Here is a 115,343-nt window from a genome sequence, read left to right on the forward strand (position 1 = left end):
TGAAATTAGAATGCCCTACAAAAAGAAATATTAATCCTGTTCACAAACCCAAATTGAGTTTCACAAACTCATTTGTACTCTTCTATATAGTCATCTGTATTCTTGTTGAAGATTATATGTAGATGAATTTAACCTACATCTATATAAACACTTAATATAAACTTCAAAAAAAGGTAAAACTTTTAGTAATTAATCCAGTGGCAATAATTTTTTTATGAAGGTTATTACAATTTCTTTACTACTCATTATTCAGATAACATACGCGCAAGAAAAAGAATTAGATAGTATCAAAAGGAGGGTAGATACTTATCTTCAAAGAGATTCTACGAGAGTTCAACTTTTAAACCAATTAACCAAGTATTACACACTTCGGGATATCTCAAAAAGTAAAGCTTTACTTCTAGAAGCTATAGAGATTAGCAAAGAGATTGGTTATATAAGTGGATTAGGTAGCTCATATACGGGTTATAGTATTTTTCATACTCAATCAGGTAACTATGATAAAGGTCTTGTTTATGCCTTAAAAGCAAAAAAAATTCAAGATAGTATTAATGATGTGTCTGGCTTATTATTAACCAATAATTGTATGGCTAGAATATACATTCATTTAAAAAAATCAAAAAAGGCAATCAAAATTCAATTAGAAAATTTAGAGCTTTTAAAGAACCAACCGCTTAGCCCCCAAAAAGCCGGGATACATTTTTATTTGGCTAATGCCTATGGTGATATAAATAATTTTGAAGAAGCAGAATTTCATTACAAGAAAGCCAAATATATTGCCAAGGAAACCAAATTTACAACAGGAGTGTATATTGCAAATTCATCATTGGGTGTATTAGCAAATAGGAGAGGTGAGTTTAAAGAAGCAATTCATTATTTGAAACCAACTTTGAAGTTTTATGAAGAAAATAATCAATTGGCAAATATTGCACATACTAATTTAGAAATGGCAAAGTCCTATGCCAATTTAGGAAATGTTAATAAAGCAATAGAGTTCACTAGCAAAGCAATACGAATTTATAAAAACCAAAAAAATCTAAAATCATTACAATCTGCATACTTAAACCAAAGTAACTTCTATAAACGAATTAATAATTATTTAAAAGCTAATAAGTTTTTAGAAGATCACTATAAGATTAAGGATAGCCTTTTCTCTTATGACAATAAAGTCGTAATGGAAGAAATGCAAGTTAAGTATGAAACAGAAAAAATAAAAAAGGACAAAGAATTAGCAGAACAAAAAGCAATTGTAGTTATTGCCCAAAAAAGACAGAATAAAGAATATTTCATTATCACTTTGGCAGGAATAGGTTTCTTATTCCTACTTTCATTGTTTTATTTTGAAAGAACTAAAATAAAAAGAAAAGCAATATTTCTTTCACGAGAATTAGAAGAAACCCAAAAACGACTAGAGATAGAAAAGCAATATAAAGAAAGTGAATTAAAAGCTTTAAAGTCTCAGATGAATCCTCATTTTATATTTAATTCTCTCAATTCTATTCAGGATCTAATCCTTCAGCAAAATACAGATTCTTCTTATGATTATATTGTTTTGTTTGCTCAATTGGTTAGAAACACCTTAAACTATTCTAGTAAAAATTTTATAGTGATAGAAAAAGAACTTGAGTTTTTAGATGTATATCTTCAACTAGAGAAATTAAGATTTGAAGATGATTTTACATACACTATACAAAGCATAAATACAGAGGGTTTATCTGTACTTTCTCTAATGGTTCAACCTTTTATAGAAAATGCATTACTGCATGGTTTGCTGCATAAAGCTGGTAAAAAACAACTTACTATAGATTTTACTTTTACAGATCACTTGTTATGTACGATCATCGATAATGGTATTGGTAGAAAGGAAGCAAAGAAGATACAGGAGCGACAAGGTAATCACCATGAATCTTTTGCCTTAAATGCTATACAACAGCGATTAGAAATCTTAAAAGATCAGTATGGTACAGATGTGGGATATCAGATATTTGATTTATATAATGATCAATTGGCTATGGGTACCAGAGTAGAAATCAGAATGCCATATCAAAAAGAGTATTAATTGGTGATGTAGTTCTATGTACTGTAATAAAAAACGGATTACAGAAAATTAAAATCAGCTTGAGAGGTATGTATATGCATTATCAGGATAAGAACTAAATGATATTATACCATACAAAATAGGCTAAACCCCACTTGCCTAAGTGGGGGAGGGTACTTATATAAGTGGATAAGTTGATGGCATATATGTTATAGGGGTACTTATGGTAGTGGGTGCTGCTACCTGTAACTCTGGTTAGGGGTACTTCGATTAGTGGGAGGGGGTACTTAAAAGAGAGGTGTGCCCTATGTTTAACAGAGGAAGTACCTGTGTTGAACATAGGATGTCCCTGTGTTTGCACACGGGGAGGGGTACTTCTGCAGTAGGGGAAGGGTACTTGATAAGTACCCCCCAGGTATCCTATTTTATCCTAAAAAAGTTTAAACGACTTCATTTTTTATAGCTTTTAAAATATAGATTGCCAATTCATTTATATAATAGTATACTTCATATTATCAGTAGTATACCTTCTTTTTTATAGCAAACTTTCCATTCACAAACTCAAATAGCGTTTCACAAACTCATTTGTTTGCTTCTGCCTGGTTGTCTGTATTCTTGCCAATGATTAGTAATTCAAAAAATTAAAATATGGTAAAACAACTACTCCGATTTCAATATTTATTTCAGAATGTATTGCGCTTTTCTAAACCAAAACATAGCTATATCGCTGTTTTAGTAATTGGTAACTATTTGGAAACAAAACATTCTTAAAAAACTATTAGAAGGAATCCCTTCCTTTTCTAACACTCTCAAGTATACATCGAAAACAAACATCAAAAAAAGTAACCCATAATAATGAGAAACTGTACTATGAAAACAATTAAATTACTTTTGCTAGGTATAGTAATACTAGCACTATCTTGTAGTAAAGATGATGATGCTACACCACCAGTTAATAAAGCGCCAGAGATCAAGGCGCAATCCTTTACCGTATCAGAATCAGCGACAGATACAGATGTATTTGGTACCGTAAAAGCAACCGATCCAGACAAAGATGCATTAAGTTATAGTATTACCGCAAACAGTGATAACCTATTCGAGATCACAAAAGCAGGAGCACTAAGTTTGGTAGCAGGAAAAACATTAGATTTTGAAACCAAAACGACTTATGAAATCACTGTAGAAGTAACTGATGGTAAAGCCAAAGCATCTGCAAAAATAACAATTACCGTGACAGATGTAAACGAAAATCAATCACCAGTAATTGATGATCAAACATTTACAGTAGCCGAAGATGTTACAAATTCTGTTATTGATGTCGTAACAGCAACAGATCCAGAAGGAGATACATTAACCTATAGAATTAAAGATAATGATGATAACCTATTTGAAGTTGCAGGAGATGGGATACTAAGTCTTGCTCCTAATAAAGTTTTGGATTACGAATCAAGGACTAACTATGCAATTACGATAACAGTTTCTGATGGAAATGGAGGAGAAAGTTCGGCTAGAATATATATTAATATAACCGATGTTTTAGAAACGGGAGATCAAGGACTAAGAGTTCGTACTTTGGCAGGTAATGGAACGTTTGGTTTTACAAACGGTACAGGGACATCAGCACAGTTTTCAACTCCAATAGGGGTAGATGTTGATAGTAATGGTAATATCTATGTAGCAGATCGAAACAATAATGTTATTCGCAAAATTACTCCTGCAGGGGTAGTGAGCACTTTTGCAGGAAGTACTTTTGGATACGCAGATGGTACGGGTACTGCTGCTAAATTTAATAGCCCTTATGGCATAGCTATAGATGCAAATGATAATATATATGTAGGAGATTATATAAATCATCGCATTCGTAAAATTACTCCGGCAGGTGTGGTGACTACATTGGCAGGTTCTGGCGTTGCAGGTTCTGCAGATGGTACGGGTACCGCTGCACAGTTTAATGAACCTTATGGATTGGATGTAGATAGTAATGGCAATGTTTATGTAGCAGATTATGGAAACAACCGTATTCGTAAAATTACTCCCGCTGGTGTAGTGACTACACTTGCAGGAAGTTCTCGTGGTTTCGCAGATGGCACAGGTACTGCAGCCATGTTTAAAGCTCCACATGATGTTGCTGTAGATAATAATGATAACGTATACGTAACAGATGGCTTTAATCACCGTATTCGTAAAGTCACTCCAGCAGGTGTAGTTACTACGTTTGCAGGAACTAATCAAGGTTTTGCAGATGGTACAGGTACGCAAGCAAGGTTTAATATTCCAGAAGGTATAACTATTGATAATTCAGGAAATCTATACGTAACAGATAGGAGTAATCACTGTATCCGTAAGATTACATCTGCAGGTGTTGTAAGTATTCTTGCAGGATCTAATGATTTTGGATTTGTAAATGGTACAGGAGCTACAGCTCGATTCAGACAACCCTCAGGGATTACAGTAAATGCATCCGGAGTTTTTTATGTAACAGATGAGTCTAATCACAGTGTTCGTAAAATAGAACCTTTTTCAAATAATTAAAAAACATAGTATGAAAACAATAAAACTACTGTTGCTATGTACAGCAATATTACTACTATCCTGTAGTAAAGATGATGATGCAACGACCCCCCTGGCTAATAAAGCACCAGAGATTAAGACACAATCTTTTAACGTGTCAGAATCGGCAGCAGATACAGATATATTTGGTACTGTAAAAGCTACCGATGCAGACCAAGATGAGTTAAGCTATAGCATTACTGCAAACAGTGATGATCTATTCGAAATCACTAAAGCAGGAGCACTAAGCCTGGTGGCAGGTAAGACACTTGATTTTGAAACCAAAACGACTCATGAGATTACGGTTGAAGTAACCGATGGAAAGGCCAAAGCAGCTGCAAAAATAACGATTGCTGTTATCGATGTAGATGAAAACATGCCGCCTGTTATTGCAGCACAAAGTTTTACTATTGCAGAAAACAGCTCTTTTAATACAGTTGTTGGTTCTGTGGTTGCTACAGATCCCGATGGTGATACGCTAACGTATACACTTACTAACTCTATTGGTACAGTAGCTACATTTGAAATTGTAGGTAATGAGATCAAACTAAAATCAGGTGTTTTAAATTATGAAGATTTTACAAAACATAATGTTACTATTACTGTAGACGATGGTACACTTACGGCATCGGCACAGGTTACCATAAATGTTACTGATGTAAATGAAGCACCAACATTCGCAGATCGGAATTATACTTTTAGTCAACCAGAAGATATCGATGATACGGTTATTATTGCTACGGTAACGGCTACAGATCCTGAAGGGGATAATCTAATTTATACGCTTAATAATAACCCGGGCAGTCTTTTTGAAATCAACAGTGATGGTGAAATAAGTTTATCAACAGGAAAATTTCTAGATTACGAAAACCAAACCAGTCATACCATAACAGTACAAGCAACCGATGGAAACCTTACAGCCTTGCAACATGGAGTACGTATTAATGTAACCGATGTTACTGATGTAAGTGTAACATCTGTGGGACCTACAGGAGGTTTTGCATTATATAACAACCCTACGGGAGTGGCAGTAGATGGATCAGGAAATATATATATTGCAGATTTCAGTAATCATCGTATTCGTAAAATTACCCCAGGAGGAACAGCAAGTATTTTTGCAGGAGGCACTCAAGGATTTGCAGATGGTACAGGTGCTGCAGCACGGTTTAATTTTCCTTTTGGAGTAGCAGTAGACGCTGCAGGTAATGTATATGTTGCAGATCGAAATAATCACCGTATTCGTAAAATTACACCTAATGGAGTAGTAACTACTGTAGCAGGAGGAACTCAAGGTTATTTTGATGCTACAGGTACTGCAGCTCGATTTAATCACCCAGAAGGGGTAGCAATAGATGCCTCAGGAAATGTGTATGTGTCTGATTATCAGAATCACCGTATTCGTAAAATTACACCTGCCGGAGTGGTGTCTACTTTTGTAGGATCTACTCAAGGCTTTGCCAATGGGACTGGTACTGCAGCTAGATTTGATAATCCAGCAGGAATAACTATAGATACCAATGGAAATCTATATGTAGCTGATGAGCGAAATCATCGTATTCGTAAAATTACTCCAGTAGGTGTAGTAACCACTTTTGCTGGTACTATTGCAGGATTTGCAGATAGTAGTTCTCTTATATCAGCTCGGTTTTTTTCACCTACCGGGGTAGCAGTGGATGCATCGGGAAATGTATACGTAGCCGATAGACTAAACCATCGTATTCGTAAGATTACTCCTGCTGGAGTAGTATCGACTATAGCAGGATCTAGTCAGGGATTTGCAGATGGTACAGGTTCGGTAGCTAGATTTAGACATCCTTCGGGAGTGGCGGTAGATGCATCGGGGAATGTATATGTAGCCGATGAACGCAATAACCGTATCCGTAAGATCATCATTCAATAAACATAGGTATGCAACCCTCATCTCAGGTTTTAGAACTTGAGATGAGGTTGATGTTTAGTAAAACGATGATATACCCAAAATTTAGACTATAACACAATGAAAAAAATATCCAAAGCCCTCATGCTTTTTACTATTGGAGTAGTATTACTTCTTAATAGTTGTAGCAAAGATGATGAGGCAACAACTCCTGTAGAGCCTCCCAAAAATATCGCTCCAGAAATTAAGGCACAATCTTTTAACGTATCAGAAACTGCAGCCAATACAGATGTATTTGGTATGGTAAAAGCTACCGATGCAGACAAAGATGAGTTAAGTTATAGCATTACTGCAAATAGTGATGATGTATTTGAAATTACTAAAGCAGGAGCACTAAGCCTGGTAGCAGGAAAAACATTGGATTTTGAAACCAAAACTACTCATGAAATTACGGTAGAAGTAACCGATGGTAAAGCCAAAGCATCTGCAAAAATAACGATTACTGTTATTGATGTAGACGAAAACATGCCACCGGTAATTACGGCACAAAGTTTTACCATTGCAGAGAATAGCTCTTTTAATACAATTGTAGGTAGTGTAGTGGCTAGTGATCCTGATAATGATAACCTTACATATACCATGACTAATCTTGCAGGTGCTGTAGCCGAATTTGAAATGACGGGCAATGAGATCAAACTAAAATCAGGATTCTTGGATTATGAAACGCTTACCAGTCATACCGCAACAGTTACAGTAAACGATGGTACATTTACAACATCTGCGCAGGTTACTATTACAGTTACAAATGTAAATGAAGCGCCTGTTTTTGGGAATAGCTCTACTACATTTACTGCTGCCGAAAATATAGCAGAAACTGTTGTTATAGGTACTTTGAGTGCAATAGATCCAGAGGCTGATGCGGTTAGCTATAGGTTGGCTAATAATGTACACAGTGATAATTTTGAAATTGATGTGAATACTGGTGAAATAAGCCTAAAATCCAGAGGGAGTTTAGATTTTGAAACCAGAACAAGTTACTCGTTCCAAGCTCATGTAAGTGACGGAACGTTAAGCGCGACCCCCGTTACAGTAACCATAAACATTACTAACGTTTCTGATGTAAATGTAGGGAGCATTTTAGCTCTTAATAAACTGCAAACGGGAATAGTAGTAGATGCCTCGGGAAATATATATGTAGCAGATACTCGTAAAGATCGTATTCTTAAATACCTTTCTTCGGGAGGAACGACAGTTCTGGCAGGATCTGGTGTTGCAGGGTTTGCAGATGGTCCTGGTATAACTGCTCAGTTTGATAACCCTAATGGTTTGGCAATAGATACAGCAGGAAACATTTATGTTGCTGATACTGGTAATCATCGAATTAGAAAAATTACTCCTGCGGGTGTTGTATCTACTATTGCAGGATCGGGTATTAGCGGTTTTGTAAATGGTACAGGTATCGCGGCTCAGTTTGATTCTCCGTATGGGATAGATGTGCATGCAAATGGTGATCTATATGTAGCAGATACAGGCAATCATAGTATCCGTTATATTAATACAGCTGGTGTAGTATATACTCACGCAGGTACTGGTGCTAGTGGTTTGGTTAATGGGAACACTACCACAGCCCAGTTTAATGAACCTATTGATGTAGTTATTGGTCTATCCACAAACCTATATATAGCAGATGCTTCGAATCATGTAATTCGCCAGATTACCGATACGGGATCAGTGCTCACTCTTGCAGGGTCTTCACAGGGGTATGCAGATGGTGCTGGTGCGACAGCGCAGTTTAGTTCTCCGTATGGAGTTACCCGAGATACCAGCGGTAATATATATGTAGCTGATAAAGATAATCATCGTATTCGTAAAATTACTCCTGCAGGAGTCGTGTCTACCTATGCCGGTTCTGGTACTATGGGCTTTGCCAATGGTAATGCTAATGTTGCTCAATTTAATGAGCCGATTAATCTGTGTATAGATGGTTCGGGAACTATTTATGTCACCGATTATCAAAATGATTATATCCGAAAAATATTTGTTCAATAAATAATAACACAAATAGGGTTTACTGTAAAAGTTTTACAGTAAACCCTATTCAACTTAAATAAGATGATATTATGAAAACTATAAAACTACTGTTGCTATGTACAGCAATAATACTACTATCGTGTAGTAAAGATGATGACCCTGCTATTACACCGGTTAATAATGCCCCAGAGATCAAAGCACAATCTTTTAATGCTTCAGAGTCGGTAACAGATACAGATGTATTAGGTACTGTAGAAGCTACCGATGCAGATAAAGAGGAGCTAAGCTATAGCATTACTGCAAACAGCGATAATCTATTCGAAATCACTAAAGCAGGAGCATTAAGTTTGGTAACAGGAAAAACATTAGATTTTGAAACCAAAACTACACATGAAATCACTGTAGAAGTAACCGATGGTAAAGCTAAAGCAGCTGCAAAAATAACAATTACGGTTATCGATGTAGATGAAAATATGCCCCCTGTTATTGCAGATCAAACTTTTAGTGTGGCAGAAAATATAAATACAACAGATGTAATAGGTACTATTGTAGCAACTGATCCAGATGGCGATAATTTGACTTATACACTTACTAACCCAGATAATCCTACGACGGCATTTATTATTGAAGATGATAAGATAAAACTATCCCAAGGAGAGTCGTTAGATTTTGAAACTACAACTAGTCATGTTGTAACCATTACCGCAAGTGATGGAACACTTACAGCATCTGCACAGATTACTATTAATGTTACTGATGTAGTAGAAACAAGTACCGTAACAGTGAGTACTTTTGCTGGGAGCTTTTCTGGGTATGTCGATGCTACAGGTACCGCGGCAAGATTTGCTCTTCCTTCGGGGTGTGCAGTAGATAGTCATGGTAATCTCTTTGTCGCAGATGTTTCTAATCAACGTATTCGTAAAATTACCCCGGCAGGAGTAGTAACTACCTTTGCAGGGAGCACTTTTGGATATGCAGATGGTACAGGTACTGCGGCACAATTTAATGCCCCATATGATATTGCTATAGATGCAAATGATAATCTTTATATTGCAGATTCTAATAATAATCGTATTCGTAAAATTACTCCGGCAGGAGTAGTAACCACGCTTGCAGGTTCTGGGATATCTGGTTCTGCAAATGGTACAGGTACAGCAGCAAGATTTAATGGCCCTAGAGGGGTAGCAGTTGATGCTTCAGGAAATGTCTATGTTTCAGACTATGGTAATCATCGTATTCGTAAAGTTACTCCAACGGGAGTAGTAACAAATCTTGCAGGAGGGTCTCCAGGTTTTGCAGATGGTACAGGACTTAATGCAAGGTTTAATCACCCATCTGGATTAACAGTAAACAGTAACGGAGATATATACGTATGTGATAATGCTAATCATCGCGTTCGTAAAATTACTCCAGCAGGAGTAGTAGCTACTATTGTAGGGAATGGTACCGCAGGTTTTCTTGATAATACAGGTACTTCTGCAAGATTTAGCTACCCTAGAGATATCACCGTAGATGCCAATGATAATTTGTATGTGACAGATTTTGGTAATCGTAGAGTTCGTAAAATTACTCCTGCTAAAGTAGTTACTACTTTAGCAGGTAATGGATCTACAGGTTCTACAGATGGTGATGGGACAGTTGCAACATTTAATTCAGCATATGGGATCGCTTCTGCTGGTTCAGGAATTTTTTATGTAACCGATAATGGAAGTAGCCGTATTCGTAAAATTGTTATTTCTAATAATCGTTAAAAATAGATGAATCAAGCACCATCTCAAGTTCTAAGATTTGGGATGGTGTTACTATGTTACCTATAATTTTTAATACAGTAATTACTATAAAAAAACTAAAATGAAAAAAATCACAATCTTAGGATTATGCATATTATTTTTTAGCTATAACCTAAAAGCGCAAGGAGGGATAAAACATCAAACCCAACAATTAGAATCTATACAGGTAGGAAATTATACCGCGTATTTAACACAGCAGAGCAGTAGTGGTACCTATGAAGGAGGCTTGGATGTATTGCTATATAAAATTACCAATTTTAAAGAGTATACAGTTCAACCTGGTGTTCATAAGGAGGTATATATGCTGTTCGGAGAAGATCCTGATCGTCCTGATGATCATAAAGAAACCATGTTTTTACCAGATAATGAAGCATTCCCGATAACCTATGTTCAAAAAGTTTATGAAGGAAGCCCGGCTATGCAAAAAGAGATAGGATATTCTCCTAGAATTAATAGACTGTCTGATGGAAATCGAATAGTTTTTATTGATGGTAAAATTTTTATGATTGAAGATTGGGTTGATAAGGATAATTATGAGCTTAAAGCTGTATTAGAGTATCAAGCTAAAAAAATGGGAGGATTAAAAAAGATGAAGGAAGTGATGAAATCTCCTAAAAAAATGAAGGCGATGCAGCCGCATAAAACCCTTCAGGAATATTTAGACAATGCATATCATAAACAACAAGAAGTATATGCAAAATGGATAAAGAGTCCTAAAAACGCAGCACTTATTGAAAATATAGACCAGATTAGAGAATTTATAATAGGAGCGATTAATAAGCAAAGAGATGACTGGTATAATTCTGCAGAGTATAAGCGTATTAAAGAAAGAAATGCATCTGCAAGACAAAGCAGTCTCGAAAGCGAAGTGACTATTAGCAATAATACAGGAAAAGATATTTATATTTATGAAGAAGGTTCTAGCAATGGATCACGAGTTTCAGCAAATGGAAGAGGTACTTTTAATTGTAAGAAAAACCAATACTATAGTTTTAGTGGAAATTCATCTGCAAGTAATGGAACCTTAATTGTTGGAGCAAACCAAAACTGTGGTACAACGGTAAATGTAAATTAAAGACACTTGTTGTTGTCTTTACAAGTAATCATCCTACCCTGATTTGAATTTGTTTTTAGAAGATAAAACTTTTCTAGAACAATTGAAATGGATAACCAGAGGCAGACGTAATAATCGTCTGCCTCTTTGTTATTTATAATGAAAATATTTATGCTTTTTATGTTGATATACTATTGCAAAAGTAGTTGTTGTAATTGGTAGCTGTAGTAAATTCAATATATAAAGCTTAGATATAAGATGTCTATATAGATATAACAATTCTTAATAACTTTACTGTAAGGTTTATGATCAAATTGCTACTTTTACATCATATAAAATGATGAGAATATGTCTGATACAATAGAAAGAATAAAGTGTCTTATTATAGGTTCGGGTCCTGCAGGATATACTGCAGCAATATATGCAGCAAGAGCAGATCTTAAACCCATTATGTACACTGGTATGGAACCAGGTGGCCAATTAACAACTACAACAGAAGTAGATAATTTCCCCGGATACCCAGAAGGAATTGATGGGCCAACAATGATGGTACAATTACAACAACAAGCAGAGCGTTTTGGTACAGAGGTACGTATTGGGATGGTAACTGCTGTTGATTTTAGTAAAGAAGTTGGAGGAATCCATAAAGTAACCGTGGATAACGCTACGCAGATTGAAGCAGAGACCGTTATTATCTCTACGGGAGCTACGGCAAAATACCTGGGATTACCTAGCGAACAAAAATTACGAGGTGGTGGAGTATCGGCATGTGCGGTATGCGATGGGTTCTTTTACAAAGGACAGGATGTAGCAATTGTCGGAGCAGGGGATACTGCAGCAGAAGAGGCTACATACCTAGCTAATATATGTACTAATGTTACGATGTTGGTTCGTAAAGATCATATGAGAGCTTCTAAAGCTATGCAACATCGAGTAAATAATACATCCAATATTAAGGTGATGTATAATACTGAAGTTGATGAGGTATTAGGAGATCAGGTGGTAGAAGGATTACGAATGGTAAATAATCAGACAGGTAATAAAGAAGAGATCGAGATTACTGGTTTGTTTATCGCTATTGGTCATAAACCAAATACAGATATCTTTAAAGGACAATTAGATATGGATGATACCGGATATTTGATTACCGAAGGTAAGTCTACAAAGACGAATATTCCGGGAGTGTTTGCCTCAGGAGATGTTCAGGATAAAGAATACAGACAAGCTGTTACTGCTGCAGGAACAGGATGTATGGCAGCTCTGGATGCAGAACGATATCTGGCAACAGTAGAAACTAGTGACGAAGTTTCTGCCTAAGCCGAAAAAAATATAGCATTAAAAAAGAATGTCTCGCTAAACGAGACATTCTTTTTTAATTTAACCTAAACCTACTAGGAACGTAGTCTATATTTTTCTTATACAAAATAGCTTCATTGGCAAAGGTGTTTATGATGACCTTTGGTTCACCAAGCAGGTAAATTTCGGTTTTATCTTTAGCTTCAATACTAATTTCTTCGTTGGTCAAAATATAACAATCACTGGCACCTTCTGCGATTAATGTAGTTTTGGCAACACTCAATTTTTCACCATAAAAATCGGTGTCGCTATCTACTCGTACTAACATCGATTTTACTTCTCCTTCAAGTTTAGCATATCCTTTTTGGTATAAATCTACTTTAAGACTATCGGTTGTAATAATTCCTTTTATTTCTGAACTTTCATTTATTTGATAAGTAACTTCCTGAGCTGTAACATGTAACTCTACTATCGATTTTCCATTGATTATGCAATCTACTTCATTGGCATCAGCTGTAAGAAATACTTCGGCATTATCATTTGCATTTACAATTAGTTTAGTAGTGTTTATAGGAGACAATGATCTAACATTTACTTTGTCATATAGTATAATTTTCTTTAATTCTGAAGCATAAGAGATATCGAGATTTAATGCTTTTGCACGTCGCATATCCCGATCCGACTTGATTGTTAAAACACTATCTACAACTTCTACCTGTATAACCTCTTGCAGATTACTATCTGCTTCGATCTTTACTTGATTATCATTACTTTCATCTAGTGTAACTTCGAAACCTTCATGAATTTCTATGGTATGGAAGTCTTCAACGTCTAGTTGTTCTGTGCTAACAATTTTGTTGCCTTTAATTTTTTCCTTTTGTCCATAAGTGTTTCCCAATACCAGAAATGCCAATAATAACAATAGTGCTCTCATATTTGTGCGAAATTTATATACTAATAAACAGTTTTTTTTGCCTTTAAGTATAGTTCTGTATAAAACTTGTTACAAATATAAATAGAGAAGTGGTATAAATTATTTCAGATTAAAAAATAATAGAGCGTCATTCTTTGGTATTATATGTTTATGAAATATTTTGTTATTACTAAAAGAAGGTTGCTATATGGCAACCTTCTAAAATATCAAATGTTTTTACCTAAAATGATTAATTATGAACATCGGTATACCCTTTCCAATGTTCTCCAAAAGGAGCGAAGCGATATGAACCTCTTCTTTTTCCAAAGGTACTTGATGCTCCTTTTACTGCCCACCATCCTGGTTGTATAGTATGTTCTTTGTGTTTATGTTTATTTTTACCCCAGGTAAGGTGAGCACTTACACTCCCATTACTATCATGAAAAACCGATGTATACATTTGTATAAACTTCCATGTAGCAGATGATTGATAACGTCTACTAGTCGTTTGACTATTATAACATTGCTCTGCACCTGGAAAATTATGACAGAAGGCTTTGGTCTCTAAATTAAGATTTGTGGTCATTAATTTTACAGGGAATTCTTTTATAGAAAAAACCGAGTGATCTAATTTTTCTACTATCGATCTGTTACTTGATACCTTTGCTTTTTCATCAGAGCTAGCAAAATCTATTAGAGCTTTAGGTACAGGAGTACCTTCGGGAGTAAGAGATAAGTATACCTTGAGCATAGAGTTATTTTTAAAATCAATAAACATCTTGGTGTCATTAGGACCAGATTCTAAAGTAGCGATATATGGGTCTGATTCTTCATATCCTTTACTCATGGTTAAACTAATTCCGTTAGAGAAATTGAAGGTTGCCAAATCAATTTCTTCGACTTCTGAGATGTCATTTGTTATAGTATCTTCTTGGATATCCTGATCTTCTTCTTGACAGGAGATAATAACAAGTGTAAAACATGCAATGAGCACGAATTTTGCGGCATTTAAATACTTCATTTTGTGATTTTTTAAGTTTGTTAATATTTGAAGCAAACTTAATACTGTCAAATTATGAAGTGTCCTGATTTTTTGATTTTCAAAAAATCAGGACACTTTCTTGTATTTTTATACTCTATAAGAAGAGAGGAAGTATTTTTAACTAGATTTAAAAGGAACAGGGGTCTTATAAAAAAACTGCCCGGAAAGCATTGGTTGGTTAGTGTTGCTTTCTCAGACAGCTTAGTTTTGGTTGATTATTGATTGGGTTGTTAGCTCTTAGTGGCCTCTAACATCTCCACCAGAGTTATCTGTTTCAGATACTTTTTCTGGATTTCCGTAGTAAACAACATCTGCACCACTTGTTGCTTTCCCGGTAAACTCATTTTTTGCATGGATTTTAATAGAAGCACCACTTGTTGCTCTTGCTTCGGATACTAAACTTAACAAATCTTCTGCACGAATATCTGCACCACTGGTAGCATTTGCTTTATGATTGTTTACTTTTCCGGTTAAATTCATCATGGCACCGCTGGTAACAGAAGTTGTTATTGTTTCGGCTTTTACCTTTAATTTAATATCTGCACCACTAGTAGCACTAAGATCAAGTTCTTTTTGAACTACAGGCTCATTAGAAGAGACACTTGCACCACTATTAACATGAACTTTATTGATTTTGTCATAGGACACAAATACATTTTTTTCGTCAGCAAAGTATATATTTTCATCAGAAGTAACGTATAGCGTATTGCCTTCTACATATACTTCGATATGATCGTGTAAGTTTTTATTGGCTTCTACGATTACTTTTTGATCAGAATCATCTACCAGGATAACATCTAAACCTCTACTTGCTTTAATAGCGTTAAAGTCCTGGTTAATAGTTCTTTCTTTTCTAATTACTTCTCCCTGGCCTTTAACCCCATTAAAGACAACATTACAAGAGCAGCATAAAGCTGATAAGCAAAAGGTGATAATAATTTTGGCTAGTGTGGTCATAATTGTTTGTTTTGATATGTTTAACTGTTCGTTTTTTGATTAGTCTGCCAGAAGCAGATTGATTTAATTTTCGGTTTTTATTTCTATTCCGTCCTCGTCTATTTTTACTTTTACGGGTTCATTATTTAGTTCTACTCCGTCTTCTCCGATTTTTAATTTAAAATCGTTGTCTTCAGAGTTTATATTTATGTTTACGCTATCATCGTCTTCGTCCCATTCGTTATATTCCCAATCATTATCATCTTCTGGGCATTCTTCACATTCGAATTTCCCATCAACTAATTTGATGTATTCTCCTTCTTTACCATCAATAGAGATATAATCATCGTATTTCCATGAGTTATTAAATCCAGAAGTGTTATCATTTGCATACACGGTAATTCCTTCTGGTAGTGTTAGGGTTACTTTTATTTCCTGATCTCTGTATTTGTTAGCATAATCAGTAATTGCGTATCCATCTAATAAGAGTGTATTACCATGCACTTCATACCCGTATTTGAGTTCTTCGGCTCTTTTAGAAGCTTCTTCATAGGATCTTCCTTCTGCATTTTTTTCTATTGTAATTCGTACTGTCGAATCTCTTTTAGAAGCTTTTAAATATACTTCTATATCCTGGATAACGATTACTCGATTTCCTTGGTCATCTCTTTTGATTTTATAATCATTTCTATGATATAGATGTTTGGTATATCTGTTATTTCCCTCCATTTTAATGGTTAGCGTATCGTTGCTTGTGATAGGAAGTACTTTTTGCTCCATAATCACTTCTGCGTCATACGCTTCGAGTGTAGCTTGTCTAACTCCAAGAATTCCTAACCCGATAAGAGAAAATATCCATACACCTAATAAACCTAATTTGGCTGGTGTTCCGATAGATTTTAGGTTTTTTATCAGAATTTTTAGACCAAGAATAAACAGGAAGAAAAAAGGTATTCCTACGGCAAAAAATGTTACTAATGATACTAACCATAGTGGAACTTCGGGATGGCTGCCTACTTCAATATATTCTACCCAGGGAGCATCCATAAATCCAAATGTTCCTATCGTAAACAGACCAACAAATAAACTAATAAGAGTAACTCCGGCCACTATAATAAGAATCACACCTATAAATTTCACAAAAATCTTTAAGAAGAATAGTAATACATCGCCTAAAGCTTCAAAAAAAGTAGTAGAACTGCTTTTTACTTTGCTGCTATATTTTTGATAATCTACATTTTTTACAGTATCTGCTACACCATCAAATCCTTCTTTAATTTTCTTTTCTATATTACTAATATTAACAGCTTCACCTTTCATTGCCAAAAAATCGGCTGTTGTTTTTGCTTCTGGTACAAAAATCCAAAATGCGATATAGATCAGAACAAATGCTCCACTAGAGAAAACGGTAAACAATACCCAAGCTAATCTAATCCAAATTGGTTCAATCCCCAGATAGTGACTTAAACCAGAACTTACTCCTCCAACATAAGAGTTTGTTGTATCTCTAAATAGTTGTCTTGATGCTTTCGTTTTTTGATATGATGCTTTTGGTTCATCTTCGAAGATTTCTTCATCTAATCTATAATCTTCTGGCTGTCCCATTACAGTAATTACTTCTTCTACTTCTTTGTTTCCGATAACCTGTCGTTCATCCTTTATTTTTTCACTGAACAATTCTGCTATTCTGGCTTCTATATCAGATATAATCTCATCTCTCCCTTGTGAATCGGTAAATGAGCGTTTTATAGCGCTGAGATAGCGTTGCAGTTTTAAGTAAGCGTTTTCGTCTATATGAAAAAATATGCCTGCTAAATTTATATTAACTGTCTTATTCATTTTACTTCTTTTTTTGTTTGGTTACCAGATTTACAGCATTCCGTAATTCGTCCCAAGTGGTATTTAATTCGCTAAGAAACAATTTTCCTGTTTCTGTGAGTCCGTAATATTTTCGTGGTGGTCCCGACGTAGATTCTTCCCAGCGATAACTCAGTAATCCAGCGTTTTTGAGTCTAGTTAATAAGGGATATATCGTGCCTTCTACCACAAGCATCTTTGCGTCTTTAAGGGTTTCTAAAATTTCAGCTACATAGGCATCATCGTCCTTAAGGATAGAAAGTATGCAATATTCCAGAACACCTTTGCGCATTTGCGCTTTTGTGTTTTCGATCTTCATAAAACTAATTTTTAAAAGTTAAACTGTTCATTTTTTGATTGATGTTTAGTATTTGATGATTGATGATTATTTTAAAAAATATTGATCAGAGAGTACTACACCGGCAATAAAAACAGAGGTTAAAATATAATTGATTAGGTTAAATTTTGAACTATATCCCTGTTCTTTTGACGTTTTTATAACAAGAAAAAATAAAGTAAAACATACAATTAACGGTAGTATCCATTGTCCAAGTCCGAGCCATTGGCTTATTCGAGCTTCATCATTAGGGTTAAAAATTGATACAATCATGGCCATTAACCTAAATGAAAATGCAAAGAATAAGAATGGATACCAATATGTGTTTTTTGTATTTCTGATCACATAAAAAAACACAAATGCTGTTAGTATAGTAAAAATAGGCCCTGATGCGCTTACCAAATATTCATGCCATACTGATGTATACTCTCCCTCTGCTAAGAAAGCCGAATTAAGTGTCATCTTCATAGGATATCCTAATAACTTTCCTGTAAGTAAATGTGCCAATTCATGAAAAAAGAAGGACAACAGAACAGCAAGAGCAGTTATCAAAATATATTTTATGTTAATTGTTTGCTTCATTATATTATTTTATAAATCGTATAGATAATGGGTATCTGTAACTTTCTCCTTTGTTTGCTTTTAAAGCAGCAGTGATAACAAAAATTATTTCCAGAAAAAAACCGATTAGTGCTATAATTCCGATAAACGATGCTCCCATAAGAGTTCTAAAACCTCCTGCATCAGAAAAATTGATAGAAAAATCATTAAAATGAAATAAATCTGTAATGGTAGCATCTCCAAAGACATGAAAGATAAAAAACGGAAAAGAAAATATTCCCAGTATTACAGTATATAATAGAATACTTAATTGAAAATTGATGGCTTCCTTACCATGATCATCTATAAAATCCGATTTATCCTTATTGGTAGTCCATAGTAATATCGGAACTATGTAATTTCCAAAAGGAATAAAGTATTTTGAGAATGCACCTAGATGCATAAACGTTGCGATATTTTTGTGATTTTTGATTGACATTGTAAAAGTATATAATAGTTTCTTATGCAAATATATGGTTAAAAAAAGGTATTATGCAAAACATAGTACCATAATTTAACATAAATTTAAGATTTTCTGCTCTTTTCTTGACTATTTCTTTTACCTATATTGTGAGAACTAAAAATAAAACTCATGGATATTACTCCTAGAAAACTTAATGCATTCTTATTATTTAAGTTACCCTCTGCATGGCTATGTGGTGTAAGGGTTAAAAATATAGATACAACAAGCTGTACTGTTAGTGTAAAACATCGATGGATAAACCAAAACCCTTTTAAATCTATGTTTTGGGCAGTGCAGGGAATGGCGGCAGAATTAACTACCGGAGCCTTGGTAACAGGATATATAAGAGACAGTGGAAAAAAGATATCAATGCTGGTAGCAAGCAATAATGCTACATATACTAAAAAAGCTACAGGTAGAATCACTTTTGTGTGTACCGATGGACATTTGGTAGCGGATGCGATTAAAAAAACAATTGAAACAGGTGAGGGGCAAACGGTTTGGATGAAATCAATAGGAACTAATCAGGACGGTATTGAAGTTTCTACGTTTAATTTTGAATGGACAGTTAAAGTAAAGAATGAAAAGTGAAAATTTTACAACAAAAAATGATTAGACTGTAACACTTTATGAAATTCGTTTACTCATAAAGAAACTATTCATTAATCATATACTATAAACATTTAAAAAATATGACAGCACACGAAATCGACTACGAAATTATAGGGGAAGAAATGCAGTATGTAGAAATAGAACTGGATCCACAAGAAGGAGTGATTGCAGAAGCAGGAAGTTTTATGATGATGGATGACGGTATAAAGATGGACACGATTTTTGGTGATGGTTCTGCAAAAGATACTGGAGTTCTTGGCAAAATATTTGGAGCCGGTAAACGATTACTAACAGGGGAAAGCTTGTTTATGACCGCTTTTTATAATCAGGTGGGTGGAAAAAAGAAAGTAAGTTTTGCTTCTCCGTATCCGGGAAAGATTATACCTGTAGATCTAACTAATTATGGAGGGAAATTTATTTGCCAAAAAGATGCATTTTTATGTGCAGCCAAAGGAGTTTCTGTAGGAATAGAGTTTTCTAGAAAATTAGGTAGAGGATTATTTGGTGGCGAAGGTTTTATTATGCAGAAATTAGAAGGTGATGGTATGGCCTTTGTTCATGCAGGAGGAACTACTTCTCGAAAAGAACTACAGCCAGGCGAAAAACTAAAGGTAGATACAGGTTGTATTATTGGATTTTCTAAGGGAGTACAATATGATATAGAATTTGTAGGAGGGATTAAGAATACTATTTTTGGAGGAGAAGGATTGTTTTTTGCTACATTAACTGGTCCAGGAGTTGTGTATATACAATCTTTACCATTTAGCAGACTTGCTAATAGAGTATTGGCATTGGCCCCCAGAGGAGGAGGGAAAAGTAAAGGCGAAGGCAGTATTCTAGGTGGTTTAGGAGATCTTTTAGATGGCGATAATAGTTTTTAACACTGTTAAATATGCGCTAAAAGACTGTTTTTTTGGTTTTATTTACATATATTAGCTAGAACAACTTTAAAAACTATAAGATTATTCCTACAATTACTTGTTTAAACCTAACATTTTTTAAACCCCTATTAATTTATGGCTAGAGCAATGTTTGATTACACAAAAACTGTGCTTAAAAAAGTAAGTTTTGATGTTAATCTTTTTACTAAGGAAGTTTTAAAAGCACTAAACAGACTACTTCCTCACGAGATTGAAGAATTAAAAATCTGGATTCAATCATTAACAGTTAAACAACCAGAATTGCAATCTTGTTTAATCTATTTAAAATCATAAAAAAAAAGCGACTTTCTAGTCGCTTTTTATTTTTGCCATAGGGCTAATGATTTTTACATTTTGAAAAGTAATCGCTCCTTTTACAACACCAGCAATAGTAGAATGCAAAGCATCAATAATTTGCATTTTAAGTTCACTTTTATTAAAAATTAAACTCACTTCTCTCGCAGGAGAAGGCTCGTTAAAGTAATGAAGATTACTTTTTTCACCATTCTTTATATCTAAAGTATGCAAATAGGGTAGAAGTGTCATTCCCAGACCTTCATTAGCAAGCTTTATAAGAGTCTCAAAACTACCGCTTTCTAATTGAAAATGATCTTCCTCATAACTTTTCTTAGTCTTACACAGGTTAATAATTCCATCTCTAAAACAATGACCGTCCTCAAGAAGAAGCATATCATCGATATCAAGATCAGTAATATCAATTTTGTTCTTTTGATTTAGTCTATGAGTAGAAGGAATATATCCTACAAATGGTTCGTAGTATAAAACACGCTCTTTTATATTTTCGTTTTCTAAAGGAGTTGCTGCAATTGCCGCATCCAGGTGACCATCTAGAAGACGTTCAATTATAGCTTCTGTATGTAACTCCTCTATTTTTAATTTTACCTTTGGATATTTTTTTATAAAATTGTTTAAAAACATAGGTAAAAGAGTAGGCATTACGGTAGGAATAACCCCTAATTTAAATTCACCACCAATGAACCCTTTTTGTTGATCTACAATATCCTGAATTCGTTCGCTCTCGTTTACGATATTTTTTGCTTGTTGAACAAGTTTGTTGCCAACTTCTGTAAGTTCAATAGGTTTTTTACTACGATCAAAGATGAGAATATCTAACTCTTCTTCAAGCTTTTGAATTTGCATACTTAGTGTAGGTTGAGTCACAAAAGTTTTCTCTGCAGCCTTCGTAAAATTTTTGTGTTCTGCTACCGCTAAAACATATTTTAATTGTGTTATGGTCATGGTCTGTGTTTTGGGGAACAAAAATATAAAAGCTATTGATATTATTTATTAAATAATTATTAAAAATTTGTTTTATCTATTGTTTTTGAAACAAAAAAGGAATAGCATAGATGAGATGCAATTCCTTTTTAAATATACCTGTTAGTTAGGTTTTGATTGATGAATATAGATTTCTAATTACATTCTAATTTCTAGTTCCAGGTTTTCTGAGTTTACTTCGAATTTGGCTTCACCCCATAATGGTGGACCATAACTCATATTGTTATTAGATACACCATAATCTTCTTTTGGCATTCCGCCAGGTTCAAAATCCATTCGATTATTTCCATTCACATCATGAAAACATGTAATAGCAAATACTCCTTCGGGAACATTAGAAAAAGTAATTTTTGCTACACCATCTACAATTGTGCTTTTTTCACCTTTGATTGGTGCAGCTTTCATAAAAGTATTTTCATCATAAAGCCCAAAAATAACTTCTCCTTCAGAACTTGTTATGTTGGGAACGGTTACTGTAATGGTTACTCCTTTAGTTTTTTCTTGAGCGTGAAGAAGAAAGTTAGAAACTAAAAGCGCGGCTAATAATGCTAGAGTTTTCATATGATAAAGTTTTATAGTTATTTGTTTTTTGATGAGTCAAAAGTCTATAAATCTTTATTTGAGAACAATAAGAAACTCCTCAGTTGTCATTTTTATAGGATGAAATGTAATTTAAAAATAACTATGTGGGATAAAGAGCTGTGAAATTATATGTCCAGTGGGTTGAAGATGGTAATCAGAAATCCAAAGTTTTATTTATCAAATAGCTTGTATTGCCCTTTTAATCTTATCGTTATGATAATATCTTCTTTGTTGTTGTTTCTGAAATACCAACCGTGTTTACCTTCAAAAGGGGCTGTAAATGTTCCAGCCATATTGTTAGAGTATGCCAGAGTATAACTCTCATAAAATACATTTTCGGGAGGATTTTCTTGTTTTACTTCTCCATGAAAATCTATATAAACAATAGCATCACTTGCAGTACTCCATTCATATTTTATACTTCCATATTTTAATGCTTTAAACTTGTATTCTATACCTTTTCCTGCAGGAACAGTAACATGAATAGTATCATTTTGTTCTGTAAATTGTTCTAATGGTGGTGGATTGTTTGCTTCTACAGGTTTAGGTACGTTAGGTGCAGAACCTAATTTTTCTAATTTCAGTTTCTTGAAATTTAATTGAGATACTGGTTCTGTATCTATTGTCTCTATTTTTTCAGTATCATTTACATACAATCGACTAAACCCAAAGAGTTTTCCTGTTCCTAGCGGGTCTATATTATATTCTGCAGGTAAAACTGCTGTTATAAGCACGACAAAACCAATAAACAACGCTATAAAAATTGATTTTATAAGTTGCTTTTTATTCATTATGTGAGTATTATTTGTTGTCATAATTTAGTGTTATGTCATAAAATATCCTGTCATTTGAAATCCAAACAATAGAAAACCTGCTGCCATGAGAAGTATATTGGTGAGATTAGAAAATTTAACATAACTGTTATATCTTCTCCAGATTCCTAAAAGTATAAGAACTAATCCTAAAGCCAAAAACTGCCCTATTTCTACCCCAATATTAAAACCGATTAGATTTACAAATAACCCTTCTTTATCAAACTTAAATTCTTGTAATTTGGTTGCTAGTCCAAAACCATGAAACAATCCAAAAATTAATACGGCTATTTTAGTATTGGGTTGTTTCTTAAAAAATTGTTTAAACCCTCCCAGGTTATCAAACCCTTTATATACAATCGATAAAGCGATAATAGCATCTATTAAAAAAGCATTTACATTAATATCTGCCATGACGCCAAGTAATAGGGTAAGACTATGACCGATTGTAAAAAAACTTATGTATAATAGTATTTCTTTTGTTCTGTACAAAAAGAAAATGACCCCTACCAAAAAAAGTAGGTGGTCATATCCCGTTATCATATGTTTTGCGCCAATGTATAGAAAGGGACCAAAAGCGATTCCTTTATTTCCTAATAAAAAAGACTGTGTCTCATCATCAACACCATGTGCATTTGCTGTTATTGAAACCAACACAAGCACTAGAAATGTAAAGAATGTTGTAGTGTTTTTAAACATTGTTGCAATATAGATTAATGTGCGTGTCCGTGTTCTTTTACTTGTCGGATACTATCTAATCTTGCTTTTTCAGCTTCGTCAACCTCTGTTGTTGATTCTTGAGTAGCTTCTACTTTAGCAGGATCTGTGCTTTCTTCTTTTTTTTCTTTTTTCTCTGTACAAGCCCCTAAAATTGCTAAAGCTAAAACGGCTGTGATCATTGATTTTTTAATTGTCATGTTTGTGTTTTTTAGATGAGTTAATTCTAATAAGTTTCTTTTAATTTTTTGAAGTAATACTATTTAACTAACTTAATTTTTTGATTAAAAATGTATCTTCTCCTTAATTTCTAAAACAAAAAATCATCATTTTTAGTATGTATGATTTAATAAGTAAAAATAGTGTTGCTTACATGGTAAATATAGTTTTTTTCTAAGATTGCCACAAAGAATGTATATCTCTTAGTGGTATGAATATTCTATAAAAATAGAAAACAGAAAATAATGATTTTATAGTTGCATAGGTAGTAAACAAATTCTAATTAAAGAAGCTTTTTTTGTATTGATTTAGAGTACCTATTTTTAGTATTGCTCTCGAAATTTTTAATGCATATTTTGGGAGTATATAATTCAAATATATTCTATTTGGGAATGAAATAAGTTTCTTATTTAATTTTCATTAGTTCTTTAGTAATGATTTCTTTGTTAAGGTATTCACTATATAGATTCATAAAAAGTTCTGATGCTTTTTTACTATCATCATAAACGGCGCCAGCAGCAATAATGAGTGCAGCATTTTTTTCATTTTCGGCATAATAGAGAGGAGGGTGGCCATCATTATCTTTGATATTTAGATCGACCTCTTTTGTTTTGAGTATTTTTTTTAAAACCGATATGTTTCGGTTAAATGCTGCATGATGCATTATGGTTTTACCATTTGCATCAACTGCATTAATATTGGGAGCCGCATTTAGTAATTGGATTGTCAAAACATTATTTTGATCTTGAGCAGCAAGATGCAGAACAGATATTCCTTCACCATTCTTTAGCATTACATCTGCATTATTTGTTATAAGGTATTTTACCAAACTTTTACTATAAACATACCCACCATTAATTGCAAAATGTAAAGCCCCAATATCTTTATGATACATACTATTATATCTATTATCGATGTTGGCACCGTTTGCTAATAAAATATCAGCACATTCTATTTGATTAAAACAAATGGCTTCATTAAAAGGTGTACTTTTATGATTACTCAACTCATCTACTTTTGCACCATTTACCAGTAATAGTTTAACTAGATTATGTAACCCTTTACGGGCAGCATAATGAAGGGCAGAGAATCCATCATACTTTTTTCCTTCTTTACTAGTAACATTAGCACCGTTTTCAATAAGATATTGGCTAATTTCTTCATTTCTGTCTGAAGCTTTTATCAGTGCGGTTGCACCATTACTATTTACTGCATTGATATTAATACCTTCTTCAATAAGTAATTTAACAACATCTATTTCCTGATAATAAGCAGCCTTGTGAAGCATAGTTTCACCATAGGAGTCGGTTATATTAATATCAATTCCTTGAGCAATTTTCTCTTTAATTTGATTAATATCTGATATGTCTAAACTGTTAAATTCTGTCATAATTTTTTATAGATTAGCACAGCGGCTATCCTTCTTTATTAGTATCTAATATCTGATCAAAAATTAATATAAAAACATTACATTTTGTAGAGAAGGTAGGTTTCTAAAATTATAATAACCCCCTGGCTTTGATCTCAAGGTATTTATTAATAGTATTAACGGTAAGGTTTTCTGGGGTAGTTAATACCGTTTGTATCCCATGTTTTTGTAACTCTTTTACCATTACTTTTTTGTCATATGCAAATTGTTGTGCAATAGTTTGATCATAAATGGTTTGTAGATCCTCGGCATTTTGTTCAATAAGATGATCAAGCTCTGTATTCTGAAAGAAAATCACTACCAATACATGTTTTTTTGCTAATGCCCGTAAATACGGAAGTTGCCTTTTTAAAGAGGATAGATGTTCAAAATTAGTATATAACAAAAGTAAACTTCTGTGATTTATTTGTCGTTTAACATGAGTATATAGCAATCCATAATCAGAATCAAGAAATTGGGTCTTAACATTATAAAGGGTTTCAGAAATCGTATTGATGTATGTTTTTTTTCCGCTAGACGGCAAAAAATCATTTACTGTATTAGAAAAAGATAACATCCCAACTTTATCATGTTTTTTTAAGGCAATATTAGAAAAAGCCAGTGTACTATTAACTGCATAATCCAGGAGACTTAATTCTTTAAAAGGCATTTTCATAACACGACTGGCATCGATTATAGAATATATAGGTTGAGATTTTTCATCCTGAAATTGATTAATCATTAAGTTACCGTGTTTTGCCGAAGCTTTCCAGTTAATGGTACGAACATCATCACCGATTACATATTCTTTGATTTGCTCAAACTCCATTGTATGTCCAATACGTCGTATTTTTTTAAGTCCTATTTGAGTCAACTTATTATCAATAGCCAAAAAATCATACTTTTTCATCTGGATAAAAGAAGGATATACTTTTACCATTGCAGCTTTATCAAAACTATAACGACGTTTTGCAAGGCCTATTCTGGTCATGGCATATACATATAAATTTCCGAAGATATATTCTCCTCGTTTTACAGGGCGTAATGAGTATTCGAAATCTAAAATTGACTTAGGAGAGATGCTTCCTTTTTTAAGGAAATCACGTTTTTGAAATTGCACAGGGATCTCATCGATAACCTCTACATAGGTCGAAAATTTATAATTACTTTTTATTCGTACTGGAACAGCATTAAAATCACTATTAGAAAACTTATTTGGTAAAATCCTATTGGCATGAATTCCATTTCTAGTATTATATAAAGCCACAATATCAAACAGAAAAACAATTATTAATCCCCATACCAATAACCAGACAATTGGATATATTGGAGTAAACCAGTATGATAATAAAAACAATACTGATATTAGCGTGAGTATATAAAATACTCTGGAGCTTAGATATAGTGATTTTAAAAATTGGATCAAAACTAGCGTGGTATTTCTACAGATTGCAGGATCATTTCTATAACATTTTCTGTCGTCATTCCTTCCATTTCACGTTCTGGTGATAAAATCAAACGATGACGTAACACAGGGAAAAGAGATTTTTTTATATCCTCTGGGGTAACAAAATCTCTCCCGTTAATTGCAGCAAAAGCTTTTGAGGCATTCATAACAGCAATTGATGCCCGTGGAGAACCTCCTAAATATAAATGTGGATGAGTTCTGGTTTTGGTGACAATCTCGGCAATATATCCCAGGATTTTCTCTTCGATGATTACATCTTGTGTTTTTGCTTTAAATTCTAGTAATTGCTTTGGAGTAATTACCGGGTCAACCATCTCTAAAGGTTTTGCTGTTTTTCTCTCATGATGGGTTTTTAAGATATTTACTTCATCTTCAAAAGTAGGGTAATCTACCTTTATTTTAAATAAAAACCGATCTAATTGTGCTTCTGGCAAGGCATAAGTTCCTTCTTGTTCTACGGGATTTTGGGTTGCTAATACCATAAAAGGAGGATCCATAGGGTATCGAATACCATCTATAGTTACTTGTCTTTCTTCCATTACTTCAAACAAAGCTGCCTGAGTTTTGGCGGGAGCACGATTAATTTCATCAATAAGAACCATATTAGAAAAAATAGGCCCTTTTTTAAATTCAAAGTCACTTGTTTTCATATTAAGTACAGAAGTTCCTAATACATCACTTGGCATAAGATCTGGAGTGAATTGAATTCGATTAAAATCAGTCTTTAGTGTTTTTGCAAATAATTTGGCAGTTACCGTTTTTGCAATCCCAGGTACTCCTTCGATTAAAACATGACCATTAGATAACAGGGATACAATTAATAACTCGATAAAATCCTGCTGCCCCACAATTACCTTTGCCAATTCTGCCTTTAGTTTTTCTACAGATTGTTGTAGTTCACTAAGATCTATCCTGTTCTGAAAACTTAGGTTTTGCTCTTGAGAGGCTGCCTCAGAAGCTTGCTCCGGGTTTGTGTTATTTTTAATTTCTTCGTTTTCCATTTATGATTCGTTTAAATGATATATCGTTTTTTAAGATCGGCTTTTGAATATGCTTATTAACTCATAAAGCTTTAATAAATCTTCTTTTTCGATTTTTACTTTTTTATTTAGTTCATCAAAATATTTAAATAATATTTTGGTATCCTCTATGCTATTATTACTTCTGGCAGCAATATCGATTATTGTTTTTTCATTGAGTTCATTTGTCGGAATTCTAAGCACGTTACGTACATAATCCAAAAATAGGAGGTTTTGCTTCGTAGCAATTTCTTTATGCTTCCCTTTTTCAAAATACATTCCGCTAATCGTCTTTGTAAAAGATAAAGTCTGATTTTTTAAAGGTTCTATAATCGGAATACTACGTTGTTTTCGTTTTCCTTCAAAAATTACAAAAAGTACTACTCCAATAAGCACAAAGTAGTATGCCCATTTGAGGTAGCGATTATTTAAAAGCAAGAAAAGTGGAGAGGTATAAAATGTTTTTCCTGATTTATAATAATTATCCCATAGTATTTTTTGATTGGGATTTATATATGCCAAAAGGTTTTGAGTATATTGATAATTCTTGTCTGTTAGCATAAAATAATTCCCAAAGGCCTCGGGAAAAGTATGTAATAGAATTTTCCCTTTACCAAAAGATTGTTGTATATAGTTTACTTTTGGGTCTTTGACCTTTAATGTATCATTATATAATTGTGTAACTCCTAAAATAGTAGCATTTATCGTATCTAATTCATTAAAATATGGATTATAAATATCTTGATCATACAAAAAGGGAGACTGCGTTTTAAGCTCTTTATTAACCAATTCAATAAGAGGTTTAGTAGATATGTTATCTATAGATATAAGATTATCTGTCTCAATATTAAGAGTGTCTAATAATCGATTTTCTATAGTTTTTGCCGATACAAATAATGTGTTCCCGTTTTCAACCCATTTTAATAGGGTATTTAGCTCATTTTTATCAAAGTTGATCGATCCATTAATAAAAAAGTAAGTTCCGGATATAGAATCATTATCGTTAAGAAACTCGTAAGGAGGTTGGTTTATATCTTGTAATCCTTGGGTATCAAAAGATTCCTTTATTAAATTATAAGATACAAAGGAGCCCAAAGGAATTTTATCTGTCTTTGCATAACTGGGATACCAGTTTACAGGTTCGGGTTCACTAGCTTCAATATAGGTGAGTATACCAATAGCTGCTATAATGATGATGATTAATATTTTAGAGCTTTTGGTCATCACATTAACGTTGGATAAGATGGGTTATTGAAGTAAACTCTTTTTCAGCTTTCAGGTATAATTTTTCATTAACCTCAAAGCTACCGTACCAGATAAAATCATATAATTTGGTGATGGATTTAAATTGACGTTGTACCGAGTCGTCTGCTAACTCCTTGATATAATCAGTATTAGTTTTTTGAGCTTCCCATTGAATTAATTCTACATCGGATAACTTTTTTAGTACAAATAGATAATAATATCGAATTGCCAATCTATAATTTTTATGCTGCAAAGCCTGATCAATCAATTGTTGAATATCTTGATTTTGAATAATATCTTCATCTTCTGTTAGTTCTATCTGCGGGGCAAGTTGTTTTTCAAGAAGCATATCCGATGGATTCACTTTCATAAACAACCAACCTAATAAAAATAATACACCTATAATCAAAAGATAGGGGAGTAGTCTAAAAACTATAGCCCAGAATCCGGTTACTTTTTCTGTACCAAATAGCCACGAGATAAATCGATTCCAGAGTTGAGTCACCCAGTTCTTAAACTGCGTCCACCAATTATCAGGTTCTTGATATTCGGTATAATCAAAATCATCTTGTGTTTTAAACTCCTCTATTTTTTGATGATCAAACTGTGGTGCTTTTTGCTGAGAGTCGAGATCATAAACTAACTCCTGGGGATTAGATATTGCAGTACTATCCTGAACTCTTGCTGATAAAAAGAGTGGTAGAAAAAATAAGACGTAGTAAAGAATTTTCAATTTATTCTGATTTACCTAAAGAATCAATTTGTTCTAATGCGCCTGTAGCGTGTTTTCTTTCATTCAAATTATAATATATAAATGCAGTAGAAATTGCGGTGATAATATATAGTATATATTGAGCTGCTGATGATAAGGTGTTTAAGGCGATAAAAACCCAATCAAACATAGTAGATGGATCAGCCAAAGATCCTTCTGAAGCAGCAGTAAATGTTTTTGTAAAGGTATAGATTAATGCTGGAATAGAAAATACAAAGCCTATTACTCCTATAAGGATAGCAATAATGAAAAGTGTGGCAAAGGTAATCCACCATTCGTTTTTTACGAGAAGGAAACTATCATTGATCGCATCAGAAATACTAGTACCCCGAAATACCAGAATTGAAAAAACCAAGCTCATAGGGACATATAAATAAATACCAGGAATAGCACAAAGCATAAAACCAAAAAAGGTAATCAATCCCGAAAGAATTCCTAATCCGATAATATTTCCAAAATCTTTTTTTACTCCATGTAATATAACTTCAAGATCGACATTACCTTTGTTGTCTATATAATTTTTAATATAGTGTAAAACGGTACCAAAAAGTAATGCATAAAATACGAGTAACGTTGCCAACATTGCAAAAAGAGCAATAATAAGGGTTCCCGAATTATACATTCCACCATTTCTAATACTCACCGGATCAAAAATATTGGCAGAAGAATGCGTGTAATATGCAGAAGCAAGTAAGAGCAATATAAAGGGGATTCCCGAAGTTTTTAACAAAACAGATAGCAATGATTTACCATTTTGTCGTATAAAAGCAAAAGTATCTGTTAGGATATCTCCTAATTCTCTTTTTTTCTTAAATTCTATGTAGTTATTATTCATTTTTTAGTCTGTTATAAAGTTGTCTGGGGTAAATTACATAATAAAACAAGATTAGGGCTAACGACCCAGATATGATTAAAATAGCCAGCCAATCGGGCATTTCTGTATGTCTGGTGACAAAGCCTTCTAAAAACCCTGCTAATATAAAAAAGGGAACTGTGCTAATCACAATTTTTAACCCTGCTTTAATTCCTTTAACAAAAGAAGTAAGTCGAGTATACGTTTTTGGAAATAAAATAGAGTTTCCTACAACCAGACCTGCACATCCTGCAATAATAATCACAGAAATTTCAATCGTACCATGAATCCATATTGTGCGGGCACTCTCCCAAAGCAATCCTTTCTCGTAGAAAAAATACTGAAAAGAACCTAGCATTATAAAATTTTGCATCAGCATATATATAGTTCCTATCCCGAATAGTACTCCTAGAATAAAGCAATTAAGTGCTACTTTGATATTGTTAAGGGTTATCCCCAAAAACATATTGGTTTCTCCCATTTGTTTGTATACTGCCATGGGATCTTCGTTAGCAATATTCTCTAAGGTCATATTTACATAAGCATCACCTAAGATTGATCTTACAAAAGCTCCGTCTGTAGCAGAAGAATATGCTCCTATGGCCGTAAATAAAACAGAAATTAGAAATGCAATGAGTAAGTGTTTTTGATATTGATAGAATTCTAAAGGAAATTCTTTAACCCAAAAAGAATACAACCGATTTTTTTTCTCTTTTTTTGTTTTATAGATTTTTTGGTGAGCACTAGATGCTAAACCATTTAAATAATTAAGAGTTTGACTATTTGGATAAAATGTCTGAGCATAACTAAGGTGATCAGTTATCTCTATATATAAATTAGAAAGCTCATCTGGAGTTATTTGAGCATTATTAACCAGAACACTTTCAAATTTTAACCATTTATCTTTATTTTGCCTCACAAAAGCCGCCTCACGCATGTATCGAAGATTAAGAGGCTCAAAGAAACATAATTAATGGATAATTTTCAAATAGAAACTGCTCAAAATGTTAGTATACAGCAAAATGCTGCCGGAATTGGAGAGCGTATTCTAGCGTATCTTATTGATCTTTTGATTATCATAACATATTTTATCATTGCTATATTTATGATTGGAGCATTAAGCCTTGATTATGGAGATGAATGGGCTTTTTGGTTAATTTTAAGTTTACCTCCGTTCTTATATTTTATACTATGGGAAACATTTTGGGATGGTAAAACTCCGGGTAAAGCAACGATGAAAATAAAAGTGGCCCGTATGGATGGGGCAAGACCTGCTTTTTCGAATTACCTGGTGCGATGGTTACTTCGTTTATTAGATATTACTTTGGCATTTGGTGGTGTTGCCGTTGTCTCTATTTTATTAAATGGTAAAGGACAACGCCTGGGAGATATGGCAGCAGGTACTACTGTGATTAGTGAGCGGCAACGTGTACGATTTAACCAAACCATATTAGTCGATATCCCAGAAGACTATGTGGCCATGTATCCCCAGGTTACTGTTTTTAGTGATGCAGAGATGCGTAAAATAAAAACTATTTATACAGAGGCAAGACGAGATGCAGATCATAATATCATTCTCGAACTTTCTAAAAAAGTAAGTGCTTTGATGGATGTTACTCCACAAGAAAAACCATTACAATTCGTAGATCGCGTAATTGCCGATTATAATTATTATACACAGAAGTTGTAATTTTTAGATAGCCTAATTAATGAAACTCTTAGAGCATATTGAGCTAGTTGTTTATCCCTTCAGCTTTCATAAAAATGCTTTCTTTTTCTAAGTACCTTTTTTTGTCTTGAATTACCCATAAGGATGTAATAAAAATAGAAGTTAAGATTTATAAATTGATAAGTTAAGATTTATAAATGCTTAGTACCACACCTTTCAATACAGTATACTGTTACCGTATCTTTATAACACACAACATGTTATGATGTTGTAAAATATTTTCGCGAAAATAGTCGTAAAAGTTGTAAGCGACTTTAAAAAACAACCAACAAATTAATTCTTAAAACAATAATCATGTTAAAATCTATTTTAAAAATTAATGGCGTTAAATCATTAACCAGAAGTAACCTAAAACGTGTATCAGGAGGAAAAATGAGAGGAACAGATTGTAGTGTAGTATTTGCTGCATGTGATGAACAACACCCGACAAATGATAATAAATTTGAAAAGTGTCTGAATTACAGTGGTTGTGGTCCTGCTTTCTAAGATGATAATACCAACGGTAATCATCATAAAAGAAGTATTTAAAACTTACTTTAAAAAGCCCTTTCACAGGGCTTTTTCTTTTTTAATAAACAGGAATAAACTTAGGTCTAGCTAGATACTGCAAAACCAATTTCTCCTTTGTTTTATTCCTTCTCTTCAGTTTTTATCAAAATAGTTTCTTTTTTAGGGTAACAATTTTTTTTCTTGTTGATATGATGGTATAAATCATAAAACTTTTATAACATGAAAAAAATGAATTTTAAAAAATTAGAATTAAACAAAAAGACTATTGCACAGGTAAAAGGCGGGTTGGCACACCCTATGGGACCGTATAAGGAACGTGTAAAGTGGGCCGTGGGAACACATAACACATGTCAATGCGAGACTATTGCTGCACCGTGCTAAATTTTTAAAAGCGGACTTAGGTCCGCTTTTTTCTTTTTCTTGTTTGGGATTTTACTCGATAATCGAGATTTAAATGCTCCGAGGCTTGCCTCGAAATCTAAATCATTTTTCAATCCAATGCCTCATGGGCTTACCCTGAGGTAGTTTACTTAATCACTTCTGCTTTTATAAAAATATTTTCTTTTGGCCATTCGCTGCCATCTGTAGGAACATTAGAGATTTTATCGGCCACATCCATTCCTTTTACAACTTTTCCAAAAATCGTATGCTCTCCATCTAGATGAAAAGCTCCATTTTTGGCAATTACAATAAAGAATTCGAATGGAGTGGAGCGATTTGATGGATTATCTACCCATTGTTTGGATAAAGCAACAGTTCCTCTGGTGTGTCTTAAACCTTTTACAGGTTCCTGCGGAATGGTATAGTCTCCAATTTCATGGCGTTTGTTTGCCATTTGTTGGCGATCACTATTACCTCCCTGGATCACAAAACCTTTGGCGACACGATAGAAAAAAGTTTCATCAAAATATTTCTGTTTTACCAGGTAAATAAAATTTGCTCTGTGTATAGGTGTCTTTTTGTATAATTTGATATGAATATCACCGTGTATAGTTTTTATATTAACTAATGTTTCTGGATTTTCTTTACCATAATTAGTCAGGAATTCCTCTAAATTATCATTAGTGAGTCTAAATGGCTCTTCTTCAGTATCTTTATTTTCGTTATCCGATTTTTTTTCATTCTGCGCTGCTGTGGTATCTTCTTTTCCCTTTTTGTCATTTACAGAAATTGAATCTGTATTTGTTTTTACATCCTGTTTATTTTTCTTAGAATGTGTATCTTCACAACTAGAGAATATGAAAATAGATACGCAAAAGCATAAAATTGATTTGGTAAATGACATTTGAAACATTTAAGAATTTAATCCCAAAAATAGAAAAAATGTCAGTACCGGGAGAATCTTCCCATTTTATTATGGCTCCAGAAGCTCGTATGAAAGCATTGAATCATCTTAAAATTGAAGAGAGAAGCCCTAGAAATGCAGCAGTGATGATGTTTTTTTACCCAAAGAATACCATAACTCATCTTGTACTGATTTTACGACCCGAATACGAAGGAGTACATTCGGGGCAGATTGCATTGCCGGGAGGAAAAGTAGAGATGTATGATGTAAACTATACAGAGACAGCACTACGAGAAACTCATGAAGAAGTAGGAGTAAAGCCTAATACTGTTACTATTATTAAATCCCTAACAAAAGTATATATCCCTCCTTCTAATTTTTGGGTACATCCGTTTTTAGGTTTTTCTGACAGAAGACCCAATTTTATCCGCCAGAAAGAAGAAGTTGCAAAAGTTATTGAGGTTCCGTTAACAGAACTTCTTAATGAAGATAATGTTGTTTTTAAAAAATTAACTACTTCTTATGCAAAGAATATAGAGGTACCTTCCTTTGAACTAAACGGTTACGTAGTCTGGGGGGCAACTGCAATGATGTTAAGTGAGCTTAAAATGCTTTTAAAGACGTCAATAGCATTATGATTTTGTATATTTGGCATTCCTAATACAACCGGTTTTCTACATATGGGATTATTTAAAAGAAATCCATTTGGACATATATTATTTTTAAAAAAATGGCTTATCCGTATTATGGGTGGGTTAACGCATAGTCGTTATAGAGGTTTTAATGAATTACAAATTGAAGGAAGCGAAATTTTTAAAAACCTTCCTGATAATAATGTGTTATTTGTTTCTAATCATCAAACTTATTTTGCTGATGTAGTAGCAATGTTTCATGTTTTTAATGCAAGCCTAAGTGGTCGTACAGACTCTATTAAGAATGTAGGGTATTTATGGCAACCCAAGCTTAATTTGTATTATGTGGCTGCAAAAGAAACGATGAGAGCCGGATTATTAGCAAGAATTCTTGCGTATGCCGGAGCTATAACCGTAGAGCGTACCTGGAGAGAGAAAGGGAAAGATGTGAATCGCCAGGTAAAAATGAGTGACATTACTAATATTTCTAGAGCATTAGATGATGGGTGGGTGATTACATTTCCGCAGGGAACTACAAAACCTTTTAAGCCTATTCGTAAAGGAACGGCTCATATCATTCGAAAATATAAACCCATAGTAATTCCTATTGTAATAGACGGTTTTAGAAGATCTTTTGATAAAAAAGGTATTCGTATTAAAAAACGAGGAATATTACAATCTATGGTGATAAAAAAACCACTAGATATTGATTATGAAAATGATTCTATCGATGATATCGTAAGTAAATTAGAGTTTGCTATAGAACAACATCCATCTTTTCTTAAAGTAATTCCGAAGGAAGAATTAGAAGCCGAGGAAGAACTTAATAAGAAAAGACAGTGGGAATACTAATCTTTTTAGTAGTTTATTACGCTCCCTCTCTCAAAAAAAGCCAAGAGATCATTCGACCTTTTGACTTTTTGTTAGTTCAATTTGCATGAAAAAATCTACTAGGCTATTTGGCACATTCCCCAAAAACAAAAGAATTCTTCGTGCTCAAAACCAGGTATCGAATTTAAAACATTACAATCAGCATGATTATAACAACGCATACCTGTGTTACCTCCATTAATAGATTTTTGCTCTTTTTTATTTAAAACTAGAGCTCCTTTTAATTGCATTATTTTTTTCATTTTGTTAAAAATTAGTTGTTTTATAGTAGCAAACATTTTAAGACAGTTGCAGTTTTCTGTCTATTATCCTGATAACTTCTTGTTTTTTAATCTTTACATGTTGTTCCAAAAATAGAACCAGGTGTTTAGGTAAATGAACATATAGAAAGTGTAACTACGTTTCCGTTTATAATTTTTTCTACTCCACAACTTCCTGAACAGCAATCATTATCTTCTGTACATTTTCTTGCTACATTTTGACATCCATAAGTACCACCATGAATCGATTTCTGATGCTGTTTTTTAAGTATCGTAACTCCTTTTACTTTTAAAATTTTAAGAATCATTTTTAGTGTTTTAAATTAGAAATACAATAAAAAACCTAAGGATTAGTCTTAGGAAAAGTAATATTTAATCTAACTGCTCAAAACAACGTCCAAAAGAACAATGACCGCCACAAAGGCTAAGACATTGATCGCCATAGTATGTGCCAGCTTTGATTGTTTGTTGTTCGTTTTTGCTCAATTGAGTTGCTCCTTTTAAATCTAAAATGTTATTAATCATGATGATAAGTTTTAATTACCTACTCTGTTAGATAAGGTTTTCGGCTGCCCCTTTATCAAAATTAATCGCTGTAGATAATTTTGATTCTGAAACTAAAGTATGTAGCAATTAGGGGGATTAAAAATGAAGTATGGCCATTTTAAACAAAATAGCCATAAAAAAACCCTGCATATTAGCAGGGTAATACATATTTTGAAAAGTAATATTTATTTTTCGTTATAACAATAATCGATTATCCTTCCGTTTACTTCTGCAATATCACTTGTTAAAACACTGGATCCTCCTTCTATTTTTTTCATAGAACCTAAGTTGATCCTTGCTATTGTTAACTTTTTGAGATTGATTTTTCGTGTTACGTCTTTTTTCATTTTTAAGGTGATTTAGTTATTGATAAGCTTTTTTCTTAAGTATATAAGAATCTAGAAAAATGTATTTCATTAGAAATATATTTTATTTTAGGAGCTTATAATAATTACTTATGGCTAAATTGTTTAAAATAGCCATGAGTTATATACTAATTTTTGAGTCTAAATGTTGCTTATCTAAACTCTTAATATAATAGGACGGATTGATGCCTGTTTTTGCTTTAAAATGTTTCACCAGAGAGTAACTGCTTTTATATCCAATTTCTGAAGCAATGGATTGAATAGAAAATGACCTGAATTTTTTATCATCCTTTAATCTTTTTAGAACATATTCAATTCTAAGATCATTGATGTAATCCGTAAAGTTTTTTTCTTTGTGAATGTTTATTATTTTAGATAAATATGTGGCATTGGTTTTTAACTTTTTTGCCATGGACCGTAAATTACATTCTGACTTTAAAAAATATTCTTGAATTTCTAATTTTTCTAAACCTTTAATGATCTCGTTGATTTTCTGATCGTCAATAATGATTTCTTTAGACGATTCTTTCTTGTTGATCGTAGTTTGTTTAATAAATTCTAAATCGTTAATTTCTTTCATTAATTTATTAAACAAAGTTTTATTGGATCGTTGTTTTTTGATATATATAAAAACAATACAAGCTAGTGTCGTTAATGTGATTAAAAGGATCCAGAATATTAGGTTTTTTGCTTGCTTATCTTTGGTTTGGCTTGCTTTAAGAGTTACTATTTCTTTTTGAAGCCTATTCGTTTCTTTTTCGTGAATAATATCTACTGTTTGATCCTTATCTTTTTGATAAGATTCATTTAGCTTAACATATTTGTTACTCCACAGATTTGCTTTTTTGTGTTCTTTTTTTTCATTGTAACAATGAGCTAGAAGTAAATGAGATCTAATCGCTGGAGGTTTTAAGGAATCATTTTCTGAAAAGTTATTTATACTATTCGTTAATACATTAATTGCTTTATCATAAAATTTTTGCTGATAATAGCAACTTGCAATGAAATAATTAGTATTGATTACAGGATAAGTTTTGTTGTTAATCTCTTGTTGGGATAGAATATTTTTTGCTTTAAATAAAAAATCTAAAGATGTATCATATTTTTTTTGGTAATAATATACCATTCCTTTTTTTATGTATAAGTCCAAAATGGCCTCTTTATATCCTAGCTCTTTGCTTATATCTAGTCCTTTTTCTATATAATATAATGTAGAATCATATTGTTCTTTATCTAAATATACCTCGCTAGTAAGAATCAAAATACTAGCATGAGCCCCTTTTTTATAAAGATTAGTATTCGGAATTAATTTAAGTGAGCGACGTGCAATTTTTAAAGCTTTGTCTAATCTGTTCATTCTTTTGAGAATAACAATGAGCCCCGAATTCGCCTTAATTTCAATTTCTTTATGCCCTGTTAATTCTGTAATATCTAATGCTTTTGAATAGGCATCAAGTGCATCTTTGTTTTTTCCATCTCTAAGATGTATATGACCTTTTCTAGCATATATAATAGATAATAAAGAGTCGTGGTGTGATTTTTTAGCTATTTGTTCGGCCTTGTCATAATAAAACATGCTTTTTTCATAATCTTCGTTGTCGTAAAGTAACCCAGCTTGTTTAATATATGCTATCGCGTCTTGACTATCATTTTCTTGAGCAGAAATACAAAAGGGGTTGAATACAAGAATAAATAAGGATAAAATAAGGTATTTACCTAATAAAGGTTTATAGTGGGTTGTCATTATGAAAGAATGTGTGCTATCAAATGTAAGTAATACTTTTATTTTTCCAGAATATTTACATCACATACTCATAAATGGTTAAATTTGGTGACAGACAAATAGTTAAACCAAGAGAAAATATTACTCTTGGTCTCTATCATTCTAACCACAATTTAAAATCTTTTACCCGTTCTCTAGCTACGATAATTTCTTGTTCGTTAAAATGATTAAGTTTGATTTGTAATCTCGAATTGGTATACGATATAATATCTTGTATCGCATTTATATTGATGTAAAACTTTCTGCTTGCTCTAAAAAACTGCTGTGGATTTAGTTCATCTTCAAGAGATTCTAGAGTGGTATCGATCAGATAATTTCTATTATCTGTTGTATGCAGATATGTTCCTTTGTTTTCAGAATAAAAACATTCGATATCTTCTACCGAAAATATTTTTAAATGCTGTCCAACCTTGGTTGTAAATCGCTTTTTATACGTGCGATCCATAGGATTTATGAGCAGCTTTTTAATATCTTCAAAATCTACCTGAAGCTGTTGTTTTTTTGGTAATTGCTCTTTGTATTTTTGTACAGCAACTTCTAATTCTTCGTCATCTATTGGTTTTAACAGGTAATCGATACTATTTAATTTAAAAGCTTTGAGCGCATATTCATCATAAGCAGTCGTAAATATGATGGAACTTTTTATGGTAATTGCATCAAATATTTCAAAAGATAACCCATCACTAAGTTGAATATCTAGAAAAATCAAATCAGGATGTTCGTTTGTACTAAACCATTCTATAGATTCTTGTACAGAATGTAACATAGTATGCACTTTTATATTTAACTCACCAAGCATTCTGTTAAGACGTCTGGCTGCAGGTTTTTCATCTTCAATAATTATAATGTTCATTCTTTTATAGTTAGTTAGTTTTAAAGTTTTAAAGAGGTAAAGGATTCATCCTTAGGTGTATGTCACTTCTGATTTTACACTTTGATAGTATCATTTTTATTCCCAACGTTGTTGCTCCTGATTTTGTTCCTCGTCCATGTATTCTCTAATCTTACGTTCTTCCCAATTTTTATCAAACATAGGATTTATTCTATAGGCTTTGACTGCATGAAAAGCTAAACCAATTCCCCATCCAAATGCTGCCCATAAAAACCAGGCATAATGCCATTCATTTTGATAATAATTTAATCCGGCCAGAAACCCAATAACAATAATATAAGAGAATAGATTATTATAGAATTTTTTTAATTCTTCTACACGCTCTTTTGCTCGTTCATATCTTTTTTCTTTATCAAAATCTTTCATAATGTATTCGTTTTATAATTTGATACTATATTTTTTGACCTTCTTAATCATCATTTTTACCTAAAAGCAGAGATTCACCAAGAATTAGCAAACCATGAAGCAGTAAAATTATCCCCCAAAGTACTGGGATGATAAGCATGATCCTATCAAACCAACTTTTTATGATTTCTTGATTCTCTGTAGTAACCGTACTGCTAAAAACCAGATATTCTCCTTTTAAGAATAATAGTGCGATATTAACAACTACAAAAATCGATAGATGATAATAAAACCTTTTCTCTTTTTGTACCTTTATTTTGGCTAGATTAAATATGTTTTGTCTTTCAAAATCTTTCATGATGGTTTTACTTAAAAAGATTTAAAAATTATCATTATGCATAAATTCTTTGATCTTACGTTCTTCCCAATTTTTATTATATAAAGGGTTTATTCCGTATGTTTTTATAGCATGAATGATTAAACCGATTCCCCAACCAAATGCTACCCATAAAAACCATGCATGTCTCCATTCATTTTCGTAATAATTTAATCCTGCTAGAAAACTTATGACGATGATGTAAACGGATAGTTTGGTATAGAACTTTTTTAATCCTTCTACTCGTTCTTTTGCTCGTTCATATCTTTTTACTTTTTCGAAATCTTTCATAATCACTAATTTTAAAGTTCTTGATGGTTTTTTAAAGAATTAAAATTTATCCTTGTCCATAAATTCTTTGATTTTACGTTCTTCCCAATCTTTACTGAAAATAGATTTTTTAAAGAATTTTTTCAAAAAGAACCTCTCTTTAAATACCCATAATCCATGTCCGAGTAATGCTATTCCCCATACTACAGGAGTTAAAAAGGTGTTCCAGAATCTCCAGTTTTTAAAACCAGAATCATTAGGATCTGCTCCAATAAATACTGTTAGTTTAGACATAAAAAACAGTAGAGCAATATTGATTACAATATACACGGCAAGGTGAGAATAGAACCCTTTTTCTTCTTCAAGTCTTTTCTTTGCTTTTTCGTAAGCTTTTTCTTCGTTATAATCATTCATGATAGCTGTCATTTGATTCGTTCATATATTTTCTAATTTTTTTCTCCTCCCAGTCTTTTCCTAATATGGGATGATACCCATAAGCTTCAGAATAGTGAAATATGAGTCCAATTCCCCAACCTACAATAGGAAATATAACCCAGGGGATACCAAATCCGGTGGTTTTATAGTTTAATATTGCCAACCCGGGAATAACAATCATATAAGCAATCAGGTTTCCATAAAATTCTTTGATTTTTTGTACACGTTCTTTTGCTCTTTTATACTTTATACTTTTTGTGTGTTCTATATTTTGTGAAATTGTCATATCTGCTGATTTTATTTGTTTTGTTAATATTGGAAGTTCTGCGATAAATGCATTCTCTGTTTTATATACAGAAAACTTCCTTTTTGTCAATAAACCATATCGTTGTTGTACATTTCCTAATCCCACGCCACTACTTTGTTTAATGACTTCTTTGGGTTGAAGATTATTCTCAACGATGAGAAAATTATCTTTTTCATAAATTTTGATGTGCAACGGATTCTCTGGCATCACTATATTATGTTTTACAGTATTCTCAAGTAAAATTTGTAATGATAGTGGTACTACTCTGGCTTCAGGATTTAATGCTTGCTCAGGAATCTCAAAAATAATACTGTCTTCAAAGCGTAATTGTATCAAGGTCATATACGTTCGAGCAAACTTTAACTCTTCGTCTACAGTAACCAATTCTTTATCTTTTTGTTCTAAAACATATCGATATACTTTTGATAACGATGTTGTAAATTTTTGAGCCATTTTTGGATTTTCCTCAATTAGTGAGGTCAATACATTAAGGCTGTTAAACAAAAAATGAGGATCTAATTGATTCTTTAATGCTGCAAATTTTGCAGAAACAGTTCCTGCTATAATCTTTTGCTCGGTAACTTTATTCTCTTGTAATGCTTTATAGAAATATACCGTATGAAAGAATAGCGAAATAATAACTGTTAGTAATAATGGAAACAGGTAATCTTTAAAGGATTGATTGGCAATAAACTCTGAGCTTGTTTGGGTTTTAAGAATGACTACAGCAACAACAAATTGGCATATTGCATATCCCACCATTGTTATGATGATAGAACCTCCGGCTCCAATTAAAACTCTTTGTAACCCCTTGTTTTTCCATTCGAATTTATTATTTAAAATGCTAAAATAAAGAGAGTTTAGATAGGTTAGAATGAAACAATACATATAGGCAATGGTCCACCATTTTACAGTAAGGATTCGGTCAAAATTAAATCCATTTACTAATAAAGTTACTAATGCAACTATTGCAGAAACTACTAGTGAAACAATGGCTATTTTTTTTAAATCATTCATATACCTCTTTTTATTTTAATATGATCAAGGGCTAATTTTTGATTTTAAAATTATCCTTTACAGTTTTCCTGAACACGTTTTACCTGATCTTTGCCCCATTTTGGGTAAAATGGAATATCATGTGATTCGTTTTCAAAATACAAGATAGCTTTTTCTACCTCAGGACAAAAGACTTTTGGGTCTTTGCCGAAGAATTTTGCACCTCCCATTTTCCATTCGGCATGGTATAAAGTCGCTCTGGGGTTTTTAGGTTCTAATACCTTAGCCTTTTGGTATAGTTGTTCAACTTTGGCAGACAATGTCATCCCATATACCGAAGGATTATATGCAACATATGCTGTGTTAAGCAATGCTTCCATGATTAGTATTTCGGCATTGTCACTTGTGTATATTTTTGCTTCATTAAGATAATCCTGAGCTTTTTTTAATCTGGATTCTATAGCTTCTGCATCTTTTATACTAAAAGTAGTAATAATATGAACCTGAGCAGCATAATAATAAGGTAACCAATTTTCTTTTTCGGCTTTCGCAATACGTTCAAAAAGATTGATAGCTTCATCAGGGTTTTTATTTCCCCATAATTCAAAAGCTTTAGTCATTCCTTTTTCATATGATGATTGAGCGTTGGTAGCAGTAATAGTAAAAAAAGCAAGTATAATAACTATTGTTTTCATGATGGTTTAATTTTTAATTTATAGTGTAAAGATCATGAGGTAACTGATCTTTTTAAAGTATTTATGACCGAAGTGTATTTTTTAATGGATGAAATGTAAATGCATTTATAATTTGATAGATTGTACGATTGCTTTATCCGAAATAGAGAACCTGGCATCTTCCCATTTTGGAGGCCCGAACCTTCCTTTTGCATTATTACTAACCCCATAAGGCTCTGTAGGAATCCTAAGAAAGGTGTTAAGTCTTTGGTTCTCATCGGTATCATGATATAATGAAATAGCATATTCTCCTTTAGGGACATTTTTGAAAATAACCTCAACACTTCCGGTTTTGGCTTTTGTACTAATAGATTGGTATATTGTATTCAAGAAATTACCTTTACTGTTATAGAGTCCTACTTGTATCGTCCCCTGGTTAGATTCTATATTGGTGACAATAACGGTAAGAGAATGTTTCGATTCTTGAGCAATCCCTGTTTTTATGCATAACACAAGCAATAGAATAACTGTATATTTTAAAGTTTTCATAATAGTATAGATTATAGTTTTACCAAGTTTTATAGATTGTCTAATTGGTTATCGGTTTTATTATCACTGATGGTCCAGAAAAAACCAACGATAAAAAAGCGATCTGCATTAGGTCTTATAGCACGTCTGGAGAAGTTTCCGTCGATATTAGGAGTATTTGCATATTGATAGTTAAAAACATTATCAAACCCCAGAACATTAGAAACCGAGAAGTATAGGATCTTTTGTTGACTAATAAGGTATGCCCAACTCAAATTGACTGAATTATAAGTTTTTGTCTTTTTATTTTGAAATACTGACTGATTAGGATCATTATAGGGTCTGCCAGAAGCAAAATTGTAGGTGGCACTCATTAATGATTTCCAATCTTCGATCCAGTATTTTGTGACCAGAGAAAGGTTGTGTTTTGCGGCAAAATTTGGAGTCGCTTTATTAGGATAATTTTTGTAATCTCTTTTGGTATCTAGATAAGAATAGCTAGCCCAATACTCAAGATTCTTGATAGACCTGTTATCTCTCCAGAAGATATCTAATCCAGCTGCATAACCACTTCCGTTATTAGTGTATAAACTGGTAAACTCTGGGAGATCTGTATCAAATTTAACGAGTTCTTCATAAGATTTATAATAGGCTTCGGCTCTAAAAGTCCTTCGATTATTTTGATATAAGTAATTAAAAATATAATGCGATGATTTTTCGGGTTCTAGAGTTTCATTATATTTTAAAACATCTTGTTGTGGTGCCTGGTAAAAATCACCATAGGCTAATGATACCTGAGATTTTGATGATGTTTTGTAGGCTAAAGAAGCTCTGGGTGAGATCTTGGTATACTCTAATAACGTATTATGAACTCCTCGAACTCCTATCTGCATCGCTAGTTTTTTGCTAAAAAACACATTAGCTTCAGTAAAGGCTGCAGTACTATTATTATCGAATGAGCTTTTAAAAGTATTGGCATTAGGAACAGAAACGTTTTCTGAAAATGCACTTACATATTGTTCTGCACCAAAATTTAATTTAAAACGATTGCTAAATCTCTTTCTTAATTTCAGTTTAAAATGAAAGCTATTCTCATTATTATCAACATTAGTATTTACAATTTTAATATCGTTATGATCATTTGCAAAACTAGTCCCGGTTGCAATAGTCCAATCGTTGCCCAGGCGTCCTTTATAGGAAGTATTGAGGTATAAATTTCTGTTTTTAAGTCCAAAATTAACTCCTTCAGGTGTATTGATATCTTCTTGAACAAGATCAAATTCGGCATAGTTTAAACCTCCGTATACCTTTAAAAGTCCTTTTTCAAATGTATGGCGGTATACCGCTTCTCCTGATAGTGATTCGTATGGTTTTTTCCAATCTACCCGTTGTGAAATGATTTCCTGATATGGTTTTAGGTTTAGATAAAAAGCATTAATACTTAGCGAGTTCTTTTTCCATTTTTGTGTATTCCCTACACCAAGACCAACACTAATAAACGATAAATCTGTTTTTTCCTGATCGGGTTCATCGATGGTATTTAATAATAAAACACTAGATAAAGCATCACCATATTCTGCAGAATACCCCCCGGTAGAAAAGTTAGTACCTTTAAAAAGAAAAGGCGAAAATCTTCCACGAGTAGGAATATTATTTGTGGTTGCTGCAAAGGGTTGAAAAACTCTAAGTCCGTCGATATAGATATTAGTTTCATTAGCATCTCCACCGCGTACAAAAAGTCTACCGTCTTCGGCAACGGTAGAAGTTCCTGGTAACGTTTGAAAAGCACCAATATAATCCCCTGCAGCACCTGCTGTAGTAACAATGTCTAAAGGAGAGAGTACAGAAGCCTTGCTGTTATCTCCTGCAGAAAATGTACCGGCATTAAGAACGACGCTACCCAAAGAATTTACATCTTCTCGTAGTACAATTTTTAAGTTATTCATTGCAGAGACGTCGGTTAACACCGTATACGTTTCAAAAGAAAGAAAAGAAACCAGTAAGGTTTGAGGCCCTGTTTCTGAAGTAGAGAAAGAAAAAGCTCCATTGGTATCAGAGGATCCTCCATCATAAGTTCCGTCTAGATAGACATTTGCTCCTTCGATAGGGATTCCCGATGCATCAGTCACATTTCCTGTAATAGCTGTTTGGGCGTTTGTTGATAATAGAATTGTGATAAAGACAAAGGTTAGTGCTAATTTCATGTATATAATAGTTTTTTGATTGTGAGGTCAAAAATGGTCTATCTATACAAAAACCGAAATTGAATTTTACCGAACTGTAGAATTTTAAGGATTAATTGTAATGTTGTTTTTTTCTTTTATGTCTTGTATTAAAATTTAAAGGAATAGTAACAACGGCTTGAAAAGTTAATGCTCCTATAGCATTTGCTCCCATGTCACCCCAGGACGCATAATGATTTGATGATGTACTATCAACAGCTTCCTTTAAACTGCCTATAATTATGGTGGTAGAAAGAGAAATTAATCGTTTTTGCAATTCGGGAAGGTTTTTATGTTTTGGATGAATCGATAAATATGTATAAGTAATAGTACTTATACCAAAAGATCCAACACTATGCATAATTTTATCTTTTTGCCAAAAATCAGTGTTGTTTGTGTTTTGTGCCATCACTTCTGCACATAATAGGATAGTAATAAAAAGTAATATTCTTTTCATGATCTTTAGGTTTTAGGATGTTAGTAGCACTGCGAAGTCATATGAACTTCTGTATCACCATTCTGTTTTATGAAAAAGAGTATCGGATAGGCTTTTATAATAAATATCTCGAACTTAAAACAGATATTTCGATATGGCTATAGATCCAAATTACTTATATAAGCAGTGAGATTCCTGAAGAATTCGTCGAGATGTTTTTTAGTATGGCTCAATGGTTTTCTATAAGCGATGAAGGTAAATTGCTTTATTGATTTATATTATTCGAAAGCGATGATGCTTTTCATAAGATTGTTTATAGCTTTTTCTACTTTATTGTAGTTAATGCTATGAACACAAACATTGTCTTACCTACCGAAAGATTAGAGTATGGTGAAGAAGTTATGAAAAAGAAAATTAAAGTGCTTTTGTACTAATCAAACATTAAAGTACTAGAAACGTACTTGTCATTCTATTCTCAAGTATAGAGTATAACAGCACTACACTCGTTCTATAGTATTTTCCTTATTCTTAAAAGGTCTAACAATTAATCTTGCTGCTTTATCATAATTAATATAATTATATACCCAATTAAAAAAGGTAACAAATCGATTTCTAAAACCTACCAGGAACCATAAATGAATAAACATCCAGATAAACCAGGCAAAGAACCCTCCGAATTTAAATTTCCCGATATCAACTACAGCTTTATTACGACCAATGGTAGCCATAGATCCTTTGTCAAAATACTTAAAAGGGATCATGTCTTTGCCTCTAAGGTAGCGTTTTAAGTTTTTGGCAAGATGGCTTCCTTGTTGTATTGCTGGTTGTGCCACCATTGGATGCCCTTTGGGATATTTTTTAGTTTCCATTACAGAGATATCCCCAATAGCAAAAATATTTTTGTACCCATCGACCTGATTGAATTCATTCACTTTATATCGATTGGCTCTTGGTATTAGAGATTTTGCATCTATTCCCGATACAGGAGCCCCGGTTACACCAGCAGACCATATAAAAGTTGCAGTTTTAAGAGATAAATCAGTATTCGTACTTACTATGTTATTTTCATAATGTTGTACTTGTGTATTGGTATGAATATGTACTCCTAATTTTTTTAAGAATTTAGCCGCTTTTTCTGATGCATGTTCGCTCATAGGAGGGAGTACACGAGGTGCACCTTCTATCAAATGAATTTCCATATCATCAAAATTCATATCGGGATAATCTCTGGGAAGCACATTTAATTTTAATTCTGCAATTCCTCCCGCTAGTTCAACCCCTGTTGGACCGGCACCTGCAAGTACAAAACGCAGAAGCTCTTTCCTTTCTTCTGGATCTGTGGTAATTACTGCCTGCTCAAGATTCTCAAGCATTAAACTACGTAAATTTAATGCTTGTGGCAGATTTTTCATTCGCATTGCATTATTTTCTATAGTAGTATTTCCAAAAAAATTGGTTCGTGCACCTGTAGCAATAACAAGATAATCATAAGAAATGCTACCGATATTGGTATGTATATTTTGAATATCTGGATCAATAGCTGTTACTTCTGCCATTCTAAAAAAAGTATTTTTACCTCTTTTAACAATTTTACGAAGTGGATATGCAATAGAATCTGGTTCTAATGATGATGTAGATACTTGATAAAGAAGTGGTTGAAAAGTGTGGTAATTATGTCTGTCTAGTAAGACCAGTTGTACATCTTCTTTAACCATTTTTCTTGCTAATGCAACTCCGGCAAAACCCCCGCCAATTACGACTAATCTGGGTAAATTGGTATGTGGAATATTCATAAGATATATGTTGTATTACAAAGATAAAGTGATAAAATTATATACCCTACAGAATACTTGGATTTATGACTAAAATTATCATACTTTTATTTTTATTTGTAACATAAATGTTTTCTTGACTACATATAAGAAGTAACCGACCAAAGTGAATAAAGAATTAGAACATAGTTTTGTAACCAATCTTGAGCAAAATCAGAATATTGTGCACAAGGTATGTCGAATATATACCAGTGATCCAGATTCACATAATGATTTGTTTCAGGAAATAACGATTCAGCTTTGGAAAGCATATCCTAAGTTTAGAGGAGACGCAAAATTTAGTACATGGATGTATAGAGTTGCATTAAATACGGCTATAACATTATACAGAAGATCCAAAAGAAGTATTAAGACCGCAGATCTTGATACGATGAATTTTAAGATAAAAGCTGAAGAATATGATGACGAGGTAGAGCAGCAACTTAAACTAATGTATGCAGCAGTAAAACAATTAAATGATATAGAGAAAGCTTTGGTTTTCTTATATCTTGAAGATAAATCATATCGAGAAATAGCTGATACCATGGGTATTAGCGAGGTAAATGCCCGAGTAAAGATGAATAGAGTAAAAACGAAGTTGAAAAAAATATTAAATCCGTAACCCCATGGATGAATTAGAACTATTAAAGAAAGACTGGAAGAAGCAGGAAGATGTGCTTCCTAGATTGTCTTATAAGGAAATATATAAAATGATACTAAAGAAATCTTCTTCTATTGTAAGATGGATTTTTATCATTAGTATTTTAGAATTTCTATTATGGGCTTCTTTGGATGTCGTATTTAGACTAAACGGAATGTATTCGAAGGTAGAAAAGGTAGATATGGGGTCATTCTCCTTGATAGCTTCGATTGTTTCTTACGGTATTTTGCTATATTTTATTACTCGTTTTTATATAAATTATAAGAAAATAAAGGCTACTGATTCTGCTAAAGTATTAATGGAAAATATTATAAAAACCAGAAGAACAGTAAAACGATATATCTGGGTAAACATTAGCTTTTTTGCATTAGCGATGATTGCTACTATGAGTTATGCGCTTATATTTACAGAAACATTTCAGAATAGATCTGCCGAAAATCAATTGCCAGTATGGTTGGTCGTAGTGGTTACTTTATTTGTTACTTCAATATTTATAGGAATAATAGCATTATTCTACAGGGTTATTTATGGGATTTTTACCCGAAGATTGAAAAGGAATTATGGGGAACTTAAAAAACTTGAGATATAATTATTTATTCTCATTAAATGCAGATGGTAATAGCTGAGGAATAAATTTTACCAGTAAAGGCAATAGTAAACTTCCACCTGGTAGAATAAAAATAGCCAAAGAAGGTATCGTTTTGCAGATATCAAGGAGTTGTTTTTTTACTTGTTGTTTTTCTTCTTTAGATAAATCCCGCATGGTAGACTGCCCTAATAAAATCATTAGATCTTTACTTTCAGAGATTTCTTTAATTAATCTTTTTTTATTCCTTAATATCAATATACTTACCGTTCGCGAGGTTTGCTGATAAAAATGTAATGCAGGATTCGAGTAATTAAAAAATGAAATATTTTCTTTATGTTCATTAATGAACGATTGTACCAAATCGATCGATTCTGCTATTACTGTATGAGGTAGTTCAAGTTCTGTCCCAAGAGCCAGCATAAAACTCTGTTCTCCTGTATCTACTTCTCTATCATTCCAAACAGCTAAACTGGTAAGATCCAGGATATATTTTTTTTCAATTTCGTCTGTATATGGATCTAGTTCTATATAATCAAAACTAGCTTCTTCTTCTGTAGAAATACTAGTATACCGTACAGATGAGGAGAATAACTTAACCAAAAGCTTGTCATATTCATCTTGCTCTTTTTTAGAGTTTAGTGCAAGAAAAACAGTATTTGTTAAGGTTTCCTCTAATTTGGCAGCGTACCCAAAAGGATCTTTGTCATGTATAAGAAAATACTCAAAAGCTAATACATCAATAAATAATAATGCATTTGTTAATAAATGACTAAAGTTTTTCCTAAAAACAGATTCATTGGTTTGTATACGGGCATGTATAATTTTTTCGAGCTTTTCATTTTTATTCCCAGGAAGTATATTCCCCAAAGAAAAAATAGATTTTTTGGTATCTAAAAAACCATAGAACTGTACAAGTGCATCAACACAATCATTTTTATCAGCATTTTCGATTGTATCATAGTAGGTAATTACTAGTGCAGCAAATAAATTGATTTTTGTCTTTTCTTCTTCAGAATAAACAATATCAGAATCATTAACTATAATAGTATCTATAGAAGTACCATAGATAAAACCTATTCGTCTTAAATCGAGATATAGCTCATCAAATGACCATTGAGGTAAATTAGGGTCACTATCGAGATCTCGTAAAAATTTTTCTATCCAACCCGAAGTAGAAGGATTCATTGATTAATGATTTGTTACAAAGTTAATTTTATTTTAGTGAAATGCTATTTTGAAAAGTTATTAAAATGTATAAAGAAAAATGAAATTTCGAGAACACAATAATGGTACGGGAACAAGTCTTATGTAGCATGTAGCATATCAAAAGATAGTAAAATTGTATTAGAATACAAGATTATTAAGTTACAGCAGAACATTTATATTAATAACAACGCAAGAAACGGGTTTTGAGAACCTGATAATTATAAGAGTTTTACGATTTCAGAGAAAAGTATGAATAAAAACATGTAGAGGCGCAAAAACGGTGAAAGAAATACAACGTAAAATAGAAACTATAGATTGGCAAATAATAATTGATAAAATGAATAAAAGAGGATATGCCATTATCCCAGAATTTCTTTCAGAAAACCAATGCAGTGAAATGGTAAGCCAATACGATAATCCGAAAGGTTATCGTAAAACAGTAGTGATGGAACGATACAGATTTGGCTTGGGAGAGTACAAATATTTTGATTACCCATTACCAGATGCCGTACAGGCTATAAGAGAAAAGATATATCCAAAACTTGTTCCAATTGCTAATTTGTGGATGAGAGTATTAAAAATAGATAAAATCTTTCCTAAAACACTTCGGGAGTTACGGGCACTATGCCATTCGAATAACCAGGTAAAACCGACGCCGTTGATTTTGAAATATGGAGTAGGAGGGTTTAATACGCTACATCAGGATATGTATGGAGATGTGTATTTTCCTCTCCAAACTGTTTTGTTTTTAAGCGAACCTGATGAAGATTATACAGGGGGAGAATTTGTAATAACACAACAAATCCCAAGAGCTCAGTCTAAAGCTATTGTTTTAAAACCTAAAAAAGGAGATATGCTTATTTTTACAACTAATTTTAGACCTGTAAAAGGAACAAAAGGGTATTATAGGGTAAATATGAAACATGGAGTGAGCGAGTTACATAGTGGTAAGAGGTATACCTTAGGAGTAATTTTTCATGATGCTGTTAGTTAGAAAATGATACAACACAAGGAAATAGGAAATATAGACTTACGAAAAAAAATAAAGCAAAAAGAAATTTGCTTTGGCGGTAACCGAAAACTTAAAATTTATGGAACTTTGAAATGTCGGTCGGGTAAGAGAATGAAACGAGAAAACCGAGTGTTTTTTGGGTCAGAAAATGAAGCAAAGAGTCATGGATACAGACCCTGCGGACATTGTATGAAAAATGAATATAAAAAATGGAAGAATGGATTTATTTAGTCATATTATAGATCATGAAAAAAATATATTGCCTTATGATGGAATTGTAAATTATTATGGGAAATTGATGTTATCACAGCAAGCACATCATTATTTTAATCGTTTATTAGAAAATATAGAATGGAAAAATGATGAGGCTATTATTTATGGTAAACGAATCATAACCAAACGTAAAGTGGCATGGTATGGAGAAAAACCATTTGAATATACATACTCAAATACTACAAAATTGGCATTACCCTGGATACCAGAATTGTTAGAGTTAAAAGGGCTTATCGAACAAAAAACTAGTGAAACATTCAATTCTTGCTTGCTTAATTTGTATCATACAGGTAGCGAAGGAATGGCTTGGCATAGTGATGCCGAAAAGGATCTTAAAAAGAACGGAGCAATTGCATCATTAAGCTTTGGAGCAGAGCGAAAATTTGCCTTTAAGCATAAGGTTACAAAAGAAAAAAGAGCATTGGTTTTAGAAAATGGGAGCTTGTTAATAATGAAAGATACAACACAAACTAATTGGTTGCACCGTTTGCCTCCTACAAAAATGATAAACACCCCAAGGATTAATTTAACTTTTAGAACTATAATTGAAAAAGATGCATAAAACAAAAAGAGGCTATTTTATAAAATAGCCTCTTTTTGTTTTTATAAAATAAATTTTTATTGGATAATACCTCCACAACTCACTCTGCTACCAGCAGCACCAGAAGGTTGAGAAGTAAAATCATCGATACCTTGATGCACGATAATTGCTTTACCTACAATGTTCTTTTTATCATCATCACAACCAATACACCATTCGTTAGTAGCAAAAGTAATATTACCATTACCACTTGCATCAGCTTTAAAGTTTCCTATATCTCCCTTATGATATCCTTCTTTAGCACCCCATTTCCCATGTGGTTCCATAGTTGGATTCCAATGTCCTCCTGTAGATTTACCATCAGCCGACGTACAATCTGCTTTTTCATGAATATGGATAGCATGCTCTCCTTCGTCAAGCCCTGTTAATTCTGCTACCATATTTACCATACCTTCAGATTCGGTAAAAATAACTTTACCCGAAACCTTACTGTCACTTTTTGGTTCTAGAGCAAACGCTATAGTCTTTGTGATATTCTCTTCTTCTTTTTCCTGATCCGTAATAGTATCTACATTTTCTTTAGTATTCTCCTGATCTGTTGCTTCTTTCTTTTCTCCTTTACAACCAAATACAGCTATTGATAAGAAAGCTAACACTACCAATTTTAACGTTTTCATAATTTTATGATTTGTATGTCATTTACAAACGTAATATAATGCAGTTTTAGTTTATGACAAAAAAATTAAATAAGAAATCCCAAAGCATTATAAAATAAGTAAATTATATTCTTTTTACGAGTTCTTTATTATCCCGTATACCTCGTTTTAGATTTTCGGTAATAATTAGAGCTTTATCAATTCGAGACTGAGAGTTTTTTATTTTCAGAATATAGTAAATTAAACTTCGCTTTTTCCCATCGGTTAAAGATTCGAAAATCTCAAAAGCTTCCAGATCACTTTGTAAAACAGCATCAAATTCTTCCGGCATTTCTACTCCATATTTGGTAGTGTCTTCGTGTAATGTAACTTCAAAAAAATCTGTAGGAAAGACTTCCAATTTTTTTTGATTTTGTTTGTTAAAAGTAATATGGTAATTATTTTTCCATTTTTGTAAAGCCGCATGATATTGTATCGACACCGTATTAAAAGTAATTTCTACAATCACCCTTTTATGTCCTTCTTCTATAAGGTATTGTGCAATTTTATTAGGTACAATAATACTATGACTAGAATAGAGTGAAGTTTTAAAAATATGAGTTTTCATTGCTTTCGAATTTACCAAAAAAATAAAACAAAGTTTGTTTTATTTTTAGAATATCTTGTTTAATGTTTTTGTAATAGTGTTAATCAAATTTGATATTTAGTAAAGATAACTAACGTTAGTTTTAGAAAAAAATGATATTAAATTCGATGCTTTTTCCGTAATGCAGAAAAGGGATTCGTATCCTTCTCTTTTTTTAGGTAAATTTTTGGGTAAAAAATATTTTGATCTTAGAACCTGTATTTATAATAGCTAAGCAAAGTATTATGAATAACAAAAAGTGCTACAATGTAGATATTGAACATATTTCAATAGAATTGTTAAATTTCGAGTGTTTTATGAGGTATTTTCATTTGTTTTTATAGATGCTTTAATTTTTGTTAATTTTATAGAACACAAACTCAAAATTTTATTTTATGAAAAAAGGTTACTCGTTTGTCATTCTATTATTATTAATAGGGCAAACAATTCTTGCACAAAATTCGAACGCTCTCGTTCGAAATCACTTCAGTGATATTGCCAAAAATGAATCCTCAAAAACGTTCAATACTGATTTTTCAGAATGGAGAATAACAGATGAGGTTCCTTCATTAAAACCTGGTATTACACATGTATATGTTAATCAACTTTATAATGGGATTCCTATTGTAGACGGGGCATATAAGTTAACAGTTAATAATGGCAAAATTACTTATGAAATTGATCAATTTATTAAAGGAGTAAAATCAAAAGTAACTTCTACTAAAGCATCTTCTACAGAAATTTCGGCAATAAATGCAGTTATACGAGCACATAACCTGCCTTCTGCCAAAAGATTATCTAAGACCGTAAGTAAATCTAACGGAAATGATGTTTCGCATTTTATGGATTCTGGAATCACAGCAGATAATGAACCCATAAAAGTTAGCAAAGTCTATAAATTACACAATAATGAATTACGTCTTTGCTGGAATGTGAATTTATATGAAAAAAATGGCCATAATTGGTGGAGTAGTTATGTCGATACTAAAACAGGCGAAATTATTTATGAAGATAACTGGGTAGTAAAATGTACTTTTGAAGGTGCTGATCATAAATCACATAGTGATGAATCTGTACTTTTTGAAACTAAGCCACTAGTAACAGTTGCAGAAGCACCAACGGCAGCTTTGGCGCCTGATTCGTATAATGTACTTGCAATGCCAGTAGAAAGCCCAATACATGGTAGTCGTTCTATAGTTACAAATCCGGCAAATGCTACTGCATCTCCTTTTGGATGGCATGATACTAATGGAAGTAATGGAGCAGAATACACCATTACAAGAGGTAATAATGTATGGGCACAGGATGATATTAATGGAAATAATGGTACAGGTTCTTCTCCTGATGGAGGATCAAGCCTTGACTTTGATTTTCCATTAAATCTTAATCAGGATCCCAGCAATTATAGAGATGCAGCTATAACTAATTTATTTTACTGGAATAATATTATACATGATGTATTCTACCAATATGGTTTTAATGAAGCTAGTGGTAATTTTCAGGAAAATAATTATGGTAAAGGAGGAGCAGGAAGCGATTCTGTAAACGCCGATGCTCAGGATGGTAGTGTTACTTGTAATGATCCAAGAACCAATTGTATCAATAATGCAAATTTTGGTACTCCACCAGATGGAAGTAACCCAAGAATGCAAATGTTCTTATGGAATAGAACAACTCCTAAGAGAGATGGAGATTTTGATAATGGGATTATAGCTCATGAGTATGGACATGGAATTTCTACTCGATTAGTAGGAGGACCTTCTTCTAATGTTTTAGGAGGATCTGAGCAAATGGGAGAAGGCTGGTCTGACTTTTTTGGATTAATACTTACGATGAAAGCGGGTGACGTAGGTACAGATGGAAGAGGTGTTGGTACATATGCGCTTGGCCAACCAACTTCTGGAAACGGAATTCGACCAACTCGATATTCTACAGATACATCTATTAATAGTACAGATTATGGAGACATAAATAATCTACGTGTACCACATGGAGTTGGTTATGCATTCGCAACAATTCTTTGGGATATGACCTGGGCTTTAATAGATCAGGAAGGTTTTGATGCCGATTTTTATAATGGAACTGGTGGGAATAATATTGCTATGGCCCTTGTTATCGAAGGATTAAAGAATACAGCTAATAACCCGGGATTTGTTTCGGGTAGAGATGGAATTCTTCAGGCAGATAAAGACCTGTATAACGAAAAATATAAGTGTTTGATCTGGAAAGCTTTTGCAGCACGTGGAGTAGGACAAGATGCTAACGAAAATAATAACGGAGGTTCTAATAGTAATACAGACCAAACGGTTTCTTTTGTGAATCCTTGTGATGACCCAGGTCCAGGGCCTGGTAATTGTTCTGGCGATGTGACTTCATTCCCGTTCTCAGAAAGTTTCGAAACTAATTTGGGAGAATGGGCACAGGCAACATCGGGAGATGATCTAAACTGGACCAGAAATTCTGGAACTACTCCTTCTACAGGAACAGGACCAAGTAGTGCTGCAGATGGTACGTTCTACCTATATGTAGAAGCTTCAGGTAACGGAACAGGATATCCTAATAAAAGAGCTATTTTAAATTCTCCTTGTTTAAACTTTAGTAGTTTAACAACTCCTAAACTTGCATTCCAATACCATATGGTAGGAAGTGCCATAAATACTTTGGTTGTCGAAGCAAGAACCGATAATACAGGAAACTGGACAAGTGTATTCTCTAAAACAGGTGCTCAGGGTACCAATTGGAATACAGCAGATGTAGATCTATCTGCATATGCTGGTAACGCAAGTGTGCAATTACGATTTAATGTAGTTACAGGTAGTGGTACTAGCGGGTGGCAAAGTGATATTGCCATAGATGCCGTAAGTATTCAAAATGGTACCACAAATCCACCTGTGTGTGATGCATTGAATTTTAACGATTTCCAGATTAATGCATTCTCTAATCAAGATAGTGCAGGTAATTTCTCAATCGTAAGTGGTGGAGCTGGATTATCAATGCAGAATAATACATGGAAATATATTAGCCTTAACTATACTGTTACAGCAAATACAGTAATAGAATTTGATTTTAGCAGTACTTCTCAAGGTGAAATCCACGCAGTTGGTTTTGAAAATGATAATTCATTGACTTCTTCTAGATATTTTAAAGTTCACGGTACTCAAAATTATGGAGTAACCAACTTTGATAATTATGCTAGCGGAACCAAGAAATATGTTATTCCTGTGGGTGATTTTTATACAGGTAGCATGGATCGTTTAGTATTTATAAATGATAATGATGCTGGTAGCGGAAATAACTCAATATTCTCTAATGTTAAAATTTATGAAGGATCTTGTGGTGGATCGTTAGTAGCAGAAACACTTGCAGCATTTGGAAGTATGACTCCAATTTTAGGTGATGAAGATGAAGGTGAGGTATCGACCATTAGAATTGCACCAAACCCATTGAAGAAAGGAAACTTACTTCGAGTGTTTGTTCCTAGTAAAGAAATATCAAATACATCATACTCGATTATAAATATTATGGGACAAGTAGTTGGAGAAGGAAGGCTTAATAATAATGGCTTTATCAATCTTGATCGTTTGGGTGCAGGTATGTATATACTTAAAATCCAAAATTCTGAAAGAAAAGAAAAAGATACAATAAAGCGTTTTATTATTGAATAACTGATTTGTAGAGTAATACTAAAGACCGTTCTTTCGAACGGTCTTTTTTGTTAGAGATGTATTAAATATTGTTTTGTCTTTTAAAACTAATATGGTAATAAATGGCACTAAACCATGAGGAAGACGATATAATACTTCGTAAAGGTTTTGATGAACAGATTGCAAAGGAAAATCAATATAAAAATTAGCGATAATTCTGGCAAATGCGGTAGCCAAACCCCATATTAGTGCATACCACAAAGTATATATAGCCGTTTTTGGAACAAAAATTAAAGCAGCAATTACAAAATCCAGAATACCGGCGATGTATAAAAAGGTGATAGCCGCAGATTCTGAGCACCCAATAATTTGAATAACCATATCTACAAATTTTCCGGGAACAGGATAAAACCCAAAAGCGTATAGTCCATGCGAAAAAAAAGTAACTGCAATTAATATTTTTAGAGTAAGGATAAACCTTTTAGAAGTAAAATTATCAGTATAGGTATAGAGTAAAACAAAAGGTAAACCAAATTGGATGCTATGTTCAAAAAATTGAGCCGTATGATAAAACTTTTCTTTAGTGAGAAGAACGGCCAGAATTGTTAAAGAAACTCCTCCTGCCAGTATAGGAAAACGCACCCATTTTTTATTACTTATAGTAAAACCTAATGCGCAAAATGCAGCTATTAGATAGAGTATACCATTACTTCTAATAATAGCTTGAATTGTATTATCTGTCGTGCTACTTGTCACATAATCTTTCCATGAAATATTAAAAAAAACCTCGATCACAGGTTTTAAAAGAGCTTCATCCCAAAAGAAAGACCGATATGGAGCATCCCAGAACAAATGCTGCCATGCTCTGCCAATGAAAATCAGAAAAACTGATATTTTAAGAATACGTAATGCTTTAGGATTTTTCATGATACAAATTAAAAGTAATCAATGTTAATAGGATCTAAACTCATTGTTATGTTTTGTGAAAGCTTTTGTTACCTGATTTAATTCTTAATTAAGATTAAAGCAGGTTTAATTTGCAGCTTATCATTAGTTTAATTTTGTAATTCATTAACCAAATATTACACAGCCATGAAAAAAATCTATCTACTTATTGTAGCCCTTATTGGGCTGCAGACTTATGCTTCTAATGATAAATATCGTTTAACCCTACGCGATAACCCAGCCACTTCTATAGTTATTGGGTGGGATCAGATTTCAGGAAATAACCCTATGGTATATTTTGATACAGTAGACCACGGTACCAATTATACCAATTATAACTATTCGAAATCTCCAGATCGTATGGTTTATTATCGTGGGATGAATAATCATTTTGTTCGTTTATCAGGATTAACTCCAGATACAGCATACTATTTTGTGATTAAAGATAGTGAAGGAGTGAGTAAACGATTTTGGTTTAAAACCGCTCCACAAGAGAATAGCAGATTTTCCTTTATTGCTGGCGGAGATTCTAGAAATAATAGAACACCCAGATTAAATGCAAACCGTCTGGTAGCAAAACTAAAACCACATGCGGTACTTTTTGGGGGAGATATGACCGATAATGATAGTGATTCGCAGTGGAGAACGTGGTTTGATGATTGGCAGTTAACTATTGCCAACGATGGAAGAATGTTTCCTATTCTTGCAGCTAGAGGAAATCATGAAAAAAGTAATAGTACGATTATTAATCTATTCGATGTACCTTCTTCTGGAGTACATTACGCAATTACTTTTGGGCGTAACCTGGTACGCACCTATACATTAAATTCTCTTACAGCCATTTCTGGAGATCAAACAAACTGGTTAAAGAATGATCTTAATGCCAATCAGGATATTATCTGGAAAATTGCGCAGTATCATTTTCCGATGCTTCCTCATGTATCTTCTAAGATAGATAACCTTATAGAATATGCAAATTGGGCTCAGTTATTTTATGATAAAGATGTAAAATTGGTAATAGAATGTGATGCACATACAGTAAAAAGCACATGGCCATTACGGCCTTCTACGAATTCTGGTAATGAAGGTGGATTTGTAAGAGATGAGGATGGGACAGTCTATGTAGGAGAAGGAGGTTGGGGAGCGCCATTACGAGATAATGATGATATCAAAAGTTGGACAAGGGATTCTGGTAAATTCAATCAATTTAAATGGATCTTTATTGATGAAGTAAAAATTGAAACACGAACTATAAAAGTTGATAACGCAATACAAGTAGGAGAAGTTTCTAACCATGATGTATTCGAAATCCCCGATAATCTTGATATCTGGAATCCCTCAAACGGAAGTGTAATTAAGATTATAAATAAAGCATTTAACGCACCTCAAATTTCTTTTACTACATTACAAGAGGGGCAGCATATTCCTGCGGGAAATACAACGATCGAAGTAAATGCAACAGATAGTGATGGAGAAATTGATAGAGTCGAATTTTATATAGATGAAAATTTGGCTGATGTGGATACTACTGCTCCGTATAACATCCTGAAAAATTTAACTAATGGCATTCATAATATTAAAGTAATAGCATATGATGATCATGATCTATGTAGTGAAAAGGAAATAACAGTCAATGTCGGGCAGTTTTCAGGAAATCTTACTGTACCCGTATCAGATGGATATGATGATGTAGAAGAAAATTTTGTTGGTCAGCTTTATATAGATAGCAGTGATCTAGAATTGGTATATGATGCTACAAATCTTATAAGTTTTCAAAAAGTAGGTATTCGCTTTCAGAATATTGTAATACCACGAGGAGCAACTATTAATAGTGCATATATCCAGTTCACAGCCGATGAAAGTCATCATAAACAAGCAGAACTAGAGTTTTCCTTACATAATAGTGATAATTCACCTCTGTTTTCTAATGAAAATAATGTATCAGGTAGAAATGTTGTATCTCATAAAGTACGATGGAAACCTAACCCATGGATTGCTGGGCAAAGTGGTAGTGCTCAACGAACTCCAAACCTTAAAGGGATGGTACAACAAATAGTAGATAAAGGAGGATGGAATCCCGGTAATAATATGAGTTTTATTATTCGTGGAAAAGGAAAAAGCTCCTGGAGAACTCAATATAAAAGAGTAGTAAGCGCTTATGAAAGTGGTTCGGATAAAGCGGCTAAATTGATAGTGAATTATACTTTTGGCAGAAATTCGAGAATCGCAGAGCGTAAAGAAGATAAAATTAGCACTATAACTACGATATCATTAGATACCGAATTACATAAAATTAAAGTATATCCTAATCCATTTGATGAAGCGTTAAATATCACGATTCCTATAGTACAAGATGTAATACATATTGAAATTTATAGTACTCATGGAAAACTTGTATTTTCTAAGAAAACACAAATCAAAAATAATACTGTAAGTATTCGTCCCGAAATTCTGGATAAAGGAATATATGTTATTCAGGTGATAGATAAAAACGGATATTCTTTAATGACTAAAAGGGTAGTCAAAAAATAGTATACATATAGAAAATGAAGGTGACGCTTAGTTACCTATGTTAATTAACCTCTTGTTGTTTGTTATGATTTTTTAAAGTTTATGTTACCAAATTTAATTCTCAATTAATAGTAAATCATGATGTATTTAACGTATTCATAATAAAGTACTTTTGATTTCTTAATACACTAACCCTAACACACAAATAATGAAAAAACTTATTTTTCTTATTGTAATTCTTTTGGGATTACAAACTCAAGCTTCTAATGGGAAATACCGCCTAACTTTACGGGATAATCCGGCCACTTCAATAGTAATTGGGTGGGATCAGACATCGGGAAATAGTCCTGTTGTTTACTATGGAACTACTGATTATGGAACAAATTATAGTAGTTACCCAAATTCACAAGCTCCAGACAGAACAGTTTCTTATAAAGGAATGAATAATAATTTTGCTCGTCTTACAGGATTATCTCCTAACACAGCATATTATTTTGTAATTAGAGATAGCCAGGGAACCAGTGAGCGTTTTTGGTTTAAAACTGCTCCGGCAGATAATAGTCGATTATCTTTCATAGCAGGAGGTGATTCTCGTAACAATCGTACGCCAAGAAAAAATGCAAATCGCTTAGTCGCAAAACTAAAACCCCATGCAGTATTATTTGGTGGAGACATGACTAATGGAGATAGTAATTCTGAATGGATTGATTGGTTTAATGACTGGCAACTAACAATTGCGAATGATAACAGAATGTTTCCTATTATAGCTACTCGAGGAAATCATGAAGATAGTAACAACAGTATTTATAATCTTTTTGATGTACCGTCATCAAGCGTATATTATGCGCTAACTTTTGGGAATAATTTGGTAAGAACATATACACTTAATACAGAAATTTCTATTTCAGGAAGCCAAACCACATGGTTGCAAAGTGATCTAAATGCCAATCCCAATGTAATCTGGAAAATGGCACAATATCATAAACCCATGCGACCTCACGTTTCTTCTAAAAGAGAAGGAAATAGCCAATACAGTAACTGGGCACAACTTTTTTATGATAAAGGTGTAAAATTAGTGGTAGAATGTGATGCTCACACCGTAAAAACTACCTGGCCCGTTCGCCCATCTACCGGATCTGGTAATGACGAAGGATTTGTAAGAGATGATCAAAACGGAACTGTATACGCAGGAGAAGGTTGTTGGGGAGCTCCGTTACGTTCTAATAATGATAACAAAACCTGGACTCGTAATTCTGCAATGTTTAATCAATTTAAATGGATCTTTGTAGACGAAAATAAAATTGAAACAAGAACAATTAAGGTGGATAATGCATCTCAAGTTGGAGAAGTTTCAAACAATAATGTATTTCAAATACCTTCAAATCTAGACATATGGAATCCTTCTAATGGCTCTGTGATAACTATAAACAATACAAATGTACCGGATAATGAGGCACCTTCAGCACCAACAAACTTAACATCATCTAATATAACTGCAACTTCGGTATCTTTAAGCTGGAACGCATCAACCGATAATATAGCGGTTTCAGGATACGATGTATATCAAAATAATACTGTAATAGCTACTACAGCCTCTACAGGATATGCTGTAAACGGGTTATCTCCAAATTCTACTTACTCTTTCAAAATTAAAGCAAAAGATGCAGCAGGAAATGTTTCAGGATTTAGTACAACAAAAAGTATTACTACATTAGATGGATCTGCTACACTTTATACACTAGGGATAACAACTATTGGAACCAGCGATTCAAAACACGCTACCCGTAGAGCTATGCCATATACAATGAGTGAAGATGGTATTTTGCAAAGTATTACAATGCATATTGCAGGTGGAACCGGAGATGTGCAATTAGGTGTATATGCAGATAACAATGGAGTACCTGGCAATAAGCTGGGGCAAACCAATGTTACTGTAGTAAGGTCAACCAGGGGGTGGCAAACCGTTTCTTTACAAAGCCCGGTTACTGTAAATAATGGAGATACGATATGGTTGGCCTGGATATTCTCTAACAATCCTGGTATCGCTTATGTATCCGGAAGCCCGGGAAGATATCAGGCTACTGGATCAAGTTGGTCTGCAAACGGTAACAATATGCCATCAAGTTATGGTAGTGGATCTCAAAGTAATTACAGATACTCGGTGTATGCAAATTATATGCGTAATCAATCTTCTACGACCTATACCTTAACTACAAGTACAGTAGGGCAAGGCTCTATAAGCGGAGGAGGAACTTATAATGATGGGAGTTTGGCTACTGTTACTGCAACTGCAGCATCTGGATGGCAGTTTGATGGATGGAGTGGAGCACTTGCAGGAACCACAAACCCTGCCACCATTACTATGAATGCTAATAAAAATATTGCTGCTACTTTTAGCGAAACCTCTACAGGAGGGACGCAAACTATAGAAGTTGCTATTAGCAACGGTAGTGATGATGTAGAAGAGGACAAAAACGGAAGTTTATATACAAATAGTAGTGATTTAGAATTGGTTTATGATAGCAGTAATAATTCTAGTTACCAGGTTATTGGGTTACGATTCAGATCGATAGGAATACCCAAAAATGCAACCATAACCAATGCTTATCTACAGTTTACGGCAGACGAAAGTCATAGTGCGGGAGCTACATTAGAAATATCACTTCATGATAGTAGTAATTCACCCGCATTTTCATCATCTAATAATGTTTCAGGAAGAGTAGTGTTTTCAAATAAAGTTACCTGGAGTCCACAATCCTGGTCCCGTAATCAAAGTGGAAATGCGCAGCGTTCTCCTGACTTGAAAAGTATGGTGCAAAGTTTGGTCAATAAAAACAATTGGTCATCTGGTAACAATGTAAGCTTTATCATTAGAGGGAAGGGAAGTAGTTTAACCAGTACATCAGCAAAGAGAGTAGCAGATTCATATGAAGGAGGTGCTGCCAAAGCAGCTAGATTAATAGTAGAATATACAACTGTTAGTGCCAGATCTTCTGAAGCTGTTGTAATTGCACAAAAAGAATCTTTTATGGTGCATCCTAACCCCTTTACTACAACAATTAATATTTCTACATCTTTACCAGAAAAGAATACATCTTATACAGCTGTCATTTATAACCTGGAAGGAAAAGTAATTTACAAGGAGAAAGTTTTAACAACAGCATCAAATAAAACGATAACAATAACTCCAAAGAGCATTGATTCTGGGATTTACCTACTTTCAATAAAGAATCAAAACAGTGAGATTGTAAAAACACAACGATTAATAAAACAATGATATAATCTAAAAAAAGATTAAATATATATTGATAAGAGTCACTAATTTCATAATAAATTAGTGGCTCTTTCTGTTGTAGTTTTTAAATCAAAGTAGTAATTACCTGTGTTTCGCTATGCAATGTCTTATGAACCGGGCATTTATCTGCGATTTGTAAGATTCTGGTAATTTGTTTTTCGTCAAGATTTCCTTCTATCTTTATTTCTCTTTCGAAAGTATCGATTTTTGCTGTTGGATCTTCACAGTTTTCACAGTCTGCTATATGAGATTTACTATAGCTGGTATGAACTTCTACATGTTGCAAATCCCATCCTTTTCTGGCAACATACATTTTTATAGTCATAGCTGTACAAGCCGATAATCCGGCTGATACATACTCATAGGGTGATGGTCCAAAATCATGACCTCCTACACTTTCTGGCTCATCTGCAATCATATAATGATTCCCCACTTTCATTTGTGTAGTATATCCTTCAGCATTTCCTAAACTGGCAACTACATGATGTTGGCTTTTAAGTTTTGGTTCTTCAGGAATCTCAATGTATCGTGATGACCATTCGGCAATAACATTTCCTGCATATACAGAATCTTCTTTTCGCATCAGTAAGTGATCTGCTCCATCTAGTGTTACAAAACTTTTTGGATGTCTTGCTGCATGATAAATTTCTTCGGCATTTTTTATGCTTACTGTAGTATCCTGCGGAGAATGCATAACCAAAAGGGCTTTATTTAAATTCTTCGCAACATTAGGAAGCGATTTGGTTTCCAGGTCATCCAAAAATTGTTTTTTTATTGTGAAATCTCTTCCGCTTAGATTAATTGTGGCTTTTCCGTTTATTTGAATTTCTTCTAAACCGCTTTTTAATAGATGGGCGACATGCTTTGGATTAGAAGGAGCGCCAATAGTTGTTACCGCTTTGATACTATCTATTTTTGCTGCTGCAAATATTGAAGCGGCACCACCAAGAGAATGTCCGACAAGCAGGGAAGGAGCTTTATACTCTTTTGCTAAAAAATGTGCTGCAGCTACAAGATCTTCAACATTACCAGAAAAGTTAGTATCCTCAAAATCACCTTCGCTTTCTCCAAGCCCGGTAAAATCAAATCTCAATACACCAAACCCTTTAGAAGTAAGTCCTCGACTTATATTTCGTACCGCACCCAAGTTTTTATTACAAGTAAAACAATGCGCAAATAGCGCAAAATTATGGGGATGTTGATCTGCAGGAAGTTCTAAACGCCCAGATAGTACTTGACCTTCGGGATTGGTAAAAGTAACTTTAGAAAGACTCATATTAATGATAGTTTGTACTAAAGGTCGAACTTTTTGCTTTAAAATAACATTTTAAGTACTAATAATTTAAACCTGTCAGGAATTCGTAGACTGACAGGCTTTTTGATTTATACTTTTTTAATGTTGATCAACTAAAATAGGATTTCCATCAGGGTCGGTAATCATAAAAGATGCAGGTCCCTCGTTCTTATCTGTACCATTAGACATTGTAACTGTAATTCCTTCTCCATTTACCTTTTTATGAATGTCACGAGCATTTTCTGAATTAAAAGTAAGCGTGTTTTTAGGAAACATTCCCTGAAACAAACCAATTTTTGATGCTCCGTTTTTAAGGATAACCCATTTTTGATCCAAATTGCCATCGATCATTGTAAAGCCCAGTTTTTCATAAAAGTCTTTAGAAATTTTAATATCCTTTACTGCTAATGAAATTGAAAAAATACCGAGATCCATGATTTTTTTGTTTTTGGTTATATGCCAAATGTACGACCTTCTTCTTTTCCATGTTTTGTTGGTTTGAATGTCGAATGAAGTGGTGATAAGTTCACCTTCTCTTAAACTGGAAAGATGCTTGTGAATATTTTTATTACCATTAGGATTTGTAAATTCCTGAATCATTTCGGTTTGATTTTCTTCTTTTAGAGTCATAGGGCCGATTCCTACTGTACCATCACTTCCATATTGAACAACAATACCCTGGTTTTTGGTAAAATCCCAATATTGACGAAACTCCCAAAAAGTTCCTTGTTTTTTTCCTTTAATTAATCCGTAGAGTTTACCGGTGATACTTTGTTTTCCGATTCCCCATTTCCAATCCATACCGTATTGATCAAAGGGTTCATTTTTACTTTTATATGTTTTATTATCTGTAACCCAGCTACCGATTGATTGTTCCATATTTTCAAGAAACCAATCAGGGATTTTTTGTTGAGAAAATATCGTGTGTGTAGAGATTAAAAATATAAATATTGTGATATATGTTTTCATCATATTGCTTTTTGATTTTATTTTTCAGCTAATTTCTGCCAGTTGTTTAATAAAAATTCGGTGTCTTTTTCGGCTTGCTCTGTTCCCATTGATAAAAAATACCCACTTAGAAAAGGGCTTTTAAATTCGTAGGCAAAATCCAGAAAAAGACGGGTTTGCTTAGAACTTATAGCTTCTAATTTCCAGGAACCGGATAATGATTTTAGAGGAAAAGGGTAATCTTCTTTTTGAGTATTCACAACAAACTGAAACTCTTTACCAGGATTCCATAATGTACAGGTTTCTTCCCAACTACTTCCATCGGGTGCACTACAAACACGTTTCATCCCTAAACCTTCTCCTTCAACAATCTCTACATGATTAATATTAGGAGCCGTTACTTCGTGGTAGTTACCTACATCAGAAATTATTTCCCAAACTTGATCTTTGGGAGCGTTAATGACTCGCTCGGCAGTAAAGTGCTGTACACCTTTTGCCTTTGGATATTGAACAAAACCATATACCAGTATAATAACAATATCAAGTACCAGAAATAAAGCTATTCCTTTTAAAATTTTACGTATCATATCTATTTTTTTAATTGTTTTTACACTTTAAAAGTACCTAAGAAAATCATGGAAAGCCTTGAAAATAGGGTGCACTCAATTAATTGAAACTCATTCGTTATATATTCTGCGTGATTCGGTTTTTCATTTAATTAAGTAGTACTATTTTTATACTATGAATAGTATTGAGTCTTTTGCATTTATGGTTACTTTTCTGTTAGGAGGAGTTATTGTGGTTGGCGGTTTTGTTATTTTGGTAATTCTAAAAAGTACATCACTTAAACAATCGAGATATTTTCTGGCCATAACTCTTTTTGGTCTTATACAGCACTTATTTACTTACTTATTGTTTACTACTCAATTGATCAGGCAATGGCCACATATGTTAGGGGTTGGATATCCATTGTTATTTTTGGTAGGTCCCTGTTTTTATCTATTTGTGAAGAGTTATGCAGATTCTTCTTTTAAGCTAAAGAAAATAGACGTGATTCATATTTTACCTTTTTTAATAATGTTGATACTTCTTTTTCCCAGGTATTTAGGAAGTTCAGAAGAAAAACAGGAAATCATACAATATTATTACGATATTTTACCAGGTGGTGCAGTAGCCTTTTCTGATTGGTTGCAGGCAAGTTTACATTTGATTTTATTATTGATATATTCGGTAGTAACCTTAGTAATGATATATAAAAAGGACAAAAAGAATAGTATTTTACTAAAACGATTTGGTGTCTTGCTGGCGATTTTAGCTTTTACCGAAATCATATTACAAACAGGTTTTTTACTTACAGGTGCTTCTGCAATAACGGCAGAGATTATTCTTTCTGGACTAATGTCGATAACCATATTATTATTAGGGTATTGGATCGTGGATATAAAGCAAATTCTTCCGGTATTGGAAGGGAAAAAATATAAAACATCACCATTGTCTGAAATGCGATCACAGGAAATACAACAACAAATACAAGCTTTTTTTGAAAATGAAGACTGGTATGTAATACCTAACTTCAAAATTGCAGATTTGTCAAAGACTATTGATGTACCATCTCACCATATCTCACAAGTATTGAGTGAGAAAATGAATTCTAATTTTTATGAAATTATCAATCATCATCGCATTAAAAAGGCTAAAAAAATGTTGCAATCGGGTGCGCTACAGAAAATATCAGTTCAAGCTATTGGAGAAGAGTGCGGATTTAGTAGTAAAACCAGTTTTTACAGAGCGTTTAAAAAAGTAACTTCGATGACGCCAACGGAATACCTAGATAAAGATTTTTAAATAAAATACTGCTATAAGTTAATTATTAATGATTTCAGAAAAGTAAAAGAGAATATAAATACCACTAGGGTATCATGCTTTTTACTACCACCCAGTTTCCTGTATCTTTAGATTTTTCAGAAGCCATTCCTATGGCTTGTAATTCTGCAACCAGATGTGCATTAGCAAAACTTGGATTTCCACTTTCTACTGCGTCTAAAAAATGAGTAATCGATTCTCTCATTCCGGGCCAGTCTGCATATGGTTGCAGTGCAGGGAAATGTTCTGTTAAAGATTTTTCTTTAGTTCTTAATTTCAATTCTCCTGTTAAGATATCGATTAGAATCTCTCCTTTACTGCCAATAACCTCTACAGTAATGACCAGCTCATCCACACTATCTATATTAACTTTTAGTTCACCCCAAATACCGTTGTAATCAAAAAAACCAGAACTTCGGCTTTGTCTTCGTCCACTAGTTCCATGACCATCCATAATAAGAACTCGATTTGGACTGGCATTAAGTAATATGTTAAGGACATGAACATACCAGAGTGATAAACGATTGATATTTGTTGTATCCTGATCAGGTTCTGGTCCCCAATTAGATCTTAAATCAATAGTTGCAGTTTGGATTTTTCCAATAGCTTCATTTTTTATGAGTTCGGCAGCTTTTGCTATAACAGGAATAAGCCCTAGTTCTAAATCGGCATGTGTGATTTGTGAAGCATTTACTAACTTTTTCAACACTTTAGGTATCAAATCTCTGGTATGACCAATAGGAGGTTCATAAAAGATAGCTTTGCCAGAATCTAGTGCTTCCATTACAATTTTACCATGCAAGGCATCAGGTACAGCAATCATTACAGCATCAATCGAAGGTGAATGTAGTAAATCTTCGTAATTATTATATATATCTATGGTATTTCCAAATTGTGATTTGATAGCCGCGATGGTAGCATCACTTTTTGCAGAGATAGCAACAATATTAGCCCTGCCATCATATGTAAGAGCGGGTATATAAGCATCTTTGACCCAGTTGCCGTAGCCTATGATTCCTATCTTTATTTTAGACATGCTTATTTTTTTTATTTTTCTTAAAAACTATGATACATAAACCTATTTGTAGGAATAATGCAAGACTATTGGTTGTCCATAAAGCGATTGCTTCAAACCGAAGTCCATAGAGAGCCCAAAATGAATATACAAATAGCCAGCCCATAACATAACCCGGTGAAAGGCTACTAGATTGTTTTGATTTGTACTCTTTAATAATTTGAATGGCGGTTATAACACAAACAAAAAAACCAATAGAAAAACCGATAATTTCAAATATTGATTCTGGAATAGATTGTAAAAAGTTCATTTTTATATGGTTTTTATAATTGCACAGGGGTTTCCGAAAGCTAAGGTGTTATCAGGAATGTCTTTGGTTACTACAGAACCTGCTCCTATGGTAACATTATTACCGATAGTAACTCCGGGTAATATAACACTGTTTCCACCTATCCATACATTATCTCCTATATGTACAGGGCTTGTTAATGTTGTAAAGGGAGCATTACCCGATTTTTGTATTCTATCAGAGGCTTTTACAGGATGCTTTGCTGTATATATCTGAACAAAAGGCGCAATTAATCCATTTTTTCCAATGGTTATTGTATTATCATCGATAAACATGCAATTGGTATTTATTACTGTGTTTTCTCCCACAGAAATATGTACTCCATAATCACAAAAAAAAGGTGGTTCGATCCATGCACCATCTCCTATACGGCCTAATAAATCTGATAGTGTTTGTTTTTTACCTTCAGTATCAGTAGAATCCAGAGTATTATATACCTGCATTAATTTTCTAGCTTTATGATACATTTTGATTAATTCGGGATCCCTGGTATCATAGGACTCACCAGCCAGCATTTTTTCTTTTTCGGTCATATGCATGTTTTCTTAAATTAAATAACGACCGTACAAAATTAGCTTTGTTTGGGAAGAATATTTTTTACCTATGTTAAAAAATGTTGTTTAGCTCTTAATCTACTTAAAGTAACTTGAGTAACTCCCAAAAAAGAAGCAATATAGCCTAGCTTTACACGTTTAAATAAATCAAATTTCTCTTTTGTAAAAGTATCATAACGTTCTTTGGCAGACTGTGTAGCCAATGCAATATGACGTAACTCGAGATCAAGAAATGCTTTTTGATGTGCTATTCTGGACCAATTCGCAATTTCAATATTGGTTTTGTATAATAAGTTTAATTCATGTACAGGAATAGCATATATAATAGAATCTTCTAATAAATCCACACATTCGAATCCTGGTTTATTTTCATAACAGCTTAACATAGAAAATGCTAATTCTCCTTCTTTACTAAACCATGTAGTAGCCTCTTCTCCATCAATAATACAATAAGAACGAGTCAACCCTTTTTCTATGAAATAGTAATTCTTGTCTACAACCCCGCTTTTAATGAGTACATGCTTTTTAGGAAGATGTAGTTCTGTCATCTTACTGGTTAAAGATGCTATAGAAGCATCGCTTACAGCATACATACTTTTTATACTAGATATAATTTTTTCCACGTCTTTAGGGTATAGTTCTTATGATCAAAAGTAAGAATTTAGCGGTATCTCTTATCTTATTTTATATAATAAAGAAATTCTATATCTCTTTTATAGTTTTAAACTAAAGAAACTTCTATCAAAGATCTTGAATTATTAAAAACAGAAATGAAGCAATATCAATGATAATTATGTATCTAAGTAGACTTTATATAGTTTTGAAAGGCTACTTTATAGGATTGTCCGATTGATAATTTAGTACTATTAATTGTTACCGAATTAGAATCAAAAGCCGAAATATGGCTTACCTTAATAATAGTTGATTTATGAATCTGTATAAACCCTTTTCCTAGTTCTTCCAGAGCATTTTTAATCGATTGCCTGGCCAGAATATTTTTATCTTTAGTAATGTAACTTATATAATTACCATCTTTTTGAAGATATAAAATATCATCGATATTGGTTTTAAATTGTTGTTGACCACTTTTTATATAAATGATACCATTAGCTATTTTTTGTGGTTCTGGTTCTTCAATAGTGTCCTTAATCTTAAGTACAGCTTTTAGAAAACGTTCAAACGAAATGGGTTTTAATAAATAATCAGCAACCTGATATTCATAACTCTCTACTGCATATTCAGAATATGCTGTTGTTAATATAATTTTAGGAGGGTTTTCTAATGTTTTTATAAAAGATATGCCAGATAATTGAGGCATATTGATATCTAGAAATATTAAATCTACATCACATTCTTTTAAAAACACCAATGCTTCGATAGGATTTCTAAAACTACGAATGCATTCTACAAAAGATAACTTTTTGATATAACCTTGTAATAACTCTATAGCATTAGGTTCATCATCTATAATTACAGCGGTAATCATATACTAAGATTAATTTTTAATAGTACATAAAAGATATGCTCATCTTCTTTGATATCCAAATTATATTGATTTGGATAGATTAGATTCAAGCGTTTTTTTACATTTTCTAAACCGATACCAGAGTATTTTTTTTCGAATTCAGTTTTTTTAAGGTGATGTTTTGAGTTTTTAACTTCAAAATGTAGTAGGTTATCTTTAAACTCGAGTTTGATATGAATAAAAGATTTGGTCTGGATATCAAGACCATGTTTAAACGCATTCTCGACAAATGGAATTAATAGTGTAGGTGCGATTTTTGGATCTTCATCATTTGTTTCTGTAATCAATGAAATTTCAAAAGGATCTTCTGTACTATATTTTAATTTTTGAAGAGCAATGTAGTTTTCTATAAATTCAATTTCTTTGGAAAGTAATACTTGTTCCGCTTGAGTATCATAAATCATAAATCGCAACAGATCCGACAGTTTTGTTATCCCCGAAGAAGTCTCTGTATTTTCTGACCGTTCTGATATCGCTAATAAATTGTTTAATGCATTAAACATAAAGTGTGGATTGATCTGTGATTGCATCAATTGCAATTCGGCACTTATCTTTTCTTTTTCTAAAGCTTGTTGATGCGTTTCCATTTTTAATTGATGTCTTATCATTCCATAGACCACTGCAGCAATAATAAAAAAGAGGTTATAAAATATAAAAAATCGTATCATGATAGGATGAAACGTCGTATTCTGAAGATATACAACTCCCAACTCAATTAACAGAAGATCGGCTAAACCTAAAAGGAGTAAGCCAGAAAAAATCAAATACTTTTTAGAGGAATAGTATCTTGGAGTTAAGTAAAAAGTAACGATATAAAAGAAAGGAATAATACTCATCATTCCTATAAAATTTGGAAGAATAAAAATCCCCATTTCTATGGTTTCCTGTATAACGACTCCATCTACATCTTCTACAGTGTTTTCAACTATTCCTACCTCGGTTGTCAATAGTAAAATAGCAATAGAGGCAATCCAAAATAGAATATTCAGGAAGACCTCGATCCATCGTTGTAAAGTTATTTGTCGTATGCTCACAATTCAAAAGTATAGATAATTGTTGAACCAATTCTGTAAAAGTGATGTACTCTTAATTTATGGTACAAAACAAAAAAATAAGGTAGGAATACGTTTGATAACCTGAGTTTTGATATATATAACTTAGTTTTTACCTAGGTAACATTTTGTTGTAAACTGCTGATAACCCTTTTAATATTGTCATTCAAAATCATAAAAAAAGGAACAGATGAAACATGTATTTAAGATGATAGTACTGATAAGTTTTCTACTATCTTGTAAACAAGAACCAACAGTAGCACAGGAAGTAGTTAGTAGTGCTACTGTAACCAATAAAGATAAATTATCAGACTATCTCAATGAATTAGAAAAATCAGGATTTTCTGGAAGTGTTTTGGTTGCTCAGAAAAGAAAAGTACTGCTGGAACAAGGATATGGGTATTCTAATCGAGAACGCAAAACCAATAGTACCTCTGAAACAGTTTTCGATATTGGTTCGATCACTAAGCAATTTACGGGAGCTGCTATTTTAAAATTAGAAATGCAGGGTAAACTTTCTGTAGAAGATAACCTTTCTAAATATATAGCTAACGTACCCGATGATAAAAAAGATATCACTTTACATCATCTACTTACGCATTCTTCTGGATTTCAATCAGCAATAGGAGATGATTATGAAGATATTTCTACTCAAGAGTTTATCGAAGAAGCTTTTAAAAGAAAATTAGTATTCAGACCAGGGACAAAGTATACATATTCTAATGTGGGATACAGTTTCTTAGGTATTATTATAGAAAAAGTTTCAGGAATGTCTTATGAAGAGTATTTGATGAAACATCTGTGGAAACCCTCTGGGATGCATCAAACCGGGTATAAAAAACCTTTGTTTAAAGATATAGCAGTTGGATATCGCAAGAATAAACATTGGGGAAAGCCTACAGATAAAAAATGGGGTGTAGATGGGCCATACTGGCACTTAAAAGCAAATGGAGGAGTACTATCTACTACACAAGATATGTATAAATGGCACCAGGCATTGCTAGGAGATAAAATTCTGGATGCTACAGCAAAAACCAAGTACTATGGTAAACATATTGAAGAAGGAGAGGGGGCAGGGTCATATTACGGATATGGATGGGCTATTTTCCCTACACCTCGTAATACCGAATTGATTGCTCATAATGGAGGTAATGGAATTTTCTTTGCCGATATGTGGCGTTATCTTGATGAAGAGATTACTATTATTATAATGACCAATGCGGTAGACCGAAAATTCGAAAATATTACTTCTCAGATTGCTGGAATACTTTTAAAACCTGATTTCAAGCCTACTGTTAATAAACAATCAAAGGGAACAATAATCGGAGAAACGGCAGATCAATTAGTAGATGAATTTATGAAGACAATACATCAAAATGACCAGGATATCTGGAAATCTTTTATAGAAAACAGAATGACTCAAATGTTTAAAAATTCTTTTTCTATGCAAAGACATTTAGCGATGTTTAAACAATTACATGAGGATCTTAAAGGAGGAAAGATCGTGCAAATTATGGTAAAAGAAAATGAAGTAGCTCTTGGTGTTGAAACCAAAACCGGGGTAGAACAGATTCTATTTGATGTTACTCCCAATACTAAAGGAGAATTAAGGATAGAGGGTATCCGATAAGGGTGTAAATAATATATTTCTTATCATAACTAAGCCTGTCGAAGTACTCCTATTGTATTTTTAAATGTCTTCGATAGGTTTTAGGTATTGCCACTGGGAATATGCTCTAATGTATTTAAATATTCAATGTTAATTATGCGATTAAATCTTTTTTGGTACTGTTTTTTGGGAAGAAATCTCAATAGTAAAAGGAGTAGCTTTTTTTGAAAATTATTATTTGTCATTGACATGCTACCAATTTTCCAGGATTGTTTCACAATATATTTAACTTTTTTAGATCTTATATTTTGATATTCAGAAAAAGCATTATCGGTATTGTTTTTTAAACAAAGCCCCAACGTGTATGCATCTTCGATAGCTTGACAGGCTCCCTGTGCAAGATTTGGTGTAGTAGCATGAATAGAATCACCAATAAAAACAGTATTGTTTTTAAACCAATCTTTATAACTAGGATTTATATCTGCCAGTTCATTTTGAAGGATATCACTTTCGGTTGTTTTGTTTAACATATCCAACACTATGGGAGCAAAATTTTGATACGTATCTAATAGGTATGATTTTAAAGATGTCGACACATCTTTATTGAAATTCTTTTTTTCCTGTACAGCTAACCAGAATATTTTGGTATCGTTTAACGGTAAGAATAAGAACCGTAATGTCCCTTCAAAAAGCTCATAATACGTATGTTTTAGATCAGAATTAATATTAAAATCAGTAATTCCTCTCCAAATTATTTGATGAGTATGTCTTATTCTAATTTCGGGGAAAATAGACTTTCTAACGGTAGAGTTAATTCCATCAGAAGCAATTAAAGTATCAAATTCTATAGCGGTATGATCCTTAAATGTAATCTTTACGCTTTCTTTATTTTCAATACTTTTAACTTCTTTACCTAGCTCATACGAGTTTTTATCTAATTTGCTAGAAATAACATCTATGATTGAAGCTCTGTGAATACAATAAACCTCTTCTGGGAAAGGAACCGTTTTTAGAATTTTTAATTTTTCGGTAGCAAGTATTGTTCTTTTTAGTAGGTGCCCTTTTGTTCTTAATTCTTCACCTATATGAAGTTTATCAAATATTTTTAAGGCATTAGAAGCAAGTCCGATACCTGCTCCGACTTCTTTAAATTCATTAGATTTTTCAAAGAGCTTAAAATCCTGGTTATTCTTTTTTAGAGTTAGAGCCATTGTTAAGCCTCCGATTCCTCCTCCGACAATTGCAATCTTATCTGTTGTTTTTTTCATTTTATTGCTACTATGATCACATTATGATGTTGCGTGGATTAGCATTTAATTTTACAAGTATACACCAAACCGAAAATCCTTGGGGATTTTTCAGAAGTAGGTGAAAGCAAGCTATTATTTATTTGTGGGCATTGCTACAAATATTAGGTTAAGATTATCTATAGTTATTTGTTTATAAAATAATCCCAGGTTACTTTCGAAATATCGGATATCATTTTCTCATTAGTTTCAAAACTTTCTGCCGATTCTGTGATAAAAACACTTATGGTAAAGTATTTTCCATTAGGTAAAAAAACTATTCCGATGTTGTTTACTGCGGCAGTTATCCCTGTTTTTTTATGTGCTCCCGACCAGCCTGTTTTATGCGCTACTATTGTTTCTTTAGGCAATTGCCCTCTTAACCTGTTTTTACCTGTTTTGGTTCCTTTCATTACACTCCACACAAATTCGTGGCTTTCTTTAGAAAGTAGACCGTTACTGTTCGTATAAAATGTTTCTAGGATCTTGTTCGCTTCTTTTGGTGTTGTCCAATTTAAAAACTGCAGATCCCAATTATTTTGCATCGTTTCTTCATTTATTTTAACAGAAAAATCTTTAAAACCGAGGTTAGAAAAATAATTTTCAACAACTTGAGGTTTGCCAAGAAGTTTTAGTAATACATCACAACCTACATTATCACTTAAAGCAACTGTATATTTTATAATTTCTGCTACAGTAAGTGTACCTCCTTCTGGATATTTTTTTCGTATAGGACTCCATAACCCAGGCAATAACTCACTTTTCTTGATATCAATTTTTTGCTCAAGAGAAAGGTTGTCTTTATCTATTTCAGATAAAATAGTTAATGCAATCGGAAACTTGAATACACTTTGCATAGGAAAGTGTTTTTGTCCATTGATGCTCAACGTGTCTTTAGTTTCCATTCCATTGATTGCAACTCCAACAACTGCGTTTTTGGAATTTATAATATCCTCAATTTTCTGCCTTAATGTTTCAATCTTTTGCGAATATCCTTGTGTGAAAATTATTAAAAAGATTAAGAATGTTATAGGTCTTTTTTTTACCATAATTTTTCTTTTGCTTGTTGCTAATGGTCTTGTGTATGAAACATAGCGTATAAAAAGACGCTAACTTTTTGGATTAATACAGTACCAAATTTTTATATTTTGTTTTTAATTTTTAAAAGCCAAACCAACTATTTGACGGACTTGCTATGAAAACCAAATTTTCAATTTAGTAATGAACGCCTTATTGGGCATAACTATTGTTATGTGCTGGCTGTTCTACACTCAACCTATCAAAATATTCATTCATCTTATCCCAAATTGCATAGTATTCTAGTTCTTTAGAGCGTTCATCATTTCCCATATCTGTATTAATCACAATATACCTTCCTGTTTTTTTCTCTTTATCAAAATACATCCACGTTCCAACCCCCGCATCACCTCCTGAGTGTCCTACGTACCCCAACGCACTATGCCCAATAAAAATTGCAGGACTGTAATCTCCATCGTACGGGTGATCAGCATTTCTTGATTCAAAGTTTTTCTCTTCTAATTGTTCTGTAAAGAGTTCTTTATAACTATTTTTTGAGAGTAATGTACCTTCACCACAATATCCTTTAATCAGTTCTGCTAAATATTTTGCCATATCGCTACTTGATGAAATAAGCATTCCATCGGGATAAGTTATTGCAGTATAAAATGGTAAAAGTGTATTGTCATTTCTATACAACCTAGAATGCTTTTTTATATTAACATCTTTTAAGGACCAACCTGTCGAATTCATACCTAATGGTTTAAGTATATGTTCTTTTGTAAATGAATCGAATGTTTTACCTGTTGCTTTTTCAATTACTAAAGCACACAAAGTAGCGCCTATATTTGAATAGTTATAACGTTCCCCTGGTTTGAAGTTTAGATAATTATCACCTTGATAAAATGTACCATTGATTTCTAAATATCCTTTCAAGTATTCTTCCATAGGGATATTGAATTCAGATGAATTTAATCGCTGTGCAGGGTAATCTGTACTCACATCTGTTAAGTCTTGATTTTTTGTGAGAACCCAAGCTTTTTGCATATACTGCTCGGTATCATTGATACCCGATGTATGTGTGGCTAATTGTCTTATTGTTATTCTTTCATTTGGGTAATTAGGATTAATTACTTCGAATGGCAAATAATTGTGAATTGGGTCGTCAAGTTTTAATTTTCCAATTTCTTGTGCCTTCATTAATGAAATCCCTATTAAAGTTTTAGATACAGAAGCAATATGTTGAATTGTGTTTTCAGTATATTCTTCTTTTGTTTCTCGATTAGAATATCCAAACCCTTTTTCGTATAACACTCCGTTTTGGTTTACCATAGCAACAGCAAACCCGTTTATTAGTCCACTTTTCTGAATAGAATCTAATTCTGCTGTCAAGGAATCCCTTACAGTTTGGCTTTCACTTTTAGGATTATCGTTGTTTTTTTTACTTTGATTACAGGACGAAAATGCAATTCCTATGATTACTATTAAAGCTATTTTTCTCATTTGTTCTTTTGGTTTCCTTAAAAGATTAAAAAAATTGATTCTTGTTACAGTTTCGTTTTTTAGTTTGCCAATAATAACGTTATATATATTAGTACATATATACCCGATGGCGAATTTGCAATTTGTGTTTTTACAACTTCAAAATAAATTTAAAACAACAATTTCTAATTCATGATCTAAATCTGCATAATTTCTAGCAGAACTAAAAATATAACCCTCTGAATTTAAAACAATCTTATCTATAACCAAGTTATTGTGAATGTATTTTAACAAAAAAACAATCACATATAAGTGACTGTTTTGATATGTTTTATGGATTGCAAATCTTTGCCATCGGGGTTTTTACATTGACCTTTGCTTTAAGTTTATACTTTTTATCACTTAAACTGCGATTGCTTATACAGATTGTTGTGTAGGGTTATTTATTTTTCTTTTTTAACCACCAATCAAGTCTCGTTTCTTGTTTATAATTTGTTAGTCTTGGTTTTGTTTCGGCTCTTTCAATTTTTAACTCGTTCAAATTTGCAACAACTGACCAAATAGTTCCAAATTTCTCCTTTTTTAAATTCAAACAGACACATTCACTAGATAAGATTTCTTTAGCTTTATTTAAATCTAAACTTCCTACAGACGAGAGGTTTTCTTTTATTCTGTTATAGCGTTCCGAACTTTTACTCCACTCTACATCACCTTTATCGTAAGGTTTCATTTCTTTTGATATGAACTGATTGGTTATGGATATGAAATTTTCGTTTTTTTTTGGTCTTCGGATGAAACTCTTTTGTGGAGCGGATTCAACTACTGCTATATCAAAATTTTTATCAGCAATTAGGAAATTGTTTGCGGAGGCAACGGTTGTTTGTTGAATTAGATTTATGGCTTGTTCGGTAGTACTACAATTTTCAAGTACTTTCCTAATTATAAAATGAAATCCAATTCCAGGTTGAACCTTTGTTCCATTTACAAACGACATTGCTATTGATAGCCCTTTTTCATTAATTCCATCTGAACGTCCAATAAAAACATCAGATTGACTTATATATGAAAACTTATCTTTTGGTGCTATCAAACTACTTTCGGTAAATTTTTTAAACTCAAAAAGCATATCATAGTTTCTACCAACAATTACAGAGTCATTATTTTTAAAAGCGAATACACTACATTGTCCGCTTGTTTCGAAAATACCAAGACTTAACAGGAAAGCTCCAAGGTTTTTAGGTTTGTCATTAATTCCTTTTGCAAAACCTTTTATTTCATCTATGACTTCAGGATAAAAATTTTGTAATTCTTTATATGAATCAAGTCCAAATTCTTTCTTTTTAGAACTTATTTCGGGAAGTACAAAATTTGCCTTTTCTTTAAGTAGTGCTCCATACTTAAGTCCCATTTCGTAAAATTCTCCATATAGTCTTGGATGATACATTCGTGTTATAAGCTTTTTTTACTTTTCAGATTCTAGCTTTTCAAGTCTTAATTGTAATTCAATAAGCTTTTTATTAATCGAGTTCAACTCTTCGTTTTTTCTTTCAAGATTTTTAATTTTTTTATCTTGCCGAATAGTATAAAGAGTCAATTCCTCAATTTTTTTAAGAAGATTCATATCCATTTCTGCTAGCATCACTCCGTTTTGTTCAAACTCTTTTGCAGATGGTATTTCTGGAAGGTGACTATTCTTTTTAATAAACCTTTCTACTTCTTCTATACTTCTTAAGTTATAATCTTTTTTAAAAACATAATCAGGAGCAGGAACATTCAGATCAATTTTCACTTCTTCTGCATGAATATTTCCTTTTACAGTTAATTTCATATCTGGATTCATCGTGCCTATACCTACATATCCATTCGATTCAATTGTCATTCTTTCGACCAGGCTTGAAGATTGTCCGATACCATTATTTGCTAATGATGTATAAAATTTGATTTCACCATTACCTCCGCTGATTGAAGATGCTTTTACTGATGAATGGGTATTTATAAAACCGTTTCTATCAGCATTTGCTTGCGAAAACCAATTTATAAATCCATATCCTGACTTATTTCCAAAATTAAACCACTCTTGTTTATCTAGAGATAAAGTATTATTATATCCACTCGCAACAGATCCAACTACTTGTAGTTTCATACTAGGGTTTGATGTTCCAATTCCAACATTTCCATTACCTAATATTGTAAACTTTCTGCTCGAAGATCCACCATGAGTTCTAGTATCAATTCCTAAAGCATATTCATAATTACCAGCAATCTGATAGTTAGGGCGGAAACCGTAGATTTTAACCCCAGATGTGTAAGTCCCGGATGAATTATATTTACTCCCAAATGATATTGTTCCTGTGATTCCATTAGAATTATATATTTGATCACTATACAAGCTTAGATTAAAATTTGTACCTGTGAAAAAAGCATTCGTTATACCTGTTGTTGATCCATGATTTCTATTCCCGATTTCAAGTTTAGCATTAGGTGTCGTTGTTCCAATTCCTACGTTACCCGTTGTAGGAAATGTGTTTTGAGCTTTAATTCCAAAGCTTATTCCAATAAGTCCAATCAATAAGATTGTTTTTTTCATAATTATTTTTGTTTCTCAGTTTACTATGTATGTCCTAGTAGTTGTATATGTTACTTAAATATTTTTTAAGATTCTGATTAACGTTAATTTTTTCTGTTTTAAAATTACCACAAAAATTGGCTCGTTAGTTCAAAAAATTAATAGAGTTTCTTTGTGTGAGAGAATTGCTTATAACAATGTTATATGCGAAATAGTATACATATACCCGTTTGTACCTATTTATGAGCGTTTGTAAATATTTGTTTTATCATAATGCTGTACATAAAGATGCTGCCATATATGTATAATAAAAATGTATGCGTCATGATATACCTCTGGTTTGTGATGAATAGTTATAAAAAAGTGATGATTTTAATGGGGTAGAACTCGATGACGCAGATTTGTAATCCTCGCCATCGGAAGTGATGTATTATAAACCGAGAATATCTGATTTATTGTTTTGAGTTGATAAATTTGATAGCCACAATAATATTCTTATCTTTTGTTAAATCTTCAAAATTGTGTTGTTTTATAACCTCTATATCAGGAATAATAGTCTTAGTAAATTTAGCAGATCTATCTGTCCCATAACTTTCAGTAATTGCAGCCTTTGTATCATATGGTAATTCATATAAGTCATTTGCAGTCGTACTCCCATAACTTTCTTCTCCAATCACAATAGTATTTTTACGACCTCTAAAACCCAAAACTACAAATTCTCCTGCGCTGTTTGTCATAATTCCTGATATTAGAGCAACAGGAACCTGTGATATTGGTTTTAAGTTTGGTTTTACAGCTGTATTTATTTTATGATTTTTATATAAAGTACCATTATAAATGCTGGTAAGAATTTTTACATTTTTATCAATATCCAGAGACAAGTGAGTGGTACCATTTCCTAATAAATGATACAATCCAGCAAGCATTACATTAGAATTACCACCAATATTTAAACGAAGATCAATTATCCAGCCTTTAATGTTGTGTGATTGATCTATTTTTGTAATGGCATCATAAATTTCTTGCGCCGCTTTATCCAATTCTTCTCTCGTGGCATCTTTTAACAGCATTCCTGGTATAAATACATAACCATATTCCTTCTCAATAACTTTTGCTTCAAAGGATTTTCCATTTTCATAGGCATCTGCAAGACTTTGATTAAATTGTTCTTGAGATAATTGTTTGCCAAGTGTACTTTTATACCAATCTTTTTCCGAAAAAAGAAGTAAATGATTTCCTTTAATGGTATCAAATAGTTTTACTGTAATTTTTAAAGACTCTTCAAAGGATTTACTTTTTAAAGCCTTCTCTTTTATATAAGGTTTCAGACCTAACCAATCTATATCTTTAGTATGTAAATAGTTCTCTTCTAGTTCTACAAATAGTTTATTATAAAATGTATTAATACTGTCTTTAACTGTTAGATATTCGTTTTGACTATAAGTGTTTAATGAGAAAAGTAAAAGACACATAGTAATACCTGCAAAGATTGATTTCATAATGTTATTTTTTTGTTTTTATGAAAACAAAACTAAAGGCAATCATAATGTTTTTTAAGAAAAATGGCCAAAAGGATGTCCAGAAAAAAGATACTGGACATATTAGTTTTTAAGACTTGCTTTGTATTGGGAAGGAGTTAAGCCAGTAAATTTCTTAAAAACAGCATTAAATGAAGATTTCGAACTAAAACCAGCATTTTCGGCTATGGCTAATAGTGTGTACTTTTTTTGATCTTCGGTTTTTAAAAGCGTCTTAACTTTTTCAATTCTAAACCTATTGATATACTCTGAGAACGACATTTCAAATGATTCGTAAATGAATACCGATAATTCTTTTTCATTTATTTCAATTAGATAGGCTAAGTCTGACAGTTTTAAATTTTTATTTTTAAAAACCTCTTCCACTTTCATATAGTGTTCAAGTTTTTGGGCTAATATACTAGGTGTTTTATCTTCAATCGAATTTTGCTTTTTAAGTGTAAACGTATTGAATAAATAGTTTGATTTTGTAAGCGACTCGAATCCTACCCAATAGATGTATATTGAATTTAAAATTAAAATAATTGAATAGATTATTCCATTATATAGATCGCCTACAATATGCACAATTACTGCTAATACTATGTTTAAAATTATGACAACTATAAATACATAAGAAAATTTTAAGAGCCATTCCCAGTTTTTTTGAGAAACCTTAGTTCCTCTTATTTGGGTTTTGTATCTCGTTAAAAATTTTATTGCCAGGCTTACTAAAAGAAGATTAAAAATTAAATAGACGTATTCGTTATATGTAAAGAATCCCATTTTATATACATTCCAAAAGATATCTTTATCTAAACCTGTATGAAGTTTTATATACCAATAAATTCGTAATATACCATAAAAAAAAGCTGGTAAAAATAGGAGGTATTCATATTTTGAAATGATTTTTTCTTCTTTGGATATTTGACTTCTTATAAAAAAATAAAAGCCAACTGCAATAAGATACTTATATGGAAAAGGGAAAGAAGTTAAAGGAATAAATCCCAGGGTTGAAATCTTCATATACATTAGTGCATATATGAAATTAAAAAAGGATAATGAGAATAAAAAAAGAATAAAATTATTGAATGCCTTTTTATTATCTTTTTTTTTGAAATATAAATACATACAAAGTAAAAAACCTTGTATGGCTCCAAAAAGAACAATTATAGCAATTATATTTAGCATTCAGCAGTGTTTTAAGATTATTAACCCTGTAACGCAGATTTGCAATCCGTGCTATTAAAACTTCAAAATAAATTTAAAACAACAATTTCTAATTCATGATCTAAATCTGCATAATTTCTAGTAGAACTAAAAAAATATTCCTTCTGGATTTAAAACAATCGTACCTATAATTGGATTATTATAAATGTATTTTAACAAAAAAACAATCACATAATAAGTGACTGTTTTGATATTTTGATATGTTTCACGGATTATGAATCCGCATTATAGGACTACTCGGTATCATTAAGTAATTCATTGAGCTTTTTCTGAGAAAAATCCTGATCAGGGTTCATTTTCAGTGCTTTTTTGTACCATTGAATGGCCAGGTCAATACTGTCCATTTCTCTGTATGCATCTGCAACACTGTCGAACCAACCAGAATCTTCTGGCTCGAGTTCGACATTAAATTTAAATAGGTCTAATGCTTTTTCGGGATAATTTCGATCTATTAACCAATAGCCTAATTCGTCTATATAGCCACCTCCGAATACATAGTTTTGATTAGGCTTTTGCTGCTCCCTAAGATAAACCGCTTTGGTTTTGGCAATCCCATCTTTAAGAATATGATCTTTGAGTTTTAAGTGGATGGGTGCTTTTGGTATTATGGAATCGTTAAAAATTAAGTTTTTTAGTATAGTTCCTGAAGCATAATTTGACCAGAAATAATCGGCGTTGACCATCATAACAATAGCAGATTTTTTAGCTGGAATAAATGCAAAAAAGGTACTGTATCCCGTATCTCCTCCCTGATGAAATACTATTTTATAATCGTTTATATTATTTAAAAACCAACTTAAGCCTACACTTTTAGTTTTATTAACTTTAGTTTGGGAGGTTGTGAGCAACTCATAGGAACTTTCTTTATAAATTCTTTTTTTATTGATGATTCCTTTATTCATATTGACTTCTGCCCATAACAACATATCTTCGATATTAGAATGTAGTGTAGAACTTCCGGCATGTTTCCTGTTATAAGGGTAGATCTTACTTACGACTATGTTTAGGCTGTCACCAATAACGTGGGGTTTTGTAGCCAAATTTTTTGGTACATCAGGTTTAAAAAAAGTACTGTTTTCCATTCCCACAGGCTCAAAAATATTTGCTTTCATATAATTTTCGAAGGTCATTCCGGAGACTTTTGAAATGACATCGCATAAAATATCAAAAGCAGCATTGCTGTAACTGTATTGATCGCCAGGAGCAAAGTCGAGTTTGATGGATTGCTGACTTCTGGAATACCGTTCGGCAGCTCTGTCATCATACTGCGGATTGTCCCATTCATAATCATCAACATTAGGTATTCCAGAGGTATGATTAAGCATGTGCTTAATAGTAATGTCTTTGTAGCGTTCATCAGCCATGACAAAATATGGCAGGTAATGTATTAGTTTTTCTTCTAAATCAATTTTTCCTTTCTCCATGAGCTGAATAATAGCAGTTGCCACAAAAGGTTTTGATACAGAAGCCATGTGAAATAAAGATTTGGTGGTCAAGGAATCTCCTGTGTCTAATCCCTTAACTCCATGTGCATTGGCATAAACAATGTTACCATTTTTAATTATTCCCACGGCGATACCGGGGACATCGAATACTTTTTTTTGTTTAAGAACCGTGTTTTCAATTTTTAAAGCTTCTGGTGATAAAGTCTTTTGAGGTTTATCCTTACAACCAAACATCGAAGTAAAACAAATACCAATGAGTACTATCTTTCTCATAACAATTATGTTAGCAGTTAATGTATAGATAAAAGATTTAGATCTTTGTTACACCAATAGTGTCATTTTTTATAAAACTGTAATGTTGTCTACATTCTATAGAAACGAATTGGGCTTGATTATATAAGAAGTAGTTCATAATGTACTTTAACAAAAAAGCAGTCACAATAAGTGACTGCTTTTATATTTTGGTATGCTTGACGGGTTGTAAATCCGTGCTATTAAATTTTTTTCATTTGTTTGTATTCTTCTTTAAGCTCTTTTTTTGTTTTCATATTACATAAATCCTAATTGTTTCATAACAGTTATTCTGTCAAAAACCTGAGTGTGTCCATTAATCAAATTGTTCTTAAAATGATAAATTGTTATGCCTTTTGTATTTATCGTTTTTTTGGTCGGTGGAAATTCTCCTATCATTCCTAGGTTTGTTCCAGTTAATATCCAAGTTATAACAACGTGATTTTCTTCTGAAATTGCAGAAGTTATTTCAAAATTCATATCAGGAAATGAGTTGAATGAAAAATTCAATCGCTCTTTGAATTCAGAATGAGACAATGTTTTTCCCTCCCAGGGGTCAGCTGTGTCAAGATGAATTGTATATTCTGGATGAACATATTGCTCAACTTTGTCAAATTTTTTTTTATTCCAAATTTCAGTCATAAATTCCCGCAGGAAAGATTCTTTGTTCATCGTCTTTTTTGAGTTAGTGCTAACGGTTTTGGTTATGATTTTGTTACAGAATGGTACGCGAGTATCATTCTACCGCAACCATAAATTTAGCAAAAAGGCTTGAAATTCCTACTCAGAATTTCAGCCGTAATGAACTGTAGTCGTTGTTACCAGTAGTATTTATTCAGTAATTATTATATCGGATTTGATAATCTCAATTGAGTGAGTTTTATTTTTACGTTTGATTAGAAGTATAATTGTTTGATTCTTATTTAAAAGCTCTCTTGTGAAATCGTAAAAGTCGCAATATGATTCTCCGTTTAGTTTTTTTCCATTAATTGAAACAACTATGTCATTTAATTTCAATCCAGCTTTATCAGCAGATAGATTCTTAAAAATTTTACTTACATAAATGTTATTTTTATTCTTGTTTAAATCAAATCCAAATGATTTTTCAGATTTTACTTTTTCTGTTTTTTGAATCGGTTTGAGATAGAGTTCTTTTTGCTTAAAATTTAAAGTAACAATAAAATGCTTTGTGAGCCCTGTGCCAATAAGATTAAAATTGTTAGATTTAGAGTAGTATGCAAGTTGATTTGGGATTTCAAATTGTCCAATTTTTAAGTTTTCTATGTTTTTAATAAACATACTTTCATTCAGAATTCCATTGGCACTTACATTTCCTTCTCCAACTATTTCAATTATTTCTTTAGATTCTAGATGTACTCCTTCTTTTTCTGTTAATGAGATAAACCCTCCATAACCAAAGTCAAGTAAAAATGATTTCATTTCACCATTAACTTTAACTTTTATGAATGGATTGAATAGTTTATCTAATTTTACCTTGACTTTAATTGCACCTTTAAGATTTTTTAGGTTATCAAGATTATCTGTTAATATAATTTTTTTCGTCTGTTCATTTATTTGCCAAATAGCTTCCTTTATTATGCTTTTGCCAATAAGTCCCCCATTGGTATAACAGTTAATTTGTGGAGATTTTTCAAAATCGAAATTAAAAGCTCCAATTTCCTTGAAGTCAATACCTCCAATAGTAACAGAAGGTATTTTTGTTAAAGTAATTTTAGATTTTATTTGATTACTACTTCCAGTTTCAACTTCCATTAAGTTAGGAAGTTTATTTTTGTTCATAATTTTGGAAGTCAATGTATTATAGCCTCCAGTATCAAAGATATATTCGTAAATATCATTCCCAATTATCACTGGAATTATTAAATAGCCAAATTTATCTTGAAAATCAATTTCTTGAAAAAATCCAGTATCCTCAAGTTTTACCGAGTTTACGAGTCTTAATTGTTCTTTAGCTGATTGAGCATAGTTAAAACTTATAGAGAGCAAGAGTACAATTGTTAATATTATTTTTCGCATTGGTCTTGTTGTTTTTCTATATAGACGTAAATAAGGTGCAAATGGTTGTCTTTGTTAAGAATATTGTTCGTTAGCCTAACATTACTGGCAACAGCTAAGTGTATGAAACGTAGCGTGTAAAAAAATACTACATTTTGGTTTTAGCAGAGAGCCGATTTTTTATATTTTGATTTAACTTTTTTTTATTTTAAAATCGGTACTATCAGGTTATCTTTCGTTATTTTTTAAATACGATTGGGAAACCTTTGTTAGAAATCATTTCAAACTTATTCCTTGCTTGTTTTTTAAAAGTTATAGTTTCATTATTTCTCTCAATGAAAAAAGTATTCCCGTTAATTGGCATTAATGGCAATAATCCAAATCTTTTGCTTTCCAAGTATAGTTTACCTTCTTTTTCTACTATAATTTTAACCTCTTTAGAAAGGGATGAGTGGTATGTCCCAGCATATTCTCTTAAGAGTGTTTTGTTTGGATAATCCTTATTAAAATATTCGGAATTGAGTAACATTGACGCGATTCTGATTGGTGCGCTATATGATAGTCCGATATCATATTTACAATACCCACAATTTCTTAAATGCGCAATAAAAAGTTTTGATTTTGGAAAATACAATACTATTGAACCGTAACCCCAACCTAAACCATCGTGTAGTATAAAATTATGTCCATTTATGTTTCCTGTAAATACGCCATATCCATTTCCAGCATAGGTGCCGTCATTGTATTTAACAGGTGTAATAAGTTTTTCTACATTATGTTTACTTATTATCTTGTAATTCATTAGAGTTTCATACCAAATTGATAAATCTTTAACTGTCGACATAAGTCCACCTGCCGAGTAAAAATAAGAATCATCACTGTCTATTTTTCTAATTTGATAATCATTTTCGTTAAACGAATCGTATCCAATTGCTCTATTTTTTATGACTTTGGTAGAGCTTTCTAAAAAGGTATTGTTCATTTTTAGCGGAGTAAAGAAAACCTCTTTTAGATATGTTTCATAGGTTTTATCACTAACTAGTTCAATAATGTATCCCAGCAATTGATAGGCTACATTGTTATAATCAAATTTATTTCCTGGGCCTGCGTCAAACTTTTCTTTTGTGAAATATTCAAGAATAAAATTAGAGTCATTTTCATTTCTATTTTTAATTGCTCTTTTAAAGTCATTACGTTGCTTTTCATCGTTCTTGTATTCCATACCCGAACTATGAGATAACAAATGCCCTATAGTAATATCCTTTCCTTCTTTTGGAAAGTTGGGCACAAATTTCGAGACTTTATCATGTAAAGAAATTTCTCCTTTTTCTATTAATGTAAAGATTGCTACTGCAGTGAATGGTTTAGTAACAGATGCAATGTTCAAGACATTATTTAATTGCATATCTACACCTAATTCAAGGTTGCTCTTTCCTAGTGCCGCCGAAGCGATATGTTTTCCATTTTGTGTTACAAGAAAAGTTCCTCCTGGTTCATCAGCAGGAAAAAATGACAAAATCTCGGCAATTTTTTTACCACTTATTTTAATTTTTGGGTTTTGAGAACTGCAGGGTAGTGAAAAAAGGCATAGCGTGATTAGTATAATTAATTTGTAAGGTTTCATAATTGTAGAAATATTTTTACCCCAAAAAACAACTATAAAACCGAGTTATACGACCGAATAATTTATTCGAACCCTTTTTTTTGAAACTTTTTTCTGTAAACAGTAGGTGTAATTCCTGTTGCTTTTTTAAAAGCGGTATTAAATGAAGATTTAGAGTTATATCCTACTTGGTATAAAATTTCGAGTATTGTAAGTTTTGATTGTGATGTGTCTTCTAATATTTTTTTTGCTTTATTTATTCTATACTTATTTATAAATTCATAGAAGTTCAAATTCAATTGTGTATTTATTAAAATCGAAAGATCTCTTTCTTCCATTTGCATTTGATTGGCTAAACTCTTAATGGTTAAATCTGAATCTAAATAAGGTTCTTTTTCTGACATAAACTCTTTAAGTTTTGTTTTTTGACTATTCCAGAGGTCTATTTCAGGATTAGTTTTTTCTATTTTTAATATAGATGCCAATTGTAAGTTTGAAGAAATTCCTCTAAATAATTTAGGGGCATTTAATGCTTTAAAAATTAACCAACAAGTAAAGCCTAGCATTATTAAAGAAGTAGAGAATCTTAAAGTAGAGATAAAACCAAAATGATTTCCAAAACGATATATGTTTTTTACGAGTGCAAAAATGAATAAAAGCAAACAAATCATATTCATTTGAAACAACCATTTATAATTTGTGTTTATACTTTTAGAATAGTTTTCGAATACTAGTTTTTTGTATCTAGCAAGTAAAATAAAAGTAATTATGATGTAAAATAAATTTTGAAGATGCGCTAAAGTATAGGATAATTTACCTTCTAATGTATGTGTATAATTATGATAGAATAGAAGCTGTTCACTTTCATTTGCCAAATAAAAATTTGGAAGTAATACTACTGTACTAACAATAAATGGAAGTAATAATATAAGATGTTTTGATGAGAGTTTAAAATCGGAATAGATTACTGATAATGTAAATAAGAAAAGTAATGGTGCTTGAAAAAATGCTCCAATATCCATTCTTAAAATATCAATAACTGGTGTTAATTTTAAAAAAACAAAAGTAGATGGAAATATATCAACAGTTCTAACAATTAAAAAAATAGCTAGAAAAATATTGCCTATTTTATTCTTTGATTTTAGATAGAGTAAGAAGAATGTGAAAAATAGTGATGTAAAAATTAGTAGAATATTTGTGTAATGAAGGAGTAAATCAGTATTCATAAATTGGAAAAATGGATTATAAATTCATGCTCTGATAATGGTTTTCATAATTAATGCCAATGCCAAATATATGAATTAGAGCATGGCAAGTATACCTGAACCAATTGATCTATCTGCGTATTTTTATTTCTTATTCAATTTATAAAAATCTAGCACGATTGCAAAAAGGAAATGACCTTTCGATATAGCACAAAACATTGTTCTGATTTTATATATCTTATTGTGTACGGTTTATTGATATTTCACGTATTACTTTTCCTTTTTCGAATTCAAATTCAAGTCTCATTTTTTTGTCATTCAATGTACGTAATCTCCTTATAGATTTCACATCATCAATTCCAAAAAAATCATCGTTTATTTCAAAATCAAACTCAGTTTTACCAATTTCGCGTTCAAATATCCAATAATTCTTTAATACCGATATATAAGGTAATGCGATGACACTTTTTGAAGTTTCTCGAATATGAATTTCACTGTCAATTTTAATAGAGTCTTCGTCAACTAAAGCAAATCCTATTATGGTTAAAAAAGGAACCATCATAGGTAATAAGCTAATCCCAATGAGAGCGATTAGGATAAACCCATAAATTTTTGCCCATTTCTTTTTAATAAATTTAAAAACTATATAAAATGTACAAATAAACCATACCCAAAATATAATTCGATCTATTAAATTTCCAATAAATGAAATATCTAAAGTACAATAAAGAATTAAATCCAATAGCAATAAAATGCTAATCGCAATATATATTTTGATTTGATTATTCATTTTTTTGATGGTACACGACGTATAGCTATGCGTAGTGCTGAAGCAGAAAGTCACTGATTTTCGAACTTGCACTTAGCCAAAGTTTATGTTTTGTTTTTATCTGTTCTATTTTAAAAGCTAAATTTAAAATTTTGGTGGATTTTACAAATAAGTGCAAACCTTTCAGAAAGCCTTTGTTAGCTATGTTTTATACACGTTGTTGTAGGTGGTTTTTATTTCCAGATAATTGAAATAATTTTAGAGTTAGAGTTTTTAATATCATCTAAAGAATATTCTTCCTTATCTGGACCCTCATAATTTCCTAATGACATTTCATATGCAATATTCGAACCTTCTTTGTGTAAATAAATATGATAATGTTCTGTTGAAATACTCATATTTGGACGCTTTTTATTAATATCAATGTAAGTCATTCCTAACTTAATTCCATATTCATCAGATACTTTAGAGTTCTTATTTATCCATACTTGAGATAATGTCTCACTTTCTGTATTTGGTGTCGTTAGTGTTGCTTCAGTTCCAATCTCGTAATAATAATAATTTGGTCCATCTTGTTCTCCAATATTTTTCGATACCGAAAAATCAACAAATAACTCTTTTATTTTTGATTCTTCAAGAGGTATTCCTTTTTCTAATTTTAATTTTCCAAATGTATTTTCTGTTAAAATTAGCTTATTTACCTTTTGAATTGATTCTTCTTGCACCTTCACCTCTTTTGTAATAGAATCTTTTGATTTATTATCCGTCTTACAAGAAGAAATTATCATAAGAATTGATAATAAAAATATGGTTTTTACTGTTTTCATATGTTTGTTCCTAAATTACCTACAACGGACTTGTGTATGGTTAATGCGTTGGGACTAAAGATAGCAAAAGGGGGGCGAATCTGAGGGGAATTCGGAGAATTTTCCGATATTAGTACCTGCCAAACTCCGGCAATTAATTATACACGTTGTTGGCAAATCGTTTATTCAACCACAGTGTAATACTCAGTACTAAAAGCGTTTGAATGTTTTTTTAATTCCCCTTTTTTTGCAATCATATAGAATTTATCTAAGATTTTAAATTGAGATTTGTGACAGAGAGCTACGTCATTTTTTGTTTTCCAATAATCAGTTATGTTAAGTGCAACATCTGGATTGGGTAATCCTTTGCTATTTGTTAATGTCTTTGAATAATCATAAGCAGGAATCTCACTTAACATGAAGTTTTCCAATTTATCAGGTAGGCTGAATTGATAAATTTTCTCAAGGGAAAACAAAGAATCTGTTTTCTTTTCATGAAATATTTCTTCAGTCAGTTGTGCAGATATACGATGCTCTGGATGGCCATATCCGCCTATCTCAGTATCATATGTGATCAATATTTGAGGTTTATACCTTTCTATCTTATTTAAAATTATTGATTTAATGCTATCTTTTTTGTCATACCAAAATGAAATATTATCACTCATGATATCATCCCATTTGTTAATTACTAAGCCAGCTATTTCTAATTTTTCTACACCCATTTTAGTTGCAGAACAATTTAATTCTTCAATCCTAGTTTCATTGATTTTGGTTTTAGAGTTGTGTCCAAGAGTTAACATATGTATTCTTGCTCCTTGTGATTTTAAATAAGAAGTAAGCCCAACACAAGTAATCTCGTCATCTGCATGAGGGAAAATAAGTAAAACACGTGTGTTTACATCAGCTTCAACTTCCAGTTTTTTAATAGAATTATCTTGAAAAGAAGCAATTTCTTCATAATCAACTCGATCATCATCGCAACTAACAAGAATTAGCGATATTAGCAAAAAGTAAAACTTGTAATTCATTATGCTTTTCTTAAATGTTTGCCAACAACATTATATATGCAGTGGTACATATATATCCGTTTGTAAATATTTGTATGTATTATACAGTAAAGATATCACGAAATATCTAAAACAAAAATATTGCATAGAACTCGATGGAGCGGATTTGTAATCCGTGTTTCTAAAACTCCAACGATCCGAATACTTCATCTCTTATTTTTGCGAATTTTTCTTCTTCGTTATGTTCTTCGGGTTTTAGGTTGAATCTCATTTTTCGTTTCTAATTGCAACTAATGGTCTTGTGTATGATTAGTTACAGAAAAGGATGTAAATCATTTTCCATCGTAGTGGAAAGGTAATTAATTAAGAATGAATTTTCGGCAAATAATTCAGAAGCAATTAATTATACACGTTGTTGGCAATGGTTTTAAAAACACCTATTATCTTGCTTTTTGAAATTTCAATTTAATTTGAGTCACTTTTGTTTTCAGTAAGTGATATTAGTTACTAAATCTATTTTTTATAGTCTCTAATATCGTCTGTAGCTGCTGTAAGAGTTTTCATGAGAATAGAATCGTATCTGAAAAGCAGATTCTTAAATTTCTTATTGTCTATTTTAATTTTCCCATTGTAAATGGCCTTTTTAAGAGGTCTTAAGTCTAAGAGGGTCCACATATTTTCTTTCTGATGTTCAAATAATTTTTTATATTCTGGAACATACTTCAATCGGTCAATTTTTTCACCACTACTTCTAATATAGTATCTGCCGGCAAGAGCAAGATTGAAACTTTTAGAATTATTTAATATTGCTAATTCATATAAGGTATTTCCAATGTCATAAATAGTTAATGGGTTTTTCCCATAAGTAGTATGCATACTACCCATTTTTAAAATCATTTTAGGATTTGACTCCTTTAATAAAGCTTTTTTGTAATAGTCGAAAAAGTAATGTTTCATCATAATTGCTCTGGAATTATTACTTTCAAAATATTGCTTTGTCGGACCATTTCCATAAGCATATATTTTCCAGCTTTTTTCTAATTCTATCAATAGGGTAGTTATCTCTTTATCTATCCCTTTTGATTCAGAAATAAATTCACAAATATTCTTATCCTTTAAAAGAAGATTAAATTTAGATTTTGATTTCGTTGTAAGATGTTTTATTAGAGAAATTTGAGTTTTTTTATAGAGATTTTCATAGTCTTCAGAATTATTTTTTGATTTGTTAATCTTATTAAAGATATCATCAAATAAAAAGGAAGCTGCATAAACAAACTCTTGATCGATTCCCCAAATATTATAATCATTGGTTAAAGCAACTTCTAACATTCTAACTTCATCAATTCCATCAAAAAAGGGAATAGGATTAGTTAAACCATTTGAATTGTATTTTTTGTAAAATTTTGACAAAGAATCAACACCATTTTTTTGTTCAATAATAGAGAGTAATTTTTTCTTACTAAAAGGACCAATTTCAACAGCAAAATTGTTGTACCCTTCAGGCTTTAATAATTTAAGAATTGCAGAAGTAAATTTTGGTGTTTCTTTATTTCCATGTAATTCACCAATCATGAAGAATTGAGAATTTTTAGCTTCATTTATAAGGAAGTCTTTACCACTTCCAACTAGTTCATTGTTTACAATTTTAAAAGTATACTTGTTTAACTGAATAATCGAGTCAATAGATGAGTTATTTTGCGCAAATGATATTTTTACGGTAAAACCGATAAGTAATAAGATTACAAAAAATAAAGATTTTCTCATTTTTTATATTTAAAAGATTATTGTTGTTGTAAAGATCGATTAGCATTGTAAATGTTACAGTTTGCTTATTAGAAAAACTAAACAAGGAATTATTTTTTTGATAATTAATATAAACTTGTATGTGATGAATTTACTTTTTGGGAAAAATTGGCATGAATAAGATCTAATTAAATTTCTCCTTCCACACTATGCAAGGGAGTGATTAATCTAAATCATCATACTCTTTAAGTATTTCCAACAACGTTATATATGCAATAGTACATATATACCTGTTTGTACTTATTTATAATCGTTTGTAAATATTTGTATGTATTATACAGTAAAGACATTACGAAATATCTAAAACTTCAAAATAAATTTAAAACAATCGTATCTATAATTGGATTATTGTGAATGTATTATAACAAAAAAACAGTCACATTATAAGTGACTGTTTTGATATTTTAGTATGTTTCACGGATTACAAATCCGTGCTATCGGGATTTGTTATATAGTGCTCTCATTAGTTTTCTTTATCATGTTTTAAATATTTTTCTATTACATTAATGCAATCTCTATATTTTTGGGTTTTATTTTGACTTGTTTGACTGTAGGAAGCCAATATGTTTTTGAATAATTTTGATTTATAAATCTCTTCGTCTTGTCTTTTCCCATCGACAAGGTCAAAGTTGTTTTTTAAATATGGGTAGTAATCTTGCATGTAAAGGCTTCTCGAAATTTCATCGAATGATTCAACCCACTTATAGTATTCATACAAATCGATTATTTTTTGCTTTGTGTCAAAGTTTTTGATAAATCTTATATCGCCTGATTCTACAAGGTTTTGAAAGGCATTTTTTCTAAAATATGCCCCACTTAAATTAAGAAGCTCAATAGATAATTGGTTTATTCTGTTATAATCTTCTTTTTGATTTATTAGAACAAATACAGTATCAATTTTAGCCAAATTCGATTCACTTAGTTTTAATGCGGATTCAAGAAATCTTTTGTTGATTTCTGTTTCCTTTTTTATTTGTTCTAAGTGAATAGAAATTGTTTTCTCTTGCTGGTTTTCTGCAGAGCATTTGTTTAACTGAAAAGCTATAAGAATTCCAAATATTACTACTATGAATTCTAAGCCATGATTTAGCCAATCAATATGTTTTTTCCTTGTATTCATTGATTTTAATTGATGAGAACAATGTTATATAATTAATAGTACACATATACCTGTTTGTAAATATTTGTATGTATCGTACAATAAAGATATCACCAAATTTCAAAAATAAAAATAGTATATATAACCATACACCAACCATTTTGCTTTAATCAAAAATTTATATTGCACTTATATATTTTGAATTCACCATAGATCATTTTATAACCACCAATATATATTTAATAAAAATCACATGATATTTTGTAATCACCATAATGTTGGTTTTTGTATCTTGTATGGTGGTCATTTATTTATATATGGTGGTTCCAAAATGTATTATGGGGATTATTGTATCAAGCGCGGGGACCAATAATAATAGTATGTTAAGATTTTCTGTATGTGCTAATGTACCCTTTAAATCGATCTGGATTGCTTTTAAAAATATACTTGCCGGCATTACGTATTTCGTCTACAGCTTCTTTTAAATGCGTATACGACTGGTTCCTTGTTTTTACAACCTCACCACTTTGTTTTATGGCACTATTTACCTGGGCGAGTAGTTGTGCCATCTCTTTAGAAAGCTGTTCGGCATGATCTAATTTCTGTATATCAAAATTTATGCTTTTTAGCTTAGCGACATTAGCTTTCCCCAAAACACTAAGACTACTAAGATCCTGTATCAAATCTGCATAGCTTTTTCCTTTAGCAATATCTCTAATAGTACTTATAAGTTCTTTATGATTACGAAATGTATACCTAAAACCGGCTAATAGCTCTTTGCGCAATTCATAAGCTATAGGGAGCTTTTGTTTCCATTCTTTTTGGGATTCTTCCTGGCCGTTTTTTCTTCTTATCCATAAGGATTGTGCATATCGTAACGCCCCTGTACGTTTTGTGAGATCATCTACATAATGTTGCCAATCAAAGTTGATGTTAAGAAAATCCTCTTTATCCTCCTGTACCCATAGATATAGATCTTCAGCTTCCTGAAGGTATACGTCTATGGGAATATTGGCAATCTTAATATTAGCATGCGGGATCGCTTGTAATACTGCAAGCTTATTTTCATAATTGTGTTTAGACATCACCCAGGTTTTTGGCTTAACTTAGAGTATTAAGAAGTGTTTCTGTAGATACAATTGTAGCAAATTCATCTTTTAGACTTGCTATGGCCGTATCATGTATTAATTGTGCACTATACTCTTGCCCGTTAACGCCTATCTTATTAAAAGTAGCAACAGCATCTTCTATCAAATAGGTGTTAAACCCAAAATTACCTGCCATTCTGGTTGTGGTAGATACACAATGATCTGTAGTTAACCCTATAATAACCAGAGTATCTATATTCTTGTGCTCTAATTGTTCTTTAAGATCGGTTCCTATAAAAGCACTATTCACATCCTTTTCGATAATAGGTTCATGGGTTAGCGGAGTATTAAAATCCATAAATTCATTACCTATATTACCTTTGGCCAGGGGAGAAGCAGGAGTAGTAGAGCAGTGCTTGATATGAAATACCGGAAGATTATGCGTTCTCCAAAATACCAGGAGCTTTTCCATATTGGTTTCGGCATCAAGGTTGTTACGCTCTCCACCCCAATAAGCAATATCTTCAAACCCTTTCTGAATATCTATTAATAATAATGCCGGAGTATTATCTTTTGAAATACGCATTAGTTTTTTTCTTTTTTTCTAAAGTCAGTATTATAAATCACGCCTAACTGTAATCGATCATAATTAACACCGGTAAAATGATTTTTGAGATATCCCAGTTGTATACTAAAATTAGATTTTACATTATACCCTACGGCACCATATAATCTGTTTTGACCAAAAATAGGCTCTTGTAGATTAATAAATACTTCGTCATAGACATTTAGAAACCATTTTTGATTAATAGGATAGGTGAGTTGTAAACGATATCGTGCTCTATGCTCGGTAAAATCATCATTCTGTGTGCTTATAAATCGTTGCTCGAGACGGTATCGATGTTCGAATTTAAATTTTCCTACAGTATTCTTCAAAATAAACTGCTCGAAGATTCGATGTTCATTTGTGTTTTCTTCACCAGGAGTATCTTCAAATGTACCATCGGTGCTAATAAAACCATATCCCAAGGTAGCTATTGCTTTATCGCTAATATGATAATTTAACCCTGTTCTTAATAGTAATTGATTAAAACTTGAAGCTACTTCATAAAACCGAAACTGCGCTTCAGAATGAATACTAAGTTTATCACTTACACGATTTGTCCCAAAATACATGTACCAGGCTCCCAACTCATTTTCGCCGTTATCCTGGGCATTAGAAAAATTAAATGTTGCAAATAGTAATAGAAAGAGAAATAAGATCTTTGTGTTCATAATGTAGAATACGTTTTGAGTTTTTTCCAAAATTAATAAAGTAATTCTGTTGAAAATCTAATTTAATGTGAAAACTAGCACAAATTTAAAATAAACAAATATCCTTTACCTGTTGTGTATTTTAAAACTAATACTATAAAAAGCGTCAATTCGAGTGGTTTTTCATAGTGAAACGAAGAAAAATTGTACTTCGGAAAGCTCAGCAGGACTATCGAGAATAGCTTTTTTATCCCAAATCCTTGTCATTCTGAGTGTATCAAAGGGCTCGATACACTTCTTCCTATGGTCGAAGCACTCAATTTGACGGCTTTTAAAAACTAAATCCTTACATCGAATTCACGTTAAACTAATATATCTTACAACTTTCTTTTGCTAATCATTTCAAAAAAGGCTTTGCGATAGGTATCGCTTATAGGCAGTGTCTTATCATAAATATAAACATGAAGAGAATCTGTCTTGATGATGTGATTAATCGAAACGATGTATGATTTATGAACCTTAATAAAGGTAGTAGAAGGGAGAGTACTTTCTATATGTTTTAAAGTACTATAGGTAATAATCTGTTTGTTTAATAAATGAATCGCGACATAGTTTTTTAATCCTTCTATATACAGGATATCGTCTAGATACACTTTTTCATAATTGTTTTTACCATCTGTCTTGATAAATACGTATTCTTTTGTAGCTGTAGTAGTATGAGATAATCCTTCTTTTTGTTTCACCTTGAGAACAGCCTGGTAAAAACGATCAAATTCGAAAGGTTTTAATAAATAGTCCACAGCATTTAGGTCATATCCTTCTATGGCAAATTGCGGATAGGCTGTAGTAAAAATAATCTGTACTTTATCTTTGATGATTTTTGATAATTGAATACCAGATAAATCTGGCATCTGAATATCCAGAAATACTAAATCAATAGCATCACTTTCGATATGTTTTAGAGCTTCCAGAGCCTTTGTGGTACTAGCAATACACTCCAAAAAAGATACTTTTTCTACATAATTTTCTAACAAACGTATCGCAGGCGGTTCATCATCTACAATAAGACAACGTAATGATGTATTCATAATGGTATTTTTAAATAGGCCTCAAAATAAGGCTTTTCTTCTTTACGGTATAATATGAAATCATTTTTGAAAAGAGTAGTTAACCTCTTATGAATACTTGCATATCCTATTCCTTGCTCCACATATTTTTCTGAAGTAGCAATTTTATTTTTAGTGCTGATTTCAATAGCATTAGGGAGGATAGTAATGGTAATATTTGCCCTGGCAGAGGTATCATTAACAATCCCATGCTTAAAAACATTCTCTATAAAATGAATCAATAACATGGCAGGTATTTCTTGATCTGTTATAGTACCATTTACCTGGTAATCTACTGCCAGATTATCTTCATAGCGTTTTTGAAAAAAGTAAATATAATCTGCAATAAACTTAAGATCCTTTTTTAAGAGTATTTTATCCTGCTGAGTTTCATAAGTCACAAATCGCAACAAATCTGAAAGTCTGTGAATATCTGCTGCAATTTTTGGCTGACTTTCTATAAGTAGTTCCGAGTAAAAGCTGTTAAGCGTATTAAAAAGAAAATGCGGTCCCAATTGTGATTTAAGCAATCTTAATTCGGCCTTTTTGTTTTCGATTTTTAATTGATGGATTGCTTCTTTATGATCTACAAACCGAAAGAAAAGATATATGGCCGTACTAAACAACAAACTTTTTGAGGCATAGTATGAGTTGTCGAATACGTAATACCCAAAATGGCGAAAGTTGTCTCCATAATTATGTAGTCCCGTAATAGAATAAAGTATCACTTCTTCTAACAAATAACGAATGCCTGCATATAGAAACACCAATAGAACTACGCCAAAGCAGTATTGTATAATACGTTTTCGCGAAAGCATAAGAGGGCATAATACTTTATAATTAATCACATAAATGCTAAAAAAAGTAATGTACATTGTGATACCGAATAAGAATATTGGGTACTCAAAATAGTCTGCCCAACTCGTTTTCTGCTTGTAGATATAATCTCCATAGATATCCATTATAATAATTAGTATGCCAAGCAGTATATGGTATCTCCAACGGTATTTAAATACGATCATGATTCAAAAATAGTATTTTGAATAGGTAATCTATACGTTTCTGGTTACAATGCCCTTTTTTTTTATACCAAACCGGTAAACCATACAACCAAATATCAAATAGTGCTGTTACCCCTCTTTTGTCCGGTAAATCTCTGTAGAAGTGTAAACCTGCGATCTGTTATGCCAGTATCGCCTTTTTTTGCTTTAAAATCGAAAAACAATGAAATCACTTATTACACTTGGTACCATTATACTATTACTATTTTTTTCTTGTAAAGAGGAGCCAGTAGATGCTGTTGCAATCAAAGAAGAAAAAACAAGTCCGGCACCCGTTATAGATGCATCATATATCGCTACAAAGACAGCGTATTTTACAGTTGCAGATACTGCTATTGTTGGAGAAGGCCGCGCAATGCTAGAGCGTATTATTTCTAAATCACAGTTTGTGATGTTTGGAGAACGCCACGGATCAAAAGCTACCTCGCAATTGATTACAAAACTCATTCCCATGTTACACGAAGCGGGATTTAATCACACCGCCTTCGAAGTAGGTCCGTACTCGGCAAAAAAATTGGTGGACCTTTCTACACCGCCATCGGCTACAGTAGAGAACCTTAAGCAGTTTACCACACGATATGCTCTCGAAGAAGATCATGAGATTCCGATCCCTTTCTTTGATGGTCTCGAAGACGCTTATTTTCTTCAGGCAATTCGCGAGCGTAATATGAACATCTGGGGGCTTGATCAGGAGTATTTTTCATCTACATTATATTTTATGGATGAGCTACTCACTTTTGTTGCCGATACTCCAGACTATGCCATCATCAAATCAGAAAAAGAACAAGCTTCTAAAATCATTGCTTCCTGGTATGCAAAAGATAATGTACCAGGTGCAGAAATTAAGCTTTTTGAGGAAATTCAAAAAGAACCTGCTGTGCAACAATATTTAAATCGCTTTCGCGGAAATGAGAATACCAAAAAGATAATTAAAGACTTAGAAATTAGTTGGGATATTTATACCCGTTGGCGAGAAGATTCACATGCAGATCGAATAAGCTATATGCGTAATAACTTTTTAACACATTATAAAAAAGCATTACAAGCAGAATCAAACCCTAAAGTATTCCTGAAATTCGGAAATCTACACGCTTCAAAAATTTTAACCAATGGTTGTTATGATTTGGGGGATCTGGTTACTCAACTTGCCAAAGAACAAGGGAGTAAAGCCACTATCATAAACACATGGCACCGTTATTACAGTAATGAAAAAGGAGAAGAAATTGATTACTTAGAAAAATACGCTTCTTACTATAAACGTCTACGAGATTTTATGAGCCTGGCAAAACGGGATCAATGGACCATCATTGATTTAGAAGCTATACGTAGTGACATCCAAGAAGGACGAATAGCGCTACCAATAAATGGCGATTACCACAAGATTAAGAGTTTAATTGATGGCTATGATTATCAACTCATTCTACCTATCGACAAAAGAGTAACCCCAAACAAAAACTAGTACAAACCAGGGGTCGAGATAAGAAAATGATGTCAATTCGAGTGGTCTGATACTTCGACATAGCTCAATACAGGCTGGAAGATTGTATCGAGAATAGTGATTTTCTTATGTTGAACTCTGGTTACAATACACTTAATTCAATAATTTAAAAAATAATACTATTATGCGTAACCTCATTTTGATTTTTATTACTGTATTCACTCTATGTTTATCCTGTAAAGCTCAGGATCAAAAACCTGTTATTAGTATTTTGGGTATGATGCATTTGCATAACCCGGGAGCCGATGAAGTAAATATGGATATGGGTAATATTCATTCTGATAAAAGACAGGCAGAATTAAAAGAACTTATTGATTTGATCGCTAAGTTTAAACCCACCAAGATTGCTATAGAATCGTCGTTAGGAGATACCTTATGGAGTCAGACCTATTATACCAAGTATCTAAATGGAGTATTAGAAAAAGAAATAAGTAAAGAAGATAAGTGGAGGTTATCTAGCGAAACTGTCCAGATATCTTATCCCTTGGCAAAACAGATGGGACATGATAAATTGTATCCTATAGATACACATACAGAATTTGATACGGCTCCTGTTATAGCCTATGCCGAACAAAACAATCAGCAAGTACAATTGGCAGCATTTAAAAAGTTGATTAGCAGTATGCAAAATAGTATAGAATCTATATCCAAACGCTCTGTTTTAGATATTGTGAGGTTTGCCAATTCTGAAGATTTTGATAAAAACTACAATCAAACGTTTTATTTGAAACACCTGGTTTCTTTTGGTAAAGAAGGTAATTATATAGGTGCCGATGTGGTTGCAAAATGGTATTATAGAAATTTAAAGATTTTTACTAATCTTAACAGAATTGTTACTCCTAAGGATAGAGTCTTGGTTATTTATGGTGCAGGCCATAAAGATATCCTGGTTGACCTTATTAAAGATAGAGCAGATTGGGAGTATTATGATATTAATAAATTACTGTATTTTAAAAAATAATATACTTCGCAAAGGGTTTACCATAAGCAAAGAAGGTATAAAATATAATATGTTAGCGCAATTGGTAAATAATGCTTCGTAACCTTTTTGGGATGGTTTTAAGTTTGTAACTTAGTGACACACAAACTATTTTGAATTTTTGCTGAGGAAGGTTTATGGGGCCAGAATCATAACTAAGTAAAGATTCAAAATCTTAAAACCAAAAAAATGAAACGTATATTAACAATCGCCATTGCCTTTTTTACGGTAATGAGCTTTGCGCAAACTCAACCACAAAAACCCAGTGAACTAGTAGCCCAGCAAAAATCCTCGGGTTCAAGTTTTGAAACTACTCAAATTTTTACTGCAATTACTAAAAAAAGTAATGTACAGATTCCGAAAGAACTTAAGGATTATGTATTACTTTCTTTAGATCAAAGTAAAATGAAATCTTTACAAGGTAATTTCCCGAATACGATGAACTTAAGTATTCCGGGGAAGAAATCAGCAATGTCACTAGACCTTGTTAAAGTAAGCATTAGAACAGACGATTTTTCGGCTATAGATATGCCTTCGGGTAAGGTGCTTTCTCGTGATAACGTAGCGCACTATCGAGGTGTAGTAAAAGGCCAGTCTAACTCTCTGGTCGCTCTAAGTTTTTATGAAGATAAGGTATCTGGTTTTATTAGTATCGATGGCCAGGATGGTAATATGGTAGTAGGACCTGTAGATAACAGTAAGAGCCATATTCTTTATAAGGATAAGGAAGTTAGTTATTTATATGATATTTCTTGCCAGGTAGAAGAAGATATCGAAAAAGGAGGATACACTATTGAAGAATTGGCAGATAATCCGCAAAGCAAAGCTGCTGCAAAGTGCGTGAAAATATTCTTCGACATATGTACAGATGTTGTAAGTGATAAAGGAGGCGCTCAGGCGGCTTCTAATTATATCGAAGCTGTATTTAATCAAGTAGCTGCATTATATGCCAATGATCAGATATCTCTTAAATTATCGGGTACCAAAGCCTGGACCTCTAATCAGCCTTTTAGCAATAATAGTCTTGATAGCTATATCAGCTATAAAAACCAAAACGGCCTTAATGGAGATTTAGCACATATGGTAAATTATAGTTTTGGAGGAGGACTAGCAGGAGGAATAGGAACCCTGTGTAACTCATCTAGAAAAGCTGCAGTTTCTGGTATCAGAGGTAGTTATCAAAATATACCTACCTATTCTTTTGATGTATTCTTAATATCTCATGAGGTAGGACATAATGTAGGATCACGACATACACATGCATGTGTATGGAATGGTAATAATACTGCTATAGATGGTTGTGCCGGTTTTACAGAAGGAAGCTGTTCGATACCAGGAAACCCTGCTGGAGGAGGAACCATTATGAGCTATTGTCCTAATACTAGTGTTGGAGTAAATTTCAACAAAGGATTTGGTTCACAACCTGCTAATGTGATCCGTAATTATATCGCAGGATCAAGTTGTTTACAAACTTGTGATGGTGGTGGATGTAATACGGGAGATGCTGTATCGGTAACATTTACCAATAATACAGACTGTACCTTAGAGTATTACCAGAATAATTCTTTACAGGGATCTGCTAATGCCGGAGGCTCGTATAATGCAAATACTACAGTAGGAACTGCATGGCAAGCCAAAAAAGCTTCGGGAGGAGATACCGTAGATAATTTTACTATTGCTTGTGGTCAAGCAACCTATAATTCTACAGGAAATTGTAGTAGTGGTGGCGGTAATTGTGATGGTGTAGCGCCTTGGTCTCCAAATGTTAACTACAGTGTTGGTGATCGAGTAACCTATAACGGATCTCTGTATGAAAGAACTGCTACAGGATGGACTAATTTAGGACCATGTACTACAACAACCGATCCTTGTGCAGGAGTAGCACCATATTCTTCGGGTACTGTATATAATGTGGGTGACCGTGTAACGTATAATGGATATCTGTACGAAAGAACTGCTACAGGATGGACGAACTTAGGTGCTTGTGGAGGATCATTTAGTAGTGCTTTCAAAGGAGATGGACCAGCAGGAGGATTGCAATTGAAAGCATTCCCTAACCCGGCAAAAAATCTTTTAAATCTTGAAATTAGTAATGCAAAATCTTCTTCTCAGATCAATATCAAAGATATAAACGGAAGAACATTAGAGATCATAGATTTTAAAATGCCTCCAGAAGGAAATGTAGTAAGAAAGACTGTAGATATTAGTAAGTTATCTACCGGTATCTATTTTGTACAAATTACTACCGATAGTAAAACACTTACTCAAAAGATTTTTGTGAAATAATTTTTTAAATACCAATAAAAATTGGCCCTAATTAAAGGCTGCTCATATGGGCAGCCTTTTTTTTGTGATCTATTTACCGAGAAATAATATGATAATAAGAATAATTATAAAATACCCCTGAAAAACGGGTAGTGATAAATATAAAAAACCGATAGGTTTGTTGATGACTATTCAATTGTAAAAGTAAAAGTTGAAGGATTAACAGGAACTCCAGATTGGTAAAAAATAATTTGCAATACAATTACATAAAGAGATATCATTTAACCTTAAAATAAAATATAAAATGAAAACGATACGTGAGCATATTGGGGCACATCAGATTAACCTTTCGGGTTGCAATGTTTCTTCAAAATTAGAGGGAGAGATTCCAATTTTTGTTTTTGATTATCTGTCTATGAGTAAAACGCTGAGGTATCAGCTATCTACTCACACCTGTGAACTTTGTGGATATAATCCAGGTTCATTAGATATTATCTGGGTAGATGGGCAAGATGAACTTCTTAAAGAAGATGTATCTTCATTTTGGTTTTGGGATGATAATGGATTAATTCCGTTTGCGTATATCGGAGAAGGAGCAGAAAAAGGCCCTTTTAGTGAACACGAAGGTGTTTTGTTTTTGAATACAATGAATACCAGAGAATTTGATCAGATGTCGATTGTGGTACTTAATGTAGAAAAAGATAATGTTATACTTACCACAATTGCCGATAATTTTGAAGCTTTAAAGATTATCAAAAGTGAAACTAACCGTCAACTTTCAGAACAATTAAAACAAGAAGGAAATAGTTTTTTTGGTGAAGGTAACTTTGATGCAGCTGTCCAAAATTTTTGTAAGGCAATACAAGCAGATTATACAAACCCTAATCCGTACAATAACATAGGAATGATTTCGCAGGCAACCAATGACTATTTAGATAGGGGTGAAGCTTTTTTTCAATTATCTTATCTAGTAGATCCAGAATATACTAACGGAATGCGAGGATATAGTGGTATACTTGCCAGTAGAGGGAACCTGGAAAAAGCAATAGAAATTATGAAGGATTGTATCCAAATAGAAGAATCAGCAGTAAACTTTGCTATTTTGAGCCGTTATTGCTTAGATAACGGTGATAAAGAAAATGCAGAAAAGTTTTATTTAAAAGGAGCAAATATCGATCAAAATCATCCAGAGTTACAAAAGATAAAAGATAGTTTGTAACGTTATTGTTACCATGACTATCATGAATAATAAAAGAGGCTGAATTCTTTGTTTTTAACTTAGGATTCAGCCTCTTTATGATATAAAATTTTAAACTCTTTTTTTAAGACTCCGAATCAATCTTAGTAGATTCGGTTTTACCGTCATTAATCATTTCGGTACCTGCACTTTTTAGATATTTATCTAAGAATTTCAAAATTCTACCATAAGCTTCGATTTGATTTTCTTTTTTTACAAATCCATGTCCTTCATCTTCAAATAATACATATTCTACAGGAACACCACTTTTCTTAACTCCTTCTACAATTTCATCAGATTCTACTTTTAAAACTCTGGGATCTTTGGCTCCTTGAAGAACAATCAATGGTTTTGTAACTTTTTCGGTGTGAAAAAGTGGAGAAATTTGTCGTAAACGAACAGAATCAGCGGTATTTGGATCTCCCATTTCTGTGTACAACGCTTCTTTAAAAGATTCCCACCATGGCGGAATACTTTTTAGCGTTCTTAACCAATTTGTAACTCCAAAAATATTTACACCAACCTTAAACTCTTCTGGAGTATAAGTAAGGGCTGCCATAGTCATATACCCTCCATAAGAACCACCGATGATTCCTATTTTATCGGCGTCTACGATATCTTGTTTTGCCAGCCAGTCTTTTCCTGCAACACAATCTTTTAAATCCTTATCCCCGTGATTTCGGTCATCCATTTTGAAAAAAGTTTTACCATAACCACTACTACCTCTGTTGTTTACAGCCAGTACAGCATATCCATGATTTACCAAATACTGAATTATAGAACTAAACCCTTGTCTGGATTGTCCTCCGGGGCCACCATGAACCCAAACTAATGCAGGAACTTTATGATCAACAGTTGCTTGTTTAGGCTTATAATATATAGCAGGAATATCTAATCCATCAAAAGATTTAAAACGAACTACTTCTGAAGTAACCAAATGATCTGGATTGATATCTTTATTTAAAACATCTGTTAGCTTATGGTATTTTTTGGTTGCAAGATCATAAGAGTATGAATTGGTAGGCGTATTTGACCCTCCAACGCTAAGTAAAGCCATAGATTCATCTCTCGAAAAACGTGCCCTATTAATTTGTTGATTTTCTATAGAAGGGAAATCAACAATAGTACCTGTGGCTACTTCTTTTACCTCCATAACCGTCTTAGCATCTTCATTGGTAAACATTACCTGATATTTTCCGTTTCGGGTAAAATAAAAACCAGAAATATCCCAGTTTTTTTCTAAAACCTTTTCTTTACTACCATCTTCAAGATTATACTTCATTAGATAACTAAATTCTGCATTATCATCGGTAGTATAATAGAATGATTTACCATCTGGAGAAAAATCCTCTGGTGAGTTTCCACTTAAGTTATCATTAATCTTAACTTTTTCTTTGGTTTCGGTATTCAATAGGTAAAGATCATTATCATTAGTATTGATAGACTTAGATAGTGCTATATACTTTCTATCTTCAGACATTCCGCCAAAATCCATCCCATCAGTATTCTGATAAATTAATTTGGAGGTAAAATCAGCAATATCCATCTCATAGTGATCCATATATTTAGGATCTCTTTCGTTACTACCATAAAAGAAACTCTTGCCATCTTTTGCCCATCCTCTAAATAAAGCTCTTACATTCTTTTCTGGAGTTAGACGTTTGATACCAGAGCTGTCTTTAACAAAGATTTTATAAATTTCATCACCATTACCATCCATTCTGAATAAGATTCTATCATCCTCGGGGAAATATGATAACCCAAAAACCGATGCACTATCAGATTTGGTTACAGGCATAAGTTCGCCACCATTGGTAGCAACTGTATACATATTATAAATCCCAGAACGGTTGCTCGTCATAAGCACTTTAGACTTATCTGCAGAAAATCCATCCGAAAATGCATTTTCGTTATCCATAAATTGTTCTATCGAATACTGGTCGATCTTGATAGGCTGAGCGATTTCTTCTTTTTTTTCTTGCTTACAAGAGTAGAAGAGGAGTAGACCCATACTAAATGTGAGTAGTTTTTTCATGAGTGTTTATTTATTTATTCTAAAGTAAAATTCTTAATTTCTTTAAAAGGAGAGGCATCTAACTTCTCAATAGCTTCGCGATAGGGTTTCCAATCGTTTATAAAAAATTCGTTGGTCTTTACCAGCGCATCTTGTAATGCATCTTTAGCTTGTTTTATCAAGGTGTTCTCTGTAGAAGTTAGTCCGTTTTGACGACTACCCACATACCATCCTGCTGTACCCATACGTTGCATCACCGTTACTTCTGGATTACGAGTGATTCCTTGACGCTTATCTTCCTTACCAAGATAGATAGCAATTACACTATCGATTTTTTTAGAAATATCTTTAGATAATTTAATCTGGTCTTTATATTTCTTTTTATCTAATTTTTTAAGCTCTTTCTGGTATTTTGAGGCTATATCCTTACTCTCTACCAATTGTTTTACAGCATCTGCTGCAGACTGCCTCATTTTTTCCATGTTTTTTGAAGCAGCATAAATTTCGTTGATATTCTTCTGGGATATTTGTAATCTAGGATCAGATTTAACCTCGATCATGGTTTCAGATTTTTGATCCCCATATTCTAATACCAGTTTATATTTACCAGGTTTTACATCAGTACCACCAGGTTCTCTATCTTGTTTTTGGATTTTTCGCGAAGGTCGATCAACACCTTTTTCATTCATAAACCATTTTGTTTTATGAAATCCTGTAGAATCCGGGGTCTTTTCTTTTAAAGTTCTAATCAAACGATCACCATCATAGATTTTAAGATGAATAGAATCCCATTTTACCTTGGCTTCTTCTTTCTCACTATCAGACTCATCTTCATCGCTTTCCTTTTTATTCTCTTCTTTGCTAGGTTCTTCTTTTTTCTTTTCTTCTACTTTTATGTAATATGAAATAAGAGCTCCATAGTCACGATTTTCACCATTATATAAGGCGTCTCCTCCAAAACGACTACCTGTAGGTTGTTGATAAGCGGCCTGATATGCGATTGGAGGCTCAAAAAGATGTAATTTCTGACTTAAAATAGTACTGTTTTTTGCCAATGCTCTTAGTGGTCGTATATCATCTAATACCCATGCGGCTCTACCAAAAGTACCAATAACCAAATCATGTTCTCTGGGTTGTATTACCAAATCTTTTACCGATACGGTAGGAAAACCTTTGGTCCATTTTGTCCAACTGTTTCCTGCATTAAGAGAAATGTATAATCCATCATCTGTACCCAGGAATAATAGATTTTTTTCTATAGGATCTTCAACAATACTAAGCGTATAGCTTTTTACATCATTTTGGTCAACAATACGTTTCCAGGTCTTACCATAATCAGTAGTTCTAAATGCATATGGTGTATAGTTAAATCTTCTGTAATCATTAGCGACCAAAAGAGCTTCTCCTTTCTTTTTGTTTGAAGCTTTGATTTGCACAATCCAACTTCCTTTTGGTAATTCTTTTATATTACCCGATACATCAGTCCAATTTGCTCCTCCGTTTTGAGTGATATGTACTCGCCCGTCATCTGTAGCTGCCCAAAGCATATTTTGCTCTAGCGGCGAAGGCTCAACAACCAAAACAGTACAGTGATTTTCTGCACCTGTAGCATCCATCGTTAATCCACCACTTTCTGCTTGTTTTAGTTTTTCGGGATCGTTTGTTGAAAGATCAGGAGATATTATTTTCCAGGTAAGTCCTTTATCTGTGCTCTTGTGTACAAACTGACTTCCGAAATAGATTGTATTATTATCGAATGGATCAATATTGATCGCTGCATTCCAGTTAAAACGTAATTTTACTTTAGGATCGGGGTGAGTAGGGCGCACAGTATAATTGTTACCCGTCATCCAATCATAGCGGCTTACATATCCTTGCTGGCTCATCGTCCATCCATATCTAGAGTCATCTTTATCGGGTACAACATCAAACCCATCACCAAAGGATATTTCTTGCCAGTATGAGTTTCTGATTCCTTGTGCTTTCCATACATAAGCAGGGCCTCTCCAGCTGCCATTATCCTGCATACCTCCGTATACATTATAAGGAAATTCATTATCTACATTGATATGATAAAATTGTGCGACAGGAAGATTTCCTATAAAACGCCAGGATTTACCTCCATCTCTTGTGATGTTTAATCCCCCATCATTACCATCGATCATATAACTCCCATCATTAGGATGAATCCACCATGCATGATGATCTGGATGTACTCCATTATCAACACCATATGCAGGCATTAACTGTGTAAAGTTTTTACCACCATCTTCAGAAACATTTACATAGGTAAATACAGAATATACTCGATTCTCATTTTGTGGATCTACAAATATATCAGAGTAATAAAAAGGACGATTACCGATATCTTTTTTATCATTAATTTTTTTCCACTTAAACCCTCCGTCTGTTGATTTGTATAGTGCATTCTTTTTGGCTTCTACCAATGCATAAACAATATTAGGCTTATTAGCTGCTATTGCTAATCCTATTCTACCTAAATTACCTTTTGGAAGTCCGTCTTTATCAGTGCGTTCTTCCCAATTTTTTCCTCCATCATGAGTGATGTAGAGACCAGAACCTTCTCCTCCCGAATTAAAAAACCAGGGATCACGCTTATGTTCCCACATGGCAACTATTAACTTGTTAGGATTTGTAGGATCCATGACAAGGTCTGCAGCTCCGGTTTTATTATTATTGAATAGAATTTTAGTCCAGGTAGCACCGCCATCGGTAGTTTTAAAAACTCCTCTTTCTGGATGTTCTCCCCAGGGAGATCCAATTGCTGCAACATAAACGATATCAGGATTAGTAGGATCAATGATTACTTTATGTATATGACGGGTTTTCTCTAACCCCATAAGTTTCCAATTTTTACCACCATCCAGAGATCTATAGATACCATATCCACCGTTAAGACTATTTCTAGGATTTCCTTCTCCGGTACCTACCCAAATTACTGATGGATTTGATTGTTGAATAGCCACGGCCCCTATAGAAGCAGTAGCTTCATTATTAAAAATTGGAGCCCATTTGATTCCTCCAGAAGTAGATTTCCAGAGTCCACCAGAAGCGGTCCCTGCATATATAATATCAGGATTGGTAGTTACCACATCTATAGCAGTGACACGACCACTCATTCCCCCAGGACCTATATTACGTGGAGTATTATCTTTAATAAGGTCCATGGTGAATTTCTGAGCAGATAATGTAGAAATCACACCTAGTAGTAACAGTAAAAATATTCGTTTTTTCATTTTTTTGGTTGTGAATTAATTATAGTTGTATTTGTTGTTCTAATGTTGTGAGAAATGATATATTGGGATATCTGTTTTTTAAATCTAAAAGTTCTTTCTTTTTTATTTGGGGCGAAATATGGGTAGCGATTACCTTTTTCGGATTGATATATTTTTTGATCAATATTGATGCATCATCTTGTAAAAGCATCCAATACGGCAGAATAGCAACGTCGATACTAGCATCATGCAATTGTAGCTTACTAAATAATTCAATTTCTTCGAGCCAGTTGGTATCTCCTACATGCAGAAATTTCTTATTGTTTATTTTAATAATGTATCCTACATTTTGTACAGCAACATGTCTTTTGCCGGCATGATTTATTTTAAGCCCAGTAACCTTTACTTTACCAACATCTATAGTTTGTTTGGTATAATCTTTTGTAGTGATTGTAAATACTCTACCTTTAAAATCAGAGAAATTCTTAGTGATTTGATTTGCTCCAAAAAGGACAGCATTTTTGTTTAGGACTAAATATTCCCGAGATAACGAGGCGCTAAAATGATCCCCATGATAGTGTGTGAATAAAATAGCATTAGGTTTAAATCTGGTATTGATTTTATGCACTACTTCTTTAGAAGGAAATAGATAATCATCTCCATATTTTGTGTGCAGACCATCAATTAGTACAGAAGATTGATGATCAGATATTAAAACACCCATATTACCTGTATAGGTAAGTGTTATATTTTCTTGTGAAATGCCAGAAATACTATAAAGAAGACCAGAGAGAAAGAAGAATATTTTTAACACGTTCTAATGGATTGATTTTGAAAAGCCTAAAGTAAATAAAATGAATACGCTAAAGTCTTAAAGCCGTGTTAAGGTAAAATGAGGTAAATTTGAAAGATTAAAAATCGTATTAGTAATGAAATTTATAGAACTCACACTCAAGAATCATACAATCCTTCATGGCTTTGATGCTCGAAATCGAGAAGTTACAGAAGAAGTAGAAGTAGAAGAGGCTTCAAAAAAAATAGTAGCGGTTAAGAGAATTTTATCGATCAGCGAAAAGTATATTTTAATAAAATATGCATATGATAGAGTTATATACTGGGAATATATGGAGGATTATGAAACTATAAAAAAGATGCTTGTATCATAAATGATTGCTATATTTTTTTAAATTCCTTTGGAAAAGAAGAAGGTTCAAAATCCCAGAAATAGGGAAGTAGATAGTAAGTGATTACTATAATTAAGATAATAGATATAATGTTTAACCAAAATCCTTTTTTCATCATATCGGGAATGGTTAAATAGCCCGACCCAAATACCACTGCGTTAGGCGGAGTAGCTACAGGAAGCATGAATGCACATGATGCTGCGATTGTTGCGCCTACCATAAGAATAAATGGATGTACATCAAGTGATAGCGCCATTGATGCCAAAACGGGTAATAACATTGAAGTAGTAGCAACATTTGAAGTGATTTCGGTTAAGAAATTTACAGCAGTAACAATAAAGGCCAAAAGAGTAATCAAATAAACTCCTTGCAATAATGTCATTTGCGTACCGATCCAAAGCGCTAATCCCGATTCTTTAAAACCAGATGCCAAAGCAAGACCACCACCAAATAGTAAAAGTACGCCCCATGGTAACTTTACTGCCGATTGCCAGTTCATTAATGGTTTTCCTTTTTCTCTACTGGGTAGAAGAAAAAGAAGTAATGCTGCAGTAATGGCAATTATGGTATCGTCTATAGCCGAAAAAATAGGCTGTAATAAAAAAGACCTTGTGATCCAGGCAAAAGCAGTGCATATAAATACTGCGAGTACTAGTTTTTCTTCAAAAGATATTGTACCTAATTCTTTCAGTTGTCTTTTTACCTCATTTTTCCCTCCAGGAAATTCTTTCTGTTTAAAAGAAAATGCGATTTGAACCAAATAACGCCAACAGATGAATAACATTACTAACGAGATGGGTAAACCTATAACAATCCAATTGGTAAATGTGATCTCAAAACCATAGATTTCTTTAACAATCCCAGCTAGAATAAGATTAGTAGGAGTTCCTATAAGTGAAGCAACTCCTCCGATAGATGCACTATACGCTATAGCCAGCATTAGCGCTTTTCCGAAGATTTTATTTTCATCTTCGATAGTGTTTGGATTATCGGTAAGTTGAGTAATTATGGCAATACCAATAGGTAACATCATTACAGATGTTGCAGTGTTAGAAATCCACATTGATAAAAATGCTGTAGCAATCATAAAACCAAGAATCATGGTTTTAACATTGGTACCAATAATATTTATAATACTTAACGCGATACGTTTATGTAGATTCCACCTCTCTATCCCAATAGCCAATATAAACCCACCTGCATATAAGAAAATATTATGATTGCCAAATGCTGCAGTTGTTGTTTTAATATCCAAACCACCAGATAACGGAAATAAAATAATGGGCAACAGTGAAGTGGCTGCAATAGGAATTGCCTCGGTAATCCACCATATAGCAATCCATAAAGTACTAGCCAGTATCGCATTGGCTTCTTTACTTAAACCCTCGGGGTGAAAAAAAAATAATACAAGAAAAAAAATTGCAGGGCCAGATATGGCTCCTATTTTTTTAATACTTACATTCATGCGATGCTGTTGTTAAGAAATCATAGGTTTAGTAAATGATTGATAAAAGTATAGATAAAAGAATTAAATCTTTCTCCCAAAGCATAGAAATATTACTTTGGGAGTATAAGGTAATAGTTAGCGTGGTCTCCATAAATTCTATAAAAAAGATATGGCAGAAAGAAAAAAGATGTATTGTATAAATGGGTTTTTAAGGTATCATAACCTTAGATTTGTCACTATTTCGTGCAGAAATAAGATGAAAGTTTTTATCAACTTTTACAATAATTATTTTACCAGTATGTAAATTAACCATCTTCCATCTAAAACCATAAGATGTTTCGAAAATCGCAGATCTAGCTGTTTTTCGTAAATCAATTTCATCAATGTTTTCGACGATTTGATTCGCCAAAAGATCAAGTCCTCTTTCTTTAACTTCTTCAGCAGAAAGTTTACGATCGCGAGGGTTTTGACTTTGATCAATAGTAATTTGGTATGAAGATGCTTCAATACTACTATTGGGAAATACTAAAAAAGAGAAAAATACTAAAAAAGAGAGTATGTAATTTTTCATAATCTAACGATTTTGTGAATTACATACTATATCACTGAATAATATGCAATTACGTTGGGTTTACGTGTATTGTCATAAGTATTTGTATAGTGCTTAACAATTATCTTAAAAAAGGGGTATTGTAAAATTAACGTTTAAATACCTTTTTTAGGATATTATTATGTTAAAAAAATGATAATATCTCTTAAAATTTTGCTTTTCTACCTTTTATTGTTATAAAAATCAATATCGTAGTTTTAATACGGTGATTATTTCATTCTCATTTCTTATATAGTTTTTTACCAGCTTCATAATATTTATCTCCTTCTATCCAAAAAGGAGTTGTCTCGTTGTTAGCAATGTTTCTGCACGCTAAAACATAAGACTGAAAAAACTTAAATAAATAGTCGTAATCCAAGGTCTCTGGATTGTCGGTAACCTGGTGGTAGTACTTTGTGATTTCTTCGTCAAAAGCTGTGAATCCCATACTAAAAGTAGGTGCAGGAATCCCTTTTGCAGCAAAGTTTACATTATCAGACCGATCAAATAATCCTTGTTCAGGAGCAGGATCATCGATGGCTTTTAGTCCAAATTTGGTAGTGGCGTCTTCGATATCTTTTTGTGCGGTTGTTCTGCTCAAACCAATAATCGTTGCCAGTGTTGTATCATTATAGCCTCCATTATCACTATTAAAACAATATACCATTTGATGTAAAGGAATTACCGGGTGGTCTACATACCATTTACTTCCTAACAACCCTTTTTCTTCTCCTGTAAACAGGATAAAAAGCGCTGATCTTTTGGTTGGATATTTTGCAATATTTTCTGCTGCAGAAAGTACAGTAACCGTACCTACAGCATTATCTCTTGCTCCGTTATATATCGAATCATTTTCAACAGCTTTACCGATACCCACATGATCGTAATGAGCAGAATAAATGATGTATTCATTTTTAAGTTTGGGATCAGTACCTTCTACATAACCAACGACGTTTTGTGAGGTAACCGCACTTTTTTTAATTCCTTCAATAGTAAATTCGATATCAATCTCTTTATTTGTCGCAAATAGTTTACTAATATCTTCATTTTTGTCATTTATCCATGTATGAG

General features: G+C 32.7%; 106 protein-coding genes (1 of these 106 running past the window's edge). 29 read left to right on the plus strand and 77 right to left on the minus strand.

Going from position 1 to position 115,343, the window contains the following annotated elements:
* The first annotated feature begins 214 nt into the window (after positions 1–214).
* The 7 genes from Z053_RS0108735 to trxB all read left to right on the plus strand — a co-directional run bounded on the left by Z053_RS0108735 (position 215) and on the right by trxB (position 12,656).
* Positions 215–2,059 carry a tetratricopeptide repeat-containing sensor histidine kinase gene (locus Z053_RS0108735; RefSeq protein ID WP_025664649.1) on the plus strand — a complete coding sequence of 615 codons (1,845 nt, stop codon included), beginning with the start codon at positions 215–217 and terminating at the stop codon, positions 2,057–2,059.
* Positions 2,060–2,908: 849 nt separating this feature from the next.
* On the plus strand, positions 2,909–4,570 hold the full coding sequence (locus Z053_RS30675) for a cadherin domain-containing protein (RefSeq protein ID WP_025664650.1): 1,662 nt from the start codon (positions 2,909–2,911) through the stop codon (positions 4,568–4,570).
* Between the two features lie 10 nt (positions 4,571–4,580).
* Positions 4,581–6,488, plus strand: a complete 1,908-nt coding sequence (locus Z053_RS29960) for a cadherin domain-containing protein (RefSeq protein ID WP_025664651.1) — start codon at positions 4,581–4,583, stop codon at positions 6,486–6,488.
* A 96-nt stretch (positions 6,489–6,584) separates the two neighbouring features.
* The gene (locus Z053_RS29965) at positions 6,585–8,513 is read left to right on the plus strand and encodes an NHL repeat-containing protein (RefSeq protein ID WP_025664652.1); all 1,929 of its coding nucleotides are present in this window, start codon (positions 6,585–6,587) and stop codon (positions 8,511–8,513) included.
* Between the two features lie 71 nt (positions 8,514–8,584).
* On the plus strand, positions 8,585–10,246 hold the full coding sequence (locus Z053_RS29970) for a cadherin domain-containing protein (RefSeq protein WP_051476009.1): 1,662 nt from the start codon (positions 8,585–8,587) through the stop codon (positions 10,244–10,246).
* A gap of 100 nt (positions 10,247–10,346) precedes the next feature.
* Complete coding sequence (locus Z053_RS0108760) at positions 10,347–11,360, plus strand: hypothetical protein (RefSeq protein ID WP_025664653.1); 1,014 nt, start codon at positions 10,347–10,349, stop codon at positions 11,358–11,360.
* 327 nt (positions 11,361–11,687) lie between these two features.
* Positions 11,688–12,656 carry a thioredoxin-disulfide reductase gene (trxB, locus tag Z053_RS0108765; RefSeq protein WP_025664654.1) on the plus strand — a complete coding sequence of 323 codons (969 nt, stop codon included), beginning with the start codon at positions 11,688–11,690 and terminating at the stop codon, positions 12,654–12,656.
* Between the two features lie 55 nt (positions 12,657–12,711).
* Here the strand turns inward: trxB and Z053_RS0108770 are convergent, their stop codons facing one another.
* From Z053_RS0108770 to Z053_RS0108800, 7 genes are all read right to left on the minus strand, one after another.
* Entirely contained in the window at positions 12,712–13,569 is an 858-nt protein-coding gene (locus Z053_RS0108770; protein ID WP_025664655.1) for a GIN domain-containing protein, read from the minus strand.
* A gap of 229 nt (positions 13,570–13,798) precedes the next feature.
* A complete protein-coding gene (locus Z053_RS0108775) occupies positions 13,799–14,569 on the minus strand; it encodes a hypothetical protein (RefSeq protein WP_025664656.1) in 771 nt (256 codons plus the stop codon).
* 258 nt (positions 14,570–14,827) lie between these two features.
* Positions 14,828–15,547 (minus strand): head GIN domain-containing protein, encoded by a 720-nt coding sequence (locus tag Z053_RS0108780; RefSeq protein WP_025664657.1) that lies wholly within the window; start codon positions 15,545–15,547, stop codon positions 14,828–14,830.
* Positions 15,548–15,610: 63 nt separating this feature from the next.
* Entirely contained in the window at positions 15,611–17,365 is a 1,755-nt protein-coding gene (locus tag Z053_RS0108785; protein ID WP_025664658.1) for a PspC domain-containing protein, read from the minus strand.
* Between the two features lies 1 nt (position 17,366).
* On the minus strand, positions 17,367–17,702 hold the full coding sequence (locus Z053_RS0108790) for a PadR family transcriptional regulator (RefSeq protein ID WP_025664659.1): 336 nt from the start codon (positions 17,700–17,702) through the stop codon (positions 17,367–17,369).
* Positions 17,703–17,768: 66 nt separating this feature from the next.
* The gene (locus Z053_RS0108795) at positions 17,769–18,302 is read right to left on the minus strand and encodes a zinc metalloprotease (protein ID WP_025664660.1); all 534 of its coding nucleotides are present in this window, start codon (positions 18,300–18,302) and stop codon (positions 17,769–17,771) included.
* A 4-nt stretch (positions 18,303–18,306) separates the two neighbouring features.
* Complete coding sequence (locus Z053_RS0108800; protein ID WP_025664661.1) at positions 18,307–18,759, minus strand: DUF4870 domain-containing protein; 453 nt, start codon at positions 18,757–18,759, stop codon at positions 18,307–18,309.
* 153 nt (positions 18,760–18,912) lie between these two features.
* Between Z053_RS0108800 and Z053_RS0108805 the strand changes: the two genes are divergently transcribed.
* The 3 genes from Z053_RS0108805 (at position 18,913) to Z053_RS0108815 (ending at position 20,609) form a co-directional block, all read left to right on the plus strand.
* Positions 18,913–19,374, plus strand: coding sequence for a DUF4442 domain-containing protein (locus Z053_RS0108805; protein ID WP_025664662.1), 462 nt, complete (start codon positions 18,913–18,915; stop codon positions 19,372–19,374).
* 101 nt (positions 19,375–19,475) lie between these two features.
* Positions 19,476–20,276, plus strand: coding sequence for a TIGR00266 family protein (locus tag Z053_RS0108810; RefSeq protein WP_025664663.1), 801 nt, complete (start codon positions 19,476–19,478; stop codon positions 20,274–20,276).
* Positions 20,277–20,411: 135 nt separating this feature from the next.
* Positions 20,412–20,609 carry a hypothetical protein gene (locus tag Z053_RS0108815; protein WP_025664664.1) on the plus strand — a complete coding sequence of 66 codons (198 nt, stop codon included), beginning with the start codon at positions 20,412–20,414 and terminating at the stop codon, positions 20,607–20,609.
* A 15-nt stretch (positions 20,610–20,624) separates the two neighbouring features.
* Here Z053_RS0108815 and Z053_RS0108820 read toward each other — a convergent pair whose 3' ends face one another.
* The 12 genes from Z053_RS0108820 to Z053_RS28175 form a co-directional block, all read right to left on the minus strand.
* Positions 20,625–21,575, minus strand: a complete 951-nt coding sequence (locus Z053_RS0108820; RefSeq protein ID WP_025664665.1) for a LysR substrate-binding domain-containing protein — start codon at positions 21,573–21,575, stop codon at positions 20,625–20,627.
* 177 nt (positions 21,576–21,752) lie between these two features.
* Positions 21,753–22,175 carry a DUF2141 domain-containing protein gene (locus tag Z053_RS0108825; protein WP_025664666.1) on the minus strand — a complete coding sequence of 141 codons (423 nt, stop codon included), beginning with the start codon at positions 22,173–22,175 and terminating at the stop codon, positions 21,753–21,755.
* 191 nt (positions 22,176–22,366) lie between these two features.
* Complete coding sequence (locus Z053_RS0108830; protein WP_241459813.1) at positions 22,367–22,987, minus strand: hypothetical protein; 621 nt, start codon at positions 22,985–22,987, stop codon at positions 22,367–22,369.
* Between the two features lie 33 nt (positions 22,988–23,020).
* Entirely contained in the window at positions 23,021–23,707 is a 687-nt protein-coding gene (locus tag Z053_RS0108835) for a HupE/UreJ family protein (protein WP_025664668.1), read from the minus strand.
* 14 nt (positions 23,708–23,721) lie between these two features.
* Positions 23,722–23,925 carry a hypothetical protein gene (locus Z053_RS0108840; RefSeq protein WP_025664669.1) on the minus strand — a complete coding sequence of 68 codons (204 nt, stop codon included), beginning with the start codon at positions 23,923–23,925 and terminating at the stop codon, positions 23,722–23,724.
* A 425-nt stretch (positions 23,926–24,350) separates the two neighbouring features.
* On the minus strand, positions 24,351–25,334 hold the full coding sequence (locus tag Z053_RS0108845; protein ID WP_025664670.1) for an ankyrin repeat domain-containing protein: 984 nt from the start codon (positions 25,332–25,334) through the stop codon (positions 24,351–24,353).
* Positions 25,335–25,443: 109 nt separating this feature from the next.
* A complete protein-coding gene (locus tag Z053_RS0108850; protein WP_025664671.1) occupies positions 25,444–26,775 on the minus strand; it encodes a DUF58 domain-containing protein in 1,332 nt (443 codons plus the stop codon).
* A gap of 5 nt (positions 26,776–26,780) precedes the next feature.
* A complete protein-coding gene (locus tag Z053_RS0108855; RefSeq protein WP_025664672.1) occupies positions 26,781–27,821 on the minus strand; it encodes an AAA family ATPase in 1,041 nt (346 codons plus the stop codon).
* A gap of 30 nt (positions 27,822–27,851) precedes the next feature.
* The gene (locus tag Z053_RS0108860; protein ID WP_025664673.1) at positions 27,852–29,063 is read right to left on the minus strand and encodes a DUF4350 domain-containing protein; all 1,212 of its coding nucleotides are present in this window, start codon (positions 29,061–29,063) and stop codon (positions 27,852–27,854) included.
* 4 nt (positions 29,064–29,067) lie between these two features.
* Complete coding sequence (locus Z053_RS0108865; RefSeq protein WP_025664674.1) at positions 29,068–29,817, minus strand: hypothetical protein; 750 nt, start codon at positions 29,815–29,817, stop codon at positions 29,068–29,070.
* Between the two features lies 1 nt (position 29,818).
* Complete coding sequence (locus Z053_RS0108870; protein WP_025664675.1) at positions 29,819–30,691, minus strand: hypothetical protein; 873 nt, start codon at positions 30,689–30,691, stop codon at positions 29,819–29,821.
* Positions 30,684–31,646, minus strand: a complete 963-nt coding sequence (locus Z053_RS28175) for a stage II sporulation protein M (RefSeq protein WP_035095604.1) — start codon at positions 31,644–31,646, stop codon at positions 30,684–30,686. The genes Z053_RS0108870 and Z053_RS28175 overlap by 8 nt, the downstream gene beginning before the upstream one ends.
* A gap of 36 nt (positions 31,647–31,682) precedes the next feature.
* Here Z053_RS28175 and Z053_RS0108880 point away from each other — a divergent pair, with 36 nt between their 5' ends.
* Both Z053_RS0108880 and Z053_RS0108885 read left to right on the plus strand, forming a co-directional pair.
* A complete protein-coding gene (locus tag Z053_RS0108880) occupies positions 31,683–32,399 on the plus strand; it encodes an RDD family protein (RefSeq protein WP_025664676.1) in 717 nt (238 codons plus the stop codon).
* Between the two features lie 333 nt (positions 32,400–32,732).
* A complete protein-coding gene (locus Z053_RS0108885; RefSeq protein ID WP_025664677.1) occupies positions 32,733–32,924 on the plus strand; it encodes a hypothetical protein in 192 nt (63 codons plus the stop codon).
* A 550-nt stretch (positions 32,925–33,474) separates the two neighbouring features.
* Here Z053_RS0108885 and Z053_RS30680 read toward each other — a convergent pair.
* The gene (locus Z053_RS30680) at positions 33,475–34,233 is read right to left on the minus strand and encodes a peptidylprolyl isomerase (RefSeq protein WP_025664678.1); all 759 of its coding nucleotides are present in this window, start codon (positions 34,231–34,233) and stop codon (positions 33,475–33,477) included.
* Here Z053_RS30680 and Z053_RS28180 point away from each other — a divergent pair.
* The gene (locus Z053_RS28180; RefSeq protein WP_035095650.1) at positions 34,227–34,871 is read left to right on the plus strand and encodes an NUDIX hydrolase; all 645 of its coding nucleotides are present in this window, start codon (positions 34,227–34,229) and stop codon (positions 34,869–34,871) included. The two genes, Z053_RS30680 and Z053_RS28180, sit on opposite strands and share 7 nt — an antisense overlap.
* A 42-nt stretch (positions 34,872–34,913) precedes the next feature.
* The gene (locus Z053_RS0108905; RefSeq protein ID WP_025664679.1) at positions 34,914–35,717 is read left to right on the plus strand and encodes a lysophospholipid acyltransferase family protein; all 804 of its coding nucleotides are present in this window, start codon (positions 34,914–34,916) and stop codon (positions 35,715–35,717) included.
* Positions 35,718–35,815: 98 nt separating this feature from the next.
* Here Z053_RS0108905 and Z053_RS0108910 read toward each other — a convergent pair whose 3' ends face one another.
* From Z053_RS0108910 to Z053_RS0108980, 16 genes are all read right to left on the minus strand, one after another.
* Entirely contained in the window at positions 35,816–35,998 is a 183-nt protein-coding gene (locus Z053_RS0108910) for a hypothetical protein (RefSeq protein WP_152538281.1), read from the minus strand.
* Positions 35,999–36,123: 125 nt separating this feature from the next.
* Positions 36,124–36,324, minus strand: coding sequence for a hypothetical protein (locus tag Z053_RS0108915; RefSeq protein ID WP_025664681.1), 201 nt, complete (start codon positions 36,322–36,324; stop codon positions 36,124–36,126).
* Positions 36,325–36,388: 64 nt separating this feature from the next.
* Positions 36,389–36,541 (minus strand): hypothetical protein, encoded by a 153-nt coding sequence (locus tag Z053_RS31450; protein ID WP_160170071.1) that lies wholly within the window; start codon positions 36,539–36,541, stop codon positions 36,389–36,391.
* A gap of 206 nt (positions 36,542–36,747) precedes the next feature.
* Positions 36,748–36,909 (minus strand): hypothetical protein, encoded by a 162-nt coding sequence (locus Z053_RS31455; protein ID WP_160170072.1) that lies wholly within the window; start codon positions 36,907–36,909, stop codon positions 36,748–36,750.
* Between the two features lie 139 nt (positions 36,910–37,048).
* On the minus strand, positions 37,049–38,671 hold the full coding sequence (locus tag Z053_RS0108925; RefSeq protein ID WP_025664682.1) for a helix-turn-helix domain-containing protein: 1,623 nt from the start codon (positions 38,669–38,671) through the stop codon (positions 37,049–37,051).
* 136 nt (positions 38,672–38,807) lie between these two features.
* Positions 38,808–39,563, minus strand: coding sequence for a LytR/AlgR family response regulator transcription factor (locus Z053_RS0108930; protein ID WP_025664683.1), 756 nt, complete (start codon positions 39,561–39,563; stop codon positions 38,808–38,810).
* 96 nt (positions 39,564–39,659) lie between these two features.
* Positions 39,660–39,968 carry a 2TM domain-containing protein gene (locus Z053_RS0108935; protein ID WP_025664684.1) on the minus strand — a complete coding sequence of 103 codons (309 nt, stop codon included), beginning with the start codon at positions 39,966–39,968 and terminating at the stop codon, positions 39,660–39,662.
* A 43-nt stretch (positions 39,969–40,011) separates the two neighbouring features.
* A complete protein-coding gene (locus Z053_RS0108940) occupies positions 40,012–40,305 on the minus strand; it encodes a 2TM domain-containing protein (RefSeq protein ID WP_025664685.1) in 294 nt (97 codons plus the stop codon).
* Between the two features lie 21 nt (positions 40,306–40,326).
* Positions 40,327–40,614 carry a 2TM domain-containing protein gene (locus tag Z053_RS0108945; RefSeq protein ID WP_025664686.1) on the minus strand — a complete coding sequence of 96 codons (288 nt, stop codon included), beginning with the start codon at positions 40,612–40,614 and terminating at the stop codon, positions 40,327–40,329.
* Positions 40,615–40,653: 39 nt separating this feature from the next.
* Positions 40,654–41,007, minus strand: coding sequence for a 2TM domain-containing protein (locus tag Z053_RS0108950; RefSeq protein WP_025664687.1), 354 nt, complete (start codon positions 41,005–41,007; stop codon positions 40,654–40,656).
* Positions 41,000–42,352: a 2TM domain-containing protein gene (locus Z053_RS0108955; protein ID WP_025664688.1), complete on the minus strand. Its 1,353-nt coding sequence runs from the start codon at positions 42,350–42,352 to the stop codon at positions 41,000–41,002. The genes Z053_RS0108950 and Z053_RS0108955 overlap by 8 nt, the downstream gene beginning before the upstream one ends.
* Positions 42,353–42,402: 50 nt before the next feature.
* Entirely contained in the window at positions 42,403–43,026 is a 624-nt protein-coding gene (locus Z053_RS0108960; protein ID WP_025664689.1) for a hypothetical protein, read from the minus strand.
* A gap of 105 nt (positions 43,027–43,131) precedes the next feature.
* Positions 43,132–43,554 carry a DUF2141 domain-containing protein gene (locus Z053_RS0108965; protein WP_025664690.1) on the minus strand — a complete coding sequence of 141 codons (423 nt, stop codon included), beginning with the start codon at positions 43,552–43,554 and terminating at the stop codon, positions 43,132–43,134.
* A 29-nt stretch (positions 43,555–43,583) separates the two neighbouring features.
* Entirely contained in the window at positions 43,584–45,737 is a 2,154-nt protein-coding gene (locus Z053_RS0108970) for a TonB-dependent receptor (RefSeq protein WP_025664691.1), read from the minus strand.
* Between the two features lie 91 nt (positions 45,738–45,828).
* Positions 45,829–46,212, minus strand: a complete 384-nt coding sequence (locus Z053_RS0108975; protein ID WP_241459814.1) for a hypothetical protein — start codon at positions 46,210–46,212, stop codon at positions 45,829–45,831.
* 476 nt (positions 46,213–46,688) lie between these two features.
* Positions 46,689–47,984: an NAD(P)/FAD-dependent oxidoreductase gene (locus Z053_RS0108980; protein WP_025664693.1), complete on the minus strand. Its 1,296-nt coding sequence runs from the start codon at positions 47,982–47,984 to the stop codon at positions 46,689–46,691.
* Positions 47,985–48,129: 145 nt separating this feature from the next.
* Between Z053_RS0108980 and Z053_RS0108985 the strand changes: the two genes are divergently transcribed.
* Positions 48,130–48,624, plus strand: coding sequence for an RNA polymerase sigma factor (locus tag Z053_RS0108985; RefSeq protein ID WP_025664694.1), 495 nt, complete (start codon positions 48,130–48,132; stop codon positions 48,622–48,624).
* Positions 48,625–48,628: 4 nt separating this feature from the next.
* Positions 48,629–49,252, plus strand: a complete 624-nt coding sequence (locus Z053_RS0108990; protein ID WP_025664695.1) for a hypothetical protein — start codon at positions 48,629–48,631, stop codon at positions 49,250–49,252.
* On the opposite strand, the gene Z053_RS0108995 is transcribed toward Z053_RS0108990, so the two are convergent.
* Positions 49,253–50,437, minus strand: coding sequence for an LETM1-related biofilm-associated protein (locus Z053_RS0108995; protein WP_025664696.1), 1,185 nt, complete (start codon positions 50,435–50,437; stop codon positions 49,253–49,255). It lies immediately after the preceding gene.
* Between the two features lie 301 nt (positions 50,438–50,738).
* Here Z053_RS0108995 and Z053_RS0109000 point away from each other — a divergent pair, with 301 nt between their 5' ends.
* The 3 genes from Z053_RS0109000 to Z053_RS0109010 are packed head-to-tail and all read left to right on the plus strand — an operon-like array spanning position 50,739 to position 52,305.
* On the plus strand, positions 50,739–51,452 hold the full coding sequence (locus Z053_RS0109000) for a 2OG-Fe(II) oxygenase (protein ID WP_025664697.1): 714 nt from the start codon (positions 50,739–50,741) through the stop codon (positions 51,450–51,452).
* A gap of 3 nt (positions 51,453–51,455) precedes the next feature.
* Positions 51,456–51,701, plus strand: coding sequence for an Ada metal-binding domain-containing protein (locus tag Z053_RS0109005; RefSeq protein WP_025664698.1), 246 nt, complete (start codon positions 51,456–51,458; stop codon positions 51,699–51,701).
* Positions 51,688–52,305, plus strand: a complete 618-nt coding sequence (locus tag Z053_RS0109010) for an alpha-ketoglutarate-dependent dioxygenase AlkB family protein (RefSeq protein WP_025664699.1) — start codon at positions 51,688–51,690, stop codon at positions 52,303–52,305. The genes Z053_RS0109005 and Z053_RS0109010 overlap by 14 nt, the downstream gene beginning before the upstream one ends.
* Positions 52,306–52,361: 56 nt before the next feature.
* On the opposite strand, the gene Z053_RS0109015 is transcribed toward Z053_RS0109010, so the two are convergent.
* A complete protein-coding gene (locus Z053_RS0109015; RefSeq protein ID WP_025664700.1) occupies positions 52,362–52,961 on the minus strand; it encodes a superoxide dismutase family protein in 600 nt (199 codons plus the stop codon).
* Positions 52,962–53,064: 103 nt separating this feature from the next.
* Positions 53,065–53,547, minus strand: a complete 483-nt coding sequence (locus Z053_RS0109020) for a YdeI/OmpD-associated family protein (RefSeq protein ID WP_025664701.1) — start codon at positions 53,545–53,547, stop codon at positions 53,065–53,067.
* A gap of 413 nt (positions 53,548–53,960) precedes the next feature.
* Between Z053_RS0109020 and Z053_RS29980 the strand changes: the two genes are divergently transcribed.
* A complete protein-coding gene (locus Z053_RS29980; RefSeq protein ID WP_025664702.1) occupies positions 53,961–57,230 on the plus strand; it encodes a M36 family metallopeptidase in 3,270 nt (1,089 codons plus the stop codon).
* Between the two features lie 18 nt (positions 57,231–57,248).
* On the opposite strand, the gene Z053_RS0109030 is transcribed toward Z053_RS29980, so the two are convergent.
* Positions 57,249–58,136, minus strand: coding sequence for a hypothetical protein (locus Z053_RS0109030; RefSeq protein ID WP_025664703.1), 888 nt, complete (start codon positions 58,134–58,136; stop codon positions 57,249–57,251).
* 165 nt (positions 58,137–58,301) lie between these two features.
* Between Z053_RS0109030 and Z053_RS29985 the strand changes: the two genes are divergently transcribed.
* Both Z053_RS29985 and Z053_RS29990 read left to right on the plus strand, forming a co-directional pair.
* Positions 58,302–60,686, plus strand: a complete 2,385-nt coding sequence (locus tag Z053_RS29985) for an Ig-like domain-containing protein (protein ID WP_025664704.1) — start codon at positions 58,302–58,304, stop codon at positions 60,684–60,686.
* Positions 60,687–60,873: 187 nt separating this feature from the next.
* Positions 60,874–63,942 carry a fibronectin type III domain-containing protein gene (locus Z053_RS29990; RefSeq protein ID WP_025664705.1) on the plus strand — a complete coding sequence of 1,023 codons (3,069 nt, stop codon included), beginning with the start codon at positions 60,874–60,876 and terminating at the stop codon, positions 63,940–63,942.
* Positions 63,943–64,024: 82 nt separating this feature from the next.
* Here the strand turns inward: Z053_RS29990 and Z053_RS0109045 are convergent, their stop codons facing one another.
* From Z053_RS0109045 to Z053_RS0109055, 3 genes are all read right to left on the minus strand, one after another.
* Positions 64,025–65,236 (minus strand): bifunctional alpha/beta hydrolase/OsmC family protein, encoded by a 1,212-nt coding sequence (locus Z053_RS0109045; protein ID WP_025664706.1) that lies wholly within the window; start codon positions 65,234–65,236, stop codon positions 64,025–64,027.
* A gap of 117 nt (positions 65,237–65,353) precedes the next feature.
* Positions 65,354–66,223 carry a VOC family protein gene (locus tag Z053_RS32125; protein ID WP_316930170.1) on the minus strand — a complete coding sequence of 290 codons (870 nt, stop codon included), beginning with the start codon at positions 66,221–66,223 and terminating at the stop codon, positions 65,354–65,356.
* Between the two features lie 17 nt (positions 66,224–66,240).
* A complete protein-coding gene (locus tag Z053_RS0109055; RefSeq protein ID WP_025664708.1) occupies positions 66,241–66,789 on the minus strand; it encodes a type II toxin-antitoxin system RatA family toxin in 549 nt (182 codons plus the stop codon).
* Between the two features lie 154 nt (positions 66,790–66,943).
* On the opposite strand from Z053_RS0109055, the gene Z053_RS0109060 reads away from it, so the two are divergent.
* Positions 66,944–68,047, plus strand: coding sequence for an AraC family transcriptional regulator (locus tag Z053_RS0109060; RefSeq protein ID WP_025664709.1), 1,104 nt, complete (start codon positions 66,944–66,946; stop codon positions 68,045–68,047).
* 64 nt (positions 68,048–68,111) lie between these two features.
* Here Z053_RS0109060 and Z053_RS0109065 read toward each other — a convergent pair whose 3' ends face one another.
* The 6 genes from Z053_RS0109065 to Z053_RS0109090 all read right to left on the minus strand — a co-directional run bounded on the left by Z053_RS0109065 (position 68,112) and on the right by Z053_RS0109090 (position 72,542).
* Positions 68,112–69,101: a Gfo/Idh/MocA family protein gene (locus Z053_RS0109065; protein ID WP_025664710.1), complete on the minus strand. Its 990-nt coding sequence runs from the start codon at positions 69,099–69,101 to the stop codon at positions 68,112–68,114.
* Entirely contained in the window at positions 69,094–69,390 is a 297-nt protein-coding gene (locus Z053_RS0109070) for a SemiSWEET family transporter (protein ID WP_025664711.1), read from the minus strand. The genes Z053_RS0109065 and Z053_RS0109070 overlap by 8 nt, the downstream gene beginning before the upstream one ends.
* Positions 69,391–69,392: 2 nt before the next feature.
* Entirely contained in the window at positions 69,393–69,962 is a 570-nt protein-coding gene (locus Z053_RS0109075; RefSeq protein WP_025664712.1) for a sugar O-acetyltransferase, read from the minus strand.
* A 68-nt stretch (positions 69,963–70,030) separates the two neighbouring features.
* Positions 70,031–70,606, minus strand: a complete 576-nt coding sequence (locus Z053_RS0109080; RefSeq protein WP_025664713.1) for a Crp/Fnr family transcriptional regulator — start codon at positions 70,604–70,606, stop codon at positions 70,031–70,033.
* Between the two features lie 176 nt (positions 70,607–70,782).
* Complete coding sequence (locus Z053_RS0109085; protein ID WP_025664714.1) at positions 70,783–71,469, minus strand: LytR/AlgR family response regulator transcription factor; 687 nt, start codon at positions 71,467–71,469, stop codon at positions 70,783–70,785.
* Positions 71,466–72,542, minus strand: a complete 1,077-nt coding sequence (locus tag Z053_RS0109090; protein ID WP_035095609.1) for a sensor histidine kinase — start codon at positions 72,540–72,542, stop codon at positions 71,466–71,468. The genes Z053_RS0109085 and Z053_RS0109090 overlap by 4 nt, the downstream gene beginning before the upstream one ends.
* Before the next feature lie 208 nt (positions 72,543–72,750).
* On the opposite strand from Z053_RS0109090, the gene Z053_RS28200 reads away from it, so the two are divergent.
* Positions 72,751–74,190 (plus strand): serine hydrolase domain-containing protein, encoded by a 1,440-nt coding sequence (locus tag Z053_RS28200; protein ID WP_025664716.1) that lies wholly within the window; start codon positions 72,751–72,753, stop codon positions 74,188–74,190.
* 80 nt (positions 74,191–74,270) lie between these two features.
* Here Z053_RS28200 and Z053_RS0109100 read toward each other — a convergent pair whose 3' ends face one another.
* From Z053_RS0109100 to Z053_RS0109220, 22 genes are all read right to left on the minus strand, one after another.
* Positions 74,271–75,437: an FAD-dependent monooxygenase gene (locus tag Z053_RS0109100; RefSeq protein ID WP_025664717.1), complete on the minus strand. Its 1,167-nt coding sequence runs from the start codon at positions 75,435–75,437 to the stop codon at positions 74,271–74,273.
* A 164-nt stretch (positions 75,438–75,601) separates the two neighbouring features.
* Positions 75,602–76,507, minus strand: coding sequence for a class A beta-lactamase, subclass A2 (gene bla, locus Z053_RS0109105; protein WP_407637469.1), 906 nt, complete (start codon positions 76,505–76,507; stop codon positions 75,602–75,604).
* 178 nt (positions 76,508–76,685) lie between these two features.
* Positions 76,686–77,975: a serine hydrolase domain-containing protein gene (locus Z053_RS0109110; protein WP_025664719.1), complete on the minus strand. Its 1,290-nt coding sequence runs from the start codon at positions 77,973–77,975 to the stop codon at positions 76,686–76,688.
* Positions 77,976–78,393: 418 nt separating this feature from the next.
* Positions 78,394–79,398 carry a C45 family autoproteolytic acyltransferase/hydolase gene (locus tag Z053_RS0109120; RefSeq protein WP_025664720.1) on the minus strand — a complete coding sequence of 335 codons (1,005 nt, stop codon included), beginning with the start codon at positions 79,396–79,398 and terminating at the stop codon, positions 78,394–78,396.
* A gap of 18 nt (positions 79,399–79,416) precedes the next feature.
* A complete protein-coding gene (locus Z053_RS29995) occupies positions 79,417–80,541 on the minus strand; it encodes an autotransporter outer membrane beta-barrel domain-containing protein (protein ID WP_025664721.1) in 1,125 nt (374 codons plus the stop codon).
* A 431-nt stretch (positions 80,542–80,972) separates the two neighbouring features.
* Positions 80,973–82,019, minus strand: coding sequence for a S41 family peptidase (locus Z053_RS0109130; protein ID WP_025664722.1), 1,047 nt, complete (start codon positions 82,017–82,019; stop codon positions 80,973–80,975).
* Between the two features lie 102 nt (positions 82,020–82,121).
* Positions 82,122–83,228, minus strand: a complete 1,107-nt coding sequence (locus Z053_RS0109140) for a helix-turn-helix domain-containing protein (RefSeq protein WP_025664723.1) — start codon at positions 83,226–83,228, stop codon at positions 82,122–82,124.
* 272 nt (positions 83,229–83,500) lie between these two features.
* Positions 83,501–84,985 carry a serine hydrolase domain-containing protein gene (locus tag Z053_RS0109145; protein ID WP_051476011.1) on the minus strand — a complete coding sequence of 495 codons (1,485 nt, stop codon included), beginning with the start codon at positions 84,983–84,985 and terminating at the stop codon, positions 83,501–83,503.
* A 276-nt stretch (positions 84,986–85,261) separates the two neighbouring features.
* Entirely contained in the window at positions 85,262–85,675 is a 414-nt protein-coding gene (locus Z053_RS0109150; protein ID WP_025664725.1) for an ester cyclase, read from the minus strand.
* Positions 85,676–85,834: 159 nt separating this feature from the next.
* Entirely contained in the window at positions 85,835–87,040 is a 1,206-nt protein-coding gene (locus Z053_RS0109155; RefSeq protein ID WP_025664726.1) for a PDZ domain-containing protein, read from the minus strand.
* Positions 87,041–87,257: 217 nt separating this feature from the next.
* A complete protein-coding gene (locus tag Z053_RS28210) occupies positions 87,258–88,643 on the minus strand; it encodes a serine hydrolase domain-containing protein (protein ID WP_025664727.1) in 1,386 nt (461 codons plus the stop codon).
* Positions 88,644–88,705: 62 nt separating this feature from the next.
* Positions 88,706–89,848 carry a helix-turn-helix domain-containing protein gene (locus Z053_RS0109165; protein ID WP_025664728.1) on the minus strand — a complete coding sequence of 381 codons (1,143 nt, stop codon included), beginning with the start codon at positions 89,846–89,848 and terminating at the stop codon, positions 88,706–88,708.
* A gap of 217 nt (positions 89,849–90,065) precedes the next feature.
* On the minus strand, positions 90,066–90,617 hold the full coding sequence (locus Z053_RS0109170; RefSeq protein ID WP_025664729.1) for a hypothetical protein: 552 nt from the start codon (positions 90,615–90,617) through the stop codon (positions 90,066–90,068).
* A gap of 212 nt (positions 90,618–90,829) precedes the next feature.
* Positions 90,830–91,423, minus strand: a complete 594-nt coding sequence (locus tag Z053_RS0109175) for a hypothetical protein (protein WP_025664730.1) — start codon at positions 91,421–91,423, stop codon at positions 90,830–90,832.
* A gap of 161 nt (positions 91,424–91,584) precedes the next feature.
* A complete protein-coding gene (locus tag Z053_RS0109180; protein WP_025664731.1) occupies positions 91,585–92,433 on the minus strand; it encodes a PIG-L deacetylase family protein in 849 nt (282 codons plus the stop codon).
* A gap of 492 nt (positions 92,434–92,925) precedes the next feature.
* Positions 92,926–94,176 carry a hypothetical protein gene (locus Z053_RS0109190; RefSeq protein WP_025664732.1) on the minus strand — a complete coding sequence of 417 codons (1,251 nt, stop codon included), beginning with the start codon at positions 94,174–94,176 and terminating at the stop codon, positions 92,926–92,928.
* Between the two features lie 502 nt (positions 94,177–94,678).
* Complete coding sequence (locus Z053_RS0109195; protein WP_025664733.1) at positions 94,679–95,335, minus strand: hypothetical protein; 657 nt, start codon at positions 95,333–95,335, stop codon at positions 94,679–94,681.
* Positions 95,336–95,697: 362 nt separating this feature from the next.
* Positions 95,698–96,399, minus strand: a complete 702-nt coding sequence (locus Z053_RS0109200) for a hypothetical protein (protein WP_025664734.1) — start codon at positions 96,397–96,399, stop codon at positions 95,698–95,700.
* A 16-nt stretch (positions 96,400–96,415) separates the two neighbouring features.
* Complete coding sequence (locus Z053_RS0109205; RefSeq protein WP_025664735.1) at positions 96,416–96,988, minus strand: cysteine hydrolase family protein; 573 nt, start codon at positions 96,986–96,988, stop codon at positions 96,416–96,418.
* Positions 96,988–97,677 carry a DUF2490 domain-containing protein gene (locus tag Z053_RS0109210; protein ID WP_025664736.1) on the minus strand — a complete coding sequence of 230 codons (690 nt, stop codon included), beginning with the start codon at positions 97,675–97,677 and terminating at the stop codon, positions 96,988–96,990. Before Z053_RS0109210 ends, Z053_RS0109205 begins: the two co-directional genes overlap by 1 nt.
* 356 nt (positions 97,678–98,033) lie before the next feature.
* Positions 98,034–98,744: a LytR/AlgR family response regulator transcription factor gene (locus tag Z053_RS0109215; protein ID WP_025664737.1), complete on the minus strand. Its 711-nt coding sequence runs from the start codon at positions 98,742–98,744 to the stop codon at positions 98,034–98,036.
* Positions 98,741–99,784 carry a sensor histidine kinase gene (locus Z053_RS0109220; RefSeq protein WP_051476013.1) on the minus strand — a complete coding sequence of 348 codons (1,044 nt, stop codon included), beginning with the start codon at positions 99,782–99,784 and terminating at the stop codon, positions 98,741–98,743. Before Z053_RS0109220 ends, Z053_RS0109215 begins: the two co-directional genes overlap by 4 nt.
* Positions 99,785–99,986: 202 nt before the next feature.
* On the opposite strand from Z053_RS0109220, the gene Z053_RS0109225 reads away from it, so the two are divergent.
* The 4 genes from Z053_RS0109225 to Z053_RS0109240 all read left to right on the plus strand — a co-directional run bounded on the left by Z053_RS0109225 (position 99,987) and on the right by Z053_RS0109240 (position 105,784).
* Complete coding sequence (locus tag Z053_RS0109225) at positions 99,987–101,282, plus strand: hypothetical protein (protein ID WP_025664739.1); 1,296 nt, start codon at positions 99,987–99,989, stop codon at positions 101,280–101,282.
* A 163-nt stretch (positions 101,283–101,445) separates the two neighbouring features.
* Complete coding sequence (locus tag Z053_RS0109230) at positions 101,446–102,282, plus strand: DUF5694 domain-containing protein (protein ID WP_035095613.1); 837 nt, start codon at positions 101,446–101,448, stop codon at positions 102,280–102,282.
* A 207-nt stretch (positions 102,283–102,489) separates the two neighbouring features.
* Positions 102,490–104,586, plus strand: a complete 2,097-nt coding sequence (locus Z053_RS30000; RefSeq protein WP_025664741.1) for a M12 family metallo-peptidase — start codon at positions 102,490–102,492, stop codon at positions 104,584–104,586.
* 283 nt (positions 104,587–104,869) lie between these two features.
* Entirely contained in the window at positions 104,870–105,784 is a 915-nt protein-coding gene (locus Z053_RS0109240; RefSeq protein WP_025664742.1) for a tetratricopeptide repeat protein, read from the plus strand.
* Between the two features lie 103 nt (positions 105,785–105,887).
* Here Z053_RS0109240 and Z053_RS0109245 read toward each other — a convergent pair whose 3' ends face one another.
* Genes Z053_RS0109245 through Z053_RS0109255 form a run of 3 tightly spaced genes read right to left on the minus strand, consistent with a single transcriptional unit; the run spans position 105,888 to position 111,866 of the window.
* Positions 105,888–107,837, minus strand: coding sequence for a S9 family peptidase (locus Z053_RS0109245; RefSeq protein ID WP_025664743.1), 1,950 nt, complete (start codon positions 107,835–107,837; stop codon positions 105,888–105,890).
* A gap of 14 nt (positions 107,838–107,851) precedes the next feature.
* Entirely contained in the window at positions 107,852–111,073 is a 3,222-nt protein-coding gene (locus tag Z053_RS0109250; protein WP_025664744.1) for a VPS10 domain-containing protein, read from the minus strand.
* A 19-nt stretch (positions 111,074–111,092) separates the two neighbouring features.
* Positions 111,093–111,866: an MBL fold metallo-hydrolase gene (locus Z053_RS0109255; protein ID WP_025664745.1), complete on the minus strand. Its 774-nt coding sequence runs from the start codon at positions 111,864–111,866 to the stop codon at positions 111,093–111,095.
* A gap of 115 nt (positions 111,867–111,981) precedes the next feature.
* Between Z053_RS0109255 and Z053_RS0109260 the strand changes: the two genes are divergently transcribed.
* A complete protein-coding gene (locus Z053_RS0109260; RefSeq protein ID WP_025664746.1) occupies positions 111,982–112,218 on the plus strand; it encodes a hypothetical protein in 237 nt (78 codons plus the stop codon).
* A gap of 7 nt (positions 112,219–112,225) precedes the next feature.
* Here Z053_RS0109260 and Z053_RS0109265 read toward each other — a convergent pair whose 3' ends face one another.
* From Z053_RS0109265 to Z053_RS0109275, 3 genes are all read right to left on the minus strand, one after another.
* Positions 112,226–113,701 carry an SLC13 family permease gene (locus Z053_RS0109265; RefSeq protein ID WP_025664747.1) on the minus strand — a complete coding sequence of 492 codons (1,476 nt, stop codon included), beginning with the start codon at positions 113,699–113,701 and terminating at the stop codon, positions 112,226–112,228.
* A 190-nt stretch (positions 113,702–113,891) separates the two neighbouring features.
* Positions 113,892–114,254, minus strand: coding sequence for a hypothetical protein (locus Z053_RS0109270; RefSeq protein ID WP_025664748.1), 363 nt, complete (start codon positions 114,252–114,254; stop codon positions 113,892–113,894).
* Positions 114,255–114,513: 259 nt separating this feature from the next.
* Positions 114,514–115,343, minus strand: partial view of a M28 family peptidase gene (locus Z053_RS0109275; RefSeq protein WP_025664749.1) — the 3' portion only. It continues 640 nt past the right edge of the window; only the last 830 of its 1,470 coding nucleotides appear in the window; its start codon lies off the right edge, out of view — the gene reads right to left on this strand; the stop codon is at positions 114,514–114,516.

Source organism: Aquimarina megaterium XH134, from assembly GCF_000520975.1.
Lineage (GTDB): Bacteria > Bacteroidota > Bacteroidia > Flavobacteriales > Flavobacteriaceae > Aquimarina > Aquimarina megaterium.

Excerpts from the sequence above, each read along its gene's own strand:
- Z053_RS0108735 (WP_025664649.1), top strand. The coding sequence starts at position 215 with ATGAAGGTTATTACAATTTCTTTACTACTCATTATTCAGATAACATAC.
- Z053_RS30675 (WP_025664650.1), top strand. The coding sequence starts at position 2,909 with ATGAAAACAATTAAATTACTTTTGCTAGGTATAGTAATACTAGCACTA.
- Z053_RS29960 (WP_025664651.1), top strand. The coding sequence starts at position 4,581 with ATGAAAACAATAAAACTACTGTTGCTATGTACAGCAATATTACTACTA.
- Z053_RS29965 (WP_025664652.1), top strand. The coding sequence starts at position 6,585 with ATGAAAAAAATATCCAAAGCCCTCATGCTTTTTACTATTGGAGTAGTA.
- Z053_RS29970 (WP_051476009.1), top strand. The coding sequence starts at position 8,585 with ATGAAAACTATAAAACTACTGTTGCTATGTACAGCAATAATACTACTA.
- Z053_RS0108760 (WP_025664653.1), top strand. The coding sequence starts at position 10,347 with ATGAAAAAAATCACAATCTTAGGATTATGCATATTATTTTTTAGCTAT.
- trxB (WP_025664654.1), top strand. The coding sequence starts at position 11,688 with ATGTCTGATACAATAGAAAGAATAAAGTGTCTTATTATAGGTTCGGGT.
- Z053_RS0108770 (WP_025664655.1), bottom strand. The coding sequence starts at position 13,569 with ATGAGAGCACTATTGTTATTATTGGCATTTCTGGTATTGGGAAACACT.
- Z053_RS0108775 (WP_025664656.1), bottom strand. The coding sequence starts at position 14,569 with ATGAAGTATTTAAATGCCGCAAAATTCGTGCTCATTGCATGTTTTACA.
- Z053_RS0108780 (WP_025664657.1), bottom strand. The coding sequence starts at position 15,547 with ATGACCACACTAGCCAAAATTATTATCACCTTTTGCTTATCAGCTTTA.
- Z053_RS0108785 (WP_025664658.1), bottom strand. The coding sequence starts at position 17,365 with ATGAATAAGACAGTTAATATAAATTTAGCAGGCATATTTTTTCATATA.
- Z053_RS0108790 (WP_025664659.1), bottom strand. The coding sequence starts at position 17,702 with ATGAAGATCGAAAACACAAAAGCGCAAATGCGCAAAGGTGTTCTGGAA.
- Z053_RS0108795 (WP_025664660.1), bottom strand. The coding sequence starts at position 18,302 with ATGAAGCAAACAATTAACATAAAATATATTTTGATAACTGCTCTTGCT.
- Z053_RS0108800 (WP_025664661.1), bottom strand. The coding sequence starts at position 18,759 with ATGTCAATCAAAAATCACAAAAATATCGCAACGTTTATGCATCTAGGT.
- Z053_RS0108805 (WP_025664662.1), top strand. The coding sequence starts at position 18,913 with ATGGATATTACTCCTAGAAAACTTAATGCATTCTTATTATTTAAGTTA.
- Z053_RS0108810 (WP_025664663.1), top strand. The coding sequence starts at position 19,476 with ATGACAGCACACGAAATCGACTACGAAATTATAGGGGAAGAAATGCAG.
- Z053_RS0108815 (WP_025664664.1), top strand. The coding sequence starts at position 20,412 with ATGGCTAGAGCAATGTTTGATTACACAAAAACTGTGCTTAAAAAAGTA.
- Z053_RS0108820 (WP_025664665.1), bottom strand. The coding sequence starts at position 21,575 with ATGACCATAACACAATTAAAATATGTTTTAGCGGTAGCAGAACACAAA.
- Z053_RS0108825 (WP_025664666.1), bottom strand. The coding sequence starts at position 22,175 with ATGAAAACTCTAGCATTATTAGCCGCGCTTTTAGTTTCTAACTTTCTT.
- Z053_RS0108830 (WP_241459813.1), bottom strand. The coding sequence starts at position 22,987 with ATGAATAAAAAGCAACTTATAAAATCAATTTTTATAGCGTTGTTTATT.
- Z053_RS0108835 (WP_025664668.1), bottom strand. The coding sequence starts at position 23,707 with ATGTTTAAAAACACTACAACATTCTTTACATTTCTAGTGCTTGTGTTG.
- Z053_RS0108840 (WP_025664669.1), bottom strand. The coding sequence starts at position 23,925 with ATGACAATTAAAAAATCAATGATCACAGCCGTTTTAGCTTTAGCAATT.
- Z053_RS0108845 (WP_025664670.1), bottom strand. The coding sequence starts at position 25,334 with ATGACAGAATTTAACAGTTTAGACATATCAGATATTAATCAAATTAAA.
- Z053_RS0108855 (WP_025664672.1), bottom strand. The coding sequence starts at position 27,821 with ATGGAAAACGAAGAAATTAAAAATAACACAAACCCGGAGCAAGCTTCT.
- Z053_RS0108860 (WP_025664673.1), bottom strand. The coding sequence starts at position 29,063 with ATGACCAAAAGCTCTAAAATATTAATCATCATCATTATAGCAGCTATT.
- Z053_RS0108870 (WP_025664675.1), bottom strand. The coding sequence starts at position 30,691 with ATGAATAATAACTACATAGAATTTAAGAAAAAAAGAGAATTAGGAGAT.
- Z053_RS28175 (WP_035095604.1), bottom strand. The coding sequence starts at position 31,646 with ATGCGTGAGGCGGCTTTTGTGAGGCAAAATAAAGATAAATGGTTAAAA.
- Z053_RS0108880 (WP_025664676.1), top strand. The coding sequence starts at position 31,683 with ATGGATAATTTTCAAATAGAAACTGCTCAAAATGTTAGTATACAGCAA.
- Z053_RS0108885 (WP_025664677.1), top strand. The coding sequence starts at position 32,733 with ATGTTAAAATCTATTTTAAAAATTAATGGCGTTAAATCATTAACCAGA.
- Z053_RS28180 (WP_035095650.1), top strand. The coding sequence starts at position 34,227 with ATGACATTTGAAACATTTAAGAATTTAATCCCAAAAATAGAAAAAATG.
- Z053_RS30680 (WP_025664678.1), bottom strand. The coding sequence starts at position 34,233 with ATGTCATTTACCAAATCAATTTTATGCTTTTGCGTATCTATTTTCATA.
- Z053_RS0108905 (WP_025664679.1), top strand. The coding sequence starts at position 34,914 with ATGGGATTATTTAAAAGAAATCCATTTGGACATATATTATTTTTAAAA.
- Z053_RS0108910 (WP_152538281.1), bottom strand. The coding sequence starts at position 35,998 with ATGAAAAAAATAATGCAATTAAAAGGAGCTCTAGTTTTAAATAAAAAA.
- Z053_RS0108915 (WP_025664681.1), bottom strand. The coding sequence starts at position 36,324 with ATGATTCTTAAAATTTTAAAAGTAAAAGGAGTTACGATACTTAAAAAA.
- Z053_RS31450 (WP_160170071.1), bottom strand. The coding sequence starts at position 36,541 with ATGATTAATAACATTTTAGATTTAAAAGGAGCAACTCAATTGAGCAAA.
- Z053_RS31455 (WP_160170072.1), bottom strand. The coding sequence starts at position 36,909 with ATGAAAAAAGACGTAACACGAAAAATCAATCTCAAAAAGTTAACAATA.
- Z053_RS0108925 (WP_025664682.1), bottom strand. The coding sequence starts at position 38,671 with ATGACAACCCACTATAAACCTTTATTAGGTAAATACCTTATTTTATCC.
- Z053_RS0108930 (WP_025664683.1), bottom strand. The coding sequence starts at position 39,563 with ATGAACATTATAATTATTGAAGATGAAAAACCTGCAGCCAGACGTCTT.
- Z053_RS0108935 (WP_025664684.1), bottom strand. The coding sequence starts at position 39,968 with ATGAAAGATTTTGATAAAGAAAAAAGATATGAACGAGCAAAAGAGCGT.
- Z053_RS0108940 (WP_025664685.1), bottom strand. The coding sequence starts at position 40,305 with ATGAAAGATTTTGAAAGACAAAACATATTTAATCTAGCCAAAATAAAG.
- Z053_RS0108945 (WP_025664686.1), bottom strand. The coding sequence starts at position 40,614 with ATGAAAGATTTCGAAAAAGTAAAAAGATATGAACGAGCAAAAGAACGA.
- Z053_RS0108950 (WP_025664687.1), bottom strand. The coding sequence starts at position 41,007 with ATGAATGATTATAACGAAGAAAAAGCTTACGAAAAAGCAAAGAAAAGA.
- Z053_RS0108955 (WP_025664688.1), bottom strand. The coding sequence starts at position 42,352 with ATGAATGATTTAAAAAAAATAGCCATTGTTTCACTAGTAGTTTCTGCA.
- Z053_RS0108960 (WP_025664689.1), bottom strand. The coding sequence starts at position 43,026 with ATGAAAACAATAGTTATTATACTTGCTTTTTTTACTATTACTGCTACC.
- Z053_RS0108965 (WP_025664690.1), bottom strand. The coding sequence starts at position 43,554 with ATGAAAACTTTAAAATATACAGTTATTCTATTGCTTGTGTTATGCATA.
- Z053_RS0108970 (WP_025664691.1), bottom strand. The coding sequence starts at position 45,737 with ATGAAATTAGCACTAACCTTTGTCTTTATCACAATTCTATTATCAACA.
- Z053_RS0108975 (WP_241459814.1), bottom strand. The coding sequence starts at position 46,212 with ATGAAAAGAATATTACTTTTTATTACTATCCTATTATGTGCAGAAGTG.
- Z053_RS0108980 (WP_025664693.1), bottom strand. The coding sequence starts at position 47,984 with ATGAATATTCCACATACCAATTTACCCAGATTAGTCGTAATTGGCGGG.
- Z053_RS0108990 (WP_025664695.1), top strand. The coding sequence starts at position 48,629 with ATGGATGAATTAGAACTATTAAAGAAAGACTGGAAGAAGCAGGAAGAT.
- Z053_RS0108995 (WP_025664696.1), bottom strand. The coding sequence starts at position 50,437 with ATGAATCCTTCTACTTCGGGTTGGATAGAAAAATTTTTACGAGATCTC.
- Z053_RS0109005 (WP_025664698.1), top strand. The coding sequence starts at position 51,456 with ATGATACAACACAAGGAAATAGGAAATATAGACTTACGAAAAAAAATA.
- Z053_RS0109010 (WP_025664699.1), top strand. The coding sequence starts at position 51,688 with ATGGATTTATTTAGTCATATTATAGATCATGAAAAAAATATATTGCCT.
- Z053_RS0109015 (WP_025664700.1), bottom strand. The coding sequence starts at position 52,961 with ATGAAAACGTTAAAATTGGTAGTGTTAGCTTTCTTATCAATAGCTGTA.
- Z053_RS0109020 (WP_025664701.1), bottom strand. The coding sequence starts at position 53,547 with ATGAAAACTCATATTTTTAAAACTTCACTCTATTCTAGTCATAGTATT.
- Z053_RS29980 (WP_025664702.1), top strand. The coding sequence starts at position 53,961 with ATGAAAAAAGGTTACTCGTTTGTCATTCTATTATTATTAATAGGGCAA.
- Z053_RS0109030 (WP_025664703.1), bottom strand. The coding sequence starts at position 58,136 with ATGAAAAATCCTAAAGCATTACGTATTCTTAAAATATCAGTTTTTCTG.
- Z053_RS29985 (WP_025664704.1), top strand. The coding sequence starts at position 58,302 with ATGAAAAAAATCTATCTACTTATTGTAGCCCTTATTGGGCTGCAGACT.
- Z053_RS29990 (WP_025664705.1), top strand. The coding sequence starts at position 60,874 with ATGAAAAAACTTATTTTTCTTATTGTAATTCTTTTGGGATTACAAACT.
- Z053_RS0109045 (WP_025664706.1), bottom strand. The coding sequence starts at position 65,236 with ATGAGTCTTTCTAAAGTTACTTTTACCAATCCCGAAGGTCAAGTACTA.
- Z053_RS32125 (WP_316930170.1), bottom strand. The coding sequence starts at position 66,223 with ATGAAAACATATATCACAATATTTATATTTTTAATCTCTACACACACG.
- Z053_RS0109055 (WP_025664708.1), bottom strand. The coding sequence starts at position 66,789 with ATGATACGTAAAATTTTAAAAGGAATAGCTTTATTTCTGGTACTTGAT.
- Z053_RS0109060 (WP_025664709.1), top strand. The coding sequence starts at position 66,944 with ATGAATAGTATTGAGTCTTTTGCATTTATGGTTACTTTTCTGTTAGGA.
- Z053_RS0109065 (WP_025664710.1), bottom strand. The coding sequence starts at position 69,101 with ATGTCTAAAATAAAGATAGGAATCATAGGCTACGGCAACTGGGTCAAA.
- Z053_RS0109070 (WP_025664711.1), bottom strand. The coding sequence starts at position 69,390 with ATGAACTTTTTACAATCTATTCCAGAATCAATATTTGAAATTATCGGT.
- Z053_RS0109075 (WP_025664712.1), bottom strand. The coding sequence starts at position 69,962 with ATGACCGAAAAAGAAAAAATGCTGGCTGGTGAGTCCTATGATACCAGG.
- Z053_RS0109085 (WP_025664714.1), bottom strand. The coding sequence starts at position 71,469 with ATGATTACCGCTGTAATTATAGATGATGAACCTAATGCTATAGAGTTA.
- Z053_RS28200 (WP_025664716.1), top strand. The coding sequence starts at position 72,751 with ATGAAACATGTATTTAAGATGATAGTACTGATAAGTTTTCTACTATCT.
- Z053_RS0109100 (WP_025664717.1), bottom strand. The coding sequence starts at position 75,437 with ATGAAAAAAACAACAGATAAGATTGCAATTGTCGGAGGAGGAATCGGA.
- Z053_RS0109110 (WP_025664719.1), bottom strand. The coding sequence starts at position 77,975 with ATGAGAAAAATAGCTTTAATAGTAATCATAGGAATTGCATTTTCGTCC.
- Z053_RS0109120 (WP_025664720.1), bottom strand. The coding sequence starts at position 79,398 with ATGTATCATCCAAGACTATATGGAGAATTTTACGAAATGGGACTTAAG.
- Z053_RS29995 (WP_025664721.1), bottom strand. The coding sequence starts at position 80,541 with ATGAAAAAAACAATCTTATTGATTGGACTTATTGGAATAAGCTTTGGA.
- Z053_RS0109130 (WP_025664722.1), bottom strand. The coding sequence starts at position 82,019 with ATGAAATCAATCTTTGCAGGTATTACTATGTGTCTTTTACTTTTCTCA.
- Z053_RS0109140 (WP_025664723.1), bottom strand. The coding sequence starts at position 83,228 with ATGCTAAATATAATTGCTATAATTGTTCTTTTTGGAGCCATACAAGGT.
- Z053_RS0109145 (WP_051476011.1), bottom strand. The coding sequence starts at position 84,985 with ATGAGAAAGATAGTACTCATTGGTATTTGTTTTACTTCGATGTTTGGT.
- Z053_RS0109150 (WP_025664725.1), bottom strand. The coding sequence starts at position 85,675 with ATGAACAAAGAATCTTTCCTGCGGGAATTTATGACTGAAATTTGGAAT.
- Z053_RS0109155 (WP_025664726.1), bottom strand. The coding sequence starts at position 87,040 with ATGCGAAAAATAATATTAACAATTGTACTCTTGCTCTCTATAAGTTTT.
- Z053_RS28210 (WP_025664727.1), bottom strand. The coding sequence starts at position 88,643 with ATGAAACCTTACAAATTAATTATACTAATCACGCTATGCCTTTTTTCA.
- Z053_RS0109165 (WP_025664728.1), bottom strand. The coding sequence starts at position 89,848 with ATGAATACTGATTTACTCCTTCATTACACAAATATTCTACTAATTTTT.
- Z053_RS0109170 (WP_025664729.1), bottom strand. The coding sequence starts at position 90,617 with ATGAATAATCAAATCAAAATATATATTGCGATTAGCATTTTATTGCTA.
- Z053_RS0109175 (WP_025664730.1), bottom strand. The coding sequence starts at position 91,423 with ATGAAAACAGTAAAAACCATATTTTTATTATCAATTCTTATGATAATT.
- Z053_RS0109180 (WP_025664731.1), bottom strand. The coding sequence starts at position 92,433 with ATGAATTACAAGTTTTACTTTTTGCTAATATCGCTAATTCTTGTTAGT.
- Z053_RS0109190 (WP_025664732.1), bottom strand. The coding sequence starts at position 94,176 with ATGAGAAAATCTTTATTTTTTGTAATCTTATTACTTATCGGTTTTACC.
- Z053_RS0109195 (WP_025664733.1), bottom strand. The coding sequence starts at position 95,335 with ATGAATACAAGGAAAAAACATATTGATTGGCTAAATCATGGCTTAGAA.
- Z053_RS0109200 (WP_025664734.1), bottom strand. The coding sequence starts at position 96,399 with ATGTCTAAACACAATTATGAAAATAAGCTTGCAGTATTACAAGCGATC.
- Z053_RS0109205 (WP_025664735.1), bottom strand. The coding sequence starts at position 96,988 with ATGCGTATTTCAAAAGATAATACTCCGGCATTATTATTAATAGATATT.
- Z053_RS0109210 (WP_025664736.1), bottom strand. The coding sequence starts at position 97,677 with ATGAACACAAAGATCTTATTTCTCTTTCTATTACTATTTGCAACATTT.
- Z053_RS0109215 (WP_025664737.1), bottom strand. The coding sequence starts at position 98,744 with ATGAATACATCATTACGTTGTCTTATTGTAGATGATGAACCGCCTGCG.
- Z053_RS0109220 (WP_051476013.1), bottom strand. The coding sequence starts at position 99,784 with ATGATCGTATTTAAATACCGTTGGAGATACCATATACTGCTTGGCATA.
- Z053_RS0109225 (WP_025664739.1), top strand. The coding sequence starts at position 99,987 with ATGAAATCACTTATTACACTTGGTACCATTATACTATTACTATTTTTT.
- Z053_RS0109230 (WP_035095613.1), top strand. The coding sequence starts at position 101,446 with ATGCGTAACCTCATTTTGATTTTTATTACTGTATTCACTCTATGTTTA.
- Z053_RS30000 (WP_025664741.1), top strand. The coding sequence starts at position 102,490 with ATGAAACGTATATTAACAATCGCCATTGCCTTTTTTACGGTAATGAGC.
- Z053_RS0109240 (WP_025664742.1), top strand. The coding sequence starts at position 104,870 with ATGAAAACGATACGTGAGCATATTGGGGCACATCAGATTAACCTTTCG.
- Z053_RS0109245 (WP_025664743.1), bottom strand. The coding sequence starts at position 107,837 with ATGAAAAAACTACTCACATTTAGTATGGGTCTACTCCTCTTCTACTCT.
- Z053_RS0109250 (WP_025664744.1), bottom strand. The coding sequence starts at position 111,073 with ATGAAAAAACGAATATTTTTACTGTTACTACTAGGTGTGATTTCTACA.
- Z053_RS0109260 (WP_025664746.1), top strand. The coding sequence starts at position 111,982 with ATGAAATTTATAGAACTCACACTCAAGAATCATACAATCCTTCATGGC.
- Z053_RS0109265 (WP_025664747.1), bottom strand. The coding sequence starts at position 113,701 with ATGAATGTAAGTATTAAAAAAATAGGAGCCATATCTGGCCCTGCAATT.
- Z053_RS0109270 (WP_025664748.1), bottom strand. The coding sequence starts at position 114,254 with ATGAAAAATTACATACTCTCTTTTTTAGTATTTTTCTCTTTTTTAGTA.